The following is a 115343-nucleotide window of genomic DNA, read 5'->3' as shown; positions in this document are numbered from 1 at the left end:
CCACCCTGACCAGGCTGTACGAACAGGGCACCGCCGCCGAACGCCGCGCCATCCTGGCCGCCCTGCCGCACCTGGCGCCAGGACCCGACGCGCTGCCACTGGTCGAGGACGCGCTGCGCACCAACGACACCCGGCTCGTCGCCACCGCCCTCGGCCCCTACGCGGCCACGCACCTGGCCCCGCACCACTGGCGTCACGCCGTCCTCAAGTGCCTGTTCACCGGGGTGCCCGTGGACTCCGTCGCCGACCTCGCACGGCGTTGCCGGGGCGACGCCGAACTGGCCCGCATGCTCGGCGACTACGCCGCCGAACGCGCCGCCGCCGGTCGCACCGTCCCCGGCGATCTGTACCGGGTCCTCGCCCTGACCGACCTCGCAAACACCGCGGACGCCGCCTCGGACTCTCTCGACGCTGTGGATGCCGCCCCGGACGCTGCGGACGCCGTCTCGGGCTCTGTGGACGCCGCGGACACCCCCTCGGACTCGACCGCCACCGGCTCCGGCCGCCCCGGCCACACGGCGCCCACCAGCCCGGCCCGTACGCCACCCGCCCGGACGGGCAGTCCCGCCGGGCCCGAGCGCCACGGCGCCCCCTCGACGCCCATCGGTGAGGAGCAGGAGTCCTGATGCGTATCTTCGACCCCCACATCCATATGACGTCCCGCACCACCGACGACTACGAGGCGATGTACGCGGCCGGTGTCCGCGCCGTCGTCGAACCCGCCTTCTGGCTCGGCCAGCCCCGCACCTCGCCCGCCTCCTTCATCGACTACTTCGACTCGCTCCTCGGCTGGGAACCCTTCCGCGCCGCCCAGTACGGCATCGCCCACCACTGCACCATCGCGCTGAACCCCAAAGAGGCGAACGACCCGCGGTGCGCACCCGTCCTCGACGTGCTTCCCCGCTATCTCGTCAAGGACAACGTCGTCGCCGTGGGCGAGATCGGCTACGACTCCATGACGCCCGCCGAGGACAGCGCCCTCGCCGTGCAACTGCAACTCGCGGCCGACCACGAACTGCCCGCCCTCGTCCACACCCCGCACCGCGACAAGCTGACGGGGCTGCGCCGCACCCTCGACGTCGTCCGCGAGTCCCCGCTGCCCCTGGAACGCGTCCTGATCGACCACCTCAACGAAACCACCGTCAAGGAGGCCAAGGACGCCGGCTGCTGGCTCGGCTTCTCCGTCTATCCGGACACGAAGATGGACGAGGACCGGATGGTCGCGATCCTGCGGGAGTACGGACCCGACCAGGTCCTGGTCAACTCGGCGGCGGACTGGGGCAGAAGCGATCCGCTCAAGACCCGCAAGGTCGGTGACGCCATGCTGCACGCGGGGTTCACGGACGACGACGTCGACCGGGTCCTCTGGCGCAACCCCGTGGCCTTCTACGGGCTCAGCGGCCGGCTCGCCCTCGATGTCGCGGACCCCGACGCCACCGACACTCACGAAGGCAACTCCATTCTGCGCGGCGGTGAATGACCCATGCGCTTCCGGCACCCCGACGGCTCCACCGTCCACCTCGCCTACTGCACGAACGTCCACCCCGCCGAGACCCTCGACGGCGTGCTCGCCCAACTGCGGGACCACTGCGAACCCGTCCGCAAGCGGCTCGGACGCGACCGCATCGGCATCGGCCTCTGGCTCGCCAAAGACGCCGCCCACGCACTGGTCACCGACGTGGCCGCACTGCGCGGACTGCGCACCGAACTCGACCGGCGCGGCCTGGAAGTCGTCACCCTCAACGGCTTCCCCTATGAGGGCTTCGGTGCGGAAGAGGTCAAGTACCGCGTGTACAAGCCGGACTGGGCCGACCCCGAACGTCTCGCTCACACCTCCGCCCTGGCCCGTGTCCTCGTCCAACTGCTGCCGGACGATGCCACCGAGGGCACCATCTCCACCCTGCCACTGGCCTGGCGCACCACCTTCGACGCCGACCGCGCCCAGAAGGCCCACGCCGCCCTGCGCACGCTGGCGCACCGCCTGGACGCCCTCGCCGAACTCACCGGCAAATCCATCCGTGTGGGCCTCGAACCCGAACCGGGCTGCACCGTCGAGACCACCGGCGACGCCATCGCACCCCTCACCGCGGTCGGCCACGACCGCATCGGCATCTGCGTCGACACCTGCCATCTCGCCACCTCCTTCGAGGACCCCGCGACCGCTCTCGACGCACTCGAGGCCGCAGGCATCCCCATCGTCAAGTCCCAGCTCTCCGCCGCCCTGCACGCCGAACACCCCCATCTGCCGGAAGTGCGCGCGGCCCTCGCCGCCTTCGACGAACCACGCTTCCTGCACCAGACCCGCACCCTGCCCAGGGAACCCGGCGTCTCCGGGGCCGCCGGAACCCTCGTCGCCACCGCCCTGCGCGGCACCGACGACCTGGGCGAGGCCCTGACCCACCAGGCCCTGCCCGACTCGGCCCCCTGGCGGTCCCACTTCCACGTCCCCCTGCACGCACCCCCCACCGCGCCGCTCACCTCCACACTCCCCGTCCTGAAGGACACCCTCACCCGGCTCGTCGGCGGCCCACACCCGCGCACCCGCCACCTCGAAGTCGAGACGTACACCTGGCAGGCCCTCCCGTCCGAGCTGCGCCCGCGCGCCCGCCCCCAGCTCGCCGACGGCATCGCCGCCGAACTCACCCTCGCCCGTGACCTCCTGACGGAACTCGGCCTGAAGGAACTGCCATGACACCTCCCGCCCAGGGCCGTCCGACCCCCCTGCTCGTCCTCGACGTCGTCGGCCTCACTCCCCAGCTTCTCGACCACATGCCGCACCTCACGGCCCTCGCCAGGTCCGGCTCCCGCGCCCCCCTCGGCACCGTCCTGCCGGCCGTCACCTGCGCCGCCCAGTCCACCTTCCTCACCGGCACCACCCCCGCCGAACACGGCATCGTCGGCAACGGCTGGTACTTCCGTGAGCTCGGTGACGTGCTGCTGTGGCGGCAGCACAACGGCCTCGTCGCCGGCGACAAGCTGTGGGACGCCGCCCGCCGCGCGCACCCCGGCTACACCGTCGCCAACATCTGCTGGTGGTACGCGATGGGCGCCGACACCGACATCACCGTGACGCCCAGGCCTGTCTACTACGCCGACGGCCGCAAGGAACCCGACTGCTACACCCGGCCCCCGGCCCTGCACGACGAACTCACCGCCAAATTCGGCACGTTCCCGCTCTTCCACTTCTGGGGGCCGGGTGCGGACATCGTCTCCAGCCGCTGGATCGTGGACGCCACACGCCACATCATCGGCACCCGCAGACCCGACCTGGCCCTGTGCTACCTCCCTCATCTGGATTACGACCTGCAACGCTTCGGCCCCGACGATCCGCGTTCGCACCAGGCGGCCACAGACCTGGACGCGACGCTCGCTCCCCTCCTGGACCAGGCGAAGAAGGAGGGACGGGTCGTCGTCGCCCTCTCCGAGTACGGCATCACCCGGGTGAGCAGGCCCGTGGACATCAACCGGGCCCTGCGCCGCGCCGGTCTCCTCGAGGTGCACACCCAGGACGGCATGGAGTACCTCGACCCGATGGCGTCCCGCGCCTTCGCCGTCGCCGACCATCAGATCGCCCACGTCTATGTCCGCAAACCGGAGGACCTGGCGGCCGCCCGCGAGGCCCTCGCCGACCTGCCCGGCATCGACCAGCTCCTCGACGACGAGGGCAAGAAGGCCCACCACCTGGACCACCCTCGCGCCGGAGAACTCGTCGCGATCGCGGAGCCCGACGCCTGGTTCACGTACTACTACTGGCTCGACGACGCCCGCGCGCCCGACTTCGCGCAACTCGTCGAGATCCACCGCAAACCCGGCTACGACCCTGTCGAACTCTTCATGGACCCCGAAGACCCCTATGTCCGCGTCAAGGCCGCGGGCGCCCTGGCCCGCAAAAAACTCGGCATGCGCTACCGCATGGCGGTCGTGCCGCTGGACCCGTCACCTATTCGTGGCAGCCACGGCCGCCTCCCCGCCGACGATGACCCCGATTCCGGACCGCTCATCCTGTGCTCCACCTCTCAAGCCCTCTCCGGCCGCGTCGCGGCCACGGATGTGAAATCACTGCTGCTCCGGCTCGCCGGACTGCACTGAGGCCCGTCGAACCCCGGCACGCACGCATCGGCTCCGCACGAGTCATGTGCCGCCCCCGCCGTGCCCGGACCTGAAATCCGTCGAGCTCCGGTCGATCTCCACTGAACCAGACCAGGCGCGCCCCGCCATCAGGGTCCGCCCCTGGCCCCACCCTGATCTGTTCCTCGAACCGATCCCTGATCCGACCCCGACCTCGACCCCGACCCCGACGTCGACCCCGTCCCCGTCCTCGACCCCGTCCCCGCCCCGTCCTCGATGCCATTTCCGATCCCGATCCCAGGGAGAACCCATGAGCCGCAAGCACACACCGGACGACCCCGAACTCGCCGGGAGACTCAGCCGGCGCGGCATGCTCGGCGTCGCCGCGGGGGCCACCGCGGCGACGCTCATCGGCACCGCGGCCGCCGCGGGCCCCGCGTCCGCGACGGCCGGCTCCGCCACACAGGCGACGGGCAAGGGGCGCGGCCGTCCCGTCCTGCCGCCGGGCCGGCTCGGCATCCAGCTCTACAGCCTTCGTGACAAGGTCTCCACCGCCGGATTCGCGACCGTCTTCGCCGAGCTGGAGCGCTATGGATACGACGAGATCGAGTTCGCCGGGTACACCCAGGGCTCCGCGGGGCCCATCACCCTCGCCCAGTTGAGGAGGCTCGCGCGCGACCACGGCCTGCACCCGATCGGCAGTCACGTCGGCTACTACGACAACGGCAACCCGAACGCCTACACTTTCGCGCAGAACCTCACCAAGGTCCTGGACGACGCGGAAGCGCTGGGCCTGAAGCACATCGGCACCGCGGCCGGGCCCTTCCGCTACGGCGCGACCGTCGACGCGTGGAAGCGCGCCGCGGAGGACTTCAACACGTACGGCGAAGCGGCCCGCGCACGGGGCATGAAGTTCTACCAGCACAATCACGCCGAGGAGTTCTCCTTCGCCACGGACAAACCGGGCGTGCGCCTCTACGACGTACTGCTCGCGGAGACCGATCCGGACTATGTGTTCCTGGAGATGGACATCTACTGGGCGTACTCGGCGCAGTTCCGCTTCGGCAAGCAGGTGGACGGCACACCGCGGCCCTTCGACCCGCTGGACTACGTACTGAAACGGCCGCACCGTTATCCGCTGTTCCACGTCAAGGACGGCATCCGCGACGACTCCGCCCGTGACGGCTACCGCATGGTGGACGTGGGGGACGGCGACATCGACTACAAGAGGTTCCTGTCGAAGGTGACCGCCCGCACGCACGGCGGGCGCCGCTACCACCACTGGCAGACCGAGCACGACAACCCGGCCGAGTCGTACGCCTTCGCCCGCAAATCCAGCGCCCATCTGCACTCCCTCAGGGAACGCTGCGGCGACTGACCGCCCGCACGGAGGGAAGCAGTACGGGCACACAGGGGGAGTACCTGGTTTGCAGACAGGGGGGTGCTGCCCGCTGGACCTGCGGGCAGCACCCTTGTGCGGCGAAGGGCTCCGCCGTCCCGTCAAGACATTTCCTCACCGAGGGGTTGCGGGTTGGGAGTGATGCTCTTGGACTTCGGCCGCCCCGGCGGGGAAAGGAAGAGCGCGATGAAGCCGGCGAACAGCGAGATGGACCCGGCCAGAGTGAATGCCCCGGTGTGCCCCCAGTGGCTCACCACCACGGAACCCATTCCGGAGCCGAGCAGACCGGAAACCAGCTTGGAGCTGTAGACCAGGCCGTAGTTGGAGGCGTTGTTGTTCTCCCCGAAGTAGTCCGCGGTCATGGCCGCGAACATCGGGAAGATGGCGCCGCCGCCGAACCCTGAGATACTGGAGAAGATCAGGAACATCGGGAGGTTCTTGAGGTCGGCGGCCCACAGGATCCCGTACTGCGCGAGGCCGAGAATGACGCAGACAAAGATCAGGCAGCGTTTTCGTCCGTAGCGGTCCGAGAGCCAGCCGATGACGCCGCGGCCGGTGCCGTTCACGATGGCCTTGAGTGACATCGCCGTGGCGACGATGCCACCGGCGAAACCGGCTTCCTCGCCGATGTCCACCTGGAACGCGATGCCGAATATGTTTACGCCCGAAGTGCAGAGCAGACAGAACCACATCAGCCCGACGCGGCCGGTCTGCCACGCCTCCTTGGGTGTGTACTGCCGCACCGCGGGGGGATTCATCCGCAGGGCGCGCCGGGCCCGCGGGTCGCTCGGCGGCCGCAGCGGGTCCACCGACGCCGGCCACCAGTTCTTCGGCGGGTCCTGGAAGAAGTACCCGGCGGCGGCGACCATCGCGGCAAGGAGAATGCCTACGCTGACCAGCACCCAGCGGAAATTCGTGAGGTCCATGTAGCCGGTGAAGAGGAAGACGAACGGCACCGAACCGTAGGCGAAGCCCCCGTTGACGAAACCGGTCTTCCCGCCCTTCCGCTCCGGATACCACTTGCCCACCATGTTCACGCAGGTCGCGTACACCATTCCAGCGCCCATGCCGCTGAACATGCCGAAGCCGATGTAGGCGACCACCACATGGGGCGCGAACGCCAGTGACACATAGCCCAAGAGTGTGCCGAGCGCGCCGAACATCATGGCCCAGCGCGCGGGAAGTCTGCCGCTCTCACGCAGTTTGCCCGCCGGGAAGGCCACCGCGGCCTGGAAGAACACCCAGACCCCCAGCATCCAGAAGATGTGCAGACTGCTCCAGGAATGCGCGGTGTGCAGAGTGTCCTCGGCGGACGCGAAAGCGTACTCGGCCGAACTGATGCCCATCATGCCGACCCACGGCAGGATGACCATCCATTTGCGCTCGCGGCCCATGATGTCGATGTCGGTCTCGCCGACCCGGTACACCCGGCCGCCCGGGCCCGTCACCTCCCGATAGGGGACGGCAGTGCGTAGGTCTGTTGTCGTCATGTCGCTTGAGCACCCCTTGCGTCGAAAAGATCCTGGCCGGCGCCCCCTGTCCACTTCCTTTCGCGTGCGCACGGGTTCCGCGGCCGGCCGGCGCGCACCGCCGGCCGCCCCGTACCGGCTCACCTCATCGATCGCCTCCCAGGAGTCCCGCCGCGCGCGCCCACCGGTACTTCGCACCGAGCACCGCCACGGGCCGTTCCGTCGTGTACGGATAGGCCACGACGCCCCGCTCGAAGAGGTACAGGCAGGCCTCCTCCACCTCGACGTCGCCAGCGAGGGACGCGACGACCGGCTTGTCGATGCCACGGGCGCGGAACTCGTCGACCACGCGGGCCGTTGATTCGGCGAAGACCATGGGAGGGGTGACGATGGTGTGCCAGTAACCAAGAACGAGCGCGTGGATACGCGGATCCTCCAGGCCGAGCCGGATCGTCGCCTCGTACGTCGAGGGGGGCTCGCCGCCGGTGATGTCGACGGGGTTGCCCGCGGCACCGAACGGCGGGATGAACGCCCGGAAGGCCGCGTCCAGGTCGGCCGGGATCTCCATGAGCTTCAGGCCGTTGTCGGTCACCGCGTCGGAGAGCAGCACGCCCGAGCCGCCCGCCCCGGTGATGATGACGATGTTGTCGCCCTTCGGCGTCGGAAGGACGGGCAGCGCACGCGCGTACTCCAGCATCTCGTGCAACCCCGGGGCCCGGATGACACCGGCCTGCCGCAGGATGTCGTCGTAGACGGCGTCGTCCCCCGCGAGGGCGCCGGTGTGGGAGCCCGCGGCCCTGGCGCCCGCGGCGGTGCGGCCCGCTTTGAGGACCACGACGGGCTTCTTCGGTACGGTGGCGCGCGCGGCCGCCACGAAGGCCCGGCCGTCCTTGAGGTCCTCGAAGTGCATGGCGATGCACCGGGTGTCGGCGTCCTCACCGAACCAGGTGAGGAAGTCGTCCTCGTCGAGGTCCGCCTTGTTGCCGAGACCGACGATCGCCGAGACCCCCGTGTTCGTGGCGCGTGCGAAGCCGAGGATCGCCATGCCGATGCCACCGGACTGCGAGGTGAGCGCCACCGGGCCCCTGACGTCGTAGGGCGTGCAGAACGTGGCGCACAGGTCCTGCCACGTCGAGTAATAGCCGTAGATGTTCGGTCCGAGCAGCCGCACGCCGTGACGTTCCCCGATCGCCACGATCTCGTCCTGGAGGGCCTGTTCACCGGTCTCGGCGAAGCCGGAGGGAATGAGGACCGCGTTCGGGACGCCCTTGCGCCCGACCTCATCGAGCGCGGCGGCGACGAGCTTGGCGGGAATGGCGAAGACCGCCACATCCACCTCACCGGGGACGTCCGTGACACTCTTGTAAGCCTTGCGGCCCACGATGTCGTCGCCCCTGGGGTTCACCGGATGGATCTCTCCGGAGAAGCCGCCGTCGATGAGATTGCGCATCACCGAATTGCCGATCTTGCCCGGCTCGTTGGAGGCACCGATCACGGCGATGGAGCGGGGCCGCATCAGGCGCCGCATCGAAGCGAGTATCTCCGCGCGCGTGTAGGTGCGCCGCGGTGCCGGAACCCGGTCGGCGAGGATGACGCGGACGTCCGCAGCGAGCGCCCCCTGCGGCGTCGCCACGACCGGGTTGAGGTCGACCTCCGCGATCTCCGGGAAATCGGTGACCAACCGCGACACCCGGCATATCTGCTCGGCGAGGGCCCACCGGTCCACACCGGGGGCGCCCCGGACGCCCCGCAGCACCTCCGCCGCCCGGATCGAGTCGAGCATGGACACCGCCTCGTCCGCGTCGACGGGCGCCAGCCGGAACGTGACGTCCTTGAGGACCTCGACGAGCACCCCACCGAGTCCGAAGGCGACGACCTTGCCGAACGTCGGATCGGTGACCGCGCCCACGATCACCTCCTGGGCGGCGGGCCCCGACGGCAGCAGTTCCTGCACCTGCACACCCTCGATGTGCGCCGCGGGCGCGTACGCACGTGCGGCGGTGACGATCCGGTGGAACGCCGCCCGTACGTCCGCGGCTCCCGCCACGCCCACCACCACGCCGCCCGCCTCGGTCTTGTGCAGGATGTCCGGCGAGACGATCTTCATGACCACGGGCCCGTCGAAGCGTGCCGCGCAGGCCACCGCCTCCTCGACGTCCCGCGCGAGTTCCTCACCGGGCACGGCGATGCCGTAGGCGTCCGCGAGGACCTTCGCCTCCGGCGCCGTCAGTGCGGCCCGTCCGTCGGCGCGCACGGCGTCGAGCAGTGCGCGCACCCGCTCCCTGCGGTCCTCGGCCGGCAATCAGATCACTCCGTTCGACTTGAGCAGGCGCAGCTCTTCGTCACCGAGGCCGAGCTCGCCGATGAACACCTCTTCGTTGTGCTCGCCGAGCAGCGGCGAGCCGACCACGTCGACAGGGGAGTCGGAGAGCTTGAGCGGCGAACCCACGGTCGTGAAGGAGCCGCGCTCGGGGTGCGTCACCTCGACGACGATCTCGTTGGCCGCCAGCGAGGCGTCCTCGATGATCTCCTTGGTGGACAGGATCGGCCCGCACGGGATGTTGTGGGAGTTGAGCCGCTCGAGGACCTCCCACTTGGGCAGGGCCGAGGACCACTCCTCGATCAACTGGAACACCTTGCCGAGCTGTGGGAGCCGCGCCTCCGGGGTGGCCCACTGGGGATCCTCGGCCAGCTCGGGGCGGCCGATGAGCTCCGTGAGCGGCTTCCAGCCGACGGGCTGCACGATGACGTACACGTAGTCGTTCGGGCCGCCAGGGGCGCACTGGACGGCCCACCCGGGCTGCCCGCCGCCGGAGGCGTTGCCGGAGCGCGGCACGGCGTCCCCGAAGTCCTCGTTCGGGTATTCGGCGAGCGGCCCGCGGGCGAGCCGCTGCTGGTCACGCAGCTTGACGCGGCACAGGTTGAGCACGGCGTGCTGCATGGCGACGTTGACGCGCTGTCCGCGGCCCGTGGTCTCCCTCTGGAAGAGGGCGGCCAGAATGCCCGCGACGGCGTGGACGCCCGTCCCGGAGTCGCCGATCTGCGCACCGGTGGCGAGCGGCGGGCCGTCCTCGAAACCGGTGGTCGACATGGAGCCGCCCATGGCCTGCGCCACGACTTCGTAGGCCTTGAAGTTGGTGTACGGCCCCTCTCCGAAGCCTTTGATCGAGGCGTAGACGATGCGCGGGTTGATCTCCTGGACGCGTTCCCAGGTGAAGCCCATGCGGTCCACGGCACCCGGCCCGAAGTTCTCGACCAGCACGTCGGAACGGCGGATCAGCTCCGTGAGGAGCTCCTTGCCGCGTTCGGTCTTGGTGTTGAGGGTGATGCTCCGCTTGTTGCAGTTGAGCATCGCGAAGTAGAGCGAGTCCACGCCTGGCAGGTCCCGCAGTTGCTTGCGTGTGATGTCTCCGGAGGGCGCCTCCAGCTTCACCACGTCCGCGCCCAGCCAGGCGAGGAGCTGGGTCGCGGACGGCCCCGACTGGACGTGGGTCATGTCCAGGACGCGGATTCCTTCGAGAGCCTTGGTCACGGCCGTGTCACCTCACTTGTACATCGTCTGGTTTATGGTTCCGGGTGCGTACGCGTCCGGGTCGACCCACACGTTGACGAGCGAGGGCTTGCCGGACTCGCGGGCGCGACGCAGGGCGGGGCCGATGTCGGCGGGGTCGCGGACCTCCTCGCCGTGGCCGCCGAGCATCTGGGCGAACTTGTCGTAGTGGACGTCACCGAGGGTGTTGCCGACCCGCTGGCGCTCCTCGCCGTACTTGGCCTTCTGGCCGTAACGGATCTGGTTCATCGAGGAGTTGTTGCCGACGATGCCGACGAAGGGCAGGCCGTAGCGCACGAGCGTCTCGAAGTCCCAGCCCGTGAGGCTGAAAGCGCCGTCTCCGAAGAGGGCCACCACTTCCTTGTCGGGCCGGGCCTGCTTGGCGGCGAGCACGAAGGGGATGCCGACGCCGAGCGTGCCGAGCGGTCCCGGGTCCATCCAGTGGCCCGGTGCCTTGGGCTGCACGACCTGCCCGGAGAAGGTCACGATGTCGCCGCCGTCGCCGATGTAGACCGAGTCCTCGGTGAGGAAGTCGTTGATCTCGCTCACCAGGCGGTAGGGGTGGATGGGGGAGGCGTCGGAGCGCAGGCTCGGCAGCCGCTTCTCCAGCGCCGTCCGCTCGGCGGCCCGCAGTTCGTCCAGCCACTCCTTGCGCCGCGACGCGCCCCCGTCGATGCGTCCGGACGCGGCCTCGGTCACCGACTTCAGGACAAGTCCCGCGTCGCCGACGATGCCCAGGTCGATGTCGCGGTTCTTGCCGACGGTGCGGTAGTCGAGGTCGATCTGGACGACCGTCGCCTCCGGAGAGAGCCGTTTGCCGTATCCCATGCGGAAGTCGAAGGGCGTGCCGACGACGACGATCACATCGGCGTTGGAGAAGGCGTACCGCCGCGACAACTGGAAGTGGTGCGGGTCACCGGGCGGCAGCGTGCCGCGCCCGGCGCCGTTCATGTAGGCGGGCACATTGAGGGCGCGGACGAGTTGGATCGCCGCTGCCGTGCCCCTGGTCGTCCACACCTGGCCGCCGAGGAGGATGGCCGGTTTCTCCGCGTGTACGAGCAGATCGGCGAGCCTCTCGATGGCCTCGGGGTCACCGGCGGAGCGCGTCGAGGCCCGGTAGTGCCCCGCGCGCGGTACGCGGGCCTTCGCGGCGGGGACCTTGGCGTCGAGCACGTCACGGGGGATCTCCAGGAAGGAGGGCCCGGGAGCGCCGTGATAACACTCGCGGAACGCCATCGACACCATGTCCGCCGCGCGCGCCGTGTCGGGGACGGTCGCTGCGAACTTGGTGATGGGCGTCATCATGTCGACGTGCGGCAGGTCCTGCAGTGACCCCATTTTGTGCTGGGTGTGGGCTCCTTGGCCGCCGATGAGCAGCATCGGGGACTCCGCGCGGAAGGCGTTGGCCACGCCCGTGACGGCGTCGGTGGTGCCGGGCCCGGCGGTCACCACGGCGCATCCGGGCTTGCCGGTGATCCGTGCGTACCCGTCGGCGGCGTGGGCGGCGACCTGCTCATGGCGTACGTCGACGACGTCGATGCCCTCGTCGACGCAGCCGTCGTAGATGTCGATGATGTGGCCACCGCAGAGGGTGTAGATGACTTCCACCCCCTCGGCCTTGAGGGCCTTGGCGACCAGATGGCCGCCGGAGATGAGGGTGTTGTTGTCGCTGCTGTCGTCGGGCATGGCGAAGTCCTGTCCCTTCGTAGGGGATGCATAGGCGGTTCGTCCGGGGCGGGAATGCGCTTGGTAGGTGTGCGGTGCGCCAAGTAGGCGTCGGTACAGCCGTGCTGAGGAGCTCACGCAGTACATTGCATACAGTCGACGAATACTGTATGAAGCTTGTTATCCCGCATCCGGTGAGTGGTGTCCAGAGGGCGTACGGCACTTTCCGGACAGGAGCCGGAATGGACCTGAAAGAACATCAGGCAAGGGAACTCTGCGCGGAACACGGCATCTTGGTGCCGCCCGCAGGAGTCGCCGTCACCGCCGAGGAAGCACGCTGGTGCGCCGGCCGTCTCGGTGGCCGCGTCGTGGGTGGCCGCGCCGTGGTTAAGGCCCAGGTCAAGACCGGAGGGCGCGACAAGGCCGGTGGAGTCGTGTTCACCGCCGACCCGCCTTCGGCGGAGCTGGCGGCCCGACGCATCCTGGGCATGGGCATCGAGGAGACAGCCGCCACCCGCCCCGGCGCGGTGGTCCGGGTGCCGGTCGACCCCTTCGAAGGCGTACCGCGGGAGAAGGCCGCCGAGATCACCGCCGCGGCCGGACTGCCCGGCGCGGCCGCCGACGCCCTGACCCGCATGTGGGACGTCCTGGTCCGCGAGGACGTCGGAGGAGCCGGAGCCGGAGCCGGGGCTCGCGGCCGTCAAGGTCACCGCGACCGTGGGGCGGGCGGTGAGCCGGTGTGCGCCCCCCCGGCAAGGTGGCGTCAGCCGATGCCCTGCCGGTCCGGGAGCAGTGCGAAGGCGCGGTCCGCGGGTTCCGGTACGAGGCGTTCCACGGCCTGCTCCAGGAGTGCCCGGTGCCGGACGAGCGGAGCCCGGCGGGCTTCGGGCGCGAGCAGGAGCAGGTCGTCGAGCCCGGCCAGCATGCGCCGGGTGACCTGGGGATGGTCCGCGGCGCAGCAGCGGATCTCGGTGAGGCCGAGGTCCACCAGGTCCTCCCAGTCGGGCACCGGCTGGACCAGACGCACGTCCCCGCGCCGGTCGCGATGGCGAAGCGCCCCCAGGGGACTGTCGGCGACCGCCGCCAGGAACTGCACGATGCGGTCCAGTGCCTGCACGGCGGTCGTCGGGTCGTTGACGGAGGTGGACAGCGCCCGCAGTGCGATGTCGGACAACTGCCGGAGGCCGAAGCCGAGGTCCTGGTGGAACGTGCGTTCTACTCCGACGTGCACTGTGTACCGCAGGGCGCGGCGGCCGGGCGGAGGTCCGCCGTGCACCGCGAACACCGGCGTGCCCGGCACCACGAAGTCCCCGATGCGGGGCAGCAGCCGCAGGACGACGCCCTGGCGCCGCGCCGCCCGCACCGCCCGCGCGATATTGACGTCACGCAGCACGCCGGCCCGGCCCTCATGCGTGATCCGTGCGGTTTCGGGCCCGAGCTGCTCGTGGTCGGGTTCCTGCTCCGCCGGGTGCCGCACGGCCACCCGGAACGAGTCGCGGGCGATGCGGTCGATGACGAAGCCGATGCGCATCATCCGCAGTGTGCCGTTCACGTACGCGATGAAGAGGAGCAGGCTCAGGAGCACCATCAGGAAGGCGAGCACGGCCTCCACCAGCGGTACGTTCGACACCAGACGAGGGTCCTGCTCGCTCTCGAACGACGTCAGCGTCATCAGCGAGAACAGGAACGTCGCGAGGAAGACCGTCAGGGTGAGCTTCGTGATTCGGGAGCGGACGTAGAGCCGCACCACCCGCGGGCTGAACTGGCCGCTCGCCATCTGTACGGCCACCAGCGAGATGCTGAAGACGACCCCGATGAAGGTCATCATCGCCGAGCCGATGGTGCTGATGACGATCTTCACATCCTCGGCGAGCCGGTTCAGGTCCTTGAGGGTGTCGTACTCCTCCTCGTCCTGGAGCAGCCGCACCAGCTCCGTGTCCAGCTCCGCGGCGCCCCACCACAGCAGGAGCGCGCCGACGAGGCCCGCCGTCGGGGCGAACCACATCGTGTCCCGCAGGTGCTCGCGCAGCGGGGACAGCATCCGGGGTCGACGGACCCGCCCGTCACCCCGCGCACCCGTAAGCAGACCGTCACTCATGGTGAAACTCTAGGTGCGTCCACGCGGGGGACCGGGGCGGCGCGCTGCACCCCGCCCCGGCGCACGGATACGCAGGTGAAAGGCACTGTCCGGGTGGCGGAATGGCAGACGCGCTAGCTTGAGGTGCTAGTGCCCTTTATCGGGCGTGGGGGTTCAAGTCCCCCCTCGGACACCAGCTAAGACCCCTGTTGAGCAGGGGTTTTTTGCTTTTCCGGGCTGTGGCGTGACCAACCACGTGACCAACAGCCCAGCGAATCCCCTGGTCGGACCAGGGATGACAGGCCGAGCCTGTTGGCTCCGGAGGCGGCGAGCTTCCGGGCTCCGTTCTTCCTGCTGTGCCCATAACGGGCCATGGTGTAGCCCGGCGACTTCAGGACGTTCATCACGGACTGATCCACGTGGATGAGGGCGTTGGCGTCGCCGTCCTTGGTGAGCTTCCGCAGCCGTTAGGTGTTGCCTTCCTCGACCACGACCCAGCCCATTTCGATGGAGCCCGTGGAGGGGCGTGCGTACGCCCCAGGTGTTCGGCCGTCCCGTCCGCACTGCTCGCCCCCGTGTGATCGCTCTCTCCGAGGCCGCCCGGCCGCTGTGGCGGACCGTTCGCCGGTACGCGCGCATCCTGGACGAGACGCTTCCGGAGGTTCAGGCCGTTTTCATCGAGCGGACCGCAGAGCAGACGCTCAGGGTCGCGGCCTGCCTCGCGGCCTCCGAGTGCTCCGAGACCGTCACGGTTGAGATCCTGACGGCCGCCTCCACCCTCGTTCGCCGCTCCGTCCAGGAAGCCGTACGGATCAACAAGGGGGCGACCGCGCCGAAGGTGAAGCGGTAGCCGCTCAGCCTCGCGGACAAGGTCCGCGCCCGGATCGAACTGCACGGCGGTTCCGCCACGTCCAGCCAAGTACTTCCGTTCGTGGGGGCGTCGGCCGCTGAGGTCAAGGAACTGCCCGGAACCGTCGTGACGGTGGGCCGCTCGGGGAAGACCTGCCGACCGGCCACCGTTTTCACGATCCGCGGTGACAGTTCCGGTGACGCTGTGCCGCAGTCGGCCCGCGCGGAGCGTGAGCAGAACCGGGACGATTCCCGTCGCTCCGAGTCGCGTCCGGCTGACTCGAAGCGTGATAAGAACCGCGCAACGGTCGTGCAGATTGACGCCTACCGCCAGACGCTGATCCGGTGCTTCGTATACCGCAGGATCGAACGGGGCATCGTGGTGTGCTCCCCTCATCAGGTGTGGACAGCAGTCGGGCAGGCAAGGTCCGGTGCGGCGCGGCTCGGGGAGCACGTCACCAAAGCTACGGACAGGAATGTGGGCCTCTCCAGGTAGAAGCCGTGGGATACGTCTCCATCCCAACTCAGCCGTTCGGCGGCGGAGTAGGCCAGTAGTGTCAGCCGTGTGCTGTCGCGGTCGGACTCGCAGGCGAACCGGGGTGCGTACTGCGCCAGTCGTTGCCCGAGCCATTCCGCTGCTTCCTGCGGCTCCTCCCAGGTGCCGCGCACGAGCTTCGCGGGCTTGATCAGCCAGTGGGCCGTTTCCAGCGGCGGCAGGTCCACGGTCGGGAACTCCGCCTTCACTTCCCTGTACCGCTGGATCAACTCCGGCTTATCGGCCGGCGGTGCATCAGGGTGCGGGGGCCGTCTCAGTGCCTCGTCGTCGAACCGTTGCTTGGAGCTGGTCCACAGGTAACCGTGGTGGTGCAACTGTCGTCCCGTTCAGCGCAGGAAGAAGAGGGGCGCCGGACCGGCCCTGCCTCTCGGGGGTGAGCCAGGACCGGGGGCGCCAGGGATGGCCGTCAGGCAGACAGGCCGAAGCGGGCCGGGTCGATACCGGCCGCGTTCAGTTCCTCGGTGGTGAAGCGCAGCGGCTCCGCACCGGGCCGCTTGCTGTCGCCCAACGCCCACGCGTTGGGGCCGATCTTCGCCAGCGTGGCGCAGGACTCGCCGTCGGGGTGTGTGTTGCCCCCGCACGCCTTGAGGAACTCGGCGCCGTCGATGGGCAAGCTGTACAGGTCGGTTTTGGGCATGGGTGTGCCTTCCTGTGAGATCAGTGCTGGGGGCAGACTCAGAGCTGGTACTGATCCGACTTCGACACGAACACGACACCCTGGCCAAGAGCCGTTGCGCTCTCAAAGATCTCGTGCAGTATCGACCTGGAGTTGTCGCGCATCGCGTTGGTCAGGTTGTGGCCAGTAAGGCCGCCTCGGACGGGAGTAGAATCATTTCCGTGTCTGCCATATGCCGACCGTTCTTCGTCAGCCACATAGGGACGCGAATGTTCCCAGCATCATCCCGGTACGCCGGACGGCTTGGGAGCGGGTCCATCCGCCAACCCTGCGGGGCCTTCTGGCTGTCCTTCTTCGGTTCGGTCGGCATACGTACATCCTCGGACCGCAGACGAGGAACCTCTAGCCCGTTTCCTGTTGCCTCAAGAAGTCGTCCCGGATGCCAGACGCGAGGGCCCTCATTTCCCCGTCCATGACAGCCACGCTCTCGAACCCGTCGAACTTGCTCACGTACAGCTCAACGTCTCTGGACTCGCTAGTGGTCACCTCAGCATGAGGGATTTCGATAATGGCTAGGTTGGTGTCGAAGAGAACGAACGAGGAACTAGGCAAGTCAGCCATGGGGGCTGACAGGGGGACGATCCCGACACTGACGTTGGGCATCCTCGACATGGTGATGAGCTTGTCCATCTGCGCTGCCAGCATTGCGGGCGGAACGATTTGCCACCGAAGCACGGACTTTGTGATCACGAAACGGAAGCTACGAGTGGTGTCGTAAAGAACCCCTTGGCGAAGGAGGCGTGCGCCCATCATCTTCTCTAGGACGCGACCGTTTTAGCCTGCTGTCCGCTGGCTTCCCGCAGTTCCCGTAGCGCCCGACCGATATTGATGTTGTTCACGCTGGCTTGTGCCGCTCCCACCAGTCACGGAAGGGGGCAGCGTTACTCATGGCCGAGTCTCGGCGCTCTAGCCATTCCTGAGCTTGCTCCTCAGGGATCAGTTCAGCCCCTAGGAATTCACCGCCACCGCCGTACTGCATAGTTACGACGGTGTGCTCATCGAACGCCCAAAAGTCTGGTACTCCCTTAAGGGGGTTCGGTCGCTCGGTGGTGTCGAGAATGAAGAACTCTTCCCCGGCTTCTTGGTTGCGCACGTAACCCCACCCGAGTTCAAACCGAAGATAGTCACTCAGGGGACGGGAAAGAATGTGAACCCGGTACATGCGCCTACCGGCTTGCGTGGCGTCTCGTACGGTCGTGACCCAACCGGCCGACTTGTACTCTTCCGGTTGCGGCTTGCCAGTCAAGAACGCCTGATAAGCCTCGACGCCGCCCGATTTGCTGTAGTCGTCCAGAGTTTCCAGCCGGAACGCTTCTTGCTGAAACTCCTTGAAGAGGTTCCCGAAGTCTTCAGGCGAGATGTTCACGGGCCACCCTCAAAAGCAGAGACATGGGGATACGGACGGCGGTTTCGTTGTTCGGCAGCCGCATGGTGGTGAGTGCTTCCTCGTCGTCCACCTTGAAGCCCTGCACTAAGACGTTCTCCGTGCCCGCTACCGCCCACACGGTCGGGCACGGCCCCTCGTCACACTCGCTTGCGAGCTGGGTGAGCTTCACGGGCTGACCCCCTGCGTAGGTTGGTGTCCTGTTCGATCCTCGCGACGCTGTGACATACGGGTCAAGGTGGACCAGTTGAGAGAACAGGAAACTCAGCACGCCAGCCCATGCCGCAGCCACGGGGGAAAAAGCAGCCTCGCCGACCTCCGCCGGACGGCTGCCGGCCCCGGCGTCAGGCGCCGCCCACCAGCATTTCCGCCGCCGCGATGCCCGATACGCGGGTCGCCCCGTGGGTGATCACGTGGACGGCGCCGAGTGTCGTGCCCGTGGGGACGCCCATCTCTACGACCAGGGCGTCGGGGCGGGTGCGGAGGAGGCGGGTCAGGGTGTCCGACATCCAGCGGTGGCGGGCCGCGTCGCGGACGACGAGTACCAGGGCTCTGCCGTTCGCCGGGCCGAGGACCACGCGGTCGAGGACCTCGTCCGTGCCGTCGTGGCCGGCGAGCTCGGGCTGGGTCAGGCGCGCGGACGTCGTGTCGGGGCGCAGGTCGCGCAGCGGGTCCGCGACGCCCCAGGGGGTGCCGCCGTCCACGGCGGGATTCATCACCGGCGACAGCTCCACCACGTGCGGAGCCACCGTGAGCGGCAGCGGGGGCCCCGACGAGCCGGGGCGCCGGTACACCCGCACCGCGCGGCGTGCCGCGACCAGGCCGATGTCCGAGCGGTCGCCCGCCCTGGTCACCGCCCGCGCCCGCCCGCCGGACCAGGCGGCGAACTCCCGTACCCGCCGGCTCGCCTCCGTGAGCCGCGGCTCCGGCAGCCGTCCGTCGAGCACCGCCTTCACCAGCGCGCCCGCGAGCAGCTCCACGGTGGACTGCTCGGCGCTCTCACCCCCCACGCACACCGCGTCCACGCCGCCAGCGACCGCCAGGACCGTCGCGCCGTCGATGCCGTACCGGTCGGTGACCGCGCCCATCTCGATGCCGTCCGTGACCACCATGCCGTCGAAGCCGAGTTCGCCGCGCAGCAGGTCGTTCAGGACGTGCGGGCTGAGCGTCGCGGGCAGGGTCGGGTCGTAGGCGGGCACAAGGAGGTGGGCCGTCATGATGGCGCGCACTCCCGCCTCCGTGGCGGCGATGAAGGGCGGCAGGGCGGTGCGCGCGATCTCCGCTGCGGTGCCCTTGACCTGCGGCAGGCCGAAGTGCGGGTCCACGGAGGTGTCGCCGTGGCCGGGGAAGTGCTTGGCGCAGGCGGCGACGCCGGACGCCTGCAGGCCGCGGATCCAGGCCGCCGTGTGCCGGGACACGACATCGGTGCGGGAGCCGAAGGAACGTACGCCGATGACGGGGTTCAGCGGGTTGGAGTTCACGTCGGCGCTCGGCGCGTAGTTCAGGGAGACGCCCGCGGCGTGCAGTTCGCGCCCGATGTCGCGGGCGACGCTCTCGGTCAGGTCGACGTCGTCGACGGCGCCGAGCGCCAGATTGCCGGGGCGGGAGGCGCCCGTCCAGGCCTCCATGCGGGTCACGTCACCGGCCTCTTCGTCGATGGCGACGAGCAGGTCGGGGTTCTCTGCCCGCAACGACGCGGTGAGCGCCGCGACTTGCTCGGGGTTGACGATGTTCCGCCCGAAGAGCACCACCGCGCCGAGCCCGTCGGCGATCCTGCGACGCAGCCAGTCCGGTGCCTCCGTCGTGCCCACGAACCCTGGCTGCAGTACGGAGTTGGCGAGCTGCTCCAGCTCGGGGTGTCTGCTCGAGACCATGCCGGGACCTCCGAGGGGGCGGTGGGTGGGAGACCGGACTGTGGGGCCGGTCGGTGGACTGGAGCCAGCCTTCGGCGGTGGTCGGGCCGCCGGGCGACTTGGTACAGGCCAATCGGATGCTGGCTTAGACCAATTGGCGCTGTCAAGGAGTGCGAACCGGCAGGAAACGGAGGATGAAGCAGCAGATGGAAGAGGGGGGTTGCAGCTTCCGCAACGTCGTGGGGCCGCTGGGAGACGTCATTCCGGCCACCCCACGCCCACCACCCACCGAGGCCACCTTGTACGGCGCCCCTTCGCGCGATGGAATTCCGGGGAGCGGGGCAGGCCACGGCAGGGCGGGCAGGCACGGCGCGCACCGGGGGACTCCGCGAGCGGCGGCGGGGCCCGGCCTGGGCCGGGCGAAGGAGGTACACCGTGCGGCGTTACGAACTCGTCGGCAGGCGCGACATCAGGCTGGTCAGCAACGCCCCGGTGCCCGATCCCGGGCCGGGCCAGGTCCTCGTGCGGGTGCGCTCGTGCAGCGTCTGCAACCGCAGCGACCTCGCGTACTACCACTACCACGGCCTCAGGGAGCACTGCGCGACCGGTTGTTACGGCCATGAGGTGGCGGGTGTGGTCGAGGCGACCGGGCCCGGAGTGACCCGGGTCGCGGCCGGGCAGCGTGTCTTCGTGCGCACCCCGCTCACCACCGGGTACGCGGAGTACGCCCTGGCCAGGGAGATCTCCGTCGGTGCGCTTCCCGACGGGATCCCCTTCGAGCAGGGCTCCATCCTCCAGCTCCTGCCGCTCGCGGTGCACGCCACGCGCGGCGTCGGCCTCGGCGACCGGGTCGTCGTCATCGGTCAGGGGCCCGTCGGCCAGATGGCGCTGCGCATGGCGCTGCGGCGCGGCGCGGCCCATGTCACCGTGGCCGACCTGGACGACTGGCGGCTCGAACGGTCGCGGCGGGCGGGCGCCCACGCCGCGCACCGCGTCGACGGCAGCGCGGACCGCCTCGCGGCCCTGGGAAGACTGTTCGCCGAGCAGGGGGAGGAGTACGACGTCGCCATCGACGCCGTCGGCACACCCACCACCCTCAACGCCTGCGTCGGTCTCGTACGCCAGAACGGCCTCGTCGTCATGCTCGGCACACACCACGTCGACACGCACGTCACCGTCGACCTCGTGACCTGGGAACGCAAGGGCCTGCGGGTGCACAGCTCCGCCGAGCCGGTGGACACCGCGCGCGCCGAGGCCCTCGCGGTCGCCGAACGTCTCCTGCGCCACGGCGCGGAGACGTTGCGGCTGCCCGATCTGCACACCCACACGTACGCGCTCGAAGAACTTCCCAAGGCCATGGAGCAGTTGTCCGCGAGCAGGTCCCTCTACCCGGACGCGGAACGCGCCCCCTACGACGGGCCGCCGCCCGAGACGCTGAAGGTGGCGATCGTGCCGTGAGGGAGAGGGAGAGGGAGAGGGAGAGGGAGAGGGAGGGGTGCGGGCGTGCCGTGCGTGACCAGTGTGGGCAGGGCACCCGCACCCGCACCCGCACCCGCGCGCGGGCGTGGGCGTGGACGCGGGCGAGAAGGCGGGGGCGAGGGCGGTGAGATGGGCTGTCGCCGGGTACGGCGATGTCGTGGAGCGGCGGGTGCTGCCCGCGCTGTGGGCGCTCGGGCAGGAACCCGTGCGCGTCTGGGGCCGCGACGGGCGCAGGGCCGCGCGTGTCGCCGCACGCCACGAGGTGCCGTACGGCACCGACGACGAGGGCTCCCTGACCCGGGGCGTGGACGCGGTGTACGTGGCCACGCCCGTCGTACGCCATGTCCCCCTGGTGCGGCGGGTGCTGGCCGTGGGCCTTCCCGTACTCGTGGAGAAGCCGCTGGCAGGCGGGTTGCGGACGGGTGCGGTACGCGAGGCCGAGGGCGGGCCCTGTGCGGGTGTCGCCTACTACCGCAGGCTCGCGCCCGCCGTGCACCGCCTGCGCGAGGAGCTGAGAGGGAGCACGCCTGAGCGCGTCGAGGTGCGCTTCCGGTGCGCGTTCGATCCCCGGCCCGGGCATCCGATGCGGTGGCGTACGGATCCCGCCCTGTCCGGGGGCGGGGTGCTCGCCGACGCAGCGAGTCACCGAATCGACCTGCTGCACCTGCTGTTCGGGCGGGCGGACGAGGTGCGGGCCCGCCTGGACCGCCGCTTCCCCGAGGGCGCCGAACGGTCGGCCGACGTGGAGTTGCGGTGGGCGTCGGGCCTGCGGGCGCGGGTGCTCGCGGAGTGGAGCGACGCGCCCCCCGTGGACCGCTTCGAGGTGAGCGGCGGCGGCCGAGTCCACACGCTCGACCCACTGGACTCGGGCCATCTGCGCTGCCGTGCGGCGACGCAGGGCGGACCGGCGGTGACGCAGGGCGGACCGGCGGTGACGCTGGGCGGCCCGGAGGCGGTGGGAGGCGGGCGGAGAGAGGCGGAATGGATGCTTCCGCCCGCGCCCAACCCCCATCAGCCGCTCATCGCCGACTTCCTGGAAGCCATCGCCGACGGCAGGCCCCCGGCGTGCCCCCTCTCGCAGGGGCACCTGGTGGACGAGGTGATCGTGGCCGCGGAGCAGTCCGCCGCGGCGGACTGCGCCCCCGTCCGGCTGCCGCCGCCCGCCCCCGAGGACACCGCGCCGCTCAGGCCCCGTCGTCCGCCGACCACGCCCGCAGCCACCGCGGGTCCGGCGCGTCCGACCGGCGCATGAAACGGGTGTCTATGGACAGCCGCATCGCCTCCGTCGTCGCGTCGAGGGAGGCGTGGATGATGCGGGGCAGGTGCACCATGAGGTCGCCCGCCGCGAAGTCCGTCCACAGCCAGCGGCGGTCCAGGCTGCGCGCGGTGAACTCCAGGTCGTGGCAGATCTGGCGGCGGTCACCCGGCCGGTCCGTGGTGTCCCGCAGGGACTCGTACGCCGCGGCCGGCAGTTGGTGCGAGCCCTCCAGATAGACGAGGGCACCCGACTCCGGCGGGCAGTCGCCGACGGGGATCCACGTCGTGACGACCCGTGGCGAGCCCTCGTTCATGTAGTCGAAGTCGACATGGGCACGTGAGGCCCTGCGCACCCCGCGGTGGAAGTGGCGCAGGATCCGGCGCGGCAGCATCCGGACGTCACCGCCGAGCAGACCGGCGGCCAGCCCGCGCAGGCGCGGATCGTCGAGGAAGCGGTCGAAGGTCTCCGAGCGGACGAAGGCGTGCGCGGGGTGCCCGGCCACCCCGTGCTCGGGCATCCCTTCCGGCACCCGGCCGGAGAACACGCCCTCGCGCGCGCTCGTGCCCGGCGCGAGGAATCCGGCGGGCAACTGCGAGAAGTACCTGGCCCGTAACCGCAGGACCTCCTCGCGGTCGAGGAAACCCGGCAGATACAGATAGCCGTCCGCGTGCAGTTGCTCCCGCAGGGTCCCCGGATCCGGCAGGGGATCCGTGCCGGTGGCGCGCAGCGGACCGAAGAGCTCGGGGGAGAAGGGTATGGCTACGCCGTTCGACGAGAGATTCACCAGGAGTCCTAACGTCAGCGGATGGTCAGTAGACGCCTTCGACGGCCCCGTGCGGCCCGGTCAGGCCGTCGCGGAAGACCTGGACCGCGGCCACGCCCTCCCAGGGGAACCAGGGGTGCGGACCTGTCCTGATCGCGCTGTCCCGTTCCAGGAGGTTGGGCAGGAAGAGGTCCTCCAGGAGGGTGGTGACGCGCACGCGCCCCCGCTCGCCCACGGGTACCACGCGCCAGGGATCGGCGGGGTAGACGACCTCCAGGACCGCGAAGGGCGGTGGCAGATGGTAGGAGTGGCCGGTGCCGCCGGGCGGCGCGGGCGCCCCCGGCACCGCGTCGGCCTGTAGGGCATGGCCGGCCAGGGTGTTGCCGTACGTGTCGATCCACTGCACGCCGTCGAGGTGCTCCTGGCGCAGGAAGGCGGCCTCGGCGGCGGAGCACGTGGTGCCGCCCGTGCACACCGCGCGGATGCCGTAGGTGTGCAGCGGCCGTGGCAGCCGCATGGCGAGTTCGAGGAGCAGCCGCGAGGTGGTGAACAGGAGCGAGGGACGCTCGGCGGTCAGCAGGGTCAGGGTCTGCTCCACCAGGTGCGAGGTGTACGCGTCCGCCTCGCCGCCCGCGCGCAGGGACGCCTTCACCCAGCGCGGGTCGAAGTCGATGGCGTACACCGCGCCGCACCAACTGTCGGCGAGGCCCTCCACGAAGTGCCCGTACGCGTGCGGGCCGCTCGGTGTCATCGCGAGGACGTCGCCGCCCGCGACGCCGCGCGCCTCCAGGACGGTCCGGTAGATCTCCACGTCGTACGCGAGCCGCGTCACGTTCACGATACGGCAGGGCGCACCGGTGGTGCCGCCCGTCTCGAAGACCCGGAACGGCCGGTCCCGGTAGCCGCGCGGGCGCAGGTCGAGGGCGCTCGCGGCCCGCAGTTCGCCCTTGTCGAAGAGCCCGAAGAGCTCAAGGGCCGCGAAGCCGTCGACGTCCGTGAGCGGGTCGAAGCCGAGCCTGTCCCTGCGGCCGACCCAGAACGGGGAGCCCGTCTCCGGCTCGAAGTGCCAGCGCATCATGCGGCGCGTCCACGTGTCGAGGTCCACGGCCAGCTCGGGCACGCGCTCGCGCAGGGTGTCGTACAGGGTGTCGAAGGTGACCTGCGGGGCGTGCTCCGCCCGGGACGAGGTGGTCATGGCTGTTCTCCTGGTGCCGCCGGCGGTCGGTACACGAACAGGGAGTCGTCGGCGAGGGCGCGCGCGGCGTCGGCGCCTGCGCCGAGCACGGCGGCGAAGGGGAAGGGGACCTCGTGTCCGGCGAGCGGATGGCGCGCCTTGTCACCGAGACCGTCGTCGCCAAGGCCCTCGTCGCCGATACTGCCGACGCCGAGGCCGCCGTCACCGAGACCGCCGTCGCCGCGGCCGTGCAGCAGCGCGAGCAGCGGGCGTGCGAAGAGGTCCCCGCGGGCGCCGCGTACGAGGGCGGGCTCGCGGGTGAGGACCCGGTCGCCGGGGCGCAACCGGTCGAGTACGGAGGCGACGGCGCGCTCTGCCTCGGCGGGATCGCGGAAGGCGGTCAGCGGCCAGTGCGGTTCCGCGGGGTCGGGGGCGGGGCCGGGGTGCAGCGCGTCGAGCGCCGTCGCGAGGGCCTTCGCCAGGGGTTCCGGGTCGTGGTCCACGCACACGACGGTGCGTACGTTGCTGCAGAACCGGCCCGAGTCCGCGGCGACCAGCGGCAGCAGCCAGGCCACCGTGTCGGCGATGGCGAGTGGGCCGGAACCGCCACCGTCGGCACGGGCCGGGTCGGGCGGCGGCACGAGGGCGCAGCCGCGCCCTGGCCCGTGCAGCGTGAGCGCCGCCGAGTCCCGTACCGAAGCCGCGAGGCCCGCGCCGCCGTACACCACGTGCCGGTCGGTCAGGCCGATCAGGCCGTGCAGGACGCGCTGTTCGGTGGGGTACAGGGCGAGGCGCTGCGGGGGCCAGCCCACGGCGAGGAGGGCGGCGACCAGGCGGGCGGCGGAGAACGGCTCGCGGCGGCTGGGACGCACCCAGACGCACGCGGACCGCTCGGCCTCGTCGAGGACGGAGTCCAGGCAGGTGAACGTGTTGCCGGGCAGGGACACCAGGGCGAGTGCCTCGTCGGGCACGGCGGCCCCGCGACGGGCGGCACCGTCGTGGAGCAGCGCGCCCCAGCGGTCGACGAGGGGGCCCGGCAGGCCCGCGCTCTCCCACAGCGCCGTCCGGAACCCGGCCGCGCTCTGCGGTCCCAGGCCGCCGACCGTGACGGTGCCGTGCCGGAACAACTCAAGGGCGGCGAGTACGCGTTCACGGCGGTCGGTGAGCGGGGGCAGGCCGTGGTGGACGGTGTCCCACCAGCGGCGGTCGGAGTGGGCGACGATGTGCGGGACGAGCGCGAGGCGGGTGCCCGCGGGGCCCGGCAGGGGGGCGGTGTCCAGGGACGGCTGCCATTCGCCCCTGCGGAACGCGTGGACGCCCGGCGTCCCCTGCTCTTGTCTGCCTGGTTCCCCCGGGAGTTCGCCGTCGAGTGGCCCCCCTGCGTACGGCGCCGTCACGACAGCTCGCCGCGCAGCGCTTCGACCACCCGGAGCTGTTCGGCGCGGGTGAGCGTCGGATACAGCGGCAGGGCGATGTGGTGCCGCGCGAACCAGCGGGCCTGCTCGAACGGCCCGTCGACGACGGGCGCGCCTGCTCCGGTCCCCGCGCCTGCTCCGGTCCCCGCGCCTGCTCCGGTCCCCGCGCCTGCTCCGGTCCCCGCCCCCGCTCCGGTCCCCGCCCCCGCTCCGGCTCCCGCCCCCACTTCGGTACGTGTCGCCTCCGCCGACGCGAAGTACGGCTGGTCGCACAGCAAATGGTCGTACACCTCACCCGCGAGGGACACCCCGTGCCGTTCGCGCAGCCGCTTCTTCAGGAGGGCCCGGTCCACGGGGGCGTCCAGATAGGCGAGGTACTTGTAGTAGTTGCTGTGCACTGCGGCGGGCACCGTGTGGGCACGGACGCCGGGCACGTCGGCCAGCAACTCGTCGTACTCGTAGGCGAGTGCGCGCCGCGCGGCCAGCGTGTCGTCGAACCGCTCCAGGTCCACCGTGCCGACGGCGGCGTGCAGTTCGCTCATGCGCCAGTTGCCGCCAGGGCGGTCGTGCAGGGTCGAGCCCTGGGCGCTCTTGCCGTGGTCGCGCCAGCGCCGCACCTGCTCCGCGTCCTCGGCGTTCGCGCACGTCACCAGGCCGCCCTCGCCGCTCACCGCGACCTTCGTGGGGAAGAAGGAGAACGCGCCGAACCGCCCGAAGGCACCCGCGAACCGGTCGCCGAGGGTCGTGCCGAGCGCGTGCGCGGCGTCCTCCACGACCGCGACGCCCCGCCGCTCGCACAGGGAGATCACGTCGTCGAGTGCGGGCGAGACGATACCGCCGATGTGCACGGGAAGGACGGCCGCCGTGTCCGGATGGCGGTCGAGCGCCGCGCGCAGGGCGTCCGGGTCGATGCCGAGCCCGTCGAGCTCGATGTCGACGAACCGTACCCGCGCCCCCGCCCGCACGGCGGCCGCCGCCGTGGCGAAGAACGTGTTGACCGGTACGAGCACGGTGCGTCCCGCCACCCCGACGATGCGCAGGGCGATCTCCAGAGCGGCCGCACCGGAGGCGACCGCCACGCCCTCGCGCCCCGTCCAGGTCCGTGAGAGCTCCTCGAAGCGGGCGAGCCCCGGGCCCTGCGTGAGGTGGCCGGAGGCGAGCGCGGCGTCGACCCGGTCGAGGACGGCGCGGCGTTCGGCCACCCCGAAGTGGACGCGCTGGGCGGGCACGTCGCCGACCGCCCCGGACGCCCCGGACGCCTCGGCCCCGCGGCTCAGGGCGCGGGCGAAGAAGTCGGCCGCGTGCCGTACGTGTGTGCCGTGCCCCATGGGGAGTTCACGCACGTCGAGGCGGTCCGTGGCGGCCGCCGCCCGGTAGCCGCGGCGGACGATGCCGGCGGCGGCGCGGGCGTCGGCCGGTTCCAGGTAGGCGTCGTCGGTGCCGAACTGCAGGTGCAGCGGGGCCGGGGCGAGCGCGGCGTAGAGGTCGCCCAGGTCGGCGTACTCCAGGATGCCCGGCAGGACCGCGCCCTCGTACCCGGTCAGGAGCCGTTCGTACAGCGCCGGATAGCTGCCGAGGTGGCTGGCCGCGCACACCGGCAGCGGGCGCGGTGCGAGGAGCGCGGTGTGCAGGGCGACGGCCGCGCCCAGGCTGTGCCCGAACAGGCCCACGCGGTCGGCGTCGACGAGACGGTGCGAGGTGAGGACGTCGAGGGCGCCCAGGGTGTCGCCGACAAGGGCGCCGAGGAGCGAGCGGCCGGTGAGGGCGAAGGCGTGCGCCAGCAGCGCGCCCTCCTCGCGCCCGGCGCGCCGCTGTTCGTCGAGGCCACCGCCGATGCCGTGCTCGAAGGTCAGCGTGACGAACCCGGACCGGGCGAGGTGCTCGGCGACGTTCCGGTCGGGGAAGTCCGGCGGGCTCTCACCGGTGAGCTGCTCCAGGCGGGCGTTCTTGCCGCCGAGGACCAGGACGGCGGGGGCGGGGGCGGTGGTGTCGGGCGGCGCGAGCAGGGTGCCCTGGAAGGCGCCCCGCGACGGGGAGTTGAGGGTCAGGCGTTCGCGCCGCAGGCCGTCGGCGACGGTGGTGTCGACGGCGGTGATCTCCAGCGGGGCGCGTTCGACGCGGGCCAGGCGCTCCACGACCGCTCGGACCCCGCGGGACCAGGCGGTGTGCGCGGGGGCGTCGGAGAGGGGTGGGGTGGGGCGCAGGGTGGGTTCGGCTCCGAGCAGGCGGCGCACGTGGGTGGTCTGCATGCGGGTGCGATCGCTCCTGTGAGTGTGCGGGTGGCTGGCCCTCGCGGGGCGCCCCGGGCCCGCCCCTTCCCGAACCGGGGGGCTGCGCCCCCCGGGCCCCCCCTTTTCGGCGCTTCGCGCCTTGTCCTCAAACGCCGGACGGGCTGAAAGTGCACCGGCACGGGCTGGAACTGCTCCGGCACGGGCTGGAACTGCTCCGGCACGGGCTGGAACTGCGCCGGGACGGGGAGGGGAACGGGGCGGGCGGATGGGCAGGACTCAGACGAAGTCTGCGTGCAAGGTGTCCGGGACCTCGACTGCGTACGCGTCCAGCGCCTCGTCCAGTTTGATCTGGCCGCGCTTCAGGAGCTCCAGGAGTTCGTTCTGCGGGCGGTAGAAACACGACTTGCACAGGTCCGTGCGGTTGGGGTTGGTGGACTCCCACTCGGCGCGCGGGCCGCCGTCAAGGACCGTGGGGTAGCCGAGGTCGACGACGTCACCGATGCGGTACCGGCTGTTGAGGTGGACCTGCGGGCACGGGTAGAGGTGGCCGTCGGCGCCCACCGCCGTCACGAAGCGGCTGTAGTGGCAGCGCTCGAAGTCGCCCTCGACCTCCTCGACCTGGTCCATGGGGCCGCGGTCCAGCTTCGGCACCGACACCTCGAACTCGTCCGTGGACAGGGCCGCGGCCTCGGTGAGCGAACCGGAGATCTCCGCCATCACGGACTCGATGGTCTCGTGGCCCATCGCGCTGTAGAACTCCGGCTCGAAGCGGACGTAGTGCGCACCGGACTCGTGGGCGATGCGGGCCGCCGCCAGGATCTCGCGGTAGTTCTGCATCGTGATCACATAGTTGAAGCCGATGCGGAAGTCCGGGGCGACCGCGTTGTCGCGCAGATGGCCGATCGTCCCGATGAACTTGGAGAACGTCTGCTCGCGGTCGCGGGTGATGTCGTTGAACGTGGCCTCGGTGCCCGCGTTCATGCCGACCCGCACCCAGGTGTGGGTCGCGGTGACACAGTCGGCGACCTTGGGGCGGCCGAGCCGGGAGCCGTTGGTGATCAGGCCGATGCGCAGGCCGGAGTCGTGCCCGGCGTGGCAGATGTCGGCGTAACCCGGGTGGATGGTGCACTCACCGCTGCCGCAGAACGTCACGGCGCGGCCCTCGTTCTCGGCGAACTCCTTGAGCAGGGTGATCGCCTTGTCGGTGGTGAGGGAGTCCTTGAACGAGAACAGGTCGTAGAACTGCTCCTCGTTCGGTGAATGGAAGTTGCAGAAATTGCAACGCATATTGCAGGCGCCCATGATGCCGATCCGCATGTGGACCGGTTTGATCTCTTCGTCTGCCACGAATCGTCGCAGGAGATCACCGTGCGCCAGAACTTTCTGCGGCGAGTGCGCTTGATCGAGACTTACGTCCGGGAGACCGTCACCGTTCTTGGGTGCGGCCAGGTCGATATCGCGGGCACCTTCAGTGCTGTTCACGAACCCCTCCACGCGCTTTTGGGCTGCGTTTTACGTTGTCCGAGCGACCTTGGCGACAGTAGGAGAGCGCTTCCTGGAGTGTCAACGGGTCTAGACAACCGAGAAGTTGAGTAAACATCTATCGCGTCATCGATTCAGGCCAATGTGGGGGGCACGTGTTGTTGTCACGTGCCATCCCGCGCGCCGACCGCGTGCAGTCCCCCGTGCCGTCCCCCGTAACGCCCCCGTGCCGTCCGTCAGGGGCAGGGGTGCCGGAACGTCTTCGCGAAGGTCCGGTACGTCGTCTGCGGCCCGCGGTCCTTCGCGGCCGGATGCTCGATGACGGGTACCGGCTTGCACACCGGCCACTGGTCGGTGTCCGAGGACTTCTCGAACCCGTAGGTGCCCGCCGCGCCCTGAAGGCAGCCGATGCAGCGGGTGGACTCACCGGTGTCGACGATGCTCGCGTCGATGAGGGTGTTGTAGACGTCGTCCTTCGTCGGTGTCCTCACCGGTGACGGCGTGCCCGTGGAGCCCTCGGTGCCCTCGTTCGCCTCCGAGTACGACCGGTCGAAGGCGTTGGCCAAGAGCATGAAGGCGTCGTGGTACATGATCGCGTAACCGTCGTCGAGGGGCTTGGGCCCGAGGCCGTACGGCTTCTTCATCTTGTCGAAGACCGAGAGGAAGCCGCCGAGGCCGACGGGCGCGCCGCTCTTCGCCAGCCACCACTCGGGTGTCACCGAGGCGGCGGCGACCAATGTCGTCCGCGTTTCCCGCAGCATCGCGGTGAGTTCATCGGTGGTGAGGGTCGGTTCGAGGCCGATGCCGACTTTCAGGATGCGCACGGGGTTGTCGCGGTCGCAGGAAGGCTCCTGTGACAGGCGTTTCACGAGTGCCGGGAGATCCTGGTCGCGTCCGGCGAAGAACACGGTGTCCGAGTCGGTCACACAGATCTTCTGCGCGGCGGACTGGAATCGCTGCGGGATGCCGGCGGCCGGTCCCGTCGAACCGAGGAACGAGGCCGAGCGCTTGCGCAGCCCGTACTTCTCACCGAATTTCTTCTCCAGGAGCCGGTGGAGATTGCGCGAGTACACGTCGTCGGGTCGGCTGTCGAAGACGAGGAAGCCCTTTCCCCGGCCCTTGTTCTTCTTCAGGTACTGATCGAGTGCATCCACCAACAGGTCGTTGTTCGGTGAGGTCTTGAAGAAATACGGGGCGTTCATGTCGGCGGAGGTGATGACCGGGCCCACGGTCGCGATACGTCGCTCGCTCAGTGCCCGCATCGCGTCCCGGGTCTCGGGCGTGCTGCTCGGCAGGCCCATCACGCCCACCAGCGGCGTCTGCCGGTCGTCCGTGAGCCCTTCGAGGTCGTCGACCACGGGACGCCACTCGTCGAGGTCCTTGCCGTCGGGCGCCATGAGGAGCTGGTAGTGGGGCCCGCCGCTGCTGTTGGCGCGCAACTGGGCGGCGTGCGCACCTGCCAGGGCGCGGCGGATCATGTCCGCGGTCATGGCACTGGAGTCGTCGGAGGTGAAGGGCATCATCAGCGCGATGCGGCCGTACGGCATCGGCGTCTGGCCCAACTGCGGGGCCGACCAGGCCTTCGCCACCCGCGCGTTCTCGTCAGCGACGGCTTCGACCAGCGCCTTGATGTCGTCGTTCGCCTCGAACGCCTCGTCCGTGACGCCCACGCACTCGCCGTCACGCTTCTCCAGGCCCCCGGCGCAGTCCCCGGGACGCGTCGCGAGATACACGACCACACCCACGGCGATCAGGACCAGCGGCACCAGGACGGCGACGGCCTTGTCGAGGGGGCCGAACCCGTTGCGACGGCTCAGGAACATGCTTCCTCACAGTTCGGGCAGCGGGAGGGGGCGCTTGGCGCGGACGGCGGCGGGCCAGGTGCGGGCGGCCTGGCTCAGGACCGCGCGCCAGGACTGGTGCCGCAGCGAGAGGAACGCCAACTCGGCTCCGATGTCGTCGCACAGGTCGGCCTCCGGCTCGGCGGCCGCGTCGGACAGGTACCACAGGCCGTGCAGCAGCCTGTTGATGCAGCGGTCGATCTCGTCTATGTCGTGATAGCGCTCGTCGAACGCGCCCGCCGCCATCTCGGCGCGCTCGTCGTCCCAGTCCGCCGCGGGCGGGGGCGGTGCCGTCGCCGCGTACCACAGGCAGTTCAGCCAGCGCAGCGCGCTCTGCCGGTCCTGCTCCGACTGGAACTCCTCGGACAGCGCCGCCACCACCGTCTTCGCGTCCCCGGCCGCCAGCGTGTGGCGCAGCGCGTCGGCCTCGCTGTCCTCACCGCGCGTGGTGTGGTGGCGCCGCAGGAAGCCGTGGATCTCCTGCCAGCCGCGGCGCGAGTCGGTGCCCTGGGAGGTGCGGCGGGCCTCGTGCACGAGGAGGGTGTGAAGGAGCGGGTCGGCGGCGAGGGGCCGGTCCTGCGGCGTGTCGTGCTGCCAGTGCTCGGCCTCCAGATAGTCGGCGGCGGCGTTCGCGGGCAGTTGTTCGGGGCCCTCCAGGCGCAGATGCGCGGCCAGCGCCTGCGCGGCCGTGCTGTCGCGGGCCAGGGACAGCGGTACGAGCCGGGCCCGCTGGTGCGGCGAGGGCAGCAGCCGCTCCAGGATCGCCTGTGTCACCGGCACGCCGTCGGCGGTGGTCAGTTCGAGGAGGTTGCGCGGCCCGAGCGGACCCGCGGGCGGCCCTGGCGCGGAGTCCCGTGCCGCCGTCGCGCGGGTGTGGTCGAGGACGGCCTCGCACAGCACACTGCCGGCCAGCGGGTGCCCGCCGGTGAGGGTGTGCAGCGCGGACGCCAGATACGGGTGCAGCGGAGCCGACGCGGCGTCCAGCATCAGCAGGACGTCGTCGCGGCTGAGCGGGGTGAGCGGCACCACGAGCAGACCCGCCGACGGGGCGTGTCCTGTGCGCCGCCAGTGCGTCGAGGTCACCAGGTCCGGCAGTGCGCGGTGGGTGGCGTCCCCGGCGTCGGCGGGGGCGTCACCGAGCCGGGTGGCGACGACCACCAGCGGGTCGTGCTGGGAGGTGCCTGGCCGTGCGCGGTACGCCAGGACGAGGTCGACAAGGCGCTCGCCCGCGGGGGAGTGGGTGTTGTCGAGCAGGACCAGGGGGCGCGGGTCGCGGTTCAGGCGCTGCCACTTGCTGCGGGCGGCGGTGAGGTCCTCCAGGAAGGCGTGCACGAGGGTCTGTTCGGCCGCCTGCCGGTAGTCGCCGCCGCGGTGGAACCAGTCGGCGAGCCGCACGAGGCCGTCCTGGCCCTCCGCCGCCGTGCCCGTGGTGCCCTCGGACTCGGCGTACCGGTCCTGGTACCACTGGCGCGGCGGTGCGGACCCGCGCCCGCGCGCGTACCGCTCGAAGTACTCGGCGAGCGCCGCGTGCGCGACGGCGTGCCGGTCGTGCCGGGCGTCACCGGCGTGCTGCGGGACCGCGTCCTGTACGTCACCGCCGTCCAGGCGCCCCCGAAGGCGGCCCGCCCACCGCTGGGCGACGTCCGCCTCGGAGCCGGACTCCAGGTGGCAGGCGAGCAGGAGGCGGGCGAGGCGCAGGGTGGTGGTCCGGGTGCGCTCGCCGTGTTCGCCGTGTTCCCCGTACCCGGCGAAGACGGCGAGCAGGCCGGGAAGCAGCAGCGGGAAGCGCCGGCCGGTGTCGGGTGCGAGCGAGCGCACGAGGTCGGCGAGGAGCCCGACGACCTGGGGGGTCTCCGCGGTGTCGACGAACGCGAGCGGCAGCCGCCCGGCGTAGTGCCGTTCCAGGGCGCGCAGGACGGCGGTCCTGCCCATGCCGTGCCGTCCGGTGAGGAGAACCAGCGGCAGGTCCTTGTCGTACTCCCAGGGGACCCGGGTGCGCTGGGCGTGGGCGAGACCTGTGAGGCGGGGGACCAGACCGTGGAGAAGCGGATCGCGTGCGTACAGCCGAGGGGCTTCGGATGTGTGCATCTCGCCGGATTCCGCTCCCGTCCTTGGCAGCCCGCTTGCTTCCCGTCCCGCCGGTACCGAAGGCCTCCCGGGGGTTCCATGCCGGTGTCAACCGCGGTGAAGGTGCATGAAGTTACACCCACCACTATCCGCTGGCCAGGGCTTACGTGGCAGGGGATCGGGCATATTACGGCGGATCTGTGACACGGTGCGGTATGCGGGCGAAGAGCGTGGTGGGAGTGGTGTGCGGGCGTGATCGGAGGCCGTCCGCAGGGGGGGTGCAAAGGGGGTGCGCAGAGAGGTACGAGGGGGGTGCACAGGGGGCGCGGAGGTGCCGGGATCCGTGGCGGGGGTTCAGGTGCGCGGGCGCACCGCGAGTGCCACGCGCGCGGGCAGCTCGTCCGCGTGGTGCACCTCGCCCGGATAGTCCAGGCGCACCCGGCGCAGCGCGGGGAGACCGGCCAGATGCACCAGGTCGACGGTGTCGAACAGGGTGAGGTGGACGTCCTCAAGGCCCGGCAGGCGTCGTGTGATCCGCCGCAGCGACACCGTGGCGCCGGGCCGGGAGCGCACTTCCAGGGCGGTGAGCTGCGGGATGCGGGCCCCCGGCGGGAAGAGCATCATGCTCAGTTGCTCGTGCGAGAGGCGCAGGGTGCGCAGTGTGGGCAGGTCGGCGAGCAGCGCGTCCCAGTCGTCGGGCCTGAGCCGGTCGCTCGCGTTGTGCAGCCGCAGCTCGCGCAACTGGGTCAGAGCGGTGATGTCGGCCAGCTCGACGGCGTCCGGCGGCAGCGAGAGCAGCCGCAGCGCACCCGGCCGCGGGAGGTCGCGCAGGCCGCGCCACGGCACCGCCGCGCCCAGGAGCAGCGAGTCCAGGTGCGGGCACGCGGAGAGCCGGGCGAGCGGTTCCAGTTGGGGCAGGTCGGCGAGGGTGAGCCGGGACAGCAGGGGCAGTCGGGTCAGCGGCGCGGTGTCACTGATGGCGCGGCAGCCGTGCAGGGCGAGGGCCTGAAGCCCGGAGAACGCCGACAGGAACCCGAGCGACGTCAGCCGCTCGTTGCCGCGCAGGCGCAGCTCGCGCAGGTTGTCCGCGTTCAGGGCGCCGACGATGTCCTGCTCGCTGAAGTCGCCCTGGAGCACCACACGTGCGTACCCGGACATCGCGCTGAGCGCCTTCAACTCGGCAGCGGAACGGACCGTGACGGCCTCGCCCGCGCCGGCGGCAAGCAGCGGCTTGATGATCTCCTCGGCGTATTCGTCGGTGTCGAACCGGTCCCAGTGGGCGAGCAGTTGGGTGCGCACCGCGGGCTGCGTCGTCGTCACGAACTCGCGCAGTTGGGCCAGGGCCGCGTCGCCGCCGATGCGGCAGATCGCGTGCACGGTCGTCACCTCGGCGTCGCCGGAGAGGCTCGCCGCCTCGGGCAGCAGGCCGAGCAGCAGCGTCCCGGTCTCCGCGAGTGCCCTGGCCTCACGCATGCTCCGCGGCGGCAGGAGCTGGGCGGCGCGATCCTCGACGACGGCGCGGATGTCCGGGTCGAGGCGGGTCGCGTGGTCGAGGGAGGCGAGGGCGAGGAGGCGCAGGCGCACCTGCACGGTGTCGTCCTCCTCGCGGTCGGCCCGCGCGGTGAGCCGGGTGAGGAGGTCGGCGCGCTCGTCGGGCCTGGCCTGGGCGACGGCCATCTGTAGCACGTCCTCCCACTGGTCGAGGTGCGCGTGCGCGACGAGGGCCCCGATGTCGTGGTCCTCCAGGGCGGCCTTGGCGCCCAGGAAGTCCTGGAAGGTGCGGTGGATGAAGTCCACCGCGCCGACGCCCGGTTCACGCAGCAGCCCCGAGCGGTCGATGAGCAGCGAGAGGACGAACTCGGCGCTGCCCGCGGCGGCGAGCTGCGGCACGGAAGGCCGCAGCCGATCCACCAGGTCGACGGCCGCCTGCCGTTTCAGGCGGGTGCGTTCGTTGCGGATCAGCCAGTACGCGAGGCGCTTGAGGGGTTCGGTCGCCGACCTCTGGTCCAGGAGCGAGGGCAGATAGCGTTCCTGGTCGCGGCGCTCCAGGAGCATCGCGAGCGCGGCCTCGTACAACGCGACCCGGCCCTTGGGCAGATGGCCCTTGCGTTCACGGTTCAGCGCGCAGATGAGGGTGCACAGCAGCGGGTTGGTGGCGAGGCGGCTCAGCTCCGGCGAGGACCGCAGCGCGCGCATCAGCGTCGCCGCCAGCGCGTTGTCGGGTCCCGCGGCGTCGTGCCAGCGCTGGATGAACCGGCGTACGTGAGCGGGCCGCATCGGCGTGAGAGTGAACTCGCGGAAGCCCTCGCTGCCGAGCCAGTCCAGGGGGAGCGCGGAGGGCCGGGTGGTGACGAGCCACAGGTTGCCGGGGAAGGCCTTGCGCAGCTTGGCGAGCCAGGAGCGGGCCCGGAGCCGCTCGGCCTCGGGGATCTCGTCGACGCCGTCGACCAGGAGCACCCCGCGCCCGGCCTGTAGGACCCGCACCGCCCACCCTCTGGGCTCGCTGCCCGTGAGCGGACAGTCGATCCAGTCCAGGAAGCGGTCGGGCATGGGCAGTTCGGTGTCCTCGCGGGCGAGCGTGCGCAGCGGAAGGACGAACGGCACCCGGCCGAGGAGCTGCGGCAACTGGCCGGGCACCCGGTCCTGCTGCGCGGTGGTGGTCGCGAGCCACTGCACGAGCGTGGTCTTGCCGGTGCCCGCGACACCGCGAAGCAGCACCCGGTCGTGCGCGGCGAGCGCCGCCTCCACCGGGCCCGTGGCGCGCTCCGACTCCGGGTCGGGGTCGACCGCGCGCCCGTCGGCCTCGCCGTTGGCCGCGCCGGGCACCGGTTCGACCGGGTCCCTCGCCGGTACGGCCTCCAGGCTCAGGTAGGCGGTCTCCAGGGGCCAGACCTGGCTCCGCCGGTCGTGCAGGTCGACGCCGTGGATGGTGAGGCTGGAGTGCGCACTGACGACGTAGCGGGTGTAGCGCTCCTCGAAGTCGGTGTCCTCCGCGAGCGTCGTCGGCAGCCGCTCGAGGAGCAGCCGGATCTGCTCCTTCTGTTCGCTCAGACCGCGCCGCAGCTCGACGTGGGAGCGGGCCTCGAAGCCGGGGCGCTTGCTGAACTGGTGGACCAGGTGCAGACAGGCCGTCACGAGCAGTTGGTCGTGCAGGCGGGCGGCGTCGTCGCTGAGCAGCGCGCGCGTCTCCGGGGCGCTGGCGCGCACCAGGGCCGCGGCGAGCTTCTCGGGGCCCAGGTCGAAGGCCTGCACGTCGTCCATGTCCAGCTCGCCGAGGGCGCGCAGGGTGTGGCCGAGCGCGTAGCCGACGGCATTCTGTTCGTCGGGGGCGATGGGCGGGTCGTGGGGGCCCGCCGCACGCATGGCGCGGCGCACCAACTCCCGTGCGAGCTGGTAGAGGTCGGCCTCGCTGAGGGTGCGCCGGTCACCGGTGAAGGACAGCAGGCGCCGGATGCGCACCGGGCGCTCGCCGAACTCCGCGCCCGGCAGGCTCGGGGGCGGCAGCAGCAACCGTTTCACCAGCGGCACCATCACCGACGACGCGATCCGCAGCCCCACCGTGCCTGCGTCCACTCACACCCCCTGCCGTGCACACACCCGCTTCCCGGCACCTTAGACCGTGAGCGGGCACCCGCGCAGCGGGGCGATGACGGCCACCGGGGAACAACTGCCGAGGGGCCCCGCGCGTCGGTTAGCCTCGCGTGGTGACGACATCTGCCGCATCGCGACGGGCACCGAGGCTGCTCGGCATCAGTGACCTGCACATCGCCTATGCCGAGAACAGGAAGTTCGTCGACCAGCTCTGGCCGGAACACGAAGGGGACTGGCTGATAGTCGCCGGTGACATCGGCGAGATGATGCGCGACGTCGAGTGGGCGCTGCGCACCCTCGCCGAGCGGTTCGACACGGTCGTCTGGTCGCCCGGCAACCACGAGCTGTGGACGCCGCTCGACGACCCGAACCAACTGCGTGGCGATGCCCGCTACCGCCATATCGTCGACCTGTGCCGCGACATCGGTGTGCTCACCCCCGAGGACCCCTTCCCCGTGTGGCGGGGCGAGGACGGCCCGGTGGTCGTCGCCCCGCTGTTCCTGCTGTACGACTACACGTTCCGGCCCGAGGGCAAGCAGACCAAGAAGGCGGCCCTCGAGTACGCCTACGAGACCGGCGTGGTGTGCACGGACGAGGTGCTCCTGCACCCCGACCCCTACGCCACCCGCGAGGACTGGTGCCACGCCCGCGTCGCGTACAGCAGGGAACGGCTCGCCGCCCTCGACCCGAAGCTGCCGACGATCCTCGTCAACCACTGGCCCGTCGTCCGCGAGCCCACGCGCATCCTGCACTACCCCGAGTTCGCCCTGTGGTGCGGCACGGAGGCCACCGCCGACTGGCCCGTGCGGTACCGCGCGACGGCCGTCGTGTACGGCCATCTGCACATCCCGCGCACCCTCACCCACGACGGCGTGCGGCACGTGGAGGTCTCCGTCGGCTACCCACGCGAGTGGCAGCGCGACTGGCACCCCTCGCCGCGGCTGTGGCAGATCCTGCCCGAGCCGGAGCAGGTGGAGGGCTTGCGGCCGAGGCGTTGAGCCGGTCTGCGGCCGAGGGTCTCGGCTGGGCTGCGGCGCCCCTGCCGACCTGCCGCGTGCCGATGGATGCGGGCGGGGTCCGGTCCTAGAGTGGGCGCGCAGGCCCGTACCCGCACGACAGGCCCGTACCCGCACGAGGGGACCGCACACGTGAACCCAGGCGCACCCGCCCCCGACGGCTCCGGTCCGGCCTACACCGGCGCCGATCCCGACCCCGGCCCCGAACCCGAAAGGGACACCGGCACAGGCACCCCCACAGCCGCCCGCTTCACCGGTCGCGTCGCCGTGGTCACCGGTGGCGCCTCCGGCATCGGCGCCGCCACCGCCGCCCGCCTCGCCGCGGAAGGCGCGGCAGTAGTCGTCACCGATGTGGCCGCCGAGCGCGGCGAGGCGGTCGTGGCGGCGATCCGGGCCGATGGCGGCCGCGCCGTCCTCGTACCCGCGGACGTCACCGACGCCACCGCCTGGGACGACGTGGTGGCCGCCGCGCACAGCTTCGGCCCCGTCGGCGTCCTGTCCGCCAACGCCTACGCATGTGACATCGCCCCCGCCCACGAGATGAGCCTTGCCTCCTGGGAGCACCAGCTCGCGGTGAACCTCACCGGCGTGTTCCTCGGCTTCAAGGCCGTCCTCGCGGACCTGCGCGCCCACCGCGGCGCCGTCGTCCTCACCTCCTCCGTGCACGCCCACACCGGCATCCCCGGCCGTCCCGCGTACGCGGCGAGCAAGGGCGCCCTGCTCTCGCTGTGCGGCCAGCTCGCCGTCGAGTACGGGCCCGACGTACGGGTCAACGCGGTGCTCCCGGGCCCGGTCCTGACGCCCGCCTGGGACGGCATCGGCGAGGCGGACCGCGCGCTCACCGTCGAGGGCACGGCGGCCGGGCGGTTCGGCTCGCCGGCGGAGGTCGCGGCGGCCATCGCCTTCCTCGCCGCGGACGAGGCGTCGTACATCACCGGGACGAGCCTGGTCGTGGACGGCGGCTGGAGTGTGAAGAAGGCTTCGGCGTGAGCGTGTAGAGGGCATCGGCCTCAGCGTGAGGAGACACCGACCATGAAGATCGACCGGGTGGAGACCTTCCTCGTCCCGCCGCGCTGGCTGTTCTGCCGCGTGGCGACCGACGACGGTGTCGTCGGCTGGGGCGAGCCCGTCGTCGAGGGCCGCGCCGAGGTGGTGCGCGCCGCCGTCGACGTACTCGCGGAGTATCTGATCGGGCAGGACCCGCTGCGCGTCCAGGACCACTGGCAGGTGCTCAGCAAGGGCGGCTTCTACCGCGGAGGCCCTGTGCTCTCCAGCGCCGTCGCGGGCCTCGACCAGGCGCTGTGGGACATCGCGGGCAAGACGTACGGGGCGCCCGTGCACGCCCTCCTCGGCGGGCCGGTGCGGGATCGGGTGCGAGTGTACGCCTGGGTGGGCGGCGACGAGCCCGCGGTGCTCGCCGAACACATCGCCGCGCAGCTCGAAGCGGGCTTCACGGCCGTGAAGATGAACGCGGCCGGAGCGACCTCGCCGCTGACCACCCCCGCGGAGACCGCCGCCGTCGTCGACCGCGTCGCCGTCGCCCGTGCGGCCATGGGACCCGACCGGGACGTGGCCGTCGACTTCCACGGTCGCTTCACCCCGGCGAGCGCCCGCCGCGTCCTCACCGAAATCGCCCCGCTGCACCCGCTGTTCGCGGAGGAGCCGCTGCTGCCCGACCAGAGCCATCTGCTGCCCGCCCTGGTCGCGGCGAGCCCCGTCCCCATCGCCACCGGCGAACGCCTCTACAGCCGCGCCGACTTCCTGCCCGCCCTCACCGCGGGCGTCGCCGTCGCCCAGCCCGACCTGTCGCACGCAGGCGGGATCACGGAGGTGCAGCGCATCGCCGCGCTCGCCGAGACCTACGGCGCGCTGCTCGCCCCGCACTGCCCGCTCGGCCCGATCGCGCTCGCCGCCTGCCTCCAGATCGCCTGGGTCACACCGAACTTCCTCATCCAGGAGCAGAGCCGCGGCATCCACTACAACAAGCGCGGCGACCTCCTGTCGTACGTGGTCGACACCGAGCCGTTCCGCTTCACCGACGGCCACGCCCACCGCACCGCGCTGCCGGGGCTCGGCATCGAGGTCGACGAGGCGGCGGTACGGGCCGCCGACCGGAGCGGACACGCCTGGCGCAACCCGGTGTGGCGGCATCCGGACGGATCCTTCGCGGAATGGTGAAAGCCGCCCGGAACAAGGCCTGTTGACGGGCGCGCGTCGCCCCTACCCTGGTAGCCGCCCAAGGGGGCAACGGGGGGAAACGGGGGGAGGCGCATGAGCGAACACGCCCGCAACACCGGCCCCGGCAAGGGTGAACGCGTCGCCGACTGGGCCGACAGCCGCCTGGGCGTGCACACCCTCGCCAAGACGCAGATGCGCAAGATCTTCCCGGACCACTGGTCCTTCATGTTCGGCGAGATCTGCCTCTACAGCTTCCTGATCCTCATCCTCACCGGCGTCTGGCTCACCCTGTTCTTCGAGCCGAGCGGCATGGAGGTCGAGTACAACGGCACGTACGAACCCCTCAAGGGCGTCCTGATGACCCGCGCCTACGAGTCGACCGTGGACATCAGCATGGAAGTGCGCGGCGGGCTGCTCATCCGGCAGATCCACCACTGGGCGGCCCTGGTGTTCGTCGCGGGGATGCTGGTGCACATGATGCGGGTGTTCTTCACGGGTGCGTTCCGCAAACCGCGCGAGATCAACTGGCTTTTCGGCTGGACCCTGTTGATGCTCGGCCTGATCACCGGTCTCACCGGCTACTCGCTCCCCGACGACCTGCTGTCCGGCACCGGCATCCGCTTCGCGCAGGGTGCCATCCTGTCGATCCCGGTCGTGGGCACCTATCTGTCCTTCTTCCTCTTCGGCGGCGAGTTCCCCGGCCACGACATCATCCCGAGACTCTTCGCCGTGCACGTCCTGCTGCTCCCGGGCATCATGCTGGGCCTTGTGGTGGCCCATCTGATCCTGGTCTTCTACCACAAGCACACCCAGTTCGCCGGGCCGGGACGCACCGAGAAGAACGTCGTGGGAGCGCCGTTCGTGCCGATCTACGTCGCCAAGGCGGGCGGTTTCTTCTTCCTGGTCTTCGGCGTCCTCGCGATCATGGGGGCGGTCGCCACCATCAACCCCGTGTGGGCGCTCGGCCCCTACCGCCCCGACCTCGTGGGCACCGGCGCCCAGCCCGACTGGTACCTCGGCTTCTCCGAGGGTCTGATCCGGGTGATGCCGAGCTGGGAGATCAACGCCTGGGGCCACACCCTGGAACTGGGCGTTTTCATCCCCTTCATGCTGTTCCCGCTGATCATGGCGGCGATCGCGGTGTATCCGTTCATCGAGGCCTGGGTCACCAAGGACAGACGCGAGCACCACATCGCCGACCGGCCGCGCAACGCGCCCACGCGCACGGGCCTCGGCGTGGCCTGGCTGACGCTGTACGGCGTGCTGATGGTGGGCGGCGGCAACGACCTGTGGGCCACGCACTTCCACCTCTCCATCAACGCGATCACATGGTTCGTACGCGTCGCCTTCTTCGTCGCGCCGCCGCTCGCCTTCGTCGTCACCCGCCGGATCTGCCTGGGACTGCAGCGCCGCGACCGCGAGAAGGTGCTGCACGGCAAGGAGAGCGGCATCATCAAACGCCTGCCGCACGGCGAGTACATCGAGGTCCACGAGCCCCTCAGCCAGGGCGAACGGTTCCGGCTCACCGCGCACGAACAGCACGAGCCGATCGACGTGGGCCCCCTGGTCGACGCCAACGGCGTGGCCCGCAAGGTGCCGCGGTCGGAGCGTCTGCGCGCCCGCCTGTCGCACGCGATGTACGGCCCCGGTGCCCAGGTGCCGAAGGCGACGGCCGAGGAGTACCGGAGCATCCACAGCGGGGAGGGACACCACTGAGGCCGGGCTCGGATCAGGGCGTGGCGAGCGCCCGCAGCCAGCCGGGACGCACCACCTCCGTGCCGAGCCCCGAAGGCACGGGCAGCGGGCCGCCCGAGAGGTCCTCCTCGCGGTAGCGGCGGCAGTCGCGGTGCCAGATATGGATGCCGGCCATCCAGTGCTTCAGCTCCTCCACATAGCCGTCGAGGACGTCCCGCGCCTCCTTGCCGAGCCCGAAGTCCTCGTACAGTACGGGGAACTCGCGCGCGGCGACGTGCTGGAACTGCTTCATGCGGGACGTCATCAGGTCGTCGACGACGGCGAGCGCCGTCGGGTAGTCGCAGTCGAAGAAGTTCTGCACGACGAGGATCGCGTTGTGCACCTCGCCCTCGTACTCGATCTCCTTCTGGTACGAGTACACGTCGTTCATGAGCATCGCGTAGTCGGCGGCGGCGTTCTCCAGGTTCTGGACCGGGGCGCTCGCGTAGACCTGCGGGGGCACGTGCTTGCCGTGCCCGAAGCGGCACAGGCTCATCGTGAGGTGCGAGCCGAAGGTGTGGCGGCGCATCTCGATGTAGTCGACCGGCTCGGGGATACGGTTCTGCGCCTGGTTGGCGAGTTCCCAGAGCCAACTGTTCGTCATCGACACAAGGGACCGGTGCAGCGAGGCGCGCCCCTCCGCGTCCATCGGCCCCGCGGTACGTGCCCACAGGTCGGCGAGGCCGCGCTCCATGGCGTTGTGCGCGGGAGGCGTCGGGGAGCAGTCGAGCGGCATGAAGAGCAGCAGCCGGTCGGTGCACACCTTCGCGCCGAGCAGGTCCCGTGGCCTGCCGAACACCACCGGGTAGTAGTCGTCGCCGTACGTCCCCCAGGTCAGCCAGCACGAACCGATGTCCAACTGCTCAGGCGTCGCGTCCGGGTGGATGCCCGCGGCGCACAGCGGGAGGTCGAAACCGGCGAGCTTGCGCGCGTCCCAGATGTGGGAGGCGGGGACGCCCGGCTGCGGCTGCAGCATGCCCATCCGGGTGGCCCAGTCGACGACCTCGCGCCGGGAGCCGTCGACGTGCGGGCTGATCGTGGTGGTGTACGGCAGATGGAAATCGGGGATCCTGGAGGGGCCGACGCGTTGGAACGGCACATGCGTGAAGCGGCGCAGACGCGGGGCGCCGGTCGCCGCGATGAGGTCCTTGACGCCGGTGGCCGACGTGCCGATGCCGGTGGGGCCCCCGAGCGGTGAGCGGTTCCCGACGGCGCCCTCGTTCATGTACCGGCTGGAGCGCAGATGCCACTCGTGGCCGCCGGACTGCCAGTCCTGGAGGCCTTCGGCGTACGCGAGGACGTCCGCGCACCGGTCCGGCGGCAGGGCCTGCTCGACGAACAGCGGCGCGAGTTCGGTGCACAGGGTGTCCTCGAACTGCTGCATCCGCGAGGTCAGGAGGTCGTTCACGGCGTCCGCCGCCTCCTGGGTCGTGCAGCCAAGAAACGTTTCGAGCACCAGGACGCCGTTGCTCAGCTCGCCCTCGTCCTCGACCTCACGCTGATACGAGAACAGATCGTTGCGCAGGTGCACGGCGTCGGCGAACGTGTCCCTGAGCACCCGCAGCGGCCGCGAGGCCGCCACCGCGTCCGGCACCTCCGCGCCCGTCGCGTACTCCACGAGCCCCGCCGACCAGGGGGCGCCGCCCACCTTCCGGCGCATCTCGATGTACTCGACGGGGTTCGCGACGCGGTGGGCGTTGATGTTGGACAACTCCCACAGGGACTCGTTGAGGAGGTTGCGGGTGCTCTCCGCGAAGCGGGCGCGCCACTTCAGGGACATGCTGGGCACCGTGCGCGTCCACAGGTCGGCGAGGCCCGCCTCCACCGGGTTGGTGGGCCGCGGCACCGGCGTGCCCAGGTCCATCGGCATGAACATGGGAAGGCGCTCCAGATAGGCTCTGCCCCCTTCCCGGTCCTGGGTGCGCTTGAACAGCTCCAGGAAGTGGTCGTCGAAGAAGAACACCCACACGTACCAGTCGGTGACCAGCGAGAGCGCCTGGCTCCCGCAGTCCGGGTGGGTGTACGCGCACAGCAGCGCGTAGTCGTGCGCGTCCAGGTCGGCCGTGTCCCAGACCCCGGACCCCTCCAGCATTCCCCTGTCCCGCGCCCACCGCCGGGTGTGCGAACGCGCCTCCTCCACATGGGGGTTGAGACGCGCGGGATGCACCATGTAGAAGCTCGGCAGTTCGAAGGGGCGTGACTGCGGCATGCGGGGTCTCTCCTCGCGGGAGGTGGCGTACGGGCAGCCGAGCACTACCCGCGGCGCGCCCCCCGATGCCACTGGACGCCACCGGTCACACCATCGCGTGATAGGACCCGCCGGAATCACCCGCGCGGGTCATACACGTGTACGGAGCGGGGGGCTGCGTGGCGTTGCGGACGCGATCCGGTGCACCCCCCTGCGGTGCCTGTTGCGGCAGGACCGGTGTTGCGATGCTTGCTGATGCGTCAGTCAGCATCGCAACGGCAATGCGAAATCGCTCGTGAGGAGTCTTGTTCGCCTTGATCGCAGGGAATATTGAAGGATGTGACGGTGTGGCTGCTGACGCTTGCGTTGTGCTGATCTCAATGCGGGGGTACGGTGGTCGGCATGGAGCAAGACCCTGACGTGCCCGCCCGGGTGCGGGAAGTCATCGCCGCGGCGGGTGTGACCCAGCGGGAGTTCGCCCGCCGGATCGTCATGGACCCCTCGAAACTCTCCCGTTCGCTCGGCGGCACCCGGCGTTTCACCGCCGCGGAGCTGGCCCGTATCGCGGACACCGCCGACGTCGACGCCGCCTGGCTGCTCGGCACGCGCGGCGGTGCGGAGCCCGTGCCCGCCCGCTCCGGCGCGGCACGCGGACGGCGCGCCGCGGCCCCGCCCGAGGGCCGCCCGCTCCAGATCATCCGCGAGACGGTCCGCCTCATCGCTGCGCACGGCTTCCACGCCGTCCGCGTCCAGGACATCGCCCAGGCCTGCGAGACGAGCACGGCCGCCATCCACTACCACTTCCCCGGCCGCGACGACCTCCTGGAGGCGGCCGTGCGCTGGTGCATGGACGAGGACACCGCGCGCAGGGCCGCGTCCCTCGCCGACGCGGCCGACGCCGCAGACGAGCTGCGCCAGCTCATCGAGCTCCAGACCCCGCGCACCGCACGCCGGCGCGAGCAGTGGAGCGTCTGGCTCGACCTGTGGGCGGAGGCGGCCCGCTCCACCACGGTGGGCCTGCTGCACACCGAGTACTACCGGCAGTGGCGCGCCACCGTCGCCGACGTCGTGCGGCGCGGCGTCGAGCAGCGCGTCTTCAGGCCCGTCGACCCCGACGCCGCCGCCCTGCACCTGACCGCCCTGATCGACGGCCTGGCCACCCAGGTCCTGGCCGGCGTCGCCCCCGAAGGACCCGGCACGAGCCCCGACGACATGTACGCGGCCCTGCTCGCCCACGTGGACACCGCGCTCACCGCCCACTGAACCGGTTACGTCCGTGCGCCGCACACCCTCGAACGCGCCCCCCAACCCCCAGCACCCGCAAGGGAGTCCCGCATGCCCGTGAACGACAACGTCATCATCACCTGCGCCCTCACCGGCGCCGGCGACACCGTCCGCAAGAGCCCGCACGTCCCCGTCACCCCCGAGCAGATAGCCCGGAACGCGGTGGAGGCCGCCGAGGCCGGGGCCGCCGTCGTGCACATCCACGTCCGCGATCCCGAGACCGGCGCCCCCTCCCGCGACCCGCGCCTGTACCGCGAGGTCGTCGAGCGCGTCAGGGAGACCGGCACCGACGTCGTCATCAACCTGACGGCGGGCATGGGCGGCGACCTCGTCATCGACCCGGACGAGCCCCTCACCCATCTGCCGGGCACCGACCTCGTCGGTGGCCTCGACCGCCTCCCGCACGTCGAGGACCTGCTCCCCGACATCTGCACCCTGGACTGCGGCTCCCTCAACTTCGGCGACGGCTCCAACCTCTACGTCTCCACGCCCGACATGCTCCGCCAGGGCGCCAGGCGCATCCAGGAACTCGGCGTACGGCCCGAGCTGGAGATCTTCGACACCGGTCAGCTCTGGTTCGCCAAGCAGCTTCTGGCCGAGGGCCTGCTGGACGACCCCACCGTCTTCCAGCTCTGCATGGGCGTTCCGTGGGGTGCCCCCGCCGACCCGGGTGTGCTCCAGTCCATGGTCAACATGCTGCCCGAAGGCGCGCAGTGGGCCAGCTTCGCGCTGGGGCGGATGCAGATGCCGTGGGTGGCGCAGTCCGTGCTGCTCGGGGGGCAGGTCCGGGTGGGCCTTGAGGACAACCTGTACCTCGGTAGGGGCAATCAGGCGACCAACGCCCAACTCGTTGAGCGTGCTGTCCTGATTGTGGAAAGTCTTGGCTCGCGGGTGGCTTCGCCCGACGAGGCCCGGTCGAAGCTCGGCCTCAAGCCCCGTCCGTAGGGCTTCGCGCGGGTTTTTGCCTGCGGGCCGTATGTGGCTGGTCGCGCAGTTCCCCGCGCCCCTTCGGGGCGCACCCCCCCCGAGCACCTTCAGGGCGCTGACCCGTGCCGCGTTCGAAAGGAACCCCCCTCATGACCACTACCCCACCCGAAGAAGTCCGTCGCGTCGCCTGCGTCGGCGCAGGCGTGATCGGTGGCGGCTGGGTCGCGCACTTTCTGGCGCGTGGCTATGACGTCACCGCCTGGGACCCGGCGCCCGAAGCCGAGCAGCAACTGCGGCGGCTCGTCGACGCCGCCTGGCCCGCGCTCACCAGGATCGGCCTCGCCGAGGGCGCCTCGCGGGAGCGGCTCACCGTCGCCGCGACGCTCGCAGAAGCCGTCGCCGACGCCCAGTTCGTGCAGGAGAGCGCCCCCGAGAAACTGGAGCTCAAGCGCGACCTCCTGACGCGCCTGGACGCGGCCGCGCCCGCCGGTGTCGTCATCGCCTCGTCCACCTCGGGCTATCCGATGACCGACATGCAGACCGGGGCGGCGACCCCGGGACGCCTGGTCGTCGGGCACCCCTTCAACCCGCCGTACCTGATCCCGCTCGTCGAGGTCGTCGGCGGTGAGCGGACCGACGCCGACGCCGTCGCCTGGGCGTCCCGCTTCTACGAGATCGCGGGCAAGTCCGTGATCACCATGAAGAGCGAGGTGCCCGGCTTCATCGCCAACCGCCTCCAGGAGGCCCTGTGGCGCGAGGCGCTGCACATGGTCGCCAACGGTGAGGCCACCGTGCGGGAGATCGACGCCTCCATCACCGAAGGACCCGGCCTGCGCTGGGCGTTCATGGGCCCCATGCTCACCTTCGCGCTGGCAGGCGGCGAGGGCGGCATGGCGCACATGCTCGACCACTTCGGGCCGTCCCTGAAGTCGCCGTGGACGCGCCTGGAAGCCCCCGAGCTTGACAAGAAGCTGTACGACGCGGTGGTCGGCGGCTGCGAGGAGGCCGCCGACGGGCGCACCATCGCCGACCTCGTCGCCGAGCGCGACCAGGGCGTCATCGACGTCCTGCGCGCGACCGGCCGACTGCCGCGCCAGGCGCCCGCCGCCGCCACCACCAACGCCAACGCCAACGAGAGGGGAACGGAGTGACCAGGGAGATCGCCCGACGGCTTCCGCTGCACCGGCAGGTCGTACCGGCCGAGTGGATCGACTACAACGGCCACATGAGCGAGGGCTACTACTCGCTGGCCTTCGGCCTGGCCACGGACGCCATGATGGACGCCACCGGTCTGCACGCCGCGTACCGCGAGGCCACCGGCTGTTCCCTCTACACCGTCGAGGGACATCTGCGCTATCTGCGGGACGTCACCGAGGGCGCGCACCTCGCCGTGCGCACCCGCGTGCTCGGCGTGCACGGCAAGAAGGCGCACTTCGCCCATGAGATGTACGTGGTCGACGGCGCCGCGGCCGAACCGGCAAGGGACACCGTGCCCGTGGCGACGACCGAGCTGCTCGCGCTGCACGTCGACCAGGAACTGGGGCGTGCGGTGCCGTTCCCCGACACGGTCCGCGAGCGCCTCGCCGAGTTCGTGGAACCGGCGCCGGAGTGGGCGGGCCGGGCCGTCGCACCGGTGGGCGGCGCCGCCGGATAGGTTGACGGGTGAAGCACACGACGACGGCGGACGAGGTGGTTCAGACGTGAGGCTGGTCATTCTGGGTGGCGGCGGCTTCCGGGTGCCGCTGGTGTACCGGGCCCTGCTCGGCGACCGTGCCGAAGGCAGGGTCACCGAGGTCGTCCTGCACGACGTGGACGCCGACCGGGCGGACGCCATCGCGCGGGTGCTCGCCGAGCAGGCCGCCCAGGTGCCGGACGCGCCCGGCGTACGCGTCACCGCCGACCTCGACGAGGCGCTGCGCGGCGCCGACTTCGTGTTCTCCGCGATCCGCGTCGGTGGCCTGGAAGGACGGGCCGCCGACGAACGCGTCGCCCTCGCCGAAGGGGTGCTCGGGCAGGAGACCGTCGGCGCGGGCGGCATCGCGTACGGGCTGCGGACGGTGCCCGCCGCCGTCGACATCGCCCGCCGCGTCGCCCGGCTCGCGCCCGACGCGTGGGTCATCAACTTCACCAACCCGGCGGGCCTGGTGACCGAGGCGATGTCCCGCCATCTGGGGGACCGCGTCATCGGCATCTGCGACTCGCCCGTGGGCCTCGGCCGCCGTGTCGCACGGCTGCTCGGCGCGGAGCCGCGCCGGGCGTGGCTCGACTATGTGGGCCTGAACCACCTGGGCTGGCTGAGCGGACTCCAGGTCGACGGCGAGGACCTGCTGCCGCGCCTCCTGGCCGACCGCGACCTCCTGGAATCCTTCGAGGAGGGCAAGCTCTTCGGTGCGGACTGGCTGCAGTCCCTCGGCGCGATCCCCAACGAATATCTGCACTATTATTACTTCAACCGCGAGGCGGTACGGGCCTACCGGCAGGCCGAGCGGACCCGCGGCGCGTTCCTGCACGACCAGCAGGCCCGCTTCTACACCCGGATGCGGAACCCGCGGACCGCCGCGTTCGCGGCCTGGGACGCGACGCGCGCCGAGCGCGAGGCCACGTACATGGCGCACAGCAGGGAAGCCGCGGGTGCGGGGGAGCGGGCCGCCGAGGACATGGAGTCCGGCGGCTACGAGCAGGTCGCCCTCGCCCTGATGCGCGCCATCGCCCGCGACGAGCGCGCCCTGCTGATCCTCAACGTCCGCAACCGCACCACCCTGCCCCAGCTCGACACGGACGCCGTGATCGAGGTGCCGTGCACGGTCGACGCGTCCGGCGCGCATCCGGCGACCGTGTCGCCCCTGCCGGGACACGCCACCGGTCTGGTGTGCGCGGTCAAGGCGGTCGAGCGCGAGGTGCTCGCCGCCGTCGAGAGCGGCTCCCGGGCCACCGCGGTCAAGGCCTTCGCGCTGCACCCGCTGGTCGACTCGGTGTCCGTGGCCCGGCGTCTGATGGACGGCTACGGGCAGGCGCACCCGGGTCTGGCCTACCTGACATGATCATGGGATGACCGCGTCCGAGTTCCGCACCGAGCCCGCCCCCGCGCCCCTGGCCCCCGCGCCCCTGGCCCCCGGTGCCGTGCCCAGGCCCGCCGCCCGCCCCTGCACGCTTGTGGTGTGCCGGGGGTGCTGCTGCGGAGACCCCGGCAAGCATCCCGGCACGGACCACGCGGGCCAACTGGCGCGGCTGCGGGCCGCGGCGGAGCGCTCGGGGGGCCGGTTCGCGGTACGCACCAGCGACTGCCTCGGCCCCTGCGGCCAGGCCAACATCGTCGTCGTCCAGCCCTCCCGCGACGGCCGGGCCCGGGGCGGCCGACCCGCCTGGGTGGGCTTCGCCCTGGACGACGCGTCCCTTGACGACATCCTCGCCTGGGCGGAGGCGGGCGGCCCCGGGACCGCCGAGCCGCCGGCCGCGTTGACCCTGCAACTGGTCGACCCCCGGCAGACGTAGGCGACGGGGCGCACGCCGCGGCTCCCAGGTGCGTGAGCAGGGCGCGCCCGCCGCGGCTCTCAGGTGCGTGACAGGACCTGGTCCAGGAAGCCGTGCAGGTTGCGCATCGTCCGTTCGTTCTGCTCCTGCGGGGTGAGGCTCTCCTCCAGGCGGCGGGTCAGCGCCGACTGCTTCTTGCCGCGTACGTAGAGAGAACAGGCGAGGTCAGCGCAGATGTACAGGCCGACCGAGTTGCCCTGCCGCCCCGCTTCGCCCGCGCGGGGCGCGACGAGCAGGGCGATGCCCGAACCGGCTTGCGGCGTCACGCACACCGAGCAGATGCTGGACTTCAGCAGGGAGCGCCGGGCCCCGGTGGAGGCGCGCAGGGCGATGCCGACGAGCGCGTCGTCCCGCTCCGCCACCACATAGCCGCGGTCCGGGGCCTTGGGGTCGCGCCAGCCGAGGAAGTCCAGGTCGGACCAGGGCGTCCCGGCGAAGCCCATGGGCAGGGTCAGTCGTTTGGCCTCGCCCTTGGAGCAGTTCACGAACGAGGCACGGATCTCTTTTTCACCGAGGGCACGCATGTCCGGAAAGTAGCAATGAGTCCTGCCGGGCGTCCTGTCATTTTTCCCGGTCAGGGCCCTGAGCGTGCTGCGCGGCGGGCTCGTACCGTACGGGCGGTCACGCCTTCACCTCGATCACGACCTTGCCGTGTGCGTGGCCCGCCTCGACGGTGCGCAGCGCCTCGCCCGCCCGTGCCAGTGGGAACGTCGCCGTGATGTGGGGCCGGAGCACGCCCCGCGCGGCGAGCGCGGCCACCGCGGTCAGGGTGGCCGCGTCGCGTGCCCGTGCCACCGGGGAGCCGCCGAGCTCGCCCACGATCTGCTTGCCGCCCGCCGTGACCAGCTTGGTGCGGTCGGCGACCAGCTCGGCGACGGCTCGCAGGGGCTCCCCGCCGACGAGGTCGAAGACGCCGTCGACGCCGTCGGGGGCCACCGCCCGGACGCGTTCCACCAGGCCTGGCCCCGACGCCACATGGACGGCGCCGAGCGACTCGACGACGTCCTTCTTGCCCTCGCTCGCTGTGCCCACCACCCGCAGCCCCTGCTGCCGCGCGAGCCGCACCGCGGTGCTGCCCACACCCCCACCGGCGCCCGTGACCAGCAGGGTCGCCCCGGCGGGCAGTGCGAGCTGACGCACCCCGTCATAGGCGGTGGCCGCGGCGACCGGCAGCGTCGCCGCCTCGGCGAACGTCAGGCGCCCCGGCTTGTGGGCGGCCACCGACACCGGCAGCAGGGTGTACTCGGCGTAGCCGCCGGTCAGCGTGGACCCGAACACCGCGTCACCGACGGCGAACCCCTCGACGCCGGGGCCGGTCCGTACCACCACGCCCGCGGCCTCGCTCCCAAGGACCTCGGGCAGCTCGGCGGGGGCCTGGCCCGGCCTGCGGTAGCCGCCGCGGAGCTTGAAGTCGACGGGGTTGACGCCCGCCGCGCGCACCTCGATCAGGAGCTGCCCCGGCCCGGGCTCGGGCGGCTCCCGGTCGATCAGGGCCTCCACCTCGGGGCCGCCGTGCCGGGTGAAGACGTACGCCTTGGCCATGTGTCCCTCGCTCCGCTCGCGCTCTCGACCGTGGTCCGGCACCCCGCGGGGACCGGCCGTACTCAATGATCACAAGGCCCCGCACCTCTCCCGCATTCCGCCCCGGAAGAGATGTCACCAACCCGCGACGACACCACGCGCGGTTGTCCCCGCCGTCACTCCGCCGACACGAAACGGCCTGCCTCTTCCGTAATCCTGGCTCCCCTTGACACACTTCCCCCGCTCGTATCCCCCCACATCACGTCCCCCCACATCACGCGAGGTCACAACCCCATGCCTGAACTCAACCGGCGCCGCTTCATGCAACTGGCCGGTGGCACGGCCGCGTTCTCGACGCTCTCCCAGAGCATCAGCCGCGCCGCGTCACTGCCCGCCCGGCGGCTCACCGGCTCCCTCCAGGACGTCGAGCACATCGTGGTCCTGATGCAGGAGAACCGCTCCTTCGACCACTACTTCGGGACCATGAAGGGCGTGCGCGGCTTCGGGGACCCGCGCCCCGTCACCCTCCCCAGCGGCAAGCCGGTGTGGCACCAGCGAGGCGGCGGCAAGGAAGTCCTGCCGTTCCACCCGGACAAGGACAATCTGGGCATGCAGTTCATCGCGGGCCTCGACCACGACTGGGCCGGCGGTCACAAGGCCTTCAACAACGGGGCGTACGACCAGTGGATCCCCGCGAAGTCCGAGCGGACGATGGCGTATCTGAAGCGCGGTGACATCCCCTTCCACTACGCGCTCGCCGACGCCTTCACCGTCTGCGACGCCTACCACTGTTCGTTCATGGGGGCCACCGACCCCAACCGCTACTACATGCTCACCGGTCACGTCGGCAACGACGGCAAGGGCGGCGGCCCGGTACTCGGCAACCAGGAAGCGGGCTACGGCTGGACCACGTACGCCGAACGCCTGGAGAAGGCCGGGATCTCCTGGAAGGTGTACCAGGACATCGGCGACGGCCTGGACGCCGCGGGCCGCTGGGGCTGGCTGGAGCACGCTCCCTACCGCGGCAACTACGGCGACAACTCCCTGCTGTACTTCAACACCTTCCGCGAAGCCGAGCCCGGCGACCCGCTGTACGACAAGGCCCGCACCGGCACGAACGTCAAGGCGGGCGACGGGTACTTCGACCGGCTGAAGGCCGACGTCAAGGCGGACAAGCTGCCGCAGATCTCCTGGATCGCCGCACCGGAGGCCTTCTGCGAGCACCCCAACTGGCCCGTCAACTACGGCGCCTGGTACATCGCCCAGGTCCTGGACGCGCTGACCTCCAACCCGGAGGTGTGGGGCAGGACGGCGCTCTTCATCACCTATGACGAGAACGACGGCTACTTCGACCACGTAGTGCCGCCCTACGTCCCGTCCTCCGCGAACCAGGGCCTGTCCACGGTCGCCACCGCCCTCGACCACTTCCCGGGCAACGCCCAGTACGCGGCCGGGCACTACGGGCTCGGCCAGCGCGTGCCGATGCTGGTCGTCTCGCCCTGGAGCACCGGCGGGTTCGTGTGCTCCCGGGTGTTCGACCACACCTCGATCATCCGGTTCATGGAGAAGCGCTTCGGCGTGCACGAGCCGAACATCTCGCCGTGGCGGCGCGCGGTCTGCGGCGATCTGACGGAGGCTTTCGACTTCAGCGGCAAGGACACCCACCCGGCCGAACTGCCCGACACCGCCGGGTACGAGCCGCCGGACCAGGAGCGCCACCCCGACTACTACCCGAAGGCACCGGCGAGCCCCGCCCTGCCCCGCCAGGAACGCGGCACCCGGCGCACCCGGCCGCTGCCCTACGCCCCCGTGGTGGACGGCCACGCGACACCCGCGGACGGCAGACTCAAGCTCACCTTCGGCGGCGGCGACGCCGCGGGCGCCTGCTTCCACGTACGCTCCGGCAACCGCGGTGACGGCCCCTGGACGTACACCGCCGAGGCGGGCAGGACGCTCTCCGACACCTGGAACTCCGCCTACTCCGGGGGCAGCCACGACCTGACCGTCTTCGGCCCGAACGGCTTCCTGCGCACCTTCAGGAACCCGGGCAGGAAGGCGGGACCCGAGGTCACCGCCCGCCACGACAGGGCGACCGGGAACATCACGCTGACCCTGACCAACGCGGGCTCCGCGGACTGCCACCTCACGGTCACGAACGCCTACGGCGGCCACAAGGAGACCTTCAAGGTCAAGCCGGGCGCGACCGTTCAGCACACGGTGGACCTGCGGGCCGTCAAGCGCTGGTACGACCTGACCGTGGTGTCCGACACCGAGCCCGGCTTCCTGCGGCGCCTGGCCGGACACGTGGAGACCGGGCAGGCGGGCGTCAGCGACCCGGCACTCGCCACCGCCTGAGGCGTGTCCGCGCGTGCTCCCGCCCGGTTGCCGACGGGGCGGGAGCACGCGGAAATCCAGGTGAACGCGGCGACGTCTTCTCCGTCGACGCCCCGCCCCCGACCGTCAGCGGTTCGCTGCACGTCGGGCACGTCTTCTCGTACACGCACACCGACACCGTCGCCCGCTACCACCGGATGCGCGGCAAGAACGTCTTCTATCCGATGGGCTGGGACGACAACGGTCTGCCCACCGAGCGCCGCGTCCAGCACCACTACGGAGTCCGCTGCGACCCCGCCCTGCCCCACGACCCGCACTTCTCCCCGCCCGAACGGCCCGGCAAGCAGCAGCAGGCCGTCTCACGGCGGAACTTCATCGAGCTGTGCGAGCGCCTGACCGCCGAGGACGAGAAGGCCTTCGAGGACCTGTGGCGGCGCCTCGGCCTGTCCGTCGACTGGTCGCGCACGTACCGCACCATCGGCACCGAGGCGCGTGCCATCTCCCAGCGGGCGTTCCTGGCCGACCTGGCCCGTGGTGACGCCTATGCCGCCGAGGCGCCGACCCTCTGGGACGTCACGTTCCGCACGGCGGTCGCCCAGGCCGAGCTGGAGGACCGGGAGCGGCCCGCCGCCTACCACCGCCTCGGCTTCCACGGCCCGGACGGCCGCACCGTCCTGATCGACACCACCCGCCCCGAACTGCTGCCCGCGTGCGTCGCCCTCGTCACGCACCCCGACGACGACCGCCACCGCGGCCTCGTCGGCAGGACCGTCCGCTCCCCGCTCTTCGACGTCGAGGTCCCCGTCGTCGCCCACCGTGCGGCGGCGCCCGACAAGGGCACGGGCATCGCGATGGTCTGTACGTTCGGCGACACCACCGACGTCACCTGGTGGCGCGAGCTGCGGCTCGCGACCCGTCCCGTGCTCGGCTGGGACGGCCGCTTCCTCGCGCGGCCCCCGAGCGGCGTCGAGGCACCGGCCGCGGTGGCCGCGTACGCGGAACTCGCGGGCGCCACCGCGCACACCGCCCGCGAACGAGTCGTCGCCCTGCTGCGCGCCGCCGGTGACCTGCACGGCGAGCCGCGCCCCTGCACCCACGCCGTGAAGTTCTTCGAGAAGGGCGACAAGCCCCTGGAGATCGTCACCACCCGCCAGTGGTACGTGCGCAATGGCGGCCGCGACGAGAAGCTGCGCGGCGAACTCCTGGCTCGCGGCGCGGAGTTGAACTGGCATCCGCCGCACATGCGGGTCCGCTACGACAACTGGGTGGGCGGACTCAACGGCGACTGGCTGATCAGCCGCCAGCGCTTCTTCGGCGTCCCCGTCCCGCTGTGGTACCCGCTGGACGGCGACGGCACGCCCGACCACGACCGCCCGATCGTGCCGGACGCGGCGGCGCTGCCGGTGGACCCGAGCGCCGAGACACCACCCGGGTACGAGGAGTCCCAGCGAGGCAGGCCGCACGGTTTCACCGGCGACCCCGACGTCATGGACACCTGGGCGACGTCGTCGCTCACCCCGCAGATCGCCGGGCGGCAGCTCACCGTCCCCGACCTGTTCGCGAAGGTCTTCCCGATGGACCTGCGCCCCCAGGCCCACGAGATCATCCGCACCTGGCTGTTCGCGACGGTCCTGCGCGCGCACGCCGGGCACGGCACGCTGCCCTGGCGCCACACGGCGATCTCCGGGTGGATCCTCGACCCCGACCGCAAGAAGATGTCGAAGTCGAAGGGCAACGCCGTCACCCCCGCCGAACTGCTGCGCCAACACGGCTCGGACGCGGTGCGTTACTGGGCGGCGAGCGGCCGCCCCGGCACCGACACCGCCTTCGACACCGGCCAGATGAAGATCGGCCGACGCCTGGCGACGAAGCTCCTGAACGTGGGGAAGTTCGTGCTCGGCTTCGAGACGGCGGGCGACGCGCGTGCGGCCGGGGCCGTCACCGAGCCGTTGGACCGGGCGCTGCTCGTCGGCCTCGCGGCCGCAGTCGAGGAGGCCACGGCCGCCTTCGACGACTTCGACCACACCCGCGCCCTGGAGTGCGCGGAAGCGTTCTTCTGGCGCTTCTGCGACGACTACGTGGAACTGGTCAAGTCCCGCGCGTACGGCGACCACGGCGGCGCGGCCGCCCGTGACTCCGCGCGCGTGACCCTGCGCGTCGCCCTGGACACCGCCCTGCGGCTGTTCGCGCCGTTCCTGCCCTTCGCCACCGAGGAGGTGTGGTCCTGGTACGCGCCCGGGTCGGTGCACCGCGCCGCGTGGCCGTCGGCGGAGCGGCTGCGGTCACTCGCCGGTGCGGGTGCGGGTGCGGGTGCGGGTGCGGGTGCCGGTGCGGATGCGGGTGCGGGTGACGGGGCCGGTGCTGCCGCCGACCGGGAGCGCGGCGCCGTGGACGGACGTGTCCTCGCCGCCGCGGCCGAGGTCATCGCCGGGGTGCGCAAGGCCAAGTCCCTCGCCCGGCTCTCGATGCGGGCCGAGGTCGGCACGGTCGTGGTGCGCGGGCCGCGCGCCGCGCTCGACCGCTTCGCCCTCGTGGCGGCGGACGTGCGGGCCGCGGGGCGCATCGGGGAGGTGGCGCTGGAGGAGAGCGGGCGTTCTGCCGAGGGTGCGGCCCAGGGTTCGGAGGGGCTCACGGTGGAGGTGCGGTTCGAGCGATACCGGAGGGGTCCGGTACCGTCGTGAACATGGCCCGGCCTGCGGAAAGTGTGCTCCGGGGGCTGGTCGGACTCGGGGGCGTTCGGGGTAGTGTGCCCCGGTGACCACGCAATCGAACACTCCGGCTGGCTGGTACCCGGACCCTCAGGGCGCCACCCAGCTCCTCCGCTGGTGGGACGGCACCCAGTGGACGGACCACACCGACGCGGCCCCGCAGGGCACGCAGGCCGCCCCCGCGGCCCCGCCCGCCGACCCGGCCAAGGTCCAGCGCCAGGTGCAGCAGCAGGCGGGCGTCGCCCCCGCCGCCCAGGGCGGCGGGAGCCTGTTCAGCGAGCCCGTCCTGGTGGTGAACCAGAAGGCCAAGCTGATCGAGCTGACGAACGAGTACTCCGTCATGGACCAGTCGGGCAACCAGCTCGGCTCGGTCGTCCAGGTCGGCCAGAGCACCCTCAAGAAGGTCGCCCGCTTCGTCGCCAGCGTCGACCAGTTCATGACGCACAAGCTGGAGATCCGCGACGCGCACGGCACGCCGCAGCTCCTCATGACGCGGCCGCGCAAGTTCCTGAAGTCGCGGGTCGTCGTGGAGCGCCCGGACGGCCAGGTCGTGGGCGAGATCGTCCAGCAGAACGTCTTCGGCAAGATCAACTTCGCGATGAACGCGGACGGCGTACAGGTCGGCGCGATCAAGGCGGAGAACTGGCGCGCCTGGAACTTCTCGATCGTCGACCACACGGACACCGAGGTCGCCCGGATCACGAAGACCTGGGAAGGCCTCGCCAAGACGATGTTCACGACCGCGGACAACTACGTCCTGCAGATCCACTTCCAGCTCCCCGACCCGCTCCTGAGCCTGGTCGTGGCCACGGCCCTGACGGTCGACACGGCCCTGAAGCAGGACTCGCGCGGTCTGGGCTGACGGGCCGACGGGGCCGACACAACGCGCCCCGCCCGAGCCGATGACCTCGCGCCCCGACGCGGCCTCGCGGCCGCCGTCGGGGCGCGGTGTTCCCGTGCGGGGGCGGCAGCGCGCGACAGGGTCTAGTGGGGTGTGACCCGTAGGACGGTGGCCGGTTCCGGCTGGACGGGGATCGAGGGCAGATAGCCGCCCTCCACCGCGTCGAGGACCGACGCCGTGGGCTCGGCTGCGAGGGCGGGGCCCGGCGGGGGCGATTCGACCGGGTCGACCGGGCCCTCGCCGACGACCTGCCGCGGCGAGCGCGTGAGCACCACCACCCCGTACGAGGCGATCAGCGCGCCCGCCATCGCGAGGAGCACCCCGCCGACGCCGCCGCGCAGCCGCTCACCGAGCAGGGCCACTCCGATCGCCGACGCCGCCAGCGGGTTGGCGAGCGTCACGACCGCGAGGGGTGCCCCGAGGCCACCGCGGTACGCGGTCTGCGAGAGCAGCAGGCCGCCCACCGCGAGCGCGGCGACGAGCAGCGCCACCACCACGACCTGCCCGCTCAGCACGGGCCCCGACCGGTCCGTCGCCGCGACCGTCACCGTCTGGGTGAGCGCGGACGCCACCCCCGACGCGAATCCGGACGCGGTCGCGTGCCGCAGGCCCGGGCGGGTGCCGGGCCGCGAGAGCAGACCGATGACCGTCATCGTCAGGGCGGCGACCGTCACCGCCTCCGGCAGCGAGAGCGTGTCGTCGGGCTCCGGCCCCGACGCGGTGAGCAGCAGCGCGCCGAGCCCGATCAGGGTCAGCCCCGTACCGCGCCACTCGAGTCCTGTGACCCGCCGCCCGGCGAGGCGCGCGCCAAGGGGCACGGCGGCGACCAGGGTGAGCGCGCCGAGCGGCTGCACCAGCGTGAGCGGCCCGAACTTCAGCGCCGCCACGTGCAGGAGCGCCGCCGCCGCGTTCAGCCCGACCGCCGACCACCACGCTCCGCTGCCGAACAGCCGCCGCACCTGGCCGCCGCCGTCCGTCATGCGTGCGGCGAGCCGCTCCTGGGCCACGGCCGCGGCGGCGTACGCGACGGCGGAGACCAGCGAGAGCGCGACGGCGAGCAGGGTGGCGCTCATCGGGCCGTTCATCGGGCCGTTCATCGGGACGCTCCGGAGGCGGAGGCGGACGCGTAGGAGCCAGTGGGTGCTCCCCGAGCAGGAACTCCCGGGGTGGAGCGGCGGACGATCCGGGAGCGGGTCGGGTGCGGCAGCCGGAGTGCGGCAAGGGCGATGCCGAGCAGCGCGGCCGCCGCGAGGGCGTCGAGCCAGTAGTGGTTCGCGGTGCCGACGATCACGAACAGCGTGAGCAGCGGATGCAGCAGCCACAGCCAGCGCCACCGGGAGCTGGTAGCGACGATCAGACCGACGGCCACCATCAGCGCCCAGCCGAAGTGCAGCGACGGCATGGCGGCGAACTGGTTGGCCATGGTGTCGGTCGCGGGCTTGGCGGCGTACACCGAAGGGCCGTACACCTGGGCCGTGTCCACCAGGTGCGCCCCGGGCAGCATGCGCGGCGGCGCCAGCGGAAAGCCCAGGTGCAGCGCGAGCGCGGCAGCGGTGAGGACGGCGAGGATCCGCCGCGCCCAGACGTAGTGCCGGGGGCGGCGCAGATACAGCCACACCAGGAAGAGCAGCGTCGCCGGGAAGTGCACGGTCGCGTAGTAGGTGTTCGCGATGTGTACGAGGGTGTCGCCGCCGAGCAGTGCGTCCTGGACGGAGCCCTCGCCCGGCAGGCGCAGGAACCGCTCGGCGTCCCAGATGCGCCGTGCGTTGCGGAACGCCTCGCCGGTGTGGCCGTTGGCGAGCTGCCGGCCGAATTTGTAGACCAGGAAGAGACCGGCGACGAGGAGCAGCTCGCGTACGAGCGGTGGCCGGGCAGGGGTGTCCGGTCGTCCGGAGGTTATCTCCGGCTCCTGTTCCGCAGGCTCGGTGCGGGAATCCATCCGCCGGCCCCTTTGCGTGACGACTGGGTGGTGGTGCGGTGCGGTGTGTGGTGGTGCGGTGCGGTGGTCGGGCGGTGCGGGACCCTGCTCCCACACATCGATACGCCAGTGTACCGATACGCCAGTGTACCGATACTAGAGCGTACCGATACGGACGCGTACCGGTACACTGGCGTATCGATGGGGTCTGCGACGCGTGGACCGGCGGACCACCGCACCGAGGAGACCAGTGATGACGCCGCGGGAACGGGTTCACGACGAGCTCTGCGAGCAGGTGGCGGCGTCACGGCGCTCCAAGCTCACGCCCGAGCGTGAGCAGGAGTTCTACGACGCCGTCCTGGATCAGTTGCGCGCGTGCGGCTATGAGGCCGTGACGATGGAGGGAGTGGCCGCGCGCACCCGTTGCAGCAAGTCCACGCTCTACCGCCAGTGGAAGACGAAACCCCAGTTCGTGGCCGCGGCACTGCGCGCCAACCGCTGTGTGCGCTTCGCGGGCATCGACACGGGTTCGCTCGCGGGTGACCTGCGGGAGGCGGCGCGCGCCGCATCGAGCTGGGCGGTGCGCGACACCATGATCGAGCAGGCGCTCAGCCACGCCGTCCTCCAGGACGAGGACCTTCAGTACGCGCTGCGCGAGGCACTGGTGGAGCCCGAGGTGGAGGCCATCGACGGGTTCGTGCGGCGCGCGGTGGAGCGCGGGGAGATCACCGAGGGGCACCCGGCGGCGGAGTTCCTCACGGTCCAGCTTTTCGGTGTGCTGCGGGCGCGGCCCCTCGTGGAGGGGAAGGACGCCGACGCGGCGTATCTGACGCGCTTCGTGGAGGCGGTGCTGCTTCCGGTGCTCGGGCTCGTCGAGGGACCCCCGGCCCCGGCGAGGCCGGTGGCCGACTGAACGTGGGCCCGGCTCCGGTGGATGACCGGACCGGGCCCGCCGGGCGCCGCACCGTGGGGACGGGGGCGGCGCGCATCCCGGGGCCGGGCGGGCTGAACACACTCAGCCCGCCCGGCACCTGCCGTCGGGGAACGGACGGCGCCTTTCGTGGTGGGGTGCCTTTCGCGGTGGGGTGTCTTTCGCGGTGGGTCGCGTGTCAGACCTGCTGGCCGTCGCCCCCGCCGCCCCCGCCCTTGGCGGCCTTGATGCCCTTCGTGATCTCGTCCATGGACGACACCGACGGCGCGTCGTCGTGGTCGTCGATGCCGAAGCGTACGAGTACGAGGGTCATGTCGTCGGCGGGCGACTTGAAGGCGAGGGACTGCACATAGCCGTCGGGGCCCTTGCGGTTCACGGCCTTCCAGCGGACCAGATAGCCCTTCTGACCGGCGACGGTCACCGACTTCGACGCAAGGACCTTGTGCGAGACCAGCTTGCCGCCGTAGATCTTGCCGCCGTACGACTCCTCGGCGTTCTTCTCGATGTCCGCCTTGGCCGCGGCCTCGGGGTCGGTCTCCTTGACCCTCAGGCTGCGGGCCGGGGCGGAGAAGGCGCCGCCGCGCACACAGGTCTTGGTGTCGTCGCCGGGGCACGGGTACTTGCCGGTGGTGACGCTGGAGCCGATCCCGCTCGACCTGCCTTCCCAGTTGTCCGGGACCGGCATGCTGATGCCGCTCGCGGTGTCGGTGGCGAAGCCCTCCTCGGTCTGCGGACCCTCGGACGGCCCCGACGGTCCCGTCGGGTCGGGCTTGCCGGGCTCCTTGCCGCCCTTGCCGGGCTCCGAGGGTCCCGCGGAGACCGGGGGCTTGGCGCTGTCGTCGTCATCGCCGTCGCCGCCCGCGGTCAGCGCGTACACGCCGCCCCCTATGCCCGCGAGCACGGCGAGGGCCACCACGACGACGACGGCCGTACGCGCCCGGCGCCGCGGAGCCTGCGGCGGCTGCGGCGGGTATGGAGCGACGGCGCCGAAGCCACCGCCCGGCGTGCGGACGTGTTCCGTCCACGTGGTCCCGTCCCACCATCGCTCGGACGGCGGGGCACCAGGTATCTGCCCGGGGTCGGGATACCAGCCCGGGGGAGTCGCGTGCGTCATGGGCGTCAGCGTATGAGCATCGCGTGAAAGCTGGATGAGAGGGGTGCGTGCCGACCGGGCGGGTCGCCCGGTGCGGTTTCCTGTCTTGGCTGCCGCGCGGAGCGGTTTCGTGGCGTCGCCGCCGCGCGGAGTGGCTTCGGGGGGTGGCTGGTTGTGCGGAGCGGTTTCGCGGGCTGGCCGTCGCGCGGAGTGGTTTCGTGGCGTTGGCGCCTGGTTCAGTGGGCGTATCCGTTGACGACAAGGCGGGTCGGTGCCCGTACGCCTTGGGTGTCACCCGGCAGCCGCAGGCCCGCGCGTCCCGGTGTGATCGAACCGAGGACGCTCGCGTGCCGGGCGCCCGTGCTCGCCGGGACCGTCCCCGGCAGTCCGTGCACCGTGAGGAAACCGAGCACCGCGAACGCGTACGCCTCCTTCGCCGCCGGTGCGAGGCCCAGCTCGTCGGAGCCGCGCACCGGCACGCCGGTCCCCAACTCCGCCCGCAGCATGGCCAGCAACGTCGGATTGCGGATGCCGCCGCCGGACGCGACGACCTCGGTGGCCCGCACCGAGCGCACCGCGTCCGCGACCGTCACCGCCGTGAGCCGGGTGAGGGTCGCGACGACGTCCTCCGGGCTCAGCGGGCTCCCCGGGCTGCCCGACGCCGCCGACGCGTACCCCGCGAGGGCCTCGCGCAGATAGGCCGCGTGGAAGAGCTCCTTACCGGTGGTCTTCGGGGCGGGCAGCGCGTAGTACGGCTCGGCCAGGAGGTGGGTGAGAAGTGCGCCGTTCACGGTGCCGCGCGCCGCGATCGCGCCGTCCCTGTCGTAGGCGAAGCCCTGCGTACGGCCCTGCGGCGTCAGTTCGCGCACCGCGGTGTCGATCAGCGCGTTGGCGGGGCCGGTGTCGAAGGCCGTGCCGTCAGGGGCGGTGATGTTCGCGATGCCGCCGAGGTTCAGGGCGACCGGCGTGCCGGGGCGGCCGCGCAGCCACAGTTGGTCGACCAGGCTGACCAGCGGTGCGCCCTGCCCGCCCGCCGCCACGTCACGTGGCCGGAAGTCGGCTACCACGGGCAGGCCCGTCGCCTCCGCGATCCACGCGGGCTGGCCGATCTGGAGGGTGCCGTGCACCCGCCCGTCCGCCACCCAGTGGAACACCGTCTGCCCGTGCGAGGCGATCAACTCGGCGCGCCCGTCGCACAGTTCCCTGTCGGCCTCCGTGGCCGCCGCGGCGAACGCCCGGCCGATGCGGGTGTCCAGGACGCAGACGTCGGCGAGGGTGGTGGGCGACGGCGGGAGGGCCGCGGTGAGGGCGGCCCGCAGACCGTCGTCGTACGCGCGGCTGATGACGCCGAGCGGTGTGAGACGCAGGCAGTCGCCTTCGAGGGCGAGGTCGACGGCGCCGGCGTCGATGGCGTCGTGGGAGGTGCCGGACATCAGACCGATCACGCGCACGAAGGTCTCCTTGCCTCGCCGGGCGCGACGCCCCAGAGGTTTCGCCGGGTGCCGCCCCCAGATGTCTCGACGGGTGCTGACCCCATGATCCTTGGAACCAGGGGTCCCGTCACCCCCCGACAGCACGCACCACCCGCCCCCGCCATTCCCCGGCCCCGCCCCAAGCCCCCCGCAGCGCCCGGGCCTTAAGGAGCCACAGGGACAGGTCGTACTCGGCCGTGTACCCGAGGGCGCCGTGCAGTTGCAGCGCGGCCCGGGCCGCGTGGTGTGCCGCGTCCCCGGCGGCCACCTTGGCAGCGGCCAGGTCCACCTCGGCCTGCCGGTCGCCGCCGCCCGCCAGGGACACCGCCGCCCCGAACACCAGCGGCCGCGCGAAGGCGAGGCCCACCAGGACGTCGGCGAGCCGGTGCTTGACGGCCTGGAAGGAACCCACCGGCGCCCCGAACTGCGTTCGCCCCCGCACATACGCCACCGTGCGGTCCAGGAGCGCGTACCCGACTCCCAGGCACTGCGCGGCCGTCGCGAGAGCCGCCCAGTCCAGTGCCCGCCTGGTCGCGGCGTCCGCGTGCGTCCCGGACGCGAGGCGCTCCCCGCCCGGCAGCAGCGCGGCCGACCGGCGGGCCGGGTCGAGGGACGCGCGCGGGTCCGTATGCCCGGGGGCGAGCCGCACCTCCCCGTCACCGGCGGCGAGCAGCACCGTGGCGGCGTCGGCGTCCAGGGCTCGGGTGCCGGTGCCGGTGCCGGTGCCTGTGCTTGTGCTTGTGCTTGTGCCGGTGAGCGTCAGCGTCGCCGCTGCGGAGCCGTCGACGAGCCCCGGCAGCAACCGCTTCGCCGGGTCCGGCACCCCGAGTTCGGCGAGGCGGGACAGGAGCGTCACCGACGCCACCGTCTCGACGAGCGGTCCCGGCACCGCGTGCCGCCCCAGCTCCACGAAGGCGACGGCCGTTTCGACCGGCAGCGGCCCCACGCCCGCGTGCTCCTCGGGCGCCGCGAGCGCGAAGACACCGGCCGCGCCGAGTCCGCGCCACACGGCGAGCCCGGGGGCGTGCTCCCCGGCGGCCCAGGCCCGCGCGGCCGCCGGCGTGCCGGCCGCCGTCAGCATGCCGTCGAGCGAACGCGCGAACGCCCGCTGCTCGTCGTCCAGGAGGAACCGCATCACCGGCGCCCCTTCGGCAGGCCGAGCAGCCGCTCGGCGACGAGGTCGCGCTGGATCTCGTTGGTGCCCGCGTAGATCGGTCCGGCGAGCGCGAACACATACCCCTCGGTCCACTCGCCGCACTCCGTCCCCAGCAGGTCGAGGGCGGTCTCGTGCACGGCGATGTCGTGCTCCGACCAGAACACCTTGTTCAGGCTCGACTCCGCCCCGAGCGACTCACCGGCCGCGCCGCGCGCCACCCCGGCCCATGTGAAGAGCTGATACGCGCGCGCCCCGATCACCGCGTCGGCGACTCGGTCGCGCAGCGCGGTGTCCGACGGGTCGCCGTGCGCACGCCACTCGCGCACGAGCCGCCCGGCCGTCGCGAGGAAGCGTCCCGGCGGACGCAGCGTCAGACCGCGCTCGTCGCCCGTCGCCGACATCGCGATCCGCCAGCCGTGCCCGGGCTCGCCGATCACGTCGTCGTCGGGTACGAACACGTCGTCGAGGAACAGCTCGGCGAAGGCGGGCTTGCCGTCCAGGCGCCCGATGGGCCGCACCGTGACGCCGTCCGCGTCGAGCGGGAACATCAGATACGTCAGACCCCGGTGCGGCCGGTCCGCCGTCGGATCGCTGCGGAACAGGCCGAAGGCGCGGTCGGCGAACGCGGCCCTAGACGACCACGTCTTCTGCCCGTTCAGCACCCAGCCGCCGCAAGCGCGGCGGGCCGTGGCGCGCAGCGAGGCCAGGTCCGAACCCGCCTCCGGCTCCGACCAGGCCTGGGCCCAGATCGTCTCGCCGCGCGCCATGGGCGGCAGCAGGCGGGCGCGCTGCTCGGGCGTGCCGAAGTCGAAGAGCGTCGGCGCGAGCAGGCTGATGCCGTTCTGCGAGACCCGGCCGGGAGCGCCCGCCGCCCAGTACTCCTCCTCGAACAGCAGCCACTCCACGATCCCCGCGCCGCGTCCGCCGTACTCCTCGGGCCAGGACACCACCGACCAGCGGTCCGCCGCGAGTTCGCCCTCCCAGTCCCGGTGGGCGGCGAAACCCTCTTCGGTTTCCAGTGACGGCAGCGGGCGCGGGGGAACGTGCGCGGCGAGCCAGGCGCGCGCTCGCCGCGCGAACTCCTCGTGCGCCGCGGTGAAATCGAGGTCCATGCCGGTCCGCCTCCCGCCCGAACATCTTCCCTAACAACTGTTTGGTAGGTTATCGTGCGAGAAGGACATTCGTCGAGAGCCGACTGCGTCGGAGGCTCCGGACGAATGCGGGGCGAGCTTCGCGTGAGGGGGTGGCAGGCATGGTCGAGGCGGACAGGACAGCGGAGTCGTACGTAGCGGGGCACGGCCTGCTCGACGGCCGCACCGCCGTTGTCACGGCGGCGGCAGGAGCGGGCATCGGCGGCGCGACCGCACGCCGATTCCTGGAGGAGGGCGCCCGCGTCGTCATAGGAGATGTGCACGCCCGCCGCACGAAGGAGACGGTCGGGCGTCTCGCCGAGGAGTTCGGCGCCGGTCGCGTGCACGGCACTTCGTGCGACGTGACGGACGAGGCGCAGGTGGCAGCCCTGTTCGACCTGGCCGAGCAGTGCCACGGAGGCCTCGACATCGTCGTGAACAACGCGGGCCTCGGCGGCACCGCCCTGCTCACGGACATGACCGACGAGCAGTGGGGCACGGTCGTCGACACGACGCTGACCGGCACGTTCCGCTGCACCAGAGCCGCCCTGCGCCGTCTGCGCGCCGACGGCCGCGGCGGCATCGTCGTGAACAACGCCTCGGTGCTCGGCTGGCGCGCACAGGCGGGCCAGGCGCACTACGCGGCGGCGAAGGCCGGTGTCATGGCCCTCACCCGCTGTGCCGCCGTGGAAGCGGCACCCCACGGCATCCGCGTCAACGCCATAGCACCCAGCCTCGCCCTGCATCCGCATCTCGCGCAGGTCACCTCCGGGATGTCCTCGTAGCGGAGCTACTAGGGCATTTCGGCAACGCGGCGAGCGTGCGTGCCAGGCGTCGCGACGCCGCGCCGACCCATCGGACACGCCCTGGGGTCCGGGCGACGGGGAGAATATCGGTGTGCCGAAACAGAAACAGTCCAGCGACACCAGCGCCGCCCAGACCACCCGTGCCAAGAAGAAGCCTCCGGTGACCCCCTCGGCCGAGCGGCGCGGCGAGCTGCTCGGCATCGCCGCGGACGTCTTCGCCGAACAGGGCTACAACGCCACGACCGTCCGCAAGATCGCGGACGCCGCGGGCATGCTGGCCGGCAGCCTCTACTACCACTTCGACTCCAAGGAGTCGATGCTCGAAGAGATCCTGCGCACGTTTCTGACGGAGCTGTGGGACGGATACGACAGCGTCCTCTCCGCACCACTGGGACCGCGCGAAACCCTGGAAGCCCTCGTCACCGAGTCCTTCCGGGAGATCGACCGGCACCGCTCCGCCGTCGCGATCTACCAGAAGGAGTCCAAGCACCTGGTCACCCAGACCCGTTTCGAGTACCTGGTCGAGTCCCAGCAGCGGTTCGAGAAGGCCTGGCTCTCGACCCTGGAACGCGGCGTCGCCGAAGGCGCCTTCCGGGCCGACCTGGACGTCCGCCTCGCCTACCGCTTCGTGCGCGACACGGTCTGGGTCGCCGCGTCCTGGTACCGCCCCGGCGGCGGCCACAGCCCCGAGGAGATCGCCCGCCAGTACCTGTCGATGGTCCTGGACGGCATCGCCGTACGCACATGAGCGCGCGCCGTCGCCCGTACGGCGCCACGACCGCGAGGAGTACGCAGCCATGGCCGAGGCCTACATCGTGGAGGCGGTCCGCACACCCGTCGGCAAGCGGGGCGGGGGCCTGGCCGCCGTACACCCAGCCGACCTCGGCGCCCACGTCCTGAAGGCGCTCGTGGAGCGCAGCGGAGTCGATCCGGGCGCCGTGGACGACGTCGTCTTCGGCTGTCTGGACGCGGTCGGACCACAGGCCGGGGACATCGCGCGCACAAGCTGGCTGGCCGCGGGGCTCCCCGAGGAGGTGCCGGGCGTGACCGTGGACCGGCAGTGCGGATCCTCCCAGCAGGCCCTGCACTTCGCCGCCCAGGCCGTACTCTCCGGCACCCAGGACCTCGTCGTCGCGGGCGGCACCCAGAACATGTCGATGATCCCCATCGCCTTCGCGTCCCGGCAGGCGGCGGCGCCCCTCGGCCTGACCGAGGGCCCCTTCGCGGGCAGCGAGGGCTGGCGCGCCCGCTACGGCGACCGGCCCGTCAACCAGTTCCACGGCGCCGAGCTGATAGCCAAGAAATGGGGCATATCCCGCACGGACATGGAGGAGTTCGCCCTCCGCTCCCACCGGCGTGCCCTCCGCGCCGTCGACGAGGGCCGCTTCGACCGCGAACTCGTCCCCCTCGCGGGCGTCACCACGGACGAGGGGCCGCGCCGTGACACCACGGCGGCGAAGATGGCGGCCCTGGCCCCCGTCCTGGACGGCGGCACCGTCACCGCCGCCTGCTCGTCGCAGGTCTCCGACGGCGCCGCGGCCCTGCTCCTGGCCGGTGAACAGGCACTCCGCACCCACGGGTTGACGCCCCGCGCCCGCGTGCACCACCTCTCGGTGCGCGGCGAGGACCCGATCAGGATGCTGTCCGCGCCCATCCCCGCCACGGCGCACGCCCTGAAGAAGACCGGCCTGACGCTCGACGACATCGACCTCGTCGAGATCAACGAAGCCTTCGCGCCGGTCGTCCTCGCCTGGCTGAAGGAGACCGGCGCCGACCCCGGGCGCGTCAACATCAACGGCGGAGCCATCGCCCTCGGACACCCCCTCGGGGCCACCGGCGCCCGCCTGATGACGACCCTCCTGCACGAACTGGAGCGCACCGGCGGCAGGTTCGGTCTCCAGACGATGTGCGAAGGGGGTGGCCAGGCCAACGTCACGGTGATCGAACGACTGTGACCTGCCGGGCCCGTCAGCGAAGGCGCCGCGGCGAGACCACCTCGCTCCCCGCGGGCAAGACCGTGCGTCCATGGCATATGACATCCCGTCACTCCTTGTGGGAGCAGCTACGCGGACCGCGCACCGCGAAGACCCCGGCCCGGCTAGTCTCAAGTTCTGTACGTCGATTGAGCGACCCGGGGAGGTAGCGCGATGACGCAGGGACGGCCCGGAGGTGGCGCCTGGGCCCCGCTGTGGGAGCGCGAGACGGAACTCGCCGCGATCGAGGGCGCGGTGACCGACCTGTGCTCGGGCAGGACGAACCGCGGCGGTCTGCTGGTGTTCAGCGGCGAGGCCGGCATCGGCAAGACGGCACTGCTCGCCGAGGCCCGCCGTATCGCGCAGGACCGGGCGGCCACGGTCTGGGTGGCACGCGGCGGCGAGACCCTGAAAGAGGTCCCGTTCAACGTCGTAAGACACCTGCTGCAGCCCGCCCTGATCTCGCTCACACCCGAGGAGACCCGCGAATACCTCGGCGACTGGTACGACATCGCGGGCCCCGCACTCGGCATCACCGAGCCGGGCAGCGGCCGCCCCGACCCGCAGGCGGTGTGCGACGGCCTCGTCGACGTGGTCACCCGCCTCGCCGGGGTGCACTGGCCCCTCGTCCTGATCGTCGACGACGCGCACTGGGCCGACCAGGAGACCCTGCGGTGGCTCGCCGCGTTCGTCGAACGGCTCGACGACCTGCCCGTCCTCGTGGTGGTCGGCCACCGGCCCGGCGAGGCGAACGGCGACAGCGCCGTCCACCTCGCAGGGATACGCTCCGCCGCCCGCCCCACGACCGTGCTGCGCGCCCTCACCCCGGACGCCGCGGCGGGTCTGACCCGCGCCACACTCGGCGAGCACGCGGACGCCCCGTTCTGCCGTGAGGTCTGGGCGGTCACCGGCGGCAATCCGTACGAGTCCGTGGAACTGCTCGCCAAGGTCCAGGACAGCGAGATCGAACCGGTGGAGAGCTCCGCCGCCGAGCTGCGCGACCTCAACCGCTCGGCACGCGGCCGCGGCCTCGTCGACCGCATCCAGGAACTCGGCACTGACGTCACCCAGTTCGCCTGGGCCGCCGCCATCCTCGGCTCCGCGATCTCCGTGGAGCTCGCCGCGTCCCTCATCCCCATGCCGCTCGCCGACGCCGAACGGTGCGCGGAGCGGCTGGCCGCCGCCCGCATCGTGACCAGTGGCGAGATGGGTCTGGAGTTCGTGCACCCGCTGATCGCCTCCGAGGTGTACCGCTCCATGCCGTCCGCCACCCGCACCGCCTTCCACGGCCGGGCCGCCTGGGCCGTCACCCGGTCGGGGCGCGGTGCCGCCGCGGCCTCGCCCCACCTCCTCGAAGTCATCCCCGACGACGATCCCGAACTCGTCGCGCAGTTGCGTCAGGCCGCCGCCGAACACCTCGCGGTCGGCGCGCCCGACGCGGCCCGCCGCTGTCTCGAACGTGCCCTGCGTGAACCGCCCCGGCCCGGCGTGCACGCCCGGGTGCTCTACGAACTGGGCTGCGCCACCCTGCTCACCTCGCCCGTCACCACCATCGGGCATCTGCGCGAAGCGCTGTCGATGACCGGGCTCAGCCAGGAGCTGCGCGTCGACGCCGTGTGCCGCCTCTCGCAGGCGCTCGTGCACAACGACGAGCTGGGTGAGGGCCTGCGCGTCATCGACGAGGAAGCCGCGAGGCTCCCCGACGGCACCCACCGGCTGCGGCTCCGGGCCGTCCACTTCATGTGGGAGGGCATCCACGCGGGCGAGGAGGACTCACCGGGCCGCTCCCGCCGCCTCGCCGCGCTCGCCGGACCGCTGACCGGCCGCGACAACGCCGAGCGCGCGCTGCTCATCCTGCGCGCCTTCGACGCCATGACCCGCGGGGAGAACGCCGAAGAGGTCGTCGAGCTGTGCGACCGCGCCCTCGTCAACGGCCGGCTCGCGCCCGGCCTCGGCTGGACCGACGCCGAGTGGAGCTTCGAGCTGCGCCTGATGCTCGGCAGCTCCTACGCCTTCGCGGACCGCCTCGACCGGGCGGAGAGCCTGTTCACCGAAGGGGTGAAGGCGTACGAGACGGCGGGCTGGAGCGGCGGGCACCTCGCGCTGGCGCACGCCTTCCTCGGCTATGTGTACCGCAGGCGCGGGCGGCTCAGGGACGCCGAGAAGTCGCTGCGCGAGAGTCTGCGGCTCGCCGAGCGCGTGGGGCAGGGCGGACTCCCGATGCACTGGGAGGCCGCCAGCATGCTCATCGACACGCTGCTCGCCCGCGGGCACGCCGAGGAGGCCAAGTCCGTCGCCGACCAGTACGGCTTCGCCCCGGCGTCCGCGTCCACGATCTACGTGCCCGACGCGATGTCCGTACGCGGCAGACTGCTGCTCGCGCTCGGCCACACGGAAGAGGGCCGCAACGAACTGGAGGCCACGGCCAAGGCGTTGACGGCCCGCGGGCAGTACAACACCGTGCTCGCACCGTGGGCCTACGACCTCGCCCGCGCGCTCGCCCACGAGGACCCGCGGCGCGCCGCCGACCTCGTCAGGGACGCCCGCGTGCAGGCCGAGCGGTTCGGCACGGACACGGCGATCGGGGAGGCGGTGCGCTGCGCGGCGGGGCTCGCGTCTGGTACGCGCGCCGTGGCCCTCTACGCCAAGGCCGTGACGTATCTGGAGGCCTCGCCGTGTGCGTACGAGCACGCTGTCGCGCGGGTCGAGTACGGGATCGCCGCGGGCGACGTGGACGCTGTGCAGCGGGGGCTTGCGCTGGCGCGGGCGTGCGGGGCGGATGGGCTGGCCGCCCGGGCTGAGCGGGGGTTGGCCGGCGTCTAGGGGGTGCCCCCCTGCCCTGCCTTGCCGTCGGTCGGCCTGCGGCCTCGTCCTCAAGCGCCGGACGGGCTGGGTGGTGCGGTCTGCGGGCTTGTTGTCCGGTGCCGGTCGGCTGGTGGTCATCGGCCTGCGGCCTCGTCCTCAAGCGCCGGACGGGCTGATTGATTCGGTCTGCGGACTCGTTGTCCGGTGCCGGTCGGCTCGTGGTCATCGGCCTGTGGCCTCGTCCTCAAGCGCCGGACGGGCTGGGTGGTGCGGTCTGCGGACTCGTTGTCGGGTGCCGGACGGGCTGATTGATTCGGTCTGCGGGCTTGTTGTCGGGTGCCGGACGGGCTGAAATGCGCCGCGCCGGGTGACACAGTCGCGTCCGTCGCGTCCGCGTGTCCTCAGGGGGTGAAGGGGCCCTTGTGCAGGGACTCATGGGTTTGCGTCGCTTCCCTTATCGTTCTGGTGATCAGCTCCGCGCATGTCGGTAGGTCGGCTATCAGGGCTGCTACCTGGCCCGATGCCATCAGGCCTCGGTCCGGGTCGCCGTCCACCAGGGCGGACTTGAGCATCATGGGGGTGTTGGCGGCCAGCAGGAGTTGGCTCCAGGTGAGGTGTTTGTCGTGGCGCATGGCCAGGCCGTCGCGGATCAGGCCGGGCCAGCTCGTGCCGGAGGTGCGGCGGAACGCGGAGGCGTGGCGGGCGGCGCGGAGCAGGGAGCGGAGGGGGCCCGACCGTTCCAGGTCAGTCACGAGATCCGTGCGCAGCATGCGGTGGGGGAGGCCGTCCACGCGCGTGGTGACCGTGATGTCCTTGACCGTCGCCGCCAGATAGCGGGCCTTCACCGCGTCCGGCACCGTGGACTCCGCGGTGAGGAGGAACCGTGTACCCATGGCCACGCCCGCCGCGCCGTACGCCAGCGCGGCGACCAGGCCCCGGCCGTCACAGAAGCCGCCCGCCGCGACCACGGGGATGTCCACGGCGTCCACGACCTGGGGCAGGAGCACCGTGGTGGCGACATCGCCGGTGTGGCCACCGCCCTCACCCCCCTGCACCACCACCGCGTCCGCGCCCCACGCCGCCACCTTCTCCGCATGCCGCCGTGCCCCCACGGACGGGAACACCAGGACACCGGCGTCCTTGAGCTCCGCCATCAGGTCCTTCGACGGCGCCAGGGCGAAGGACGCCACCCGCACCCCCTCGTCGATCATGATCCGCACCCGTTCGCGGGCGTCCCCCGCGTCGGCCCGCAGATTCACCCCGAACGGCGCCTCGGTACGGGACCTGACCTCCCGCACCGCCGCACGCAGCCGCTCGGGCGTCATCGTGGCGGAGGCGAGGATGCCGAGCGCCCCGGCGTTCGCCACCGCCGACACCAGACGCGGACCCGCCACCCAGCCCATACCGGTCTGCACGAGGGGGTGCCGCACCCCGACGAGCCGGGTCAGCGCCGTCTGCGGTCCGGGCGGCACGGTCACGGCGCGGGCACCTCGCGCTCGCGCAACCCCGCGGGGTCCAGGACGGCACGTATCAGGTGGAGTTCCTCGGCGGTCGGCTCACGGGTGGTGCCGTCCGGGGGCGGGCCCTCCGGGGGGCTCAGGGGGAAGCCCGTCGCCGCGCGGACCTCATCCGCAGTCACCCCCGGGTGGAGGCTCACCACACGCATCGCGCGGTCCCGCGTGGCGAAGTCGAAGACGCCGAGGTCGGACACCACCCGGCGCAGCTCGTGGAAGCGCGTCGCGGACGGGCCCGCCGCGGCGGCACTGTCGTACCCGACCCCGCAGATCATGTCGACCCGCTCGACGAACACCCGCGGCGAATGCCGCGGGATCCAGTAACTCACCGGGTTGTTGAGGGTGTTGGCGGGCGCGCCACGGGCCCCGAGGAGCTGGCGCGTGGGCTGCCGCCAGTCGCCGACACAACTGATGTTCTGGTTGCCGAAGCGGTCTATCTGGCTCGCGCCCATCATCACGTGGCGGCGGCCACCCATCACCATCGTCAGATGGCGGCGGTACGGCAGCCAGCCCTCCGTCACCGCCGACCGCGCCCCGACCGCCGGCACATCGCCGATCAGCAGGGCCTCGCCGTCGGTCAGGAGCAGCTCGGGCGCGAACGTGAGCTTCGCCAGGCGCGCCGCGATCGTGGGCACCGTGCCCATGGGGGCGGCGAGCACCTCACCGTCGCCCCGCCACGCCTCGGCACACGCCACCACGCAGTACTCGGCTCGCGTCACTGTTGTCACTGTCGTCGGTGTCGGTGTCATCGTTGCTCCTTGTGCCAGGACCGCACGGCCGCCCGGTAGTCCTCCTCGCCCGTCCCCGACAGGAAGCGGGACGTGAAGGCTCGCCAGGTCTCCGGGGTGCGGGCCGCCGTGGCGTACTCCCTCTGGAAGGCCTCGTCACGGCCGTGGTCGGGGGCGCACGAGGTGAAGTGGGCGCCCTCGGGGCTCTCGGCGACGCCCGTCACCGCGTGCCGGGAGACGAGCAGCGTCTGCGGCGCCGCGTGCCGTGTCAGCTCGGCGGTGGGCACGATCCGCTCGCACGTCACGTACGCCGTGTCCGCCGCCTCGCAGAACAGGTCGTCGAAGTACGGATCGGGGCCCAGATACTGGCCGTTGCCGCGGGCGTCCGCGCGGTTCAGGTGCACGAGGGCGGCGTCCATGCGCAGTGCCGGGACCGCCACGAGCTCCTCCCCGTCCGCGTACGGCGACGTCACCGTGCGCAGCGTCGGGTTGACGCGCAGCACGTCCGAGCCGAGGCCCGCCCTGACCGGCAGGAACGGGAGCCGCTGGGCACCCGCCGTCAGGCCCTGGAGGAACATCGCCTCGTCCAGCTCCACCAGTTCGAGGGCGCCGCGCTCGCGGGCCGCACGGAAGTGCGGCTCCAGCGGGATCGAGTCGAGCGTCACGAACGGCGTGACCAGCTTGCGGACGCGGCCCGCCGCGGCGAGCAGCCCGACGTCCGGGCCACCGCAGGACAGGACCGTCAGGTCCGTGACGTCGGAGCGCAGCAGCGCCCGCACCAGCGCCATCGGCTTGCGGCGCGAGCCCCAGCCGCCGATGCCGAGCGTCATACCGCTCTCCAGGCGCCCCACGATCGCGTCGAGCGTCATGACTTTCCCGCTCGCACCGCCCGTGCCGCGCCCGTCGTTCGCGCCGCCCGTGCCGTATCCGGCGTGCCCGTCGCTCATAAGGTCCCCCCTGTCTCCGCCCGGCCGAAGTCCGCGCGGACGCGGTCGGCGAGGCCGCTGAGGTTGGCCTCGAAGGTGAAGCCCTGCTCGAAGCGGTAGCTGCGGTGCACGTCGACCGGGTCGATGCCGTTGATCGCGGCCTTGGCCAGGCGCAGCAGCGTGCCGTCCTTGCGGGCGATCTCGCGGGCGAGATCGAGGGCCGCCGCGCGCAGCTCCACGCGGGGCACCACCCGCCACACCGAGCCGTGCGCGTGCAGTTCGGCGGCGGTCGCCGTGCGCGAGGTGTAGTACAACGCCCGCATCAGGTGCTGGGGCACCAGGCGCGCCAGATGTGTGGCGGCGCCGAGCGCGCCGCGGTCGAGCTCCGGCAGGCCGAAGGTGGCGTCGTCGGCGGCCACGATCGCGTCCGCGTTGCCGACGAGCCCGACGCCACCGCCCAGGCAGAAGCCCTGCACCGCTGCGACGACCGGGACCTCGCAGTCGTACACCGCCGAGAAGGCCGCCGCGCAGCCGTGGTTGGCGCCGATCAGCGTCTCGTGGCCGGTGTCGCGCTGCATCTCCCTGATGTCCACGCCCGCGTTGAAACCGCGGCCCGCCGCCGCGAGCACCACGCAGCGGACGCCGGGGTCCCGGCCCGCGGTGCGCACCGCGTCCGCGAGGTCGTACCAGCCCTGCACCGGCAGGGCGTTGACCGGAGGGTGGTCGACGGTGACGACGGCCACGCCCCTGGCCGGAGCCGAGGTGGAGACAGACATCAGGAGATCCGCTACCTTTCGAACAGCGCCCTCAACCAAACATTTGTTAGTTACCTGGAAGGTAGCAGCCATGACTGACAAGGGACAGATGGTCGTGGTCACCGGCGGCACCCGTGGTGTCGGCGCGGGCATCGCGCGACGCTTCCTGGCCGCAGGGGCGCGCGTCGTCGTCTGCGCCCGCAGGCCCCCCGGGGCGCCCGTCGAAGCGGGCGGCGCCGCAGCCGAGTTCCGCGCCCTGGACGTGCGTGACGCCGCCGCGGCGGCCGACTTCTTCGCCGGGGTGGCGGCCGACCACGGGCGGCTCGACGTCCTGGTCAACAACGCGGGAGGCACGCCGTTCGGTCTGCTCGCCGAGACCCCCGTAGCCCGTCAGACGAAGATCGTCGAGCTGAACCTGCTGTCTCCGCTCCACGCCTCCCTCGGTGCCTACGAGGTGATGCGCCATCAGGAGGGCGGCGTCATCGTCATGATCGGCAGCGTCAGCGGCACCCGCCCCTCGCCCGGCTCGGGAGCCTACGGCGCAGCCAAGGCGGGCCTGGAGAACCTGGCGCGCACCATGGCCGTCGAGTGGGCGCCGCACGTGCGCGTGAACACCGTCGTGCTCGGCCTCACCCGCACGGAGAGTTCCGCTCTGCACTACGGCGACGAGGAGGGCGTCGCCGCGGTGGGCCGCACGGTGCCGCTCGGCCGCCTCGCCGACCCGGCCGACGTCGGGGACGCCTGCGTCTTCCTCGCCTCCGACGCCGCACGGTACGTCAGCGGCGCCGCGCTGCACCTGCACGGCGGCGGCGAGCGGCCCGCGTTCCTCGACGCGGCCTCCGTGAACCACTGACTGACCGTCACCCATGGACACCCGTGAACCATCGACACCCGTACGTTCCATCGACGAAGGGGAGTGTGCGTATGAAGGCGAATGCCGCCGTCGGGTCCGGGATCTGCGCGGGCCGCGTCGTGGTCGTCACCGGCGCGGGCCGGGGCCTGGGACGCGCCCACGCGCGCGCGTACGCCGCCGAGGGGGCGCGCGTCGTCGTCAACGACCTCGGAGTGCTTCTCGACGGCTCCGGCGCGTCCGGCGGGCCCGCGCAGGATGTCGTCGAGGAGATCCGCGCGGCGGGCGGTGACGCCGTCGCGCACTGCGGGGACATCGCCACCTCCGACGGCGCAGCCTCCCTCGTGCGGGCGGCCCTGGAGACGTACGGCCGCCTGGACACCCTCGTCAACAACGCGGGTTTCCTGCGTGACCGCATGCTGGTCAACCTCGACGAGGAGGCCTGGGACGCCGTCGTACGCGTCCACCTGAAGGGACACTTCCTTCCCCTGAAGCACGCCGCCGTCCACTGGCGCGCCGAGGCCAAGCAGGGGCGGGCGCCGCACGCGTGCGTGGTCAACACCAGTTCGGGCGCGGGCCTCCTCGGCAGCGTGGGACAGGGCAACTACAGCGCCGCCAAGGCCGGGATCCTCGGCCTCACCCTGGTGGCGTCCGCCGAACTGGCCGCCTACGGAGTACGCGTGAACGCCGTCGCGCCCGCCGCGCGGACCCGTATGACCGAGCGGACCTTCGCCGACGCCATGGCCCCTCCCCAGGACGGCGGTTCCGGCACCTTCGACGCCATGGCACCGGAGAACGTGTCCCCCCTGGTCGTCTGGCTCGGCTCGGAGTCCTCCGCCGGGGTCACCGGCCGCGTCTTCGAGACCGAGGGGGGTCGCATCACCGTCATGGAGGGCTGGCGCCCCGGCCCGAGCCTCGACAAGGGCGGCCGTCGGAGCGCCGCCGAAGCGGGTGGGACCGCCCTGGAACTGCTCGCCAGGGCCGAGGCGCCGCTGCCGGTGTACGGGGCGCGGTGACCCGGTGCACCAGGGGGCTTGGTACAGGGTGGGACGCCTGGCCGTCGATCGGCCTGCGGCCTCGTCCTCAATCGCCGGACGGGCTCAATCGCCGGACGGGCTCAATCGCCGGACGGGCTCAATTGCCGGACGGGCTCAATCACCGGACGGGCTCAACCTCCGCACAGGGTCTCGGCCACCGTCTCGGCCACCGCATACCGCTCATGGACGCCCCGCCCCCGAGAACTCCAGGAACACCGTCTCGCCCGCACCCTGAAGACGCAGGTCGAAGCGGTACGTGCGGGGTGGTTCCGGACGGGCGAGCAGCGTCGCGCGGCGGTCCGCGGCCAGCGAGGCGAGCAGGGTGTCGCCGGGCTCCTCCCACAGGTACACGCGCGTGTACAGATGGCGCAGCAGACCGCGCGCGAAGAGGGCGACCGACAGGTACGGGACGCCGCCCGGCGGCAGCGTGCGTACCGCCCACCGGCCGTCCGCATCCGTCGCCACCCGGCCGAACCCGGTGAACGTGACCCCGTCACGGCCCGCCGCGCGCCCGGTGACGGGATCGCGCCGCAGCGACCCGGGCGCCCCCGTGCGGGAGCCGTCCGGGGCGGGCTGCCAGATCTCCACGAGGGCGTCGGGGACGGGCTCGCCCGCGCCGTCGTACACGTACCCGTGCACGGTGATCGTCTCCGGATGGGCGACGGGCGCGATCGCCCCGCCGTCGACGACGGGCAGCGCGTGGCCGTGGAAGGGGCCGATCGTCTGGGAGGGCGTGGGCGCGTGCGGTGCCGTCATCGGCCGTCCTCCTCGAAGAGGGTGGCGCAGGGGCCGTCGAGGACGACGTCCCAGCGGTAGCCGAGCGACCACTCCGGCACCGACAGATCGTGGGCGTACGCGGCCACGAGCCGGGCCCGCGCCGCCTCGTCGGTGACGGACAGGAGCACCGGGTCCAAGGCGAGGAGGGGGTCCCCCGGGAAGTACATCTGCGTCACAAGGCGCTGGGTGAACGCGGTGCCGAAGAAGGAGAAGTGGAGGTGCGCGGGGCGCCAGGCGTTGACGTGGTTGCGCCACGGGTAGGCGCCGGGACGGACGGTGGTGAACGCGTACCGGCCCTCGTCGTCGGTCAGACAGCGGCCGCAGCCCGTGAAGTTCGGGTCGAGCGGCGCCAGGTGCTGATCGAGGCGGTGCGCGTACCGGCCGGCCGCGTTGGCCTGCCACAGCTCCACCAACTGGCCGCGCACCGGGTGTCCCCGGCGGTCGCGCACCCGCCCGGTGACCGTGATCCGCTCACCTATCGGCTCCCCGGTGTGCTGCCGCGTCAGATCGTGGTCGAGCGGGGTGATGTCGGCGGCGCCGAACACGGGACCGGTCAGCTCCACGGCCTCCGGGTCCTGTACCGCGACCAAGGGCCTGGCGGGGGTGCGGTACCGGGTGCCGCGGTACGGGGGGCAGGAGCGGGGGCGGGGAGGTACAGGAGCGGTCGTCCGGGTCATGGGTGACTGCGCCTCCCTGAGCGCTGGAGTTCATCAGGGCGGAGTGCGTCGGGGCGGAGTACAAGGGCGGATCATCAGTGCACTGACTGCTTCTGCCGATTGCTGACTGTTCCCGCGAACTCGGCTCACGCTGCCACTGCCTGCGGAAGCGGTCAAGACGGCCGTCGCGGCGACTCCGAGGGCGCGACCGCTCCCACTCAGGGGCGAGTGCGGGGCCAACCCCGGGGCGGCCGCGGCGCGAAGCCGACAGCGTTCAGCGCACGCCTCGACCAGCGGGGCGTCGGCGAGCGGGTGCGCCTCGACCGCTCCACCGACGCCGACGCCCCGCTGGTCGAGGCTGACCCGCAAGGGCAACTGCGCGACCCGCGGGCCGCGACCGTCAGGCCTTCGTGAACACCACCCACACCGGGCCCCGCGCGAACGCCAGCGGCTTGCCGTCGGGCGTGCTGAATTCGGTGCCGCCCTCGGCGGTCCTGCGCTCCCAGCGCGCCTCGTAGGACCGGCCGTCCCGCAGCACCTTGGCGGTGCCCGAGCCCACCGAGCGGGTGAGCGGGGAGGAGTTGCCGGAGCTGTCGTGGTAGCGGGAGTCCCTGACGTCGACGCGCTGCACCACCACCGTCGCGGCCGACAACGCCTTGCCCTCCGGGGTGCGGGCCGTGTCGTCGTCCATCGAGATGTGCCAGCGACCCTCGTACTCGACCCAGGTGAAGGTGAAGCGGGCCGACGGGAAGGTGACCGTGTGCCGGGTCAGCGGCGTACCGCCGGACGGGCGCGGGCCGAACGTGAAACCGGTGCTCTTCAGACCGCTCGGCTCGGGTCGCACCCCGAGCGCCGCGGGCCGCAGATAGAGGTTGTGCGGGGCCGGTCTGTCGTCGCCCCGGTGGTACGCCTTCTCGGCCGGCCCTTCCGCGGGCAGCGCGCGCAGCGGTGCCCGGCCGATCAGCGGGAGCAGCTTGTTCTGCGCCCCGGAGAACGCGAGCGCCGGGCGGTCGAACTGGCGGAGGAGTTCCAGGTCCGTCTCCCGTGCGCTGCGCACCGGCCCCACGACCGGGGGCAGCCTGGTGGCGTACACCGCCATCAGCCGGCTCAGACCGGCCTCCACCTGCTCGGCGTACACGACGTCCGCCGCGTCGAGGCCGGTCTGCGGGCGTGCGGGACGCACATTGTCGATCTTCACGGCGAGCACGCGGCCCTCGGCTCCGCCGCGCACGGGCCGCTTCTCGTCGCGGCCCGCACCCGGCCTTTCCTCAAGTGTGCAGGCCGGGGCCAGGGCGGCGAGCAGCGCCACCGCCATCGCCGCACGCCACTGTCGTCTTCGCGATGTCATGCCGGGGCTTTACCCCGTACCGGCCGCGACGCAGCCACGACCGGGGAGATCTCACCCCAGATCGAGGGCATTGGGCAGACCGAGCCGGTACCTGAGGCGGTCGTGGCGCCTGAGGCCCTCGATCTCCGGGGCGCGGTACAGGGGTGTCACCTCGCACCGCTCGTGGTCCGAGCCCACCCGGTCGAGCAGGGCGTTGACCGCCTGGCGGGCCGCGGCGTTGGCGCCCTCCATCGTCGCCAGGTCGATGTCGACGGCCACGTAGTCGCCCGCCAGGAACAGGTTCGGGATCCTCGTCGCCGCCGAGGGGCGGTTGTGCAGGGTGCCCACCGGGTGGATGAGGAGTTCGTCCTCGTTGGTGGGGTTCGGGCCGCCGATGCCGTCGACGCCCGGGTCGAGGAACCACGAGTGCAGCTTGGCGTCGCTCAGGACCGCCTTGCCGGTGTCGTTCAGGGACGCCTTCAACTGTGCCCACACCTCGCGCGCCACCTCGTCGCGCGTGCACCGCTTGGCCGTCTTGCCGTACAGGATGCCCGGCTTGTCCCACTCGGAGATGTCCACCGACAGACAGTCCACGGCGGTGCCGTCGCCGTAGTCCTTGGGGAAGTCACGGCCCTTCCAGTGCGCCGCCTGGGCGATGCCGGTCAGCGACCAGGGCGAGTCGATGCAGTTGAAGTGGCCATCGACGGTGCCGGGGCGCTCCGTCAGATAGAACTGGATGCCCGTCATCCAGTCCGTCCTGAGCTTGTCGCAGCGCGCCAACTGCGGGTCCGCCGCCTTCAGCTCCCTGCTCCAGGTACGGCGGGCGTGCTCGACCGGCATGGCCTGTACGTAGTGGTCGGCGACGACGTCCTCGCGCCTGCCCGCAGGGTTCTCGACGACCGTACGGGTGATCCTGCCGTCGCCGTACACCAGGTCGCGCACCGTCCAGCCGATGCGGAACTCCACGCCGATGGCCTTCAGATGCGCCACCCACGGGTCGATCCACGCCTCGTTGGTCGGCGCGTTCAGGATCCGGTCGGGCGGGCCGTCCGCGCCGCGCCCCAGGGCGTTGAAGACGAACGCCTCGCCGAGCGTGCCGACGGTGCGGGTGCTGGCCTCCTCGGCCTTGGTCGCCACGATGTTGCGGGTGATGCCGATGGCGAGGACGCGCTGGTAGTCCTTCGACATCTGCTCGGCGCGCACGAACTCCCACCAGGGGGTCGACTCCCAGTCGTCGTCGCGGCGCTCGTCGCAGCTCGTGAGGAAGACCAGGGCGCGGTTGACGAAGTACGCGACCTCGTGGCCGGGGATGCTGGTGGCCGTGTCGAGCAGCGCGGTGAGCGCGCGGGCGATGTCGTCCTTGGTCAGGCGTGCCGGGTCGCCGGTGTGCTGGGGGATCGGCAGGCGGATGTCCTCGCGGCCGCCGGAGCGGGCGAAGCTCATCTCCGGCGGGCTGACCAGGTTGTCCCAGACACCGTTCGCGTTCCCCGGGAACGGAATGCGGCGCATGGTGTCGGGGAGGTTGTGGTAGATCCCCGGGATGAACCGGAAGCCGTGCTCCGCGGGCAGCGGCTTGCGAGTGCCCTTCGCGCTGTCGGGTACGTCCATGCTGCGGGCCTTGCCGCCCAGGGCGCGGCGCTCGTACACGGTGACCGCGAAGCCGCGTTCCGCCAGTTCGTGGGCGGCGGTCAGCCCGGCGACGCCGCCGCCGAGCACGGCGACCGTCTGCTTGTTCCTGGGCGCTCCTGTTGCGGCCCTCGCTTGTGCGGGCAGTGTCCCAAGGCCCAACGCCGCCGCGCCGCCTGCCGCTGCCGTCCGTCCCACGAAGGCTCTGCGGGTACTGCCTTGTGCGTGCCCCACGGGCTCTCCCCCTTACCAGCGGTAACTCGGGTGTCGGGGGCGGAGCCTATGGGGAGCGGCGGGGGGTCGGAAGCGGCGCGCCGGGCGTTGGCTCGATTTCGTCTGCGGGCAGGCCGCTGACCCTGTGGGCGGTTCTACCCAGGGGGTGACCCCAACACCGCTCCCAAGTCGTAGCTCACCGGTTCCTCAAGCTGGGCGTACGTGCAGGACCCAGGCACCCGGTCCGGCCGCCACCGGCGGAACTGTGCCGTGTGCCGGAACCGCGCCCCGTTCTCCATGTGGTCGTAGGCGACCTCACACACCCGCTCGGGCCGCAACGGCACCCAGGAGAGGTCCTTCTTGCCGGTCCAGCGGCTCACCGCCCCGGGCAGTTGGGCGTCCGCGTGGGCCGCCTCGTCCGTCCAGGCGGCCCAGGGGTGCTCGGCCGGGTCGGACATCCGCAGTGGCTCCAGCTCCGTCACCAGCTCGGCCCGCCGCTTCATGGAGAACGCCGCGCAGACCCCGACGTGCTGCAACGTGCCCCCGTCGTCGTACAGGCCGAGGAGCAGCGAGCCCACCACCGGGCCGCTCTTGTGGAAGCGGAAGCCCGCGACCACGCAGTCGGCCGTACGCTCGTGCTTGATCTTGTACATGAGGCGCTCGTTCGGCCGGTAGCGCAGGTCGAGCGGCTTGGCGATCACTCCGTCGAGCCCGGCGCCCTCGTACTCCTCGAACCACCGCTCGGCCACGTCCCGGTCCAGCGTCGCGGGCGCGAGGTGCACGGGTGCGCGCACGCCCTCCAGGGCGCCGGTCAGGAGCCGGCGCCGGTCGCTGAGGGGAACGTCGAGGAGCGGCTCGTCGAAGAGGGCGAGCAGGTCGAAGGCGACGAACGACGCCGGTGTCCGCTCCGCGAGCGTCCGCACCCGGGAGGCGGCCGGATGGATGCGCTCGGTCAGGGCGTCGAAGTCGAGCCGCTCCCCGCGCGCGATCACGATCTCACCGTCCACCACGCACCGCTCGGGCAGCCGCTCCCGCAGCGCCTCGACCAGCTCGGGAAAGTACCTGGTCAGCGTCTTGCCGCTGCGGCTGCCCAGCTCGACCTCCGGGCCGTCCCTGAAGACGATCGCACGGAACCCGTCCCACTTCGCCTCGTACTGCATACCGGGCGGAATGCGCGCCACGGACTTGGCGAGCATGGGCTTCACGGGCGGCATCACCGGCAGATCCATGACCCGATTCTCCGGCCGTCCGCCCGGAACCGCCCGGTGTGCGGCATTTGTCGTACGCGTCTACGGTGGCCGCATGGGAGCGGGAGCGGCGGTGGAGCTGACGGCGGGCGAGCGCGAGGTGCGGCTCTCCAGCCCCGACCGTGTGCTGTTTCCCGAGCGCGGCTTCACCAAGCGGGACGTCGCCGAGTACTTCATCGCCGTCGGCGGGGGCATCCTGCGGGCGCTGCGCGACCGGCCCACCACCCTGGAGCGGTACCCCGAAGGCATCGAGGGCGAGCACTTCTACCAGAAGCGCGCACCGAAGAACCTGCCCGACTGGACCCCGACCGCCACCATCGCCTTCCCCAGCGGCCGCACCGCCGACGAGATGTGCCCCACCGAGGTCGCCGCCGTGGTGTGGGCCGCCCAGTACGGCACGCTCACCTTCCACCCCTGGCCGGTGCGGCGCGGCGACCTCGACCACCCGGACGAACTGCGTCTGGACCTCGATCCGCAGCCAGGTACCGACTACGCCGACGCCGTCCGCGCCGCCCATGAACTGCGGGACCTGCTCGACGGGTTCGGCCTGCGCGGCTGTCCCAAGACGTCCGGCGGGCGCGGCATCCACGTCTTCGTGCCGATCACACCGCGCTGGACGTTCACCGAGGTGCGCAGAGCCGCGATCACCTGCGGCCGGGCCCTGGAGCGGCGCATGCCGGACGCGGTGACGACCGCCTGGTGGAAGGAGGAGCGCGGCGAGCGGATCTTCGTCGACTACAACCAGACCGCCCGCGACCGCACCATCGCCTCCGCCTACTCCGTCCGCGCCCGTCCGCACGCCCCTGTCTCGGCGCCCCTGAGCTGGGACGAACTCGACGACGCCGTGCCCCGCGACTTCGACATCGCCACGATGCCCGGGCGGTTCGCCCGGCTCGGTGACGTACATCGGGACATGGACGAGTACGCCTTCTCCCTGGACGCGGTCCTGGAGCAGGCGGACCGCGACGAACGCGACCATGGGCACGGCGATCTGCCCTATCCGCCGGAGTACCCGAAGATGCCCGGAGAGCCGAAGCGGGTCCAGCCGAGCCGTGCCAGGCACGACGACGACTGAACCCGCTCCCAGCAGCGGACAGTTGCCGCCTACAGCTCCTTGATCCGGATGTCCCGGTACGACACCACGTCCGTCGTGCCGTGGACCTGGAGGCCGATGTACCCGGACGCGAAGCGGCGGCCGTCCGTGCCGGGGTCGTCGCCGCGCGGCGGCTCGAAGACCCGGCCGCCGGTGTTGTCGAACTCGTTGAGCAGGACCCCGTTGCGGTAGATCGAGTAGTGCTGGTCGACGACGCGGATCTCGTAGTCGTTCCAGGTGCCCTTGGGGGTCACACCCGCACCCGCGAGACCGACGCGGTCGAAGCCGTAGATCGAACCCGTCTTGTACATGTCGCCGTCAGGACGGTCGAGTACCTGCACCTCGTGGCCGTACTTGATGGCGACCCACTCCGGACGTGACTCCTCCGGGTGGTCGTGGACCTGCGGGAAGCGCACGAAGACACCCGAGTTGGCGTTGCCGTTCGACGGGGCGTCGTCGCGCCACTGGAGCTTCAGCGAGAAGTCCCCGTACTTGCGCTCGGGGAACCACAGCATGCCGAGGCCGCTCTTCGTGGTGCCCGACGTCATCGTGCCGTCGCCGTTCAGACCGAACGAACCGCCGCCCACGTGGCTCCACTTGGCGAACGACTTCTGGGTGCCGTCGAAGAGGGGACGATAGCCCTCGGTCTGGCCCGGCTTGCCGATGCCGGACTCCCCGGCCGCTTTGTTGATCTTGTTGTACTCGCGCTTGTCGATCTCTCCTGCCCTCTTGAGGCGGTCCGTGACCGTCTTGACGTGCTTGAGGAACAGCGCGTGCGACGACCAGTCCTTCTCGTCCTCGATCAGCTCGCCGATCCGGCACCGGTTGTCGGTGACACGGTTCGGGATGCCGGTGTCGACCGTGCCGACGAACACCGTCGAGCGTTCGTCGTACTCGGGACAGTCGGGCCCGGGGACCCCGCCGCCCTCGTCGACCGTGAACGCCACGGACTTCGCGGGCGCGGTGTTGCCCGCCTTGTCGCTCGCCCGGTACGCCACCGTGTGCCGCCCGACGCGGTCGACGACCACCGGCGCGGCGTACGCCACGTACGGGCCGCCGTCCAGGGAGTACTCGACCTTGTCGACGCCCGAGCCCGCGTCGGTCGCGGACACCGTGACCTTCGCGCGGCCGATGTAGGCGCCGTCGGAGTTCTTGTCGCCCTCGACCTTCGCCGACGTCTCCGGCGGCGTCTTGTCCTCGACCGGCGGCGTCACCACGGTGAACTCCACCGACTTCTCCGGCGCCACGTTGCCCGCCTTGTCGGCGGCGCGGTAGCGCACCTTGTGGGTGCCGACCGCGTGCACCATCACGGGTGCCGTGTACGCCGTCCAGGCGCCGTCGCCGAGCGCGTACTCGACCTTGTTCAGGCCGGAGCCCGCGTCGGACGCCGCCACCGTGACCGTCGCCATGCCCAGGTACTGACCCGAGCCGTTCTGCTCACCGGTGACCGTCGCCGACGTCTCCGGCGGTGTCCTGTCGTCCGTCGACGGCGCGACGACCGTGAAGTCCACGGCCTTCCCGGCCGCGACGTTGCCCGCCTTGTCGATGGCGCGATAGCGGATCTTGTGGGTGCCGACGGTGTTGACGACGACGGGCGCGGTGTACGGCTGCCACGCCCCGTCGGCCCCGACGGCGTACTCGATCCTGTCGACGCCCGAGCCCTCGTCGGTCGCCGTCACCGCGACCGTCGCCGAACCGACGTACGCGCCGTCGGAGTTGGTCGCGCCCTGGACGTCCGCCTCGGCCTCGGGGGCCGTGGTGTCCTCGCCGCCGCCCTCGGTCACTACCAGGATGCCCTGCATCGCACCGTGTCCGGGGATGGTGCAGTAGTAACGGTAGCGGCCCGGGGTGAGGGTCACCTCGGCCGTGTGCTTGCCGCCCTTGTCGTCGCCCGGGTTGGCGAGGATGTTCAGCGGGACGTCGTTGTTGTACTCGGGGTCGGAGACGTCGAACGTCAGCGTGTGCGGCATGCCGGTGGTGTTGCCGGTCGCCACGCTGTTCTCGAAGACGATCGTCGTCCTTCCCGCGACCGCCGTCGTCGGCGCGGACTTGTACTTGGCGATGTCGTTGTCGGCGGTCCAGGTCAGGGTCTGCTGCTGGAGCCGGGGCCCGTCCGGACGGGCCCCGGCCACCGAGGTCAGGCCGAGCACCAGGGCGAGCGCGGCAAGCAGCGCGGGCCACAGTCTTCGGGAACGTGGCCACGGGGGAGCGGTTCTCATCATCGTGCCTTCCTGGCCAGGTCGCCCGCGGCCGGGGTCGCCGCGCCACCCTTGTACGTCACGCGCCACAGTGCCGACTTGGCGTCCGAGGTGAAGAAGCCGCGCCCGTAGTCGAGGACGTACAGCGAGCCGTCCGGCGCGAACTTCCAGTCCATGAGATTCTTGATGTTGTCGTTGCCCACCGGGACGATCTTGCGCAGGGACTCGGCGTGCACCGGCAGACCGCCCTTGCCGACCGTCTTGGGGTCGGTGAGCACCGCGTGCCGCGGCTGGTCGCCGTCGTAGAAGTCACCGACGAACCACTTGCCGTCCCAGTACGAGGGCCACTTGTCCGCGGAGGTGCTGGCCGCGTCGTAGCGGTAGACGGGGCCGTTCATCGTGGCCTGGCCGCCGCCCTTGAGCCACGGCAGGAGCTGCTTGGCCTCCTCCTGCTTGTAGCTGGGGACGCCGTTCGCGTCCCGCGGGTAGTCGACGCCGCCGCCCTGCGGCGAGTACCAGATGGTGTTCGGCTCCGCCGGCGGGATCTTCACCAGGCCGTCGTTGTTGGGTGACTCGTTGCGCAGGTTCTTGCAGTCGTACCAGCCCAGCGGCTTGCTCGGGTCCGGCAGATTGCGGTCGCGGTAGGGCTGGTTGTTGCCCACGCAGTACGGCCAGCCGCGGTTGGAGGCGTGCGTGATGGCCGCGAAGGTGTCGTACTTCGCCGGGCCCCAGGTGGTCGACGCCTGGCCGGCGTCCGGGCCGACCCAGCCCGCGTACAGGGTGTCGGTCTTCTTGTCGACGAAGATGCGCGCCGGGTTGCGCACGCCCATCACATAGATCTCGCCGCGCGTCTTGCCGCCGCCCTCGTCCTGCTCCTCGCCGGTGAAGAGATTGCCGTCGGGAAGGGTGTAGGTGCCGTCGGGCTCGGGGTGGATGCGCAGGATCTTGCCGTTGAGGTTGTTGGTGTTGCCGGAGGTGCGGCGGGCGTCGGCGAAGGAGACACCCTTGAAGTGGGGCTGTGGGTTGTTGCCCGAGTAGCCGTCGGTGAACCCGGAGGAGTTGTTGTCACCCGTCGCGATGTACAGGTTGCCCTTGGAGTCCCAGGACATCCCGCCGCCGGAGTGACAGCAACTGTGGATCTGCACCGGCCACTTGAGCAGCACCTTCTCGCTGCCCAGGTCCAGCTTGTCCGTGGCCTCATCGAAGGTGAAGCGGGAGACGTAGCGCTCGGCCATGTGCGTCTCGCGGTTGATCCGCGCGTGCGGGGTGTAGTGCAGATACACCCAGCCGTTCTGTTCGAACCTCGGGTCGAGCTCGATGCCGAGCAGGCCCTCCTCGACCTTGATCAGCTCGCCGCCGCCGCCCTTGTTGCCGAAGACGGTGAGCGCCCCGGCCAGGGTCGACTTCCTGGTCTTCGGGTCGTAGACGTGGATCTCGCCCGTGCCCTTGCCGATGTCGGGGTTGTTCCAGTCGGTGACGACGGGCCGGGAGGAGTCGGCGCCGCCGCGGCCGATGTGGAACACACGGCCGTCGGGCGCCGTCACCAGACCGTGCGGCTCGCCGATCTGGTCGTTCTGGCCCGGCTTGTTGGGCTGGGTCAGCCGTTCGGACTTGTAGTTGGCGTTGATGGTGGCCTTGCAGTCGGCGCGGGCGAGCCGGGTCGTCCACAGCAGGGCGCCGCGCAGATGGCCGCGGAAGTCGGCCTCGTCGTAGGCGTCGGCGGTGCCGCCCATGCCGGTGTAGAAGGACCGGCCGCCGTCGTAGTCGCGGCACCAGGACACCGGGTGGTCCCAGCCGTTCGCGTCCGCGCCCGGCTTGTACGTCGCCTCACGCACCCGGGCCACGGTGTGCACGTCACCCGACGGGTTCTTCTCCCAGTTCAGCCACTTGTCGGGACGCTTCCACTCCAGGGGGAGTTCCTTGGTGGCCGGATTCTCGCGGTCGCCGACCTCGACGGTGGCGCGCTGCACCGCCGTGGGGCCCGTGTCCTTGGGGCGGGCGCCGATCAGGCCGGTGAACCAGGAGGAGTACGGTTCCGCGCGGGCCGCGTCGTGCAGGCCGAGGAAGCCACCGCCGGCCTCCATATAGGCCTCCAGGCCAAGCTCCTGCTCGGCGTCCAGCACGTCGCCGCCCCCGGTCACGAAGGTGACCGCGTTGAACTTGCCGAGCTTCCTGGCATTGGTGAACACGGCCGGGTCGTCCGTGGCCGTCACCGTGAAGTGCTGCTCGGCCGGACCGGACCGGCCGATCTTCTCGACGGCCGCGATGGCGGCGTCCACGACCGGCGACTCGTCGCCGTCCGCAGCCGAGCCGTAGAACACGAGCACGCGCACGTCCGCGCTTCCCGGGGGAGCGGGCAGAGCGCGCGACATCGTTGTCTTGAAGTCGTCGGAAGGTCCGGGGAAGGGGCGTGCGGAGGCTCCGGGCCCCGTCAGGACGCCGGTGGCGACGGCACCCGAGAGCAGGGCCGCGGCCCAGGCGCGCCGCGTGGTTCTCTGTCTTGATCTGCGCAACCCGCTTGATTCAACGGGTCGTTGAAGCGGTGTGAGCCGCATGAGTACACCCACCCCTCGTCGGTCACGGCAACAGCGGTCACAGTTGGAGCGGTCACAGTCGCAGCAGTCACTGCTACAGCGCCGCTGAAGCTAGACCTCTTTTCGCGGCTCGCCAATAGGTATGACCGCACTTCGCACGAACTTTGTCCTGCCTGTGGATAAACGGCGATCCTGCCGCTACCGTGTGGCCGGATCCGGTGCCTCGCGCACCCCCGGCAGTCCCCTTGGTTTCGCACGTAGGGTCAGTTCCCGTACCGCAGTGGGGAGTTCGGCATGGACAGACGGAGCTTCAACCGGCGGATGCTGGTCGGTGGGGCGGCGGCCGCCGCTGGGGTGACATCGTTGTCGGCCATGGCGCCGGACGCCGTACCGGCCGAGAAGCCGCCGCGGACGGCACCCGCGGGCGGCGAGGTGCGGCGCGTCAAGATGTACGCCGAGAAGCTGCCCGACGGACAGATGGGCTACGGCCTGGAGAAGGGCAGAGCGAGCATCCCCGGACCGCTCCTGGAACTCAACGAAGGGGACACCCTGCACGTCGAGTTCGAGAACACCACCGACGTCGACGTCAGCCTGCATGTGCACGGCATGGACTACGAGATATCCAGCGACGGCACGAAGCACACCAAGTCCCATGTGGCACCGGGCGGCAAGCGCACCTACACCTGGCGCACCCACGCCCCGGGTCGCCGCAAGGACGGCACCTGGCGCCCCGGCACCGCCGGTTACTGGCACTACCACGACCATGTGGTGGGCACCGACCACGGCTCGGGCGGCGTCCGCAAGGGCCTGTACGGCGCGGTGATCGTGCGCCGCAAGGGCGACATCCTGCCCGATCAGACCTGCGTCGTCGTCTTCAACGACATGCTGATCAACAACAGGCCCCCGCACTCGGGCCCGAACTTCGAGGCCACGGTGGGCGACCGGGTCGAGTTCGTCTCGATCACCCACGGCGAGTACTACCACACGTTCCACATCCACGGTCACCGGTGGGCCGACAACCGCACCGGCCTCCTGACCGGGCCCGACGACCCGAGCCAGATCCTCGACGACAAGATCACCGGGCCGGGGGACTCCTTCGGCTTCCAGGTGATCGCGGGTGAGGGCGTCGGCGCGGGCGCGTGGATGTACCACTGCCACGTACAGTCCCACTCCGACATGGGGATGGTGGGCCTGTTCCTGGTGAAGAAGCCGGACGGCACCATCCCCGACTACGAGCCGCACCATCCGCACGCCGACGCCGGGAAGAAGCCCGCCGACAAGGGGGCCGCGAAGGAGCCGGAGGCGAAACCGGCCGACGGGGGGCCGGGCCACGAGCACCACTGACCGGAGTGCTCAGGTGCACCCCCTGCCGACCCGGCGGTGCACTCCGGTCGACCCGGCCGTGCGCCCCGGCGGACCCCGGCACACGGGCCCTAGGGCACGCGGGCCGTCCACTCCGCCGCGCCGAACTTCGTGCGGACCAGTTCCCCGGCGCGCGCCAGCTCCTCCTCGGTGACCGCGCCGGCGGCGAGGCCGTAGCGGGAGCGGAAGGAGTCGATCATCCGCTCGATGACCCTCTCGCGCGGCAGACCGGTCTGGCGGCGCAGCGGGTCGACGCGCTTCTTGGCGCTCTTGGTGCCCTTGTCGGAGAGCTTCTCCTTGCCGATGCGGAGCACGTCGAGCATCTTGTCGGCGTCGATGTCGTACGACATCGTCACGTGGTGCAGGACCGCGCCGGGGCCGCCGTCAGGGCCGACCATCCGCTTCTGCGCGGCCCCCGCGACCTTGCCGACCTCGGTGGCGATGTCGTTCAGGGGCTGGTACCAGGCCTTGATGCCCATGTCGCCGAGCGCGTCGAGGACCCAGTCGTCCAGATAGGCGTAGCTGTCGGCGAAGGACAGGCCGGAGACGAGGGACTCGGGCACGGCCAGGGAGTAGGTGATGGTGCTCCGCGGCTCGGCGAACATGGCGCCGCCGCCGGAGATGCGGCGTACGACGGTCACCCCGTGCCGGGCGACGCCCTCGGGGTCCACTTCGTTGCGCAGCGACTGGAAGCTCCCGATGATCACGGCGGGGGCGTCCCACTCCCAGACGCGCAGTGTGGGCGGCCGCCGTCCGGCCGCGACCTCGGCGGTGATCACCTCGTCGAGGGCCATGTGGAGCGCAGGGGACTGGGGTGCGTCATGGATGAGCTGCCAGTCGTAGTCGCTCCAGTCGCTGGCCTGCGCCAGGGCGCGGCGCACCGCGACGGCCACGCTCTCGGTGGTCAGGCCGAACAGGACGGCCGACTCGGGCAGCGCGGCGTCGATCAGGGCGGTCAGGCCCGCGGTGTCCGTGCCCGCGGGGGCGCCTTCGAGGGCGCGGTCGATGGCGAGGAGGGCCTCGTCGGGTTCCAGGAAGAAGTCACCCGACACGCGGACGTTCTTCAGAGTGTCGTTCTCGACGTCCAGATCGACGACCACGAGCTTGCCACCGGGGACCTTGTACTCACCATGCATGAGGCAAAGGTACCGAGTGTCCGGTTGCGGGGCGTCCGCAGTCCTTCGCAAAGGCACATCGCGGCGGTGCGGGCCAGGGTTATCCTGTGCGGCAACCGTCGACGAGGAGTCCCGAGGTGCCCCAGGCAGCAGCGCGTCCCACGCTGGAGGCCGTGGCCGCGCGGGCCGGGGTGTCGCGGGCGACGGTCTCACGTGTCGTGAACGGTGAGGCAGGGGTGCGCGAGGCGCTCGCCGCCAAGGTGCGGCGGGCCGTCAAGGAACTCGGCTACGTCCCCAACCGCGCCGCCCGCAGCCTCGTCACCCGGCGCCACGACGCCGTCGCCGTGGTCATCGCCGAGCCCGAGACCAGGGTGTTCGGCGACCCCTTCTTCGCACTCCAACTCCGCGGCATCAGCAAGGAACTGACGGCACGTGATGTTCAACTAGTGCTGCTCCTGATGGAGGGCAGGGACGACCACGAGCGGGTCGGGCGCTATCTCGCGGGCGGCCATGTGGACGGCGCGCTCGTCTTCTCGCTGCACCTGGACGATCCGCTGCCCGGCATCATCCACGGCGCCGGGGTGCCGACGGTGTTCGGCGGGCGGCCCGGCTGGGCGGACGGCGCGGGCAGCGTGCGGTACGTGGACTGCGACAACCGCGGCGGCGCCCACCAGGCCGTACGGCACCTCGTCGGCCTCGGCCGCAGGCGCGTCGCACACATCACGGGGCCCCTCGACCAGACGTCGGCCGTCGACCGCCTCGACGGGTACCGGGACCTGATGCCGGGCGCCGACCCCGCCCTGACCGCCGACGGCGACTTCACCCTGGCCGGCGGTGAGCAGGCCATGCGTCGGCTGCTGGACCGCCGCCCCGACGTCGACGCCGTGTTCGCCGCCAACGACGTGTCGGCGTCCGGGGCCCTGCGCGTGCTGCGGGCGGCGGGGCGACGGGTGCCGCAGGACGTGGCGGTCGTCGGGTTCGACGACATGCTGCCCGTCGCGGAGCAGGCGGAGCCGCCACTGACGACGGTACGGCAGGAGATCGAGGAGATGGGGCGGCTGATGGCGGCGATGCTGCTCCACGGCGGCCAGGGCCATGACCCCGCGGCAGCCCGGGTGGTGCTGCCCACCGCCCTCGTCCGCCGGGAGTCCGCCTGACCGCACGGACGGAGTTCCACCGGGCACTCCATTTCCCGGCGCGGTGCGTTCCGGATGCTTCTCCGCCCCCGCTTGCGAACTCGACTTTCCTGACGATTGCGTGGCGAAACCATCCTCCGTTTCCTTTCCCGTCCGTACTGTCGGCGGTACACGGACACCAGTAAATGGCCAGTGAAATCTTGCGGTCCTTGAACCTCAACCGTCAGCCTCTACGGACCACTTGGCGGCTCGGAAGCCGACGGTTCAGAAGCGAGCGGAGGGCCCCTCCATGGCCTCAGATGCCTTACGTCCCCAACTGTCCAGACTGCCGTCCCTCAGCGGGATGCGATTCATCGCGGCGCTCCCCGTTTTCGCTTTCCACGCGACCTCGGGCATGAATTTCCTGCGCGGCGGCACCGGTGATTTCTTCACCGACATCTTCAAGGACACCGGCACGCCGAGCGTGAGCTTCTTCTTCATTCTGAGCGGCTTCATATTGACCTGGTCGGCACGGCCGCGCGACACGGTGCCGGGTTTCTGGCGGCGCCGCATGGTCAAGGTCTACCCGAACCACCTGGTCGCCTTCGCGGCCACCGTCGTGATCATGCTGATCGCCTCCGACCCGTTCGAGGCGAAGAAGTTCTTCACCAGCCTCTTCCTCGTCCAGTCCTGGGTGCCGGAGATCCTCGTGCCGACCGGGATGAACCCGGTGGCCTGGTCGCTGTCGTGCGAGGTCTTCTTCTATCTGAGCTTCCCGCTGCTGCTGCCCCTGGTGCGGCGGCTGACCGTGCGTGCCCTGTGGACGGTGGGCGGGCTGCTGCTCGTCATTCCCTGGCTCGTCGTCCTGTTCGCCGAGCACGCCGTCGACGGCGCGCCCATCATGCCCGGCCAGTCCCTGGCGTACGAGCAGCTCTGGCTCGTCTACTTCTTCCCGCTGACCCGCCTGGTGGAGTTCGTGCTCGGCATCGTCGTGGCGCGCCTCGTGCTCAGCGGCACCGTGCCGCGGGTGGGCATGATCCCGGCCACGCTGTTCGCGCTCGGCGGCTTCGTGCTCAACGCGCAGGTGCCCTACCTGTACAGCCTCGGCGGCACGGCCGCCTTCTGGGTCGTGCCGCTGATCGTGGCGGGCGCGACGGCCGATGTGCGGGGGGACCGCTCGGCGATGCGGGGCCGGGTGATGGTGAGGCTCGGCGAGATGTCGTTCGCCTTCTACCTGGTGCACACGCTGTTCCTGATGTCGGCGCAGCGGTGGCTGGTGCAGGACCTCTCGGACGGCGCCGCGCTCGCGGCACTCCTCGGGTGTCTGGCGGCGAGCCTCGCCGTGTCGTACGCCATGTTCACCTGGGTGGAGGCGCCGCTGGTGCGCAGGTTCGGCAGTGGTGCACGGCGGAAGGCGGACCCGCGGGTGCTGCCCGCCGCCACCGCGCCCGGACCTCTCGCGGCCGCCGCGGACGCGAAGGACTAGACGCACAGGCGGCGGCGAGCGTCACCACAGCGCGTGCCCCGACCCGTGGAGGGCGGGGCACGCGCCGCTGTCCGCTGTCCGCTGTTCGCGGGGTCTGCGGCCTACGACCCGACCGACACCGTGAACCGGCGCGGGTTGCCGTCGTGGGCCGCGCCCGACACGTCGGGCTGACCGTCGGGGCGTACGTCGTCGTACGGGAAGGCGTACCCGATGGGCGAGTTGGCGTGCACGACGCGCGCCCAGTGGTTGGTGACGCCGCCGCGGTAGTAGTCCCCGGCCGATGTGCCGTTCGGCTGGGAGGGGTGGGTCAGCATGATGCTGCGGTTGAAGCCGGCGGCGAGCCGGGCGAGCAGGGCCTTCTTGTCGTCGGAGTCGTTCGGGTTGTTGGTGAACGGGCCGTGGTTGCAGGTGAAGATGTCCTTCGAGGAGGGCTTGGCGAAGGTGTGGCCGCCCTGGAAGGTGAGGGTGTCGCCCAGGACCCGGCCGACGCGCACGCCTCGGCCGCCCTGGAGGTCGATCCGCAGGTCGGTGGAGCGGTACTTGTCCCAGACCTGGTCGATGTAGCCCTTGAAGAGATCGCGGAACGGCATCTGGTCGGGGCGGTCGAAGTAGGGGGCCATGAGGTTCTGCGGGGAGACGACCCGAAGGACCCCGCCCTCGCCCCTGATCACCAGCTTGTCCCAGGGCTGCCCGTCCCGGCCCGCCTGTGTCACCAGATCGGCGGCGATCCTGTCGACGGCCCCGTCGGGCAGCGGGGCGACGGTGTGCCTGGCGTCGCCCTCCAGGGTGAGGCCGATGGGCAGCGCGGTCACCAGGTCGACGTAGCTGATGTTCGCGAACAACTGGGTGCTGTTGAAGGTGAACTCGCAGAACGACCACCTGCGGCCGTAGTTCGGGTCCGCCTTGGTGGCGAAGGCCGGCTCGACCAGGGCGGGGCCCGGGTTGAGGAAGAAGTCCAGCTTGTCGTCGCGGACGAAGTACACCCGGGCGCCGTACATCTGCGGGAGCGTGAGCACCTTGGGCGCGGAGCCCGCGGCACCCAGCGGAATGGCGCAGTCCACCGGCAGCGGCGTCTGTGGGGCCGACGGCGAGTCGGGGCGGTAGACGCCGCCGTCGGGCTTGAGCAGCACCCAGCGTCCGGTGCCGTTCTCATGGCCGGTGACGTACGCGCGGACCTGGCCCGGCAGCGACTTGTTCACCAGGGCGAGTTCGCAGGTGGCGGGGGCGGCGGCCGCGTGGGGGCTGAGCGCGCTGCCCCAGGCGGGGTAGGTGAGGGCGCCCGCGGCGGCCGCGGACGACGTCAGGAACACTCTGCGCGATATCACGGAATTCTCTCCTGGCTGGAAAGTGGGGGGAGTTGAGCAGGAGTGCGGCCCGGGCGCGCGGTGGTGCGTCGACGTGCCTCCACTGTTGCCGCGGTGAAAACGTGCCGTCAAGAGGTGTGGTTGAGAGCGCTCTCAGAATCTTGTTCTGGTTCACAAGGTAATGGCGGTCGGACGCGGAGCGTGACCGGAATCAGGGGCACCGCGGGGGCCACCGGTGACGGTGTGGGTGCGGGGCGCGCTCTGCGGGCGCGGATTGTCAGTGCCCGGTGCCAGACTCGGCAGTAGTGGGGACGTGGGACGAACGACAAAGGAGTCGATCATGCTCAGTACTCGCACGATCACCGGGGCACCCAACTGGGTAGACCTGGGCACGACGGACATGGACGGTGCCGCCGAGTTCTACCGGGGCGTGTTCGGCTGGGACTTCGAGAAGGGCGGCGAGGAGGTCGGCGGGTACGGCACGTTCCGGCTAGGCGGCAGGTCCGTCGCCGGTGGGATGGCGTGCACGCCCGAGATGGGCGCCCCGTCCTGGTCGGTGTATTTCCGCACGCCGGACGCCGACGCCACCGCCAAGCAGGTCGAGCAGGCGGGCGGCAGCACCACCTTCGAGCCGGTCGACGTCCTGGACCTCGGCCGCATGGCGGGCTTCACGGACGCGGCGGGCGTCGCCTTCTCGGTATGGCAGCCGGGCAGGCACAAGGGCTTCGACGCGGTGAACGAACCGGGCGCGCTGATCTGGACCGAGCTGTACACCCCGGACATCGACGCGGGCGCCGCGTTCTACGGCACGGTGTTCGGCTTGAAGACCGTCACCCAGCCCTTCGAGGGCGGTTCGTACACCATGGTGTATCCCGGCGCGGGCACGTCCGAGGACATGTTCGGCGGCCTGTGGCCGCTGGCGCAGGACCCGGTCGAGCAGGAGGCCGGGGTCTACTGGCTGCCGTACTTCCAGGTCACCGACATAGACGCGGTGGTCGAGAAGGCGCGGACGACCGGTGGCACGGTCCGGGCCGAGCGCATGGACCTCGCCGGTGTCGGCGCCTTCGCGAAGCTCGCCGATCCCTTCGGCGCGCGGTTCGCGCTGATGCAGCCGGAGCCGCAGCAGCAGTGAGGAGACCGGACCGCGGCCCGCCGCCGCGGCGGGGCGCGGTCACCTGGGCCTGCTTGGTCCGCCTGGGCCTGCCCAGTCCCGGCTGGGTCCGGCTGGCCCGCCTGGATCTGGCCGGTACCGCCTGGCCTGCTTGGAGTCACCTAGCCGGACCCAGCCGGGCCAGCCGGACCCAGCCGGGCCAGCCGGACCCAGCCGGGCCCAGCCATCCGGCGCCATCCCGGCCCACATGTCCCGGCGCGCCTCGTTGAGCGAACGTTGATCCGTTGTTTCGCGACTTCGCGCAGGATCATTGTCATGCACTCCGACACCACTGTGACCGAGCCCGAACTCGCCTGGCGGGAGCAGGCGCTGTGCGCGCAGACCGGACCCGACTTCTTCTTCCCCGAGCCCGGGAGCTCGGTGCGGGAGGCCAAGCGGATCTGCCGTCTGTGCGCCATGCGCCCGGCCTGCCTGGCGTACGCCATCGACAACGACGAACGGTTCGGGGTCTGGGGCGGACTCTCGGAGAAGGAACGGCAGAGCCTGCGGCGGGAACGCGCGGCCTGAGCGAGCCCGCCGCGGCCCCGCTCAGACGTAGTCCACCTCGAACCGCCGGGTGCCCGCGGGCAGGTGCACGTCGTCGCCGAGCACCGGCACCTCGCGCCCGTCAGCCGACACCGCGCGCACGGTGCCGAACCGGCACGGATAGACGTACCGCACCTGCTCGGGGGACCGGATGATGTCCACGCTCACCCGGCGGGCCCCCGCGTCGTGCGCGAGCCGGTAGCCGAAGGGCGCGCCGAACAGCGTGGGAGCGGACTCCACGGCGACCGTCTCGCCGTCCGGCACCCAGTGCGGGCGGACGCCCGGCGCGATGTACAGGTGCGGATCACGGTCCTCGTCGGCCTCGAAGAACAGGATGTCGCGGAGCAGCAGCAGATACTCCGCGGCGGCCCAGCCGTGCGGGATGTCCCCCATGTACCAGGGCCGGTGGGGGACTTCGGCGAAGCCGGACGCCACGGGGAACGCGTGCTGCTCGTTCCACGCGCCGAGCGCCACCACCCGGTCGTCGGCGCGCGGCAGCGAGGCGGCCACGGTCCAGTTGAGCAGCGCGTCCATCCGGGCGGTGTTCCCGGTGAGCAGATACGCGTGTGCCAACTGCAGGGTCAGATAGGGCCCGTACGCGTTCCAGGCAGCCTCGTGCCGGAAGCCGCCCGTCACGAACCGCGCGTACATGGTGTCCAGGGTCCAGCGGGCCGCCCGGTCGATGTCGTCGCCCAGCTTGCTGCCCAGATGCAGGCGCAGCGGATGGAAGTACGCCGCCGCGCCGATCATCGTCGAGTCGCGCCTGCCGACGTCACCAGGTCCGGTCGGGATGTACGTCTCCCACTCGCCGCGCCGCCGCTGCTCGTCGAGGACCCAGCGGATCGACGCCGCGGTGGCCTGCTTCAAGTCGTCGTACGCCCACCACAGTTCATCCGTCTCCGGGGTGCCGAGGCGTTCGGACAGGCGCGCCGCCTCGTACAGGCCCGCGATCCCCCACAGGTCGTCCCAGTAGTGCGGCTTGTCGCGCTCGCCGAGGTGCTCGGCGCTCCAGCCGCTGTGCAGCAGCCCGTACCCGTCGCGGTTGTCGCGCAGCCAGCGGGCGCCGTCGAGGACGTAGGGGGCGTAGAGCTTCGCGCCGAACGCGGCGGCGCGGCCCGCGGTGCGGTCGAACCTGCCGATGGCCCACAGTGCCTGGCCGTTGCTGTCCCACTCGCGGTCGTCCCGCTCGTGCGGGCCGCCGTAGAAGCCGTACTCGGCGCACGGCCCGATCCGGCCCGTGCCGCGGTTGAACCGCAGCGGATAGTGCGTGCCGAGCTGGTGCTCCGCGAGGGCCACGTCCCCCACCAGGGAACACGCCGTCGCCTCCACCGAGGAGTCGCGGATCCAGAAGGAGTCGTACACCGTCGGCCCCGGGTGGATCTCGCCGTGGTCGGAGAGCACGAGCAGTTGCCCGCGCGCCTGCCGGAACAGGTCGGCCAGGTGGGCCACGGGGTCCGGGAGCGCGGGCTGCACGCCATGCCCGAGGAGTTTCGCCGCCCAGAACCTGCCGTGGTCCTCCTCAAGATCGGTGGCGGGTGTGGCGCGGATCTCGGCCAGGTCGGCCGAGCCGCTGTAGAGGTCGACCGGGAGCCGTACGTCGACCTCGAACGCCTCGCCGCCGGCAAGGCGGAACGGCCACGCGAACGCCGCGCTGCACAACCCCGCCACCTGGTCCTGCGCCGTCAGCGCCGCGTTGAGCTTGCCGCCCACGACGAGGTCGTGGAACGGGCTGCGGGCCAGGTACGCCGCGGGGTCGGGGGAGAAGTCCGGGTTGCCGTAGACGCCGTAGCGCTCGGGCGGTGTGTCGAACACCGGCCCCCAGCCGCTGTTGGTCTCTACGCGTGCCTCGTCCGGCAGATAGCGCAGGAACGTCAGCCTGCGGTCACTGCCGCCCGGGTCGCCGCGGTGGTGCCGCTGGAAGCCGCTCGGCCCCGCGGGCAGCACCGCCGCGCACAACCAGCCCTCGCGTACGGGGCCACCGGGGCCCGTGACGCGCAGCCGGGTCACCGTGAGGTCCCGCTGCCGCGCCCCGACCGGCACCGCGAAGGTCCGCTGCGTGAACCGAATGCCGTCCGCGGCCCGGAACGTCGTCTCGACCACCGGCAGGTGCGGTGCCTGGACGCGCTGCCCGACGGTGCCGCACTCCGCGAGCTGCGGCACGCTCACGGTGCCCGAAACCGGGTCGAACAGGAAGAACGCCAGACAGTACTTGTCGTAGACCGGCTCGATCTCCCCGGCCTGTCCGATCAGCGACTCCTGGCGGTGGTCCTTGACGCCCACCATGTGCCAGTACCGGTACAGCGCGTTCGAGGAGAAGGCGGCCTCCCTCGACTCGTACGTGCCCGCGTCGAAGTCGTCGCTCCAACGCCGGAAGGCGGCCTGCGCCCACCAGGGCACGGGGTACGGCACCCGTGCCCGGTCCGCCCAGTTGCGCCACATGACCTCGTAGAACATCCACTCATGGGTCCGTGCCACTTCCGTGCACCCCCTGGGGTCGACGGCTTGTGTGCTCGTCTGCCCAACATGGCACCGGGGGGGCCGCACCGTAAATCGCCCCGCGCTCAGCCGCGCGTCACACCCCGGGCCGCGACGCGGGCCTTGCGGGCCGCCAGGCGCTCGTCGAACTTCGCGGCCTCCGCGTCGAGGCCGCCCAGGAAGAGACCCAGTTCCTCCTGCGCCTTCGCGCCCTCGGGGCCGAGGCCGGAGATTTCCATGACCTTGAGGAAGCGCAGCACGGGCTGCAGCACGTCGTCGTGGTGGATGCGCAGGTTGTAGACCTCGCCGATGGCCATCTGCGCGGCGGCCCGCTCGAAGCCCGGGATGCCGTGGCCGGGCATGCGGAAGTCGACGACGACGTCCCGGACGGCGCACATCGTGCGGTCGGGGGCGAGTTCGAACGCGGCCCGCAGCAGGTTCCGGTAGAAGACCATGTGCAGGTTCTCGTCGGTCGCGATGCGCGCCAGCATCCGGTCGCAGACGGGGTCGCCGGACTGGTGGCCGGTGTTGCGGTGGGAGATCCGGGTGGCCAGCTCCTGGAAGGCCACGTACGCCACCGAGTGCAGCATCGAGTGCCGGTTGTCGGACTCGAAGCCCTCGCTCATGTGCGACATCCGGAACCGCTCGAGCTGGTCGGGGTCCACGGCCCGGGAGGCGAGGAGGTAGTCGCGCATGACGATGCCGTGGCGGCCCTCCTCCGCGGTCCAGCGGTGCACCCACGTGCCCCAGGCGCCGTCGCGGCCGAAGATCGAGGCGATCTCGTGGTGGTAGCTCGGCAGGTTGTCCTCGGTGAGCAGGTTCACGACGAGGGCGACACGGCCGATGTCCGTGACCGGTGACTGGTCCTTCTGCCAGGCCTCGCCGTCCTCGAAGAGACCGGGGAAGTTCCGGGCGTCGGAGAACGGCACGTACTCGTGCGGCATCCAGTCCTTGGCCACGGCCAGATGCCGGTTGAGCTCCTTTTCGACCACTTCTTCCAGGGCGAACAGGAGCCGGGCGTCGGTCCAGGTGTCCGGGCTGCCGAGGTGGGGAGAAGTGATCGTCATAAGGTCTCCTGGGGGCGGGAGGGGAGGGGGAGCGGCTCCCGGGGGATTCCGGGACCGCGAGCGGTTTGTACCTACGGAATCGTAGGTTACGTTCCCGTAGGTTAAGCCCTCCGTAAAGATCCCCTCAAACCGGGGGACGATCCTCCGCCGCAACCGGAGGGCGGCCTACCGCCCTATCGGGTACCCCAGGGACCGCCGTAGATGCTCCGCGGTGAAGGATCCGTCGGCGTCGAGCAACTCCCGCGGCGTCCCCTCGAAGACGACCTGTCCGCCGTGCTTGCCGCCGTCGGGCCCCAGGTCGATCACCCGGTCCGCGTGCTTGACGACCTCCGGGTTGTGTTCGACGACGAGCACGGTGTTGCCGGCGTCGACGAGCCGGTCGAGCAGGGCGAGCAGCCCGTCGACGTCGGCCATGTGCAGGCCGGTCGTGGGTTCGTCGAGGACGTAGACGGCGCCCGTCCGGTGCAGTTGCGTGGCCAGTTTGATGCGCTGGCGTTCGCCGCCGGAGAGCGTCGACAGGGGCTGCCCGAGGGTGAGGTAGGTCAGGCCGACATCACGCAGGGCGTCGAGTCGGCGGCGTACCGCCGCGTCGGGAAAGTCCGCGAAGAAGGCGAGCGCCTGCTCGGCGGTCATGTCCAGGACGTCGACGACGGAGCGGCCGCCCACCCTCAGGCCGAGCACCTCGTCCTTGAAGCGCCGCCCCGCGCACGCCTCGCAGGTCGTCGTCACCGGGTCCATGAAGGCGAGGTCGCTGTAGATGATCCCGCGCCCCTGGCAGCTCTCGCACGCGCCACGTGAGTTGAAGCTGAACAGGCCCGGTTCGGTGCCCGTGTGCCGGGCGAAGAGGGTGCGCACCCTGTCCATGATCCCCAGATAGGTCGCCGGGGTCGACCGCCCCGAGATGCCGATCGACGACTGGTCGACGACGACGGCCTCGGGGTGCTGCTCGACGAAGCACCGGGACACCAGCGTGCTCTTGCCGGAACCCGCGACGCCGGTGACGGCCGTGAGCACACCGGCGGGCACCCGTACGCTCACGTTCCGCAGGTTGTACAGGTCGGCGCCTTTGATCCACATGTCCCCGACCGGGACGCGCGGGTGTTCCTTGACGCCGCGGGTGCGGCGCAGACAGCGGCCGGTGAGGGTGTCGGCGTCCCGCAGCTCCCGCGGGGTGCCCTCGAAGACGACGAGGCCGCCGTCGGTGCCCGCGGCGGGCCCCATGTCGACGACGTGGTCGGCGAGGGCGATGACGTCCGGGTCGTGCTCGACGACGAGCACCGTGTTGCCCTTGTCGCGCAGGCGAAGCAGCAGGTCACCGAGGCGTCCCACGTCCCGCGGGTGCAGTCCGACGCTGGGCTCGTCGAAGATGTACGTCATGCCCGTGAGGCTGGAGCCCAGGTGGCGCACCATCTTCAGGCGCTGGCCCTCGCCACCGGACAGCGTGGATGTCTCCCGGTCGAGGCTGAGGTAGCCGAGCCCGATGGCCTCGACGCGTTCGAGCGCGGCCACGGCCGCCGCGGCGACGGGCCCCGCCACCGGGTCGTCGACGCGGCCGAGCACGGTGATCAGGTCGGTGACCTCCATGCGGGTGCAGTCGGCGATGGACAGGCCATCGATGCGGGTGGCGAGCGCGGCGGGGTTCAGCCGGGCGCCGTCGCAGGCGGGGCAGCGGTCCTCGACCAGGAAGGACCGCACCAGGTCCCGGGTGCGCTGGGCGAGGGCCGACAGATCCCGGTTGAGGTAGAGCCGCTCGAAGCGGTCGGCGAGCCCTTCGTAGTCGATGTCGCGGGCCCCGCCGGTGTTGTCGACGCTGACTTTGCTGACCTGGCTGACCTTGCTGCCCTTGTCGGACCCGCCGCTTCGTCCGCCCTTCTTGCCGTGCCCGCCGCCGCGCATCAGGAACTGCCGCTCGGCGGCCGTGAACTCACCGACCGGCTTGTGTGTGTCGAGGTCGGGGGTGTTGGTGTACGTCTGGCCCTGCCAGGTCCCGACGGCGAACGGCGGGAACAGGATCGCGCCGTCCGCGAGGGACCTGGCGGGGTCCAGGATGCGGTCGTAGTCGGGCCGCACGGTGCGGCCGATGCCGTCGCACCGCGGGCACATGCCGCTCGGGTCGTTGAACGAGTACGCGGTGGCCGGGCCCGCGCTCGGCGTGCCGTGCCGCGAGAACAGCACCCGGATCACCGAGTAGATGTCGGTCATCGTGCCCACGGTGGAGCGGGAGTGGCCGCCGATCGGCTTCTGGTCGACGACGATCGCGGGCGCCAGGTCCTCGATGGCGTCCGCGTGCGGCCGCTCGTACTTCGGGAGCCGGTTGCGGACGAACCAGGTGAACGTCTCGTTCAACTGCCGCTGCGACTCGACGGCGATCGTGTCGAAGACGACCGACGACTTTCCCGACCCCGAAACGCCCGTGAACACCGTCAATTGGCCCTTCGGGATGCGCAGGTCCACCTCCTTCAAGTTGTTCTCACGCGCTCCGGTGAGCGTGATGTGCCGGTGGTCGGACGGCGGGTGCGGGGTCCGGCCGGCCTCGCTGACCTCTCGCGTTTCTCGTACTTCTCGTACTTCTCGCATGCAGACGAAGCTAGTCGGGATACCCGACAGCTTCTGTCGTGTTTTTCGCCTCCGTGAGCTCCCCGTCGAGCCGGAGCCAGCGCGTAATGCCGATGGACTCAAGGAACGGCAGGTCGTGGCTGGCGACGATCAGCGCGCCCTCGTAGCTCTCCAGGGCGCTCGCCAACTGCCGGACGCTCGCCATGTCCAGGTTGTTCGTCGGCTCGTCGAGCATGAGGAGCTGTGGCGCGGGCTCGGCGAGGAGCAGTGCCGCGAGGGCGGCACGGAAGCGCTCGCCGCCGGACAGGGTGCCGGCGAGCTGGTCTGCCTTCGCGCCCTTGAACAGGAAGCGGGCGAGGCGCGCCCGGATCCGGTTGTTCGTGGCGTCCGGCGCGAACCGTGCGACGTTCTCGACGACGGTGAGACCGTCGTCAAGGACGTCCAGGCGCTGCGGCAAGAAGCGCAGCGGCACCTGGGCAAGGGCCTGGCCGGACCGCGGTTCCAGCTCGCCGCTGATGGTGCGCAGCAGTGTGGTCTTGCCCGTGCCGTTGCGGCCGACGAGGGCGATCCGCTCGGGGCCGCGCAGCTCGAAGCCGCCTTTCAGCCGTGCCCCGTACCGCAGTTGCAGGTCGAGGAGCGTCAGGACGGTGCGGCCCGGCGGCACCGCGGTGTACGGCAGGTCGACGCGGATGTCGTCGTCGTCCCGCACCGCCTCCACGGCGACGCCCAGGCGGTCCTTGGCCTCGGCCAGCTTCTCCTCGTGCAGGATGCGGTGCTTGCCCGCGGACTCCTGGGCGGCGCGTTTGCGGTTGCCCATGACGACCTTGGGCTCCCGCTTCTGGTCCCACATCTTCTGGCCGTACCGCTTGCGGCGGGCCAGCTTGACCTGGGCGTCGGACAGTTCGCGCTTCTGCCTGCGCAGATCGGACTCGGCGACGCGCACCATGCGCTCGGCCGCCTCCTGTTCGACGGCGAGGGCTTCCTCGTACGCGCTGAAGTTGCCGCCGTACCAGTGCACTTCGCCGTCACGCAGATCGGCGACCTGGTCCACACGGTCCAGGAGCTCCCGGTCGTGGCTGACCACGACCAGGACTCCGGACCAGGCGTCGACGGCCGCGTACAGGCGGCGGCGCGCGTGCAGATCGAGGTTGTTGGTGGGTTCGTCGAGCAGCAGTACGCCGGGCCTGCGCAGCAGCAGAGCGGCCAGGCGAAGGAGCACCGACTCGCCGCCGGACACCTCGCCGGTGGTCCGGTCGAGCCCGATGTGGCCGAGGCCGAGCTGGGCGAGGGTCGCCGTGGCGCGCTCCTCGACGTCCCAGTCCTCGCCGACGGCCGCGAAGTGCTCCTCGCTCGCGTCGCCCGCCTCGATGGCGTGCAGCGCGGCGCGCCGCCCTGCGATGCCGAGGACCTCGTCGACGCGCAGAGCGGTGTCGAGCGTGATGTTCTGCGGCAGGTAGCCGATGTCGCCCGCGGTGCGGACGGCGCCGTCGCCCGGTGTCAGCTCACCGGCGATGAGCTTCAGGAGCGTCGACTTGCCCGATCCGTTGCGGCCGATGAGCCCGGTCCTGCCGGGGCCGAACGCCGCCTGGAACCCGTCGAAGACGGCTGTCCCGTCCGGCCAGGAGAAGGAGAGGGCGGTGCAGGTGATGGAGGTGGTGCTGGGGGAATGTGACATACAGGCCTCGCGGTCGCTGGCTGGAGCGTGGGTGTCGGGCAACGCGTGCGGGACATCGCGACAGCGCGTACGGGACACGGCGGCGGCAGGGGGCCGGGGGCCGGAGCGCGGAGGAAGGCCCGTGAACGGGCCCGTGCCGGAACGGACGGCTCGTACGCCGAGGTCGCACGCGACATACACAGCGAGGGCGTCATGAACGGAAGGTGTTCACGAGCGTCATGAACGACGGTGTTCACGAGGGCCATGAACAAGGTGTTCACGAGGGCGGCCATGAACGGAGGTGTTCATGGGTGGCTGTGTGGCGCGGTGTGCCAAGACCTCAGACGAGCAACGTCCTACTCCGTTCGACGGCGACAGAAGCGTTGTACAACGTAGGGAGGGCGCGGTGGGGGTGTCAACGGAATATCGTGCCGGGCCGGTTGCCGGAGGGCCATGTCGGATTCTCGCCGGACCGTAGCGGGTAGCGCCTGCTTGAGTGCTGCGCATGACGAACCAGAACGCCACCGCCGTCGCGGCCTCGGCACCCGCCTTCCGCGCCCTGCACACTCCCGGATCGCCGCTCGTCCTGCCCAACGCCTGGGACGTCGCGAGCGCCCGCATCGTCCGGGTGGCGGGAGCGCGGGCCGTCGCCACCACCAGCGCGGGTCTCGCCTGGGCCCTGGGCACCGCCGACGGTGACCGGCTCACCCGTGAGCGGGCGCTCACCGCCGTCGCCGCGATCGTGGACGCCGTCGACGTGCCGGTGACCGCCGACATCGAGAGCGGTTACGCGCGGGACGCGGCGGGCGTGGCGGACACGGTGCGGGCCGTCGTCGACGCGGGGGCCGTGGGCGTGAACATCGAGGACTCCCGGCGCGGGGCGGGCGAGCCGCTGCGGCCCCTCGCCGAGCAGTCCGAGCGGATCGCGGCCGCGCGCAAGGCCGCCGACGCGGCGGGCGTCGAACTGTTCGTGAACGCGCGCGTCGACACTTATCTGCGGGGTGTGGGTGACGGCCCGGACGCGCGGGTCGCGCTGACCCTCGAACGGGCCGCCGCGTTTCTCGCCGTGGGCGCGGACGGTGTGTTCGTGCCCGGAGCGGTGGACCCGGTGACGGTCCAGGCGCTGGTCGAGGGGATAGACGGGCCGGTGAACGTCATGGCGGGGCCGGGCGCGCCGACGGTCGCAGAACTCGCCGCGCTCGGTGTCGCGCGCGTCAGCGTCGGCTCCGGCATCGCGCAGGCGGCGCACGCGCTGGTCCGCGAGGCCGCGACGGAACTGCTCACCGAGGGGACCTACGGAACGCTGGCGGGCGGCCTCGACTACGCGGAGCTGAACGAGTTGTTCGGCGGCTGACCGGGGGCTCCGCGGCAGCCGCCAGGGCGCTGCGGAAGCCTGTAGGGGCGCTACGGCAGATGCGGCGGGGCGGGCGCGTGCCTCAGCACGCGTCGCGCATCAGCTCGGCCAGGTCCTGGTCCAGGTCCACGTGCAGGTGCTCCTGCCCGGCGGGCACCAGGGTGGTCGTGCTGTGCAGGAAGCGGCGCAGATCGCCGGTGCGGATGTGGACGATGGCCGTGCCCTCGGGCGCGTGGAACTCCAGGACGGTGCGGTCGTACCCGTAGGGGCGCACCCGTACGTCACCGTCGCCCGACGCGGTCTCCACGCCCTGCGCGAGCAGCTCACGGGAGAACGTCCAGAAGACCTCGACGCCCTCCAGGGTCGCCGGGGCCGGGAAGCTCATCCGGACGGCGAACGGGTCGCGCCGGTCGTAGTGGAGCGTGGCGGGAATGGTGGGCATCCGGGGCGCGGCGGCGACCAGGCGGGCCTCAACGGCTTGCTCGATGACAGTGGACAACGCCTGCTCCCTCAACTCTGACGGCTGGACGACCGGAGTGCGCACGACCGGGGTCGGGCACTTGAATAGACGTCGGAATCGGGAGATCCGTGCACGCGAGGACCCCTCCGAAGCGAGTGACGTCTGTCACCGCGACAGCGCGCGGGCGCCGCCGGTTCCCGCGGACCGCCGCCCGGGTGATCTTCGAGTCCCCGGTTCCGCTGTCTGGACGAGGCCCCGGGGGTGGGCTAGCTTCGCCCCGCCACGAGAGGCATGGGGCAGGCGGACCGGGAGGGGCGCGCGATGCGGGCGATACGTATGAGGAGAGCCGGGGGCGACGCGGGTGCGGGGCGGCCGCCGCGGTCCCGGCGCCCGGCCGGGTCCGGGAGCCCGGAGCCTTCGGAGGCGTCCCGGCGCGTCGAGGTGTCCCGGCGTGCTGAGGGGTCCCGGCGTTCCGAGGTGTCCCGCCGTGCCGGGCCGTCCCGGCGTGCTGAGGGGTCCCGGCGTGCTGAGCCGTCCCGCCGCGTCGAGGTGTCCCGCCGTGCTGAGCCGTCCCGGCGTGCGGGCCGGGGGATGTGGGCGGGCCTCGGCGTCGCGGCGCTGGCGTTGACGTCGATCGCGGCGGTCCCGGCCGGGGGCGGTGCCTCGGACGTCGTACCGGCTCTGCGTGCTAGCGGCGTCCCGAACGACGTGTCGGCCCCGCACGCGGACCGCGGATCGCGCACCGACCCCGACCCGCGCACCACCGCCCCGCCTTCCCCGGCGCTCATCCGGACCTCCGGGGCCGGGGCGCTCACCCCGCCCTCCTGGTCGCTCAAGCCCACCCGCACCGACGCCCGCTTCCGGGGGCTCGCGGCCGTCAGCCGGAGTACCGCGTGGGCGGCCGGTTCGAGGGGCACCGTGCTCCGCACCACCGACGGCGGCGCGAGCTGGCGTGATGTGTCACCGCCCGGGGCGGGCGCCCTCGAATTCCGGGACGTCGAGGCGTTCGACGGCCGCCGCGCCGTGGTCCTGGCGATCGGCGAGGGCGACGCCTCCCGGGTGCTCCGTACCACCGACGGCGGCGCCACCTGGACGGAGTCGTTCCGCAACGCCGACCCCAGGGCGTTCTACGACTGCATGACGTTCTTCGACCGGCGTCACGGCCTGGCGATGAGCGACCCGGTGGACGGCAAGTACCGCATCCTGTCGACCGCGGACGGCGGCCGTTCCTGGCGAGTGCTGCCCGACAAGGGCATGCCCGCGGCGCAGCAGGGCGAGAGCGCGTTCGCGGCGAGCGGCCAGTGCCTGGTGAGTTCGGGCCCGCGTGACGTGTGGCTCGCGACGGGCGGCGCGGCCCGCGCGCGCGTGCTGCACTCGGCGGACAGGGGACGGACGTGGACCGTCGCGGACACCCCCGTTCCGGGCGGCGACCCGGCTCGCGGAGTCTTCGGCCTCGCCTTCCGCGACCGCGCCCACGGCATCGCGGTCGGCGGCGACTACCGCCCCGGCGAGCAGTCGCCCCGGGCGTCCGCGCTGACCCGTGACGGCGGCCGGACCTGGCAGCCATCGGCGCGGCCCGCCCCCGCCTACCGCTCGGGCGTCGCCTGGTTCCCGTACTCCCGCGGCACCGCCATCGCGGTCGGCCCGACCGGCACGGACGTCACGACGGACAGCGGCCGCACCTGGCGCACGGTGGACGGCGGTTCGTACGACACCGTGGACTGCGCTCGGGACCTGAGTTGCTGGGCGGCGGGGGAGAAGGGGCGCGTGGCGCGCCTCGAACGGGGCTGAGGCCGATGCCCCGGGCCCGGCGGGGCCCGGGGCACCGGCCTAGGTGTCGTGCCCGGCCGGGCACGGACTTCAGGAGGGCAACTCCTGCCGGTAAGGCGCGAGCTCGGCAGCCGTCTTCGTCGCGAAGAACTCGGTGATGCGGTACGTGCACACGCCCCCGACGGCGAACGGGTCGCTCGCGGCGAGCCGCTCGATGTCCGCACGGTGGTCGCCCACGGCGAGGATCACGCCGCCGTCACGCGGGTTCTTGCGCCCCGAAGCGATGAACACGCCGGCCGCGTACTGCGCGTCCAGCCAGGCGACATGCTCGGTGAGCAGGGCGTCGACGCGGTCGACCGATGCGGTGTAGGTCAGCTCCATGACAAACATGATCGTGAGGCTACCGCGACGCCGGTACGACGACAGCCCCTCGGGGGCCGTCGCCGGGCGTGGCCGTCCCCCGGCCGCACCGGGTCGACCTCGGGGGCCTGCCAAAACTTTGCAGGGATGTACTGGGGGCGCTCTAGGCTGATGCGCACGATGAGTATGTCTTCGACGAACCCGCGCACGGCGAGCATCCCGCCCCTCCCCGCCGACTGGCCCACGGACGAGGCGGCGGCCCGCGCCGTCCAGGACGCCCTGCGGGCGCGGGTCGTGCTCGGCGAGGCGGGGCCGCCGCCGGGCAGTGGCCATGTCACGGGCGTGGACGTGGCCTACGACGACGAGCGCGACGTGGTCGCCGCGGCGGTCGTCGTCCTGGACGCGGCGAGCCTGGAGGTCGTCGAGGAGGCCACGGCGGTCGGCCGGGTCGCCTTCCCGTACGTTCCCGGCCTGTTGGCGTTCCGTGAAGTGCCCGCCGTCCTCGCCGCCCTGGACGCGCTCGACGCCGATCCGGGGCTCGTCGTGTGCGACGGCTACGGCATCGCGCACCCGCGCCGCTTCGGCCTCGCGAGCCACCTCGGTGTGCTCACCGGGCGGCCCACGATCGGGGTCGCCAAGAACCCGTTCACGTTCGCCCACGAGGTGCCGGACGACGCGCGCGGCAGTGCGACGCCGCTGCTCGACGGCGCGGAGGAGGTCGGCAGCGCGCTGCGCACCCGCGCGGGCGTCAAGCCGGTGTTCGTCTCCGTGGGCCACCGCGTGACCCTCGCCGCGGCCCGCGCCCACACCCTGCACCTCACCCCGCGCTACCGCCTCCCGGAGACCACCCGCAGGGCGGACGCGCTGTGCCGGGCGGCACTGCGGGAGGCCACGGGCACCTGACGGGCCGGGTCGGGCGGGTGGGGCACAGCTCTGCCCGACGCCCGACGCCCGACGCCTTCGGCCTCGCCCGGTGTCCGGCTGCTTCGGCCCCGCCCGGCGCCTTCGCCCCCGCTGGGTGTCCGGCGCCTTCGGCCTCGCTGGGTGTCCGGCGCCTTCGGCCCGGCCCGGCGCCCGGCGCCTTCGGCCTCGCCCGGCGGCTTCGCCCCCCCGCCCGGCGTCCGGCGGCTTCGCCCCTGCCCGGCGCCCGACGCCTCCGGCCCCGCCCGGCGCCGGGACAGCTTCAGCAACCCGCCCGGCCCCCCCCCGGGGGGCCCTCAGCGCCGCGCCGCCACCCGGAACCCCATCCCCGCCGCCACGAGCCGCGCCGTCAACGCGTCACCCATCGCCGCTGCCGGTGTCACCTGTCCCGCGGCCGCGGGCAGGTCGTCGAGGGCCAGGCACATCGAGGCCTCCGCGAGGATCTTCGCGGTCTCGTCGTACCCGGGGTCGCCGCCCCACACCTCGGTGAAGACCCGCTGCCCGCCGCCCTCCCCGACGAACCGCACGGAGAACCAACTGGCCGCCCGCCGCGCCGCGTCGGGTCCCTCACCGGGCTTGAGCAGGCCCGACAGACGGCGCCGCACGGGCGGGAGCTGCGCCGCGGCGAACAGCGCCGTCACGCCCGCCACGCCGCCGAGCGCCACGGGCAGCGACCGCACCGCGGCGTAGTGGCGGTAGCGGAAGTCGGGCCCGTACCGCGGCAGCGCCCGCGCCGAACGCTGCACGACCTGCGGGTCGATGGTCGGCAGCGGCAACGCCCAGGCACCGATCTCGCCGGCGTAGCGAGGGGCGCTCGGCGGGGCGTACGCCTTGCGGTCCGCGAGCCGGGGCTCGTGCCTGCGCCGTTCGCGCGCGGCGGCGAGCAACTGCGGGCCGCGCGCGAACTGCTGGAGCGCGGAGGCGAACGTACCGCCGGAGAACCGTGCCTTGACGCTGACGAAGCCGTCGACGCGCAGGGGCACGTCCTGCGGCAACTGCCGCACCGTGTAGTACACGCCCAGGTCGTGCGGAACCGAGTCGAAGCCACAGGCGTGCACCAGGCGCGCGCCGGTCTCCCGCGCGCGGGCGTCGTGCCGCACGTACATCAGGTCCACGAACTCCGGCTCGCCGGTCAGATCGGCGTAGTCGGTGCCGGCCTCCGCGCACGCGGCCACCAGCTCCTGCCCGTGGGTCAGGTAGGGGCCGACGGTGCTCGCCACCACGCGGGTGCACGCGGCCAGTTCGCGCAGCGACGCGGGATCGGCCGCGTCCGCCTGCACGACGGGCAGTTCGGCGCACCCCGGGCGGTCCGCGGCGAGGCGCTCGCGCAGCCGCCGCAGCTTGTCCGCGTCGCGCCCCGCGATGGCCCAGCGGAGCGTCTCGGGTGCGTGTTCGGAAAGATAGGCGGCCGTCAGCGCACCCACGAAACTCGTCGCCCCGAAGAGCACGATGTCGTACGGACGGTCCTGGTCCTGACTGCTCATGGCACCTCTCAGCCGTGTGTCCCGCGCCGTTGTCGGTGGCCGAGGCTAGCGTGAGCGGGGCGGCACCGTGACACGACGGTGTCCGCCGGGACGGGCGGAGCACCCGGGTACCCGTCCCGCGGGGTGCCCGCGTGACCCGTGCCACGCCCGCGGGCTAAGCGCTTGCTCGCCGGGGGCTTGTGCGGAGTGGAACACGTTCTTAGCATCACTGGTGTTACATCGGTTGTGTCACAGTGCTGGGGGCTCAATGGCAGTGCCGGACAAAGGCGTTCACGGCCCGCTGACGGGCGTGCGGGTGGTGGAGCTCGCGGGCATCGGGCCCGGCCCCTTCGCCGCCATGCTGCTCGCCGACCTGGGCGCCGACGTCGTGCGCGTCGACCGCCCCGGCGGCCCGGGCCTCGCGATCGATCCCGCCTACGACGTCACCAACCGCAACAAACGCAGCGTCGTCGTCGATCTGAAGTCCCCCGGTGGCGCGGCCCGCGTCCTGGACCTCGCCGCACGGGCGGACGTACTCGTCGAGGGCTACCGCCCCGGGGTCGCCGAGCGCCTCGGCGTCGGCCCCGAGGCCTGCCACGCCCGCAATCCGGCGCTCGTGTACGGCCGCATGACCGGCTGGGGCCAGGACGGCCCGCTCGCCCCGCGCGCCGGGCACGACATCTCCTACATCGCCCTCACCGGCACGCTCGGGATGATCGGCAACCCCGGGGAGCCGCCCGCCGTCCCCGCCAACCTCGTCGGGGACTACGCGGGCGGCTCGCTGTACCTGGTCGTCGGCGTCCTCGCCGCCCTGCACCACGCGCGGGCCACCGGCACCGGGCAGGTCGTGGACGCCGCGATCGTGGACGGCGCCGCGCATCTGGCCGCGATGATCCACGGCATGGTGGCGGCGGGAAGCTGGCAGGACCGCAGGGGCGCCAACCTCCTGGACGGCGGCTGCCCGTTCTACGGCACCTATGAGACGGCGGACGGCGAGTACATGGCCGTCGGCGCCCTTGAGCAGCAGTTCTACGACGAGTTCACCGAGCTGCTCGGGCTGCGCGACCTCGCGCCCGCGCGTCGCGACCTCGCCCGCTGGGGCGAGCTGCGCGAGGCCGTGGCCGCTCGTTTCCGTACCCGGACGCGCGCGGAGTGGACGGCCCTCTTCGAGGGCACCGACGCGTGCGTGGCGCCGGTCCTCTCGCTGCGCGAGGCCCCGGACCACCCGCACCTCGCCGCCCGCGGCACGTTCACCGACCACGGCGGCATCACACAGCCCGCCCCCGCGCCCCGCTTCTCCGCGACCCCCACCGCCGTCCGCGGCGCCCCGGCGCAGCCCGGCGCCGACACCACGGAGGTGGCCCACGACTGGGACGTGCCGGGCTTGATCACCGCCCAGGACCCGCCCGTCGCCACCGACGGCACGCGGCACGGGGCCGCGCGCAACTGAACGTCGTCCAGGCCGGACCCGAACCGGCCGAGCTCGTCGAAACCGGCAAGGGCTGGGCTTTGAGGCCGAGGAGGCCACACACATGGAACGGCAGATCTTCACCGCCGAGCACGACGCGTTCCGCGAGACCGTCCGCACCTTCCTCGCCAAGGAGGTGACGCCGCACTACGAGCAGTGGGAGAAGGACGGTGTCGTCTCCCGCGAGGCATGGCTCGCGGCCGGACGCCAGGGGCTCCTCGGCCTCGCCGTGCCCGAGGAGTACGGGGGCGGCGGGAACGGCGACTTCCGCTACGCCGCCGTCCTCGCCGAGGAGTTCACCCGCGCGGGCGCCGCGGGCCTGGCCGTCGGCCTGCACAACGACATCGTCGGCCCCTATCTGACGGGTCTCGCCACCGACGGGCAGAAGCGCCGCTGGCTGCCCGGCTTCTGCACCGGCGAGACCATCACGGCCATCGCCATGACCGAGCCGGGCGCGGGCTCCGACCTCCAGGGCATCCGCACCACGGCCACGGACATGGGCGACCACTGGCTCCTGAACGGCTCCAAGACGTTCATCTCCAACGGCATCCTCGCCGACCTCGTCGTCGTGGTCGCCAAAACCACCCCCGAGGGGGGCGCGCACGGCCTGTCGCTGCTCGTCGTCGAGCGCGGCGCGCCCGGTTTCGAGCGGGGCCGCAACCTCGACAAGATCGGCCAGAAGGCCCAGGACACCGCCGAACTGTTCTTCAACGACGTACGCGTACCCAAGGAGAACCTGCTCGGCGAGCTCAACGGCGCCTTCGTACACCTGATGACGAACCTCGCGCAGGAGCGCATGGGCATCGCCGTCGCCGGGATCGCCGCCGCCGAACACCTTCTGGAGATCACCACGGCGTACGTCAAGGAGCGCGAGGCCTTCGGGCGCCCCCTGGCCAAGCTCCAGCACATCCGTTTCGAGATCGCGGAGATGGCCACCGAGTGCGCGGTCACACGGGCGTTCCTCGACCGGTGCATCGTCGATCACTCGAACGGGGAACTCGACGCGGTCCACGCCTCCATGGCCAAGTGGTGGGCCACCGAGCTGCAGAAGCGCGTCGCCGACCGCTGTCTGCAACTGCACGGCGGCTACGGCTACATGACCGAGTACCGCGTGGCCAAGGCGTTCACCGACGGCCGCATCCAGACCATCTACGGCGGCACGACCGAGATCATGAAGGAGATCATCGGCCGTTCCCTGCTCACCTGACCCCCTCCAGGACCGACTTCTTCGAAAGGCACTGGCGTGACCACCGAAGCGTACGTGTACGACGCGATCCGCACCCCGCGCGGACGCGGCAAGGCGAACGGTGCCCTGCACGGCACCAAGCCGATCGACCTCGTCGTCGGTCTCATCCATGAGATCCGGGCCCGCTTCCCGGGCCTCGACCCGGCCGCCGTCGACGACATCGTGCTCGGTGTGGTCGGCCCGGTCGGCGACCAGGGCTCGGACATCGCGCGGATCGCGGCCATCGCAGCCGGACTGCCGGACACGGTCGCGGGCGTCCAGGAGAACCGCTTCTGTGCCTCGGGCCTCGAAGCGGTCAACATGGCCGCCATGAAGGTCCGCTCGGGCTGGGAGGACCTCGTGCTCGCCGGTGGCGTCGAGTCCATGTCCCGGGTGCCGATGGCCTCCGACGGCGGTGCCTGGTTCGCCGACCCGATGACCAACTGGGACACGAACTTCGCGCCGCAGGGCATCGGCGCCGACCTGATCGCCACGATCGGGGGCTACAGCAGGCGCGACGTCGACGAGTACGCGGCCCTGTCCCAGGAGCGGGCCGCCACCGCCTGGAAGGAAGGCCGCTTCGCGCGGTCCGTCGTACCGGTCAAGGACCGCAGCGGCCTCACCGTCCTCGACCACGACGAGCACCTGCGCCCCGGCACCACCGCCGACTCCCTCGCCAGGCTGAAGCCGTCCTTCAAGGACATCGGCGACATGGGTGGGTTCGACGCGGTCGCGCTGCAGAAGTACCACTGGATCGAGGAGATCGACCACGTCCACCACGCGGGCAACTCCTCGGGCATCGTCGACGGCGCCTCGCTCGTCGCCATCGGCTCCAAGGAGGTCGGCGAGCGGTACGGCCTGACCCCGCGCGCCCGCGTCGTCTCCGCTGCCGTCTCCGGGTCCGAGCCGCTGATCATGCTCACCGGACCCGCGCCCGCCACCCGCAAGGCGCTCGCCAAGGCCGGACTGAGCATCGACGACATCGACCTCGTCGAGATCAACGAGGCGTTCGCCGCCGTCGTCCTGCGCTTCGTCGAGGACATGGGCCTGTCCCTCGACAAGGTCAACGTCAACGGCGGGGCCATCGCCCTCGGGCATCCGCTCGGCGCCACCGGTGCGATGATCCTCGGCACGCTCGTCGACGAACTCGAGCGGCGCGATCTGCGGTACGGGCTTGCCACCCTGTGTGTCGGCGGGGGCATGGGGATCGCCACGATCGTCGAGCGTATGTAGGGCTCCGCCGCGGGGGGATTTGTGCGTCGCCGGCCGCGGGCGCGACGTGGTTGCTCGCGCGGTTCCCCGCGCCCCTGAGGCGAGCGGCTCCGCCGCGCCTCATGAAGGCGCGCGCAGCGCGGCCTTCAGGGGCGCGGGGAACTGCGCGACCAGCCCCCACCGGCGGCCGGTCGGCCACGGTCCGCACCCCCCTCCCCAGATTCCGCCTCCCGCCCGCCAACGGCCCCCGCAGACTTCACGGAGACATAGACATGACCAAGAGCACCACCATCCGCTGGGAACAGGACGACACGGGCATCGTCACCCTCGTCCTCGACGATCCGAACCAGTCCGCGAACACCATGAACCAGGCGTTCAAGGACTCCATCGCCGCGATCGCCGACCGCGCCGAAGCCGCCGTCCAGGCGGACAAGGACGCGATCCGCGGCTTCATCTACACCTCCGCCAAGAAGACCTTCTTCGCGGGCGGCGACCTCAAGGAGATGATCCAGGTCGGCCCCGAGAACGCCCGGCAGGCGTTCGAGGCGGGCGCCGCCATCAAGAACTCGCTGCGCCGCATCGAGACCCTCGGCAAGCCCGTCGTCGCCGCCCTCAACGGCGCGGCCCTCGGCGGCGGTTACGAGATCGCGCTCGCCAGCCACCACCGGGTCGCGCTCGACGCGCCGGGTTCGAAGATCGGCCTGCCCGAGGTCACCCTCGGCCTGCTGCCCGCGGGCGGCGGCGTCACCCGCACCGTACGCCTCATGGGCATCACCGACGCGCTCCTCAAGGTCCTGCTCCAGGGCACCCAGTACTCCCCGCGGCGGGCCCTGGAGAACGGCCTCGTCCACGAGGTGGCCACGACGACGGAGGAGATGCTGGGCATGGCCCGCGCCTTCATCGACGCCCACCCCGAGTCGCAGCAGCCCTGGGACGTGCCCGGCTACCGCATCCCCGGCGGCTCCCCGGCGAACCCCAAGTTCGCCGCCAACCTGCCCGCGTTCCCCGCGAACCTGAAGAAGCAGTTGGCCGGCGCCCCCTACCCGGCGCCGCGCAACATCCTCGCGGCCGCCGTCGAGGGCTCCCAGGTCGACTTCGAGACCGCTCAGACCATCGAGGCCCGGTACTTCACCGAGCTGGTCACGGGACAGGTCTCCAAGAACATGATCCAGGCGTTCTTCTTCGACCTCCAGGCCGTCAACTCCGGCGCCAACCGGCCCCAGGGCATCGAGTCCCGCACGGTCCGCAAGGTCGCCGTGCTCGGCGCCGGGATGATGGGGGCGGGCATCGCCTACTCCTGCGCCCGTGCCGGTATCGACGTCGTGCTCAAGGACGTCTCCGCCGAG

The 115343-nt window shown here is 71.6% G+C and carries 88 protein-coding genes, 1 tRNA gene and 3 pseudogenes (2 of these 92 cut by a window edge); 44 read left to right on the top strand and 48 right to left on the bottom strand.

The window, feature by feature from the left end:
- The 5 genes and pseudogenes from IG78_RS0108835 to IG78_RS0108815 all read left to right on the top strand — a co-directional run.
- A pseudogene (locus tag IG78_RS0108835) lies at positions 1 to 377 on the top strand (EboA domain-containing protein); its annotated part reaches 265 nt to the left of the window's first position; the annotation flags it as partial.
- Between the two features lie 248 nt (positions 378 to 625).
- Positions 626 to 1480 (top strand): TatD family hydrolase, encoded by an 855-nt coding sequence (locus tag IG78_RS0108830; RefSeq protein WP_030560853.1) that lies wholly within the window; start codon positions 626 to 628, stop codon positions 1478 to 1480.
- 3 nt (positions 1481 to 1483) lie between these two features.
- Positions 1484 to 2692, top strand: coding sequence for a metabolite traffic protein EboE (eboE, locus tag IG78_RS0108825; protein ID WP_030560851.1), 1209 nt, complete (start codon positions 1484 to 1486; stop codon positions 2690 to 2692).
- Positions 2689 to 4089 carry an alkaline phosphatase family protein gene (locus IG78_RS0108820; protein ID WP_030560849.1) on the top strand — a complete coding sequence of 467 codons (1401 nt, stop codon included), beginning with the start codon at positions 2689 to 2691 and terminating at the stop codon, positions 4087 to 4089. The genes eboE and IG78_RS0108820 overlap by 4 nt, the downstream gene beginning before the upstream one ends.
- 289 nt (positions 4090 to 4378) lie before the next feature.
- Entirely contained in the window at positions 4379 to 5446 is a 1068-nt protein-coding gene (locus IG78_RS0108815; protein ID WP_030560847.1) for a sugar phosphate isomerase/epimerase family protein, read from the top strand.
- Positions 5447 to 5568: 122 nt separating this feature from the next.
- Here IG78_RS0108815 and IG78_RS0108810 read toward each other — a convergent pair whose 3' ends face one another.
- From IG78_RS0108810 to IG78_RS0108795, 4 genes are all read right to left on the bottom strand, one after another.
- Positions 5569 to 6957: an OFA family MFS transporter gene (locus tag IG78_RS0108810; RefSeq protein WP_030560846.1), complete on the bottom strand. Its 1389-nt coding sequence runs from the start codon at positions 6955 to 6957 to the stop codon at positions 5569 to 5571.
- A gap of 124 nt (positions 6958 to 7081) precedes the next feature.
- Positions 7082 to 9238 carry an acetate--CoA ligase family protein gene (locus tag IG78_RS0108805; RefSeq protein ID WP_030560844.1) on the bottom strand — a complete coding sequence of 719 codons (2157 nt, stop codon included), beginning with the start codon at positions 9236 to 9238 and terminating at the stop codon, positions 7082 to 7084.
- A complete protein-coding gene (gene frc, locus IG78_RS0108800) occupies positions 9239 to 10468 on the bottom strand; it encodes a formyl-CoA transferase (RefSeq protein WP_030560842.1) in 1230 nt (409 codons plus the stop codon).
- 12 nt (positions 10469 to 10480) lie between these two features.
- Complete coding sequence (locus IG78_RS0108795; RefSeq protein WP_030560841.1) at positions 10481 to 12172, bottom strand: thiamine pyrophosphate-binding protein; 1692 nt, start codon at positions 12170 to 12172, stop codon at positions 10481 to 10483.
- A gap of 221 nt (positions 12173 to 12393) precedes the next feature.
- On the opposite strand from IG78_RS0108795, the pseudogene IG78_RS45405 reads away from it, so the two are divergent.
- Positions 12394 to 12813, top strand: a pseudogene (locus IG78_RS45405) (ATP-grasp domain-containing protein); the annotation flags it as partial.
- Positions 12814 to 12914: 101 nt separating this feature from the next.
- On the opposite strand, the gene IG78_RS0108785 reads toward IG78_RS45405, so the two are convergent.
- Positions 12915 to 14249, bottom strand: a complete 1335-nt coding sequence (locus IG78_RS0108785; RefSeq protein WP_051852448.1) for a DUF2254 domain-containing protein — start codon at positions 14247 to 14249, stop codon at positions 12915 to 12917.
- 87 nt (positions 14250 to 14336) lie between these two features.
- On the opposite strand from IG78_RS0108785, the gene IG78_RS0108780 reads away from it, so the two are divergent.
- Both IG78_RS0108780 and IG78_RS51140 read left to right on the top strand, forming a co-directional pair.
- Positions 14337 to 14424: transfer RNA gene (locus tag IG78_RS0108780), tRNA-Leu, on the top strand.
- A gap of 330 nt (positions 14425 to 14754) precedes the next feature.
- A complete protein-coding gene (locus tag IG78_RS51140; protein WP_225881924.1) occupies positions 14755 to 15078 on the top strand; it encodes a hypothetical protein in 324 nt (107 codons plus the stop codon).
- A gap of 395 nt (positions 15079 to 15473) precedes the next feature.
- Here the strand turns inward: IG78_RS51140 and IG78_RS0108770 are convergent, their stop codons facing one another.
- The 6 genes from IG78_RS0108770 to IG78_RS0108740 all read right to left on the bottom strand — a co-directional run bounded on the left by IG78_RS0108770 (position 15474) and on the right by IG78_RS0108740 (position 19567).
- Complete coding sequence (locus tag IG78_RS0108770; RefSeq protein WP_030560836.1) at positions 15474 to 15947, bottom strand: hypothetical protein; 474 nt, start codon at positions 15945 to 15947, stop codon at positions 15474 to 15476.
- A 92-nt stretch (positions 15948 to 16039) separates the two neighbouring features.
- Positions 16040 to 16270 carry a hypothetical protein gene (locus tag IG78_RS0108765; protein ID WP_030560835.1) on the bottom strand — a complete coding sequence of 77 codons (231 nt, stop codon included), beginning with the start codon at positions 16268 to 16270 and terminating at the stop codon, positions 16040 to 16042.
- 381 nt (positions 16271 to 16651) lie between these two features.
- Complete coding sequence (locus tag IG78_RS0108755) at positions 16652 to 17059, bottom strand: Scr1 family TA system antitoxin-like transcriptional regulator (protein WP_225881923.1); 408 nt, start codon at positions 17057 to 17059, stop codon at positions 16652 to 16654.
- An 85-nt stretch (positions 17060 to 17144) separates the two neighbouring features.
- Positions 17145 to 17675 (bottom strand): DUF6879 family protein, encoded by a 531-nt coding sequence (locus IG78_RS0108750; protein WP_030560833.1) that lies wholly within the window; start codon positions 17673 to 17675, stop codon positions 17145 to 17147.
- Positions 17659 to 17865: a hypothetical protein gene (locus IG78_RS0108745; RefSeq protein WP_030560832.1), complete on the bottom strand. Its 207-nt coding sequence runs from the start codon at positions 17863 to 17865 to the stop codon at positions 17659 to 17661. The genes IG78_RS0108750 and IG78_RS0108745 overlap by 17 nt, the downstream gene beginning before the upstream one ends.
- A gap of 172 nt (positions 17866 to 18037) precedes the next feature.
- Positions 18038 to 19567: a glycoside hydrolase family 3 protein gene (locus IG78_RS0108740; protein ID WP_030560831.1), complete on the bottom strand. Its 1530-nt coding sequence runs from the start codon at positions 19565 to 19567 to the stop codon at positions 18038 to 18040.
- Between the two features lie 414 nt (positions 19568 to 19981).
- Between IG78_RS0108740 and IG78_RS0108735 the strand changes: the two genes are divergently transcribed.
- On the top strand, positions 19982 to 21004 hold the full coding sequence (locus tag IG78_RS0108735; protein ID WP_030560830.1) for a zinc-dependent alcohol dehydrogenase: 1023 nt from the start codon (positions 19982 to 19984) through the stop codon (positions 21002 to 21004).
- A gap of 145 nt (positions 21005 to 21149) precedes the next feature.
- Positions 21150 to 22277 (top strand): Gfo/Idh/MocA family protein, encoded by a 1128-nt coding sequence (locus IG78_RS43920; protein ID WP_159398239.1) that lies wholly within the window; start codon positions 21150 to 21152, stop codon positions 22275 to 22277.
- On the opposite strand, the gene IG78_RS0108725 is transcribed toward IG78_RS43920, so the two are convergent.
- From IG78_RS0108725 to IG78_RS0108690, 8 genes are all read right to left on the bottom strand, one after another.
- Positions 22210 to 23067, bottom strand: coding sequence for a phytanoyl-CoA dioxygenase family protein (locus tag IG78_RS0108725; RefSeq protein WP_030560828.1), 858 nt, complete (start codon positions 23065 to 23067; stop codon positions 22210 to 22212). The two genes, IG78_RS43920 and IG78_RS0108725, sit on opposite strands and share 68 nt — an antisense overlap.
- A 25-nt stretch (positions 23068 to 23092) precedes the next feature.
- On the bottom strand, positions 23093 to 24241 hold the full coding sequence (locus IG78_RS0108720; protein WP_030560827.1) for a phenylacetate--CoA ligase family protein: 1149 nt from the start codon (positions 24239 to 24241) through the stop codon (positions 23093 to 23095).
- A complete protein-coding gene (locus tag IG78_RS0108715) occupies positions 24238 to 25617 on the bottom strand; it encodes a hypothetical protein (protein ID WP_030560826.1) in 1380 nt (459 codons plus the stop codon). Before IG78_RS0108715 ends, IG78_RS0108720 begins: the two co-directional genes overlap by 4 nt.
- On the bottom strand, positions 25614 to 27884 hold the full coding sequence (locus IG78_RS0108710; RefSeq protein WP_037684839.1) for a DegT/DnrJ/EryC1/StrS family aminotransferase: 2271 nt from the start codon (positions 27882 to 27884) through the stop codon (positions 25614 to 25616). Before IG78_RS0108710 ends, IG78_RS0108715 begins: the two co-directional genes overlap by 4 nt.
- A 258-nt stretch (positions 27885 to 28142) precedes the next feature.
- Positions 28143 to 29348, bottom strand: a complete 1206-nt coding sequence (locus IG78_RS0108705) for a radical SAM protein (RefSeq protein WP_225881922.1) — start codon at positions 29346 to 29348, stop codon at positions 28143 to 28145.
- A gap of 236 nt (positions 29349 to 29584) precedes the next feature.
- Positions 29585 to 31171, bottom strand: coding sequence for an ABC transporter substrate-binding protein (locus IG78_RS0108700; RefSeq protein WP_030560823.1), 1587 nt, complete (start codon positions 31169 to 31171; stop codon positions 29585 to 29587).
- Between the two features lie 6 nt (positions 31172 to 31177).
- On the bottom strand, positions 31178 to 33277 hold the full coding sequence (locus IG78_RS0108695; RefSeq protein ID WP_030560822.1) for a hypothetical protein: 2100 nt from the start codon (positions 33275 to 33277) through the stop codon (positions 31178 to 31180).
- A 333-nt stretch (positions 33278 to 33610) separates the two neighbouring features.
- Positions 33611 to 36829 (bottom strand): NACHT domain-containing protein, encoded by a 3219-nt coding sequence (locus IG78_RS0108690; RefSeq protein WP_030560821.1) that lies wholly within the window; start codon positions 36827 to 36829, stop codon positions 33611 to 33613.
- Between the two features lie 131 nt (positions 36830 to 36960).
- On the opposite strand from IG78_RS0108690, the gene IG78_RS0108685 reads away from it, so the two are divergent.
- The 4 genes from IG78_RS0108685 to qcrB all read left to right on the top strand — a co-directional run bounded on the left by IG78_RS0108685 (position 36961) and on the right by qcrB (position 41757).
- A complete protein-coding gene (locus IG78_RS0108685) occupies positions 36961 to 37845 on the top strand; it encodes a metallophosphoesterase family protein (RefSeq protein ID WP_030560820.1) in 885 nt (294 codons plus the stop codon).
- A gap of 285 nt (positions 37846 to 38130) precedes the next feature.
- Positions 38131 to 38853 carry an SDR family NAD(P)-dependent oxidoreductase gene (locus IG78_RS0108680; RefSeq protein WP_051852465.1) on the top strand — a complete coding sequence of 241 codons (723 nt, stop codon included), beginning with the start codon at positions 38131 to 38133 and terminating at the stop codon, positions 38851 to 38853.
- A 42-nt stretch (positions 38854 to 38895) separates the two neighbouring features.
- Entirely contained in the window at positions 38896 to 40041 is a 1146-nt protein-coding gene (gene dgoD / locus IG78_RS0108675; protein WP_030560818.1) for a galactonate dehydratase, read from the top strand.
- 93 nt (positions 40042 to 40134) lie between these two features.
- On the top strand, positions 40135 to 41757 hold the full coding sequence (gene qcrB, locus IG78_RS0108670; protein WP_030560817.1) for a cytochrome bc1 complex cytochrome b subunit: 1623 nt from the start codon (positions 40135 to 40137) through the stop codon (positions 41755 to 41757).
- A gap of 13 nt (positions 41758 to 41770) precedes the next feature.
- Here the strand turns inward: qcrB and IG78_RS0108665 are convergent, their stop codons facing one another.
- Entirely contained in the window at positions 41771 to 43984 is a 2214-nt protein-coding gene (locus tag IG78_RS0108665) for a terpene synthase family protein (protein ID WP_030560816.1), read from the bottom strand.
- Positions 43985 to 44365: 381 nt separating this feature from the next.
- Between IG78_RS0108665 and IG78_RS0108660 the strand changes: the two genes are divergently transcribed.
- The 6 genes from IG78_RS0108660 (at position 44366) to IG78_RS0108635 (ending at position 49666) form a co-directional block, all read left to right on the top strand.
- Positions 44366 to 45226 carry a TetR/AcrR family transcriptional regulator gene (locus IG78_RS0108660; protein ID WP_030560815.1) on the top strand — a complete coding sequence of 287 codons (861 nt, stop codon included), beginning with the start codon at positions 44366 to 44368 and terminating at the stop codon, positions 45224 to 45226.
- Between the two features lie 72 nt (positions 45227 to 45298).
- Positions 45299 to 46192, top strand: a complete 894-nt coding sequence (locus tag IG78_RS0108655; protein ID WP_030560814.1) for a beta-keto acid cleavage family enzyme — start codon at positions 45299 to 45301, stop codon at positions 46190 to 46192.
- A 131-nt stretch (positions 46193 to 46323) separates the two neighbouring features.
- The gene (locus tag IG78_RS0108650; RefSeq protein ID WP_030560813.1) at positions 46324 to 47325 is read left to right on the top strand and encodes a 3-hydroxyacyl-CoA dehydrogenase NAD-binding domain-containing protein; all 1002 of its coding nucleotides are present in this window, start codon (positions 46324 to 46326) and stop codon (positions 47323 to 47325) included.
- Entirely contained in the window at positions 47322 to 47828 is a 507-nt protein-coding gene (locus IG78_RS0108645; protein WP_030560812.1) for a thioesterase family protein, read from the top strand. The genes IG78_RS0108650 and IG78_RS0108645 overlap by 4 nt, the downstream gene beginning before the upstream one ends.
- Positions 47829 to 47874: 46 nt before the next feature.
- Entirely contained in the window at positions 47875 to 49215 is a 1341-nt protein-coding gene (locus IG78_RS0108640; RefSeq protein WP_030560811.1) for a 6-phospho-beta-glucosidase, read from the top strand.
- Between the two features lie 7 nt (positions 49216 to 49222).
- Positions 49223 to 49666: a (2Fe-2S) ferredoxin domain-containing protein gene (locus IG78_RS0108635; protein ID WP_225881921.1), complete on the top strand. Its 444-nt coding sequence runs from the start codon at positions 49223 to 49225 to the stop codon at positions 49664 to 49666.
- Between the two features lie 59 nt (positions 49667 to 49725).
- On the opposite strand, the gene IG78_RS0108630 is transcribed toward IG78_RS0108635, so the two are convergent.
- Positions 49726 to 50229 carry an FBP domain-containing protein gene (locus IG78_RS0108630; RefSeq protein WP_030560809.1) on the bottom strand — a complete coding sequence of 168 codons (504 nt, stop codon included), beginning with the start codon at positions 50227 to 50229 and terminating at the stop codon, positions 49726 to 49728.
- A 97-nt stretch (positions 50230 to 50326) separates the two neighbouring features.
- A complete protein-coding gene (locus IG78_RS0108625; RefSeq protein WP_030560808.1) occupies positions 50327 to 51247 on the bottom strand; it encodes an NADP-dependent oxidoreductase in 921 nt (306 codons plus the stop codon).
- 273 nt (positions 51248 to 51520) lie between these two features.
- On the opposite strand from IG78_RS0108625, the gene IG78_RS0108620 reads away from it, so the two are divergent.
- The 3 genes from IG78_RS0108620 to IG78_RS0108610 all read left to right on the top strand — a co-directional run bounded on the left by IG78_RS0108620 (position 51521) and on the right by IG78_RS0108610 (position 57130).
- Positions 51521 to 53581: a phosphocholine-specific phospholipase C gene (locus IG78_RS0108620; RefSeq protein WP_030560807.1), complete on the top strand. Its 2061-nt coding sequence runs from the start codon at positions 51521 to 51523 to the stop codon at positions 53579 to 53581.
- Positions 53467 to 56241: a valine--tRNA ligase gene (gene valS, locus IG78_RS0108615; RefSeq protein ID WP_318657517.1), complete on the top strand. Its 2775-nt coding sequence runs from the start codon at positions 53467 to 53469 to the stop codon at positions 56239 to 56241. Before IG78_RS0108620 ends, valS begins: the two co-directional genes overlap by 115 nt.
- 73 nt (positions 56242 to 56314) lie before the next feature.
- Positions 56315 to 57130: an LURP-one-related family protein gene (locus tag IG78_RS0108610; protein WP_030560805.1), complete on the top strand. Its 816-nt coding sequence runs from the start codon at positions 56315 to 56317 to the stop codon at positions 57128 to 57130.
- A gap of 122 nt (positions 57131 to 57252) precedes the next feature.
- On the opposite strand, the gene IG78_RS0108605 is transcribed toward IG78_RS0108610, so the two are convergent.
- Entirely contained in the window at positions 57253 to 58242 is a 990-nt protein-coding gene (locus tag IG78_RS0108605; RefSeq protein ID WP_030560804.1) for a DMT family transporter, read from the bottom strand.
- A 20-nt stretch (positions 58243 to 58262) separates the two neighbouring features.
- Positions 58263 to 59108: a phosphatase PAP2 family protein gene (locus tag IG78_RS0108600; RefSeq protein ID WP_051852444.1), complete on the bottom strand. Its 846-nt coding sequence runs from the start codon at positions 59106 to 59108 to the stop codon at positions 58263 to 58265.
- Between the two features lie 232 nt (positions 59109 to 59340).
- Here IG78_RS0108600 and IG78_RS0108595 point away from each other — a divergent pair, with 232 nt between their 5' ends.
- On the top strand, positions 59341 to 60000 hold the full coding sequence (locus IG78_RS0108595) for a TetR/AcrR family transcriptional regulator (protein WP_030560802.1): 660 nt from the start codon (positions 59341 to 59343) through the stop codon (positions 59998 to 60000).
- A gap of 196 nt (positions 60001 to 60196) precedes the next feature.
- Here the strand turns inward: IG78_RS0108595 and IG78_RS0108590 are convergent, their stop codons facing one another.
- The 4 genes from IG78_RS0108590 to IG78_RS0108575 all read right to left on the bottom strand — a co-directional run bounded on the left by IG78_RS0108590 (position 60197) and on the right by IG78_RS0108575 (position 64851).
- Positions 60197 to 61132 (bottom strand): DUF2510 domain-containing protein, encoded by a 936-nt coding sequence (locus tag IG78_RS0108590; protein WP_030560801.1) that lies wholly within the window; start codon positions 61130 to 61132, stop codon positions 60197 to 60199.
- A 215-nt stretch (positions 61133 to 61347) separates the two neighbouring features.
- Positions 61348 to 62562, bottom strand: coding sequence for an anhydro-N-acetylmuramic acid kinase (locus tag IG78_RS0108585; protein WP_030560800.1), 1215 nt, complete (start codon positions 62560 to 62562; stop codon positions 61348 to 61350).
- 109 nt (positions 62563 to 62671) lie between these two features.
- Positions 62672 to 63718 carry an acyl-CoA dehydrogenase family protein gene (locus tag IG78_RS0108580; RefSeq protein ID WP_030560799.1) on the bottom strand — a complete coding sequence of 349 codons (1047 nt, stop codon included), beginning with the start codon at positions 63716 to 63718 and terminating at the stop codon, positions 62672 to 62674.
- Entirely contained in the window at positions 63718 to 64851 is a 1134-nt protein-coding gene (locus IG78_RS0108575) for an acyl-CoA dehydrogenase family protein (RefSeq protein WP_030560798.1), read from the bottom strand. Before IG78_RS0108575 ends, IG78_RS0108580 begins: the two co-directional genes overlap by 1 nt.
- 140 nt (positions 64852 to 64991) lie before the next feature.
- Between IG78_RS0108575 and IG78_RS0108570 the strand changes: the two are divergent.
- The 4 genes and pseudogenes from IG78_RS0108570 to IG78_RS0108555 all read left to right on the top strand — a co-directional run.
- Positions 64992 to 65639 (top strand): annotated as a pseudogene (locus tag IG78_RS0108570) (SDR family NAD(P)-dependent oxidoreductase); the annotation flags it as partial.
- 127 nt (positions 65640 to 65766) lie between these two features.
- Positions 65767 to 66423: a TetR/AcrR family transcriptional regulator gene (locus IG78_RS0108565; RefSeq protein WP_051852443.1), complete on the top strand. Its 657-nt coding sequence runs from the start codon at positions 65767 to 65769 to the stop codon at positions 66421 to 66423.
- A 49-nt stretch (positions 66424 to 66472) separates the two neighbouring features.
- On the top strand, positions 66473 to 67630 hold the full coding sequence (locus tag IG78_RS0108560; protein WP_030560795.1) for an acetyl-CoA C-acetyltransferase: 1158 nt from the start codon (positions 66473 to 66475) through the stop codon (positions 67628 to 67630).
- Positions 67631 to 67822: 192 nt separating this feature from the next.
- Complete coding sequence (locus IG78_RS0108555; RefSeq protein ID WP_030560794.1) at positions 67823 to 70471, top strand: ATP-binding protein; 2649 nt, start codon at positions 67823 to 67825, stop codon at positions 70469 to 70471.
- Positions 70472 to 70854: 383 nt separating this feature from the next.
- On the opposite strand, the gene IG78_RS0108550 is transcribed toward IG78_RS0108555, so the two are convergent.
- The 4 genes from IG78_RS0108550 to IG78_RS0108535 all read right to left on the bottom strand — a co-directional run bounded on the left by IG78_RS0108550 (position 70855) and on the right by IG78_RS0108535 (position 74397).
- Positions 70855 to 71856: an NAD(P)H-dependent flavin oxidoreductase gene (locus tag IG78_RS0108550; protein WP_051852464.1), complete on the bottom strand. Its 1002-nt coding sequence runs from the start codon at positions 71854 to 71856 to the stop codon at positions 70855 to 70857.
- A 71-nt stretch (positions 71857 to 71927) separates the two neighbouring features.
- Positions 71928 to 72716 carry a CoA-transferase subunit beta gene (locus IG78_RS0108545; RefSeq protein ID WP_030560792.1) on the bottom strand — a complete coding sequence of 263 codons (789 nt, stop codon included), beginning with the start codon at positions 72714 to 72716 and terminating at the stop codon, positions 71928 to 71930.
- On the bottom strand, positions 72713 to 73564 hold the full coding sequence (locus tag IG78_RS0108540) for a CoA transferase subunit A (RefSeq protein WP_225881935.1): 852 nt from the start codon (positions 73562 to 73564) through the stop codon (positions 72713 to 72715). Before IG78_RS0108540 ends, IG78_RS0108545 begins: the two co-directional genes overlap by 4 nt.
- A gap of 74 nt (positions 73565 to 73638) precedes the next feature.
- The gene (locus IG78_RS0108535) at positions 73639 to 74397 is read right to left on the bottom strand and encodes an enoyl-CoA hydratase family protein (protein ID WP_030560790.1); all 759 of its coding nucleotides are present in this window, start codon (positions 74395 to 74397) and stop codon (positions 73639 to 73641) included.
- 70 nt (positions 74398 to 74467) lie between these two features.
- On the opposite strand from IG78_RS0108535, the gene IG78_RS0108530 reads away from it, so the two are divergent.
- Together IG78_RS0108530 and IG78_RS0108525 are read left to right on the top strand one after the other, a co-directional pair.
- Positions 74468 to 75229, top strand: coding sequence for an SDR family oxidoreductase (locus tag IG78_RS0108530; RefSeq protein WP_030560789.1), 762 nt, complete (start codon positions 74468 to 74470; stop codon positions 75227 to 75229).
- 71 nt (positions 75230 to 75300) lie between these two features.
- A complete protein-coding gene (locus IG78_RS0108525; RefSeq protein ID WP_030560788.1) occupies positions 75301 to 76242 on the top strand; it encodes an SDR family oxidoreductase in 942 nt (313 codons plus the stop codon).
- A 201-nt stretch (positions 76243 to 76443) separates the two neighbouring features.
- On the opposite strand, the gene pcaG is transcribed toward IG78_RS0108525, so the two are convergent.
- Positions 76444 to 77019, bottom strand: a complete 576-nt coding sequence (gene pcaG / locus IG78_RS0108520; RefSeq protein ID WP_037684837.1) for a protocatechuate 3,4-dioxygenase subunit alpha — start codon at positions 77017 to 77019, stop codon at positions 76444 to 76446.
- Positions 77016 to 77717 (bottom strand): protocatechuate 3,4-dioxygenase subunit beta, encoded by a 702-nt coding sequence (pcaH, locus tag IG78_RS0108515; protein ID WP_051852442.1) that lies wholly within the window; start codon positions 77715 to 77717, stop codon positions 77016 to 77018. The genes pcaG and pcaH overlap by 4 nt, the downstream gene beginning before the upstream one ends.
- Positions 77718 to 77924: 207 nt before the next feature.
- On the opposite strand from pcaH, the gene IG78_RS0108510 reads away from it, so the two are divergent.
- Positions 77925 to 78110, top strand: a complete 186-nt coding sequence (locus tag IG78_RS0108510; protein ID WP_030560785.1) for a hypothetical protein — start codon at positions 77925 to 77927, stop codon at positions 78108 to 78110.
- Here the strand turns inward: IG78_RS0108510 and IG78_RS0108505 are convergent.
- The 3 genes from IG78_RS0108505 to IG78_RS0108495 all read right to left on the bottom strand — a co-directional run bounded on the left by IG78_RS0108505 (position 78097) and on the right by IG78_RS0108495 (position 82091).
- On the bottom strand, positions 78097 to 79044 hold the full coding sequence (locus IG78_RS0108505) for a DUF3048 domain-containing protein (protein WP_030560784.1): 948 nt from the start codon (positions 79042 to 79044) through the stop codon (positions 78097 to 78099). The genes IG78_RS0108510 and IG78_RS0108505 overlap by 14 nt on opposite strands.
- A gap of 51 nt (positions 79045 to 79095) precedes the next feature.
- The gene (locus tag IG78_RS0108500) at positions 79096 to 80883 is read right to left on the bottom strand and encodes a hydroxysqualene dehydroxylase (protein ID WP_030560783.1); all 1788 of its coding nucleotides are present in this window, start codon (positions 80881 to 80883) and stop codon (positions 79096 to 79098) included.
- A gap of 134 nt (positions 80884 to 81017) precedes the next feature.
- Entirely contained in the window at positions 81018 to 82091 is a 1074-nt protein-coding gene (locus IG78_RS0108495; RefSeq protein ID WP_030560782.1) for an ATP-dependent DNA ligase, read from the bottom strand.
- A gap of 73 nt (positions 82092 to 82164) precedes the next feature.
- On the opposite strand from IG78_RS0108495, the gene ligD reads away from it, so the two are divergent.
- Positions 82165 to 83184 (top strand): non-homologous end-joining DNA ligase, encoded by a 1020-nt coding sequence (gene ligD, locus IG78_RS0108490; RefSeq protein WP_030560781.1) that lies wholly within the window; start codon positions 82165 to 82167, stop codon positions 83182 to 83184.
- Between the two features lie 29 nt (positions 83185 to 83213).
- Here ligD and IG78_RS0108485 read toward each other — a convergent pair whose 3' ends face one another.
- Entirely contained in the window at positions 83214 to 85421 is a 2208-nt protein-coding gene (locus IG78_RS0108485) for an OmpL47-type beta-barrel domain-containing protein (RefSeq protein ID WP_225881919.1), read from the bottom strand.
- Positions 85421 to 87955, bottom strand: coding sequence for a ThuA domain-containing protein (locus tag IG78_RS0108480; protein WP_404827646.1), 2535 nt, complete (start codon positions 87953 to 87955; stop codon positions 85421 to 85423). The genes IG78_RS0108485 and IG78_RS0108480 overlap by 1 nt, the downstream gene beginning before the upstream one ends.
- Before the next feature lie 273 nt (positions 87956 to 88228).
- Here IG78_RS0108480 and IG78_RS0108475 point away from each other — a divergent pair, with 273 nt between their 5' ends.
- The gene (locus tag IG78_RS0108475; protein WP_030560778.1) at positions 88229 to 89278 is read left to right on the top strand and encodes a multicopper oxidase domain-containing protein; all 1050 of its coding nucleotides are present in this window, start codon (positions 88229 to 88231) and stop codon (positions 89276 to 89278) included.
- 89 nt (positions 89279 to 89367) lie between these two features.
- Here IG78_RS0108475 and lplAB read toward each other — a convergent pair whose 3' ends face one another.
- Complete coding sequence (gene lplAB, locus IG78_RS0108470; RefSeq protein ID WP_030560777.1) at positions 89368 to 90432, bottom strand: lipoate-protein ligase LplAB; 1065 nt, start codon at positions 90430 to 90432, stop codon at positions 89368 to 89370.
- Between the two features lie 116 nt (positions 90433 to 90548).
- On the opposite strand from lplAB, the gene IG78_RS0108465 reads away from it, so the two are divergent.
- Together IG78_RS0108465 and IG78_RS0108460 are read left to right on the top strand one after the other, a co-directional pair.
- On the top strand, positions 90549 to 91568 hold the full coding sequence (locus tag IG78_RS0108465; protein WP_030560776.1) for a LacI family DNA-binding transcriptional regulator: 1020 nt from the start codon (positions 90549 to 90551) through the stop codon (positions 91566 to 91568).
- Between the two features lie 322 nt (positions 91569 to 91890).
- Positions 91891 to 93012, top strand: a complete 1122-nt coding sequence (locus IG78_RS0108460; RefSeq protein WP_157855769.1) for an acyltransferase family protein — start codon at positions 91891 to 91893, stop codon at positions 93010 to 93012.
- 101 nt (positions 93013 to 93113) lie between these two features.
- Here IG78_RS0108460 and IG78_RS0108455 read toward each other — a convergent pair whose 3' ends face one another.
- Entirely contained in the window at positions 93114 to 94337 is a 1224-nt protein-coding gene (locus IG78_RS0108455; RefSeq protein WP_030560774.1) for a glycoside hydrolase family 64 protein, read from the bottom strand.
- Between the two features lie 319 nt (positions 94338 to 94656).
- Between IG78_RS0108455 and IG78_RS0108450 the strand changes: the two genes are divergently transcribed.
- Together IG78_RS0108450 and IG78_RS0108445 are read left to right on the top strand one after the other, a co-directional pair.
- Positions 94657 to 95448, top strand: coding sequence for a VOC family protein (locus IG78_RS0108450; protein ID WP_030560773.1), 792 nt, complete (start codon positions 94657 to 94659; stop codon positions 95446 to 95448).
- 294 nt (positions 95449 to 95742) lie between these two features.
- Positions 95743 to 95994 (top strand): WhiB family transcriptional regulator, encoded by a 252-nt coding sequence (locus tag IG78_RS0108445; protein ID WP_030560772.1) that lies wholly within the window; start codon positions 95743 to 95745, stop codon positions 95992 to 95994.
- 21 nt (positions 95995 to 96015) lie between these two features.
- Here IG78_RS0108445 and IG78_RS0108440 read toward each other — a convergent pair whose 3' ends face one another.
- From IG78_RS0108440 to IG78_RS0108425, 4 genes are all read right to left on the bottom strand, one after another.
- Positions 96016 to 98487, bottom strand: a complete 2472-nt coding sequence (locus IG78_RS0108440) for a glucosidase family protein (protein ID WP_078964721.1) — start codon at positions 98485 to 98487, stop codon at positions 96016 to 96018.
- A gap of 86 nt (positions 98488 to 98573) precedes the next feature.
- On the bottom strand, positions 98574 to 99554 hold the full coding sequence (locus tag IG78_RS0108435) for an acyl-ACP desaturase (RefSeq protein WP_030560770.1): 981 nt from the start codon (positions 99552 to 99554) through the stop codon (positions 98574 to 98576).
- 165 nt (positions 99555 to 99719) lie between these two features.
- Entirely contained in the window at positions 99720 to 102131 is a 2412-nt protein-coding gene (locus IG78_RS0108430) for an ATP-binding cassette domain-containing protein (protein WP_078964720.1), read from the bottom strand.
- A gap of 10 nt (positions 102132 to 102141) precedes the next feature.
- Positions 102142 to 103785, bottom strand: coding sequence for an ABC-F family ATP-binding cassette domain-containing protein (locus IG78_RS0108425; RefSeq protein WP_030560768.1), 1644 nt, complete (start codon positions 103783 to 103785; stop codon positions 102142 to 102144).
- A 484-nt stretch (positions 103786 to 104269) separates the two neighbouring features.
- Here IG78_RS0108425 and IG78_RS0108420 point away from each other — a divergent pair, with 484 nt between their 5' ends.
- Complete coding sequence (locus IG78_RS0108420) at positions 104270 to 105118, top strand: isocitrate lyase/PEP mutase family protein (protein WP_030560767.1); 849 nt, start codon at positions 104270 to 104272, stop codon at positions 105116 to 105118.
- 82 nt (positions 105119 to 105200) lie between these two features.
- Here IG78_RS0108420 and ssgD read toward each other — a convergent pair whose 3' ends face one another.
- Positions 105201 to 105617 carry a spore wall synthesis regulator SsgD gene (ssgD, locus tag IG78_RS0108415; protein ID WP_030560766.1) on the bottom strand — a complete coding sequence of 139 codons (417 nt, stop codon included), beginning with the start codon at positions 105615 to 105617 and terminating at the stop codon, positions 105201 to 105203.
- A gap of 510 nt (positions 105618 to 106127) precedes the next feature.
- On the opposite strand from ssgD, the gene IG78_RS0108410 reads away from it, so the two are divergent.
- Complete coding sequence (locus IG78_RS0108410) at positions 106128 to 107369, top strand: WD40/YVTN/BNR-like repeat-containing protein (protein WP_404827645.1); 1242 nt, start codon at positions 106128 to 106130, stop codon at positions 107367 to 107369.
- Positions 107370 to 107438: 69 nt separating this feature from the next.
- Here the strand turns inward: IG78_RS0108410 and IG78_RS0108405 are convergent, their stop codons facing one another.
- Complete coding sequence (locus IG78_RS0108405; RefSeq protein WP_030560764.1) at positions 107439 to 107738, bottom strand: YciI family protein; 300 nt, start codon at positions 107736 to 107738, stop codon at positions 107439 to 107441.
- A 156-nt stretch (positions 107739 to 107894) separates the two neighbouring features.
- Between IG78_RS0108405 and IG78_RS0108400 the strand changes: the two genes are divergently transcribed.
- Complete coding sequence (locus IG78_RS0108400; RefSeq protein ID WP_051852441.1) at positions 107895 to 108611, top strand: endonuclease V; 717 nt, start codon at positions 107895 to 107897, stop codon at positions 108609 to 108611.
- A 314-nt stretch (positions 108612 to 108925) separates the two neighbouring features.
- Here IG78_RS0108400 and IG78_RS0108395 read toward each other — a convergent pair whose 3' ends face one another.
- Positions 108926 to 110113, bottom strand: a complete 1188-nt coding sequence (locus tag IG78_RS0108395; RefSeq protein ID WP_030560762.1) for a saccharopine dehydrogenase family protein — start codon at positions 110111 to 110113, stop codon at positions 108926 to 108928.
- A 247-nt stretch (positions 110114 to 110360) separates the two neighbouring features.
- Here IG78_RS0108395 and IG78_RS0108390 point away from each other — a divergent pair, with 247 nt between their 5' ends.
- From IG78_RS0108390 to IG78_RS0108375, 4 genes are all read left to right on the top strand, one after another.
- Entirely contained in the window at positions 110361 to 111542 is a 1182-nt protein-coding gene (locus tag IG78_RS0108390; RefSeq protein WP_051852440.1) for a CaiB/BaiF CoA transferase family protein, read from the top strand.
- Positions 111543 to 111624: 82 nt separating this feature from the next.
- The gene (locus tag IG78_RS0108385; protein ID WP_030560760.1) at positions 111625 to 112767 is read left to right on the top strand and encodes an acyl-CoA dehydrogenase family protein; all 1143 of its coding nucleotides are present in this window, start codon (positions 111625 to 111627) and stop codon (positions 112765 to 112767) included.
- A 36-nt stretch (positions 112768 to 112803) separates the two neighbouring features.
- Positions 112804 to 114018 carry an acetyl-CoA C-acetyltransferase gene (locus IG78_RS0108380; RefSeq protein ID WP_030560759.1) on the top strand — a complete coding sequence of 405 codons (1215 nt, stop codon included), beginning with the start codon at positions 112804 to 112806 and terminating at the stop codon, positions 114016 to 114018.
- A 251-nt stretch (positions 114019 to 114269) separates the two neighbouring features.
- Positions 114270 to 115343, top strand: the 5' end (the start) of a protein-coding gene (locus IG78_RS0108375) for a 3-hydroxyacyl-CoA dehydrogenase NAD-binding domain-containing protein (RefSeq protein ID WP_030560758.1). The gene runs 1122 nt beyond the window's last position; only the first 1074 of its 2196 coding nucleotides appear in the window; the start codon lies at positions 114270 to 114272; its stop codon lies off the right edge, out of view.

This window comes from Streptomyces aureocirculatus, from assembly GCF_000720475.1.
In the GTDB taxonomy this organism is placed as follows: Bacteria; Actinomycetota; Actinomycetes; order Streptomycetales; family Streptomycetaceae; genus Streptomyces; species Streptomyces aureocirculatus.
Note: the sequence above shows the minus strand (reverse complement) of the source record. Positions and strands in the feature narration are given on the sequence as shown.

Excerpts from the sequence above, each read along its gene's own strand:
- IG78_RS0108830 (WP_030560853.1), top strand. The coding sequence starts at position 626 with ATGCGTATCTTCGACCCCCACATCCATATGACGTCCCGCACCACCGAC.
- eboE (WP_030560851.1), top strand. The coding sequence starts at position 1,484 with ATGCGCTTCCGGCACCCCGACGGCTCCACCGTCCACCTCGCCTACTGC.
- IG78_RS0108820 (WP_030560849.1), top strand. The coding sequence starts at position 2,689 with ATGACACCTCCCGCCCAGGGCCGTCCGACCCCCCTGCTCGTCCTCGAC.
- IG78_RS0108815 (WP_030560847.1), top strand. The coding sequence starts at position 4,379 with ATGAGCCGCAAGCACACACCGGACGACCCCGAACTCGCCGGGAGACTC.
- IG78_RS0108810 (WP_030560846.1), bottom strand. The coding sequence starts at position 6,957 with ATGACGACAACAGACCTACGCACTGCCGTCCCCTATCGGGAGGTGACG.
- IG78_RS0108795 (WP_030560841.1), bottom strand. The coding sequence starts at position 12,172 with ATGCCCGACGACAGCAGCGACAACAACACCCTCATCTCCGGCGGCCAT.
- IG78_RS0108785 (WP_051852448.1), bottom strand. The coding sequence starts at position 14,249 with ATGAGTGACGGTCTGCTTACGGGTGCGCGGGGTGACGGGCGGGTCCGT.
- IG78_RS0108765 (WP_030560835.1), bottom strand. The coding sequence starts at position 16,270 with ATGCCCAAAACCGACCTGTACAGCTTGCCCATCGACGGCGCCGAGTTC.
- IG78_RS0108755 (WP_225881923.1), bottom strand. The coding sequence starts at position 17,059 with ATGGGCGCACGCCTCCTTCGCCAAGGGGTTCTTTACGACACCACTCGT.
- IG78_RS0108740 (WP_030560831.1), bottom strand. The coding sequence starts at position 19,567 with ATGGTCTCGAGCAGACACCCCGAGCTGGAGCAGCTCGCCAACTCCGTA.
- IG78_RS0108720 (WP_030560827.1), bottom strand. The coding sequence starts at position 24,241 with ATGACCACCTCGTCCCGGGCGGAGCACGCCCCGCAGGTCACCTTCGAC.
- IG78_RS0108710 (WP_037684839.1), bottom strand. The coding sequence starts at position 27,884 with ATGCAGACCACCCACGTGCGCCGCCTGCTCGGAGCCGAACCCACCCTG.
- IG78_RS0108700 (WP_030560823.1), bottom strand. The coding sequence starts at position 31,171 with ATGTTCCTGAGCCGTCGCAACGGGTTCGGCCCCCTCGACAAGGCCGTC.
- IG78_RS0108695 (WP_030560822.1), bottom strand. The coding sequence starts at position 33,277 with ATGCACACATCCGAAGCCCCTCGGCTGTACGCACGCGATCCGCTTCTC.
- dgoD (WP_030560818.1), top strand. The coding sequence starts at position 38,896 with ATGAAGATCGACCGGGTGGAGACCTTCCTCGTCCCGCCGCGCTGGCTG.
- qcrB (WP_030560817.1), top strand. The coding sequence starts at position 40,135 with ATGAGCGAACACGCCCGCAACACCGGCCCCGGCAAGGGTGAACGCGTC.
- IG78_RS0108665 (WP_030560816.1), bottom strand. The coding sequence starts at position 43,984 with ATGCCGCAGTCACGCCCCTTCGAACTGCCGAGCTTCTACATGGTGCAT.
- IG78_RS0108660 (WP_030560815.1), top strand. The coding sequence starts at position 44,366 with ATGGAGCAAGACCCTGACGTGCCCGCCCGGGTGCGGGAAGTCATCGCC.
- IG78_RS0108655 (WP_030560814.1), top strand. The coding sequence starts at position 45,299 with ATGCCCGTGAACGACAACGTCATCATCACCTGCGCCCTCACCGGCGCC.
- IG78_RS0108650 (WP_030560813.1), top strand. The coding sequence starts at position 46,324 with ATGACCACTACCCCACCCGAAGAAGTCCGTCGCGTCGCCTGCGTCGGC.
- IG78_RS0108635 (WP_225881921.1), top strand. The coding sequence starts at position 49,223 with ATGACCGCGTCCGAGTTCCGCACCGAGCCCGCCCCCGCGCCCCTGGCC.
- IG78_RS0108630 (WP_030560809.1), bottom strand. The coding sequence starts at position 50,229 with ATGCGTGCCCTCGGTGAAAAAGAGATCCGTGCCTCGTTCGTGAACTGC.
- IG78_RS0108625 (WP_030560808.1), bottom strand. The coding sequence starts at position 51,247 with ATGGCCAAGGCGTACGTCTTCACCCGGCACGGCGGCCCCGAGGTGGAG.
- IG78_RS0108620 (WP_030560807.1), top strand. The coding sequence starts at position 51,521 with ATGCCTGAACTCAACCGGCGCCGCTTCATGCAACTGGCCGGTGGCACG.
- IG78_RS0108605 (WP_030560804.1), bottom strand. The coding sequence starts at position 58,242 with ATGAGCGCCACCCTGCTCGCCGTCGCGCTCTCGCTGGTCTCCGCCGTC.
- IG78_RS0108600 (WP_051852444.1), bottom strand. The coding sequence starts at position 59,108 with ATGGATTCCCGCACCGAGCCTGCGGAACAGGAGCCGGAGATAACCTCC.
- IG78_RS0108595 (WP_030560802.1), top strand. The coding sequence starts at position 59,341 with ATGACGCCGCGGGAACGGGTTCACGACGAGCTCTGCGAGCAGGTGGCG.
- IG78_RS0108590 (WP_030560801.1), bottom strand. The coding sequence starts at position 61,132 with ATGACGCACGCGACTCCCCCGGGCTGGTATCCCGACCCCGGGCAGATA.
- IG78_RS0108580 (WP_030560799.1), bottom strand. The coding sequence starts at position 63,718 with ATGCGGTTCCTCCTGGACGACGAGCAGCGGGCGTTCGCGCGTTCGCTC.
- IG78_RS0108575 (WP_030560798.1), bottom strand. The coding sequence starts at position 64,851 with ATGGACCTCGATTTCACCGCGGCGCACGAGGAGTTCGCGCGGCGAGCG.
- IG78_RS0108560 (WP_030560795.1), top strand. The coding sequence starts at position 66,473 with ATGGCCGAGGCCTACATCGTGGAGGCGGTCCGCACACCCGTCGGCAAG.
- IG78_RS0108555 (WP_030560794.1), top strand. The coding sequence starts at position 67,823 with ATGACGCAGGGACGGCCCGGAGGTGGCGCCTGGGCCCCGCTGTGGGAG.
- IG78_RS0108550 (WP_051852464.1), bottom strand. The coding sequence starts at position 71,856 with ATGGGCTGGGTGGCGGGTCCGCGTCTGGTGTCGGCGGTGGCGAACGCC.
- IG78_RS0108545 (WP_030560792.1), bottom strand. The coding sequence starts at position 72,716 with ATGACACCGACACCGACGACAGTGACAACAGTGACGCGAGCCGAGTAC.
- IG78_RS0108540 (WP_225881935.1), bottom strand. The coding sequence starts at position 73,564 with ATGACGCTCGACGCGATCGTGGGGCGCCTGGAGAGCGGTATGACGCTC.
- IG78_RS0108535 (WP_030560790.1), bottom strand. The coding sequence starts at position 74,397 with ATGTCTGTCTCCACCTCGGCTCCGGCCAGGGGCGTGGCCGTCGTCACC.
- IG78_RS0108530 (WP_030560789.1), top strand. The coding sequence starts at position 74,468 with ATGACTGACAAGGGACAGATGGTCGTGGTCACCGGCGGCACCCGTGGT.
- IG78_RS0108525 (WP_030560788.1), top strand. The coding sequence starts at position 75,301 with ATGAAGGCGAATGCCGCCGTCGGGTCCGGGATCTGCGCGGGCCGCGTC.
- pcaG (WP_037684837.1), bottom strand. The coding sequence starts at position 77,019 with ATGACGGCACCGCACGCGCCCACGCCCTCCCAGACGATCGGCCCCTTC.
- pcaH (WP_051852442.1), bottom strand. The coding sequence starts at position 77,717 with ATGACCCGGACGACCGCTCCTGTACCTCCCCGCCCCCGCTCCTGCCCC.
- IG78_RS0108505 (WP_030560784.1), bottom strand. The coding sequence starts at position 79,044 with ATGACATCGCGAAGACGACAGTGGCGTGCGGCGATGGCGGTGGCGCTG.
- IG78_RS0108495 (WP_030560782.1), bottom strand. The coding sequence starts at position 82,091 with ATGGATCTGCCGGTGATGCCGCCCGTGAAGCCCATGCTCGCCAAGTCC.
- ligD (WP_030560781.1), top strand. The coding sequence starts at position 82,165 with ATGGGAGCGGGAGCGGCGGTGGAGCTGACGGCGGGCGAGCGCGAGGTG.
- IG78_RS0108485 (WP_225881919.1), bottom strand. The coding sequence starts at position 85,421 with ATGAGAACCGCTCCCCCGTGGCCACGTTCCCGAAGACTGTGGCCCGCG.
- IG78_RS0108480 (WP_404827646.1), bottom strand. The coding sequence starts at position 87,955 with ATGCGGCTCACACCGCTTCAACGACCCGTTGAATCAAGCGGGTTGCGC.
- IG78_RS0108475 (WP_030560778.1), top strand. The coding sequence starts at position 88,229 with ATGGACAGACGGAGCTTCAACCGGCGGATGCTGGTCGGTGGGGCGGCG.
- lplAB (WP_030560777.1), bottom strand. The coding sequence starts at position 90,432 with ATGCATGGTGAGTACAAGGTCCCCGGTGGCAAGCTCGTGGTCGTCGAT.
- IG78_RS0108460 (WP_157855769.1), top strand. The coding sequence starts at position 91,891 with ATGCGATTCATCGCGGCGCTCCCCGTTTTCGCTTTCCACGCGACCTCG.
- IG78_RS0108450 (WP_030560773.1), top strand. The coding sequence starts at position 94,657 with ATGCTCAGTACTCGCACGATCACCGGGGCACCCAACTGGGTAGACCTG.
- IG78_RS0108445 (WP_030560772.1), top strand. The coding sequence starts at position 95,743 with ATGCACTCCGACACCACTGTGACCGAGCCCGAACTCGCCTGGCGGGAG.
- IG78_RS0108435 (WP_030560770.1), bottom strand. The coding sequence starts at position 99,554 with ATGACGATCACTTCTCCCCACCTCGGCAGCCCGGACACCTGGACCGAC.
- IG78_RS0108430 (WP_078964720.1), bottom strand. The coding sequence starts at position 102,131 with ATGCGAGAAGTACGAGAAGTACGAGAAACGCGAGAGGTCAGCGAGGCC.
- IG78_RS0108425 (WP_030560768.1), bottom strand. The coding sequence starts at position 103,785 with ATGTCACATTCCCCCAGCACCACCTCCATCACCTGCACCGCCCTCTCC.
- IG78_RS0108420 (WP_030560767.1), top strand. The coding sequence starts at position 104,270 with ATGACGAACCAGAACGCCACCGCCGTCGCGGCCTCGGCACCCGCCTTC.
- IG78_RS0108405 (WP_030560764.1), bottom strand. The coding sequence starts at position 107,738 with ATGTTTGTCATGGAGCTGACCTACACCGCATCGGTCGACCGCGTCGAC.
- IG78_RS0108400 (WP_051852441.1), top strand. The coding sequence starts at position 107,895 with ATGTCTTCGACGAACCCGCGCACGGCGAGCATCCCGCCCCTCCCCGCC.
- IG78_RS0108395 (WP_030560762.1), bottom strand. The coding sequence starts at position 110,113 with ATGAGCAGTCAGGACCAGGACCGTCCGTACGACATCGTGCTCTTCGGG.
- IG78_RS0108390 (WP_051852440.1), top strand. The coding sequence starts at position 110,361 with ATGGCAGTGCCGGACAAAGGCGTTCACGGCCCGCTGACGGGCGTGCGG.
- IG78_RS0108385 (WP_030560760.1), top strand. The coding sequence starts at position 111,625 with ATGGAACGGCAGATCTTCACCGCCGAGCACGACGCGTTCCGCGAGACC.